A 115,343-nucleotide genomic window follows, 5' to 3' on the forward strand; every position below is an offset into this window, starting at 1 on the left:
AATGTCGACACATCGCCTTGTCTGCTGTGTCGTTCCGTTGCTGTCGCTGCTGGTCCCGGTCGCTGCCGGGGCGGAGACCACGGCCAACGATCCGATAGCGCAGGTGAATCCGTTCGTCGGCACGCAGGACGGCGGAACCGATTTCGGGCACGGTGGTGGTGGCGGCATGACTTTCCCCGGTGCGGTCACACCGTTCGGAATGATGCAGTGGAGCCCGGACACCGTTCGGACGGCAGGCGGCGGGTACAAATACGAGGACAACCGGCTGCACGGGTTTTCGATGACCCACATCTCCGGCCCCGGTTGCACTGGTGCGCAGGACTTTCCGGTTCTTCCGATCTCCGGCGCGATCGGTGTTTCACCTGCGGTGCACGGCTATGTGCAGACCTTCGACCACCGCAATGAACAGGCCGAACCCGGATATTACGGGCTCACCACCGACGCCGGGGTGGAAACCGAGCTGACCGCATCGACCCGGGCCGGCGTCGCACGCTTCGCGTTCCCGGCGAACAAGCCCGGCACACTGCTGCTCGATATCACGGGTTCGGTCAACGGCGTCGACGACGCAGCGGCGGTCATTCGGGACAATACCGTCTCCGGCTGGGTGCGGACAGGCGGGTTTTGCGGAGCACCAAGCCGTTACCAGGTTTACTTCCAAGCTGTCTTCGATCGCCCGTTCACCGCGTACGGCACCTGGACCGACGATAAGGTGCACCCCGGCGAGACCATCGTGCGCGGAGCTGCCCCGACCACGCCAACGGATCGCGATGAACTGGTCGCCAACGGGCTCGGCAGCGGCATCTATCTGCAGTTCGACTCCGCTACGCCGGTTCAGATGCGCGCCGGACTGTCGTATGTGAGCGTCGAGGGCGCACAGCGCAATCTCGCGGCCGAGATCGCCTCGCAGGACTTCGAATCGGTCCGATCGGAGGCTCGTACGGCGTGGCGGCGCAGACTTTCCCAGATCGAGGTCACCGGCGGCGATCCCGACCAGCTGCGCACCTTTTATTCCGCGTTGTATCACGTATTTCTGCAGCCGTATATCTTCGACGACGTCGACGGCGCCTACATCGGATTCGACGACAGCCTCCACCAAGTGCTTCCGGGACACCACCACTACGCGACCTTCTCCGGCTGGGATATCTATCGCAGTCAAACGCAATTGCTGGCGTGGCTCGCCCCGGACGTCGCCTCCGATATCGCTCAATCCATGTTCGACAACGCAGCGGTGATCGGTGACGTGTGGGACCGATGGTCGCATCAGAACACCATCACCGGCGTGATGAACGGCGATCCGTACCACTCGGCCATCGCCAGCGCGTATGCGTTCGGCGCTCGCGGCTTCGACGCCCCGGGTGCGCTCGCTTCGATGATCGCCGGCGCCGAGCGGGTCGGCGAGAAGTCCGGCTACACCGAGCGCCCCCGAAACGACGAATACCTGCGGCTCGGCTATGTGCCGGGGCAGGTCTCCGACACCTTGGAGTACGGCATGGCCGACTTCGGCATCGCCCAACTTGCCGATCGCCTGGGCGACCGGGCGAGTGCCGACAAGTTCCTGCGCCGCGCACACGGCTGGCAACAACTGTTCAATCCCGCCACCGGGTGGCTGCAGCCCCGCGCCGCCGACGGAACGTTCACCGCGGCCTTCGATCCGGCAGGCACCGACGGGTACGTGGAAGGCAATGGCGCGCAATACCATTGGATGGTCTTCGCCGACGTGCGCGGGCTGTTCGAGATGATGGGCGGACGCGACCGGGCGGCCGAACGCCTGGACACGTTCTTCACGAAACTGAATGCGGGACCGCACGAACCGTTCGCCTACCTCGGTAATGAACCATCCCTGCAAACGCCATGGCTGTACGCGTGGGCCGGACGCCCCTACCGCACCCAGGACGTGGTCCATCGCGCTCGCACCGAACTGTTCGGCCCACACCCGAACGGCCTGGTCGGCAACGACGATCTCGGCACCCTCTCGGCCTGGTACGTCTGGGCCTGTCTCGGCCTCTATCCCGTCATTCCCGGCCGCGCGGAACTGCTCGTCCACGCACCCGCCTTCTCCGAGATCGTGGTGCACCGTTCCTCCGGTCAGCAGATCACCATCGACGCCGACGGTAGCGGCCGATACGTCCAAGCCCTCCGCGTCGATGGCAGGGACACGACCAAGGCATGGCTGCCGGAATCCTGGACCACCACCGGCGGCCACCTCGATTTCACCCTGGGACCCGACCCTGAACCTTCGTTCGGTTCCGATGAAGCCGACGCCCCACCCTCATTCGACGCACCCAGCCCGCAGCAAGCGGCACTTCCGCCACGCTGACCGATCGCCACGGACGTTACGCGGAAGCGCTCGTGTCGGCGCACCGCCGCAGCCACGGCACCGATACCGCCATCGCCCGCATCTTCGACACCTACGGCTGGCTGATGACGCCCACAGACGGTCGCGCGGGAACGATATCGTCGCAGCGTGGACTCCTTGCGGCAGCTGCGGTACTTCGTCGCCGTGGCCGAAGAACTGCATTTCGGCCGGGCCGCCGAACGGCTCGGCATCGCGCAGCCGCCGCTGAGCCAGCGCATCCGCAAGCTCGAGCAGGATCTCGGCGCTCGGCTCTTCGATCGCGACAGCAGGCGCGTCGAACTCACCGAGGCGGGCCAGATCCTGCTGGCCGAAGCCCGCGATCTGCTCGCCCGGTGGGATCGGGCGCAACGGCTGGTCGGTAAGGCGCATCGGGGTGAGATCGATGCGCTACGAGTCGGGGTTCCGCCCGAGCTGGCGGGGCGGATGCTCGCGGCGATCCTCACCGCGTTCGAAAGTCGTGATATCCGTGTCGATCTGCAGGAACTGACCACCGCCGAGCAGATCCGGCTGCTCGCCGACGGTCAGCTCGATGCCGGACTGCTCCAGCATCCGGTCGATGTGGTCGGTCTCGAGCTGGGACCCGAGGTGCACACGCCGCTCGGTGTGGTGCTGCCGCGCGATTCGCCGCTGGCGACGCGCTCCGCGCTCGCCCTCGCCGACCTGGCCGGGCTGGGTCTGGTGATCTTTCCGCGGGCCGCCGCGCCCGGGCTCTATGACGCGACGCTGCGCACCTGCTGGGAGCACGGCTTCCGGCCGACCCGCGTCCAGCACGCGCGCAATCCCGAATTCGTGCTCGGCATGGTGCTTTCCGGCCGTGGCGTCGCCTTCGACCAGGGCATGGTGGCGCAGAAGGAACCGCGCGTCGTCTGGCGCCCGCTGACCGACGCGTTGAGCTGGCGGCTCTCGCTGGCCTGGCCCGCGGCGGCACCACATCCACTGGTGCGCGAGCTCGCCGAGCTGATCGTGACGGTGATCCAGGGCGACGGCGCGTCGCGGCCCGCGCCCGCTCAGGAGGTGGCGCAGCGACCGTGGAATGTCGTCTTCGGCAGATCGTGATCGATGCGGTGGATCGCCTGCCGCGCGGCCTCGCCGATCGCGTGATCCACTTCGGGCAGCCGCTGGACGAGCGTATCGGCCCTGGTGAAAACCGCGACGGCATAACGACTTCCGCCGGGGTACTCGACAACGCCGATCTCGTTGCGGATCGAGGGCAGTGATCCGGTCTTCCCCCACACCGTCACCTCCGGCGCGAAGGCGGCGGCGAGCCGGTGCCAATTGACCTGCTGCGCCATGAGTTCACGCACCCAGCGACAGGCCTCGGCGGCACCCGCGCGATCCTGGCCGAGCAGGGTGAGCAGAAGGGTCATATCGCGCGCCGTGCTGCCGGTCGTGCGCAGCGGATCCATGGCGCGGGTGCCGAGCACCTCCGATACGCTCGAAGTCGGGAAGCGGCGCGCGAATTCGGCCGTATCGGATGCGCCGATATCCTCGGCCATCGTCTGGACGATGTAGCTGGGCGATCCGACGATCCGAGTATCGACGAGGCCCAATTCACGGACCAGCGAGCGCACATTGTCCAGGCCGACGCGATCGAACAGCAGGTCGGCGGCGGTGTTATCGCTCAACGACAGTGCGAAGAACGCGGCATCGCGCAGGCTGAATTCGACATCGTCCAGACAGCCCGCCGTCCCGACGCCGCCGAGCCGGTCCGGCGCAGTGGCCCGCACCCGATCCGTCGGGTCGAGCTGGCCCGCGACGACCTGACGGGCGAATTCCAGCACCAGCGGCACCTTCACCACCGAGGCCAGCACCACCGGTTCGTCCGCGCCCGACCCCGCGTCACCGGCACAGTCGAAACATCGAGCGTGCACCCAACCGCGCACGCCGACCTTACCGAAGATCTCCTCCACGACTGCCAAACTTCCACACGGGATCGTTCACCGTCACCTTGACTCTCCCGCCGATGGAGGGTTCACGCTCGTCACGGTCCGATACTTCGACCGGAAGGACAGGCGATGAAAATCGATTTGGCCAAGAGCGACAAGCACTACTACGACGCCACCCCGCACCCGGAACTGCGCATCTTCGACGCCTACGACTACCTGACCGCCACCGGCTCCGGCGCGCCCGGCGGCGAGGCGTACACGGATGCGGTGCAGACGCTGTATCGCACCGCCTACGGCGCGAAGAAGCTCGCCGAGGCGGACGGACACGATTTCGTGGTACCGAAGCTGGAGGGCCTGTGGTGGGTGAATTCCGACGCGCCGCCGCTGACGGTGCCGCGTGAGCAGTGGCACTGGAAACTGATGATCCGGATGCCGGAGGTGGTCACCGCGGAGATGGTGTCCGGCGCGCAGTTCGAGCGACTGACCGAGGGCGCGGCGATCCAGGTCATGCACATCGGACCGTATGCGACCGAACCGGAGACACTGGCCCGCATGGACGCGTTCATGTCCGCCGAGGGGTTGGCCATGAACGGCCGCCATCACGAGATCTATCTCTCGGATCCGCGCAAATCCCCCGCCGCGAACACCCGCACCATCCTGCGCCATCCAGTAACCCGGACATAGTCGCGAAAGCGGCTGTGCGGCAAGCGATCAGCAGGATCGTCCAAGATAGCCGAGCAGCCGACGGTGCGCAGGCGCGTCGGCGGGCACGGCGACTTCCTCGTCGAAGACGCCCGGCTTGCGGAAACTGGCGAGCCCGCCCTGTGCGTGCATGGTGGTCAATAGTTCGGCACAGAGCTCATCGTCGGCGAGGTCGGGGCGGTCGATGGCCACCGCGATATCGACCGCGTGCGCCACCACCTCGGTGAGATGAACCATGGCGGCCGCCGGGCCGGGTAGATCGCCGATCGGAAAATGCAGGGTCGCGTCCACGACCTCGCTCCGCCGAGCCTTGACGGCATCGGCCAGATGCGGCAGTCCGAGGCCGAGCACGTAGAGCAGGTACGGCTCGGTGGCCGGTCGGCTGTGCGACCACCGGCACCCCGGCACGACGCGCGTAGGCCACGACCGCGGCGACGTCATCTGCGTCACCCGCCCGCACTACCGCCGCAACCGGCTGGGTGACCGCCGTGGACCACGGCCGCGCCGCCGCATCGAATTCCTCATCGCCCGGCACCAGCACCCGGCCCGGGAGTTCAGCGCGCAGATCCTCGAATGTGATATCCCTCACGTCGCGACAGTGCCCGAAAGCACCTGCGGCCCGTGGATCGTGCCGCAACTACCCAATGACGAAATAGCGCCCGCAAATGTAACAACGGCCGCCCGGAAACTCGGGCGGCCGTTGTTCGAAGCAGGTGCGATCAGGTCTTATCGGGCCGATCGTCGGACTCGGTGTCGGGCTCGTCGAGTCGGGCGATACCGGGTTCGGTGCCCTCGTCGGCCGCCTGGTCCGGCTCCGGATGCTCGGGCTCGAAGGTCGCAGGCAGACCCTTGATATGCCGGTTCATCGACCGCACCAGCAGCACGGTCCCGGCGAGCAGCACCAGGATGATCACCAGACCGAGCGGCGATGCCTTGCCGAACTCGGGTCCGGTGGGCGTACCCGGTGTCTGGGCGAGCAGAGCCAGCATCACCGGTGCTCTTCCCCGATACCGGCGAACAGGTCGGTCTCCGGGAGCGTGGTCTCGACCCTGGACTCGGCCAGTTCGAACTCCTCGGTCGGCCACAGCCGCTGCTGCAGCTCCATCGGAATCGCGAAGAACACGCCGTTCGGATCGATCTGCGTGGCGTGCGCGCGCAGGGCGTCGTCACGCTGCGGGAAGTACTTGGCGCAGTCGATCTGTGTGGTCACCCGGCTTATCCCGTCGGCGCGGCCCTGGCGGTAGCTCCGCATCCGGTCGAGCCACTCCTTGAGCGGGAACGGCTCGCCGAGCCGCTCGTATTCCGCGCTGAAGACATCCAGGCGGGCCATGGTGAAACCGTGGTCGTAATAGATCTTCAGGGGCTGCCACGGCTCGCCCGCGTCCGGGAAGCGCTCCGGATCGCCCGCCGCCTCGAACGCGGCCATCGATACCTCGTGGCAGCGGATATGGTCGGGATGCGGGTAGCCGCCGTTCTCGTCGTAGGTGGTCATCACGTGCGGCTTGAATTCGCGCACCACGCGGACCAGCGCCTCGACGGCCTCATCCAACGGGACCAACGCGAAGCAGCCCTCGGGTAGCGGCGGCGGCGGATCGCCCTCGGGTAGGCCGGAATCGACGAAACCGAGCCAGGTCTGTCGCACACCGAGCGCGGCGGCCGCGGCGTCCATCTCCTCGCGGCGGATCTCCTCGATCCGCTCCAGCACCCCGGGGGTGTCCATCGCGGGATTGAGGATGCTGCCGCGTTCGCCGCCGGTCAGCGTCACGACGAGGACGTCGTGGCCCTCGTCGGCATAGCGTGCGGCTGTCGCGGCACCCTTGCTGGATTCGTCGTCGGGGTGCGCATGAACCGCCATGAGCCGAAACCCGCTCACGTCTCGTTCACCTCATCAACCACCGTGATACCTCGTACTCTCCGCCGCGGGGGTCCGATCTGCCAGTCCCTATAGTTCCATTCGACAGACTTTTGTTCCGACGTACCCCCCGGGAGCGATACCGCATGACCGAAACCCCCGGTACCGCGCCCGTCGACCGACGTGCCGACCGGTACGGGACCACGCCACGCCCGACACGCCGCTGGATTCCGCTGGCACTCGGCGCGGTCGTGCTGGCGGCGGGACTCGGGGTCGCCTACATCGGCTTCCAGAAGTACGGCCCGCACGATATCGACGCCGAACAGCTCGGCTATACCGTCGTCGACGACTCCACGATGTCGGTCCACCTCAAGGTCACCCGCAAAGATCCCCAGCACCCGGTGGTGTGTTTCGTGCGCGCCATGGCCAGGGATGGATCCGAATTGGGCCGCCGCGAGGTGCTGATCGAACCGTCCAACAGCGGCACCATCGAGCTGACCACCACCGTCCGTGCCTCCGCCCGCCCCGTCTCCAGCAGCATTTACGGCTGCAGTGCCGACGTCCCGAAGTACCTGCGGGCGGGCTGATTCCGGGCAATACACCATCGCGGCGTCGGCAAAACAAACTCCGACCTGCATGTTTGTGATTCATGCTAAAATAGCGTGATACACGGTTCCGGGGCTCGGAGCCGTGTTTGCTGCATTGGCGGCCAGCGCTGTCAGTTCCGGGTATGTGAGTTTGCCGGACCTGAAGCCTGTCGGGGTTCGATGAACTTCCCCAGGATGGCACTAGCCGTCGGCTGGTGCGTGCCCGCCCCCTGTGGGCACTGCAGCGGATCAGGGAACCCGGCCTGGCCGGGAACAACTACTAGGGAGTGATCGAGATGACTGAGACGCAAGTGACTTGGCTGACCCCGGAGTCGCACGACAGGCTCAAGGGTGAACTCGACGCGCTCATCGCCAATCGTCCGGTCATCGCTGCCGAGATCAACGAACGCCGCGAAGAGGGCGACCTCAAGGAAAACGGCGGATACCACGCCGCGCGTGAAGAGCAGGGTCAGCAGGAGGCGCGCATCCGGCAACTCCAGGAGCTGCTGAACAACGCCAAGGTCGGCGTCGCACCCACCAAGTCCGGCGTCGCACTGCCGGGTTCGGTCGTCAAGGTCTACTACGACGGCGACGAGTCCGATACCGAGACCTTCCTTATCGCGACCCGCGAAGAAGGCCTGAGTGATTCGAAGCTCGAGACCTACTCGCCCGCGTCCCCACTGGGTCGCGCGCTGATCGACGCCAAGGTCGGCGACACCCGTGAGTACACGCTGCCCAACGGCAAGACCATGAAGGTCACGCTGGTCAGCGCGGAGCCCTACCACAGCTGAGCGCCGCGGCCGAGGCGTTCTGCTCGCGGAGCCCGGCCGGTATCCCCCCAAGACACCAGCGGCCGCACCCGGTACCGGGTGCGGCCGCTTCGTCATGCCTTCTCCTACTACTCGGCGAGTGCTTGCTCGACGTCGGTGAGCAGGTCGCTGACATCCTCGATGCCGACCGAGAGCCGGACCAGATCGTCGGGTACCTCCAGCTGCGAACCCGCGGTGGAGGCGTGTGTCATCGCGGCCGGATGCTCGATCAGCGATTCCACGCCGCCGAGCGATTCGGCGAGGGTGAAGATCTTGGTGCGCGAGCAGAAGTCGTGCGCAGCGGCCCGACCGCCGTGCAGGCGCACCGAGATCATGCCGCCGAAGCGCTTCATCTGCTTGTCGGCGATGAGGTGACCCGGATGTTCGGCGAGGCCGGGGTAGATGACCTGCGAGATCGCCGGATGCCTGGTCAGGAATTCGGCGATGGTCTCGGCATTGTCGCAGTGCCGGTCCATCCGCACCGCGAGGGTTTTGGTGCCGCGCAGGGTGAGGAAGGCGTCGAACGGGCCGGGGACCGCGCCCGCACCGTTCTGCAGGAAGGCGAACGCGGCGTCGAGTTCCGGATCGTTGGTGATCAACGCGCCGCCGACGACATCGGAATGCCCGCCCAGATACTTGGTGGTCGAATGCGTGACGATATCGGCGCCGAGCAGCAGCGGCTGCTGCAGGTACGGCGTAGCAAAGGTGTTATCCACCACCAGCTTCGCGCCGACGCTGTGCGCCACTTCGGCGAGCGCCGGAATGTCGCCGATGCTCAGCAGCGGGTTGGTCGGGGTTTCGATCCAGATCAGCTTGGTGTTGGGCCGGATCGCGGCACGCATCTCGTCGACGTTGAACACATGTGCGGGCGAGTGTTCGATGCCCCACTGGCTGAAGACCTTGTCGATCAGCCGGAAGGTGCCGCCGTAGGCGTCGTCCGGGATGACGATGTGGTCACCCGGGCGCAGCGTCGCACGCAGCGCACAGTCGGTGGCGGCCATGCCGGAGGCGAATGCCCGTCCGTAGCGGCCCGATTCGAGCGCGGCGAGGTTCGCTTCCAGCGCGGTCCTGGTCGGGTTGCCGGTGCGGCCGTATTCGTAGCCGTCGCGCAACCCGCCCACTCCGTCCTGGGCGAACGTCGAACTCGCGTAGATGGGCACGTTCACCGCACCGGTCCGTGCTTCGGGGTCATATCCGGCGTGCACGGCTCTGGTGGAGAATCCCAGCTCACTCATTGGGCCAGCCTAAACCCGGCGATCGGCGGGCTATCGGCCGGTGCACGTTGTACCGGATCGTCGCTTTCGTCGCGACGGCGGCGGTAGGTTGAGGTCCATGCTCAGCGTTGATGAACTGTTCGGGATCGATGCCCTGCTGACCGAGGACGAGCGCGAGATCCGCGACACCGTCCGCACGTTCGCGAACCAACGGTTGCGGCCGCATATCGCGGATTGGTTCGAGGCGGGCACCTTCCCGGCGCGCGAGATCGCCCCGGAGCTCGGCAAGGTCGGACTGCTCGGAATGCATCTGGAGGGCTACGGATGCGCGGGCATGTCGGCGACCGCCTACGGCCTGGCCTGCCAGGAGCTCGAGGCGGTCGATTCGGGGGTGCGCAGCATGGTCTCGGTGCAGGGCTCGCTCGCCATGACCGCGATCCACAAATACGGCTCCGAGGAGCAGAAGCAGCGGTGGCTGCCCGAGATGGCGGCGGGCCGCGCGCTCGGCTGTTTCGGACTCACCGAACCGGACTTCGGCTCCAACCCCGGCGGTATGCGGACCCGCGCCAAGCGCGACGGCACGGACTGGGTGCTCAACGGTTCGAAGATGTGGATCACCAATGGGTCGGTGGCCGATATCGCCGTGGTGTGGGCCCAGACCGAGGACGAGGGCAAGCAGGTGGTGCGCGGCTTCCTGGTGCCCGCGGGTACGCCTGGTTTCACCGCCCGTGAGATGCATCGCAAGCTCTCGTTGCGGGCGTCGGTGACCGCGGAGCTGGACTTCGACGATGTGCGGCTGCCCGCCGACGCCGTGCTACCGGAGTCGCGCGGGCTGAAGTCGCCGCTGGCCTGCCTGAGCGAGGCGCGCTTCGGCATCATCTTCGGCGCGCTCGGCGCGGCGCGTGACTGTCTGGTCGCGACCATCGAATACGCGCGGACCAGGGAGGTCTTCGACAAGCCGCTGGCCGCCTACCAGCTGACCCAGGCGAAATTGGCCGATATGGCGCTCGAATACGGCAAGGGCGAGCTGCTCGCGCTGCGGATCGGCCGGCTGAAGGATAGCGGTGAGGTGCTCGCGGAGCAGATCAGCGCGGGCAAGCTGAACAGCACCAGGGAGGCGATTGCGATCGCCCGGGAGTGCCGGACCATCCTCGGCGCGAACGGCATCACCCTGGACTACCCGGTGCTGCGGCATGCGAACAATCTCGAGTCGGTGCTCACGTATGAGGGCACGGCGGAGGTGCATCAGCTGGTGCTCGGAAAGGCGCTCACCGACGCGAACGCATTTCGTTGACGTCCTCCCTAAAGGTCAGGGATTCCTACCAGCGCCTTGCGGCGCTCTGGGTGGGTTCCTGCTTCAACGCGCTGCGCCCGGCCGGAGCCCGGTCTTACCTGCACTCCACAAGCGTTTAATCTCTCCGCCCGTCCGGCGGCGAGAATGTTGTTGGCGGCGTTCACGTCCCGGTCATGGACCGCGCCGCAACCACAGGTCCAGGCACGCACGTGGAGTGGCTTCTTCCCGTCGACAGCGCCGCACACCGAGCACAACTGTGATGACGGGAAGAACCGGTCCACCTTCCCGAAATACCTGCCATACCGGTTCGCCTTCTCCTGCAGAAGGCGCGTGAACAGCCCCCAACCAGCGTCGTGCACCGACTTCGCCAGCCGGGTCCGCGCCAAGCCTTTGACACACAGGTCCTCGACGTACACCGCTTGGTTCTCGCCGATGATCGCCGTGGAATGCTTGTGCGCCCAATCAGCGCGGGTGTCACGTACTTTCGCGTGGGCCTTCGCGACCCGGACCCGAGCCTTCGCTCGGTTACTGCTGCCCTTCTGTTTCCTCGACAGCGCGCGTTGCGCCTTCTTCAGTCGGCGTTCGGCGTGACGCAGGAACCTCGGGTTACTGACCGTTTTACCGTTGCTCAGGACAGCGAACGTGTCGAGGCCGAGGTCGATGCCGACCTCGGTGTCGCACTCCGGCAGCGGCACCGCCTCGACCTCGACGACGAAGCTTGCGTAGTACCGGCCGCTAACATCCTTTATGACGGTGACCGACGACGGCTCCGACGGAAGTTCCCGCGACCAGGCAACATTCACGTCTCCGATCTTCGGAAGTCGCAGTTTCCCGCCGCCGGTGATACTCCACCGCGCGTTCGCCGTGAACCGGATCGATTGACGGTTGTCGCGGCGAGACCGGTACCGGGGCGGGTGGATCTTCGCCCCTTTCCGCTTCCCGGTCACCGAGGCGAAAAAGTTCCGGTACGCGGTCGCCAGGTCGGCGAGCGCCTGCTGGAGCACAACCGCCGACACCGTATTGAGCCACACTCGTTCGGGGGTTCTCTTCGCCTCTGTCAGCGCTTTCGACAGTTGCGCGTCGGTGACGCGCACGCCTTCCGCGCGTGCTTGTTCACGCGCGGTGAGGGCGTCGTTGTAGACGACTCGAGCGCAACCGAACGCTTGCGCCAGTGCCGAGGTCTGCCCGGATGTCGGGTAGAGGCGGTACCGGTAACGGAGCTGCACACCAGCGACATTAGCCTCTCGGTTTGTGGGTGGCAGCCTTTAGGTACGCACAGGCAGGCATTGTGTTTTCGCGCTGCATGCGCATTTGGTCTTCGTCACACTCGTGGATCCCGAAAAATATTCGGCCACAGTCGATCCGATCCGGAAGCTCGATCCGTCCGGTATCTTCAGCACGCACCTTCCTCCGGCGGTCGATATGAACGATCGCATGTTCGAGATGATCTCGGCGGCGCCGACCGCACCCGCCTTCGTCGGACCGGATCAGCGGGCGCTGGAATCCACGTTGGCCGCGTTCGAGCCCTGGTCCGCCGAATCATGCTGGGCAACTGGCATATTCGGCGTCATCCGTACTGGTCGGCCCGCTTCACAGCGCCGCTCGCACGAGGTGGAGAACATTGTTACTACCGGTCATCGCTGTGCCATCTACATGTCACTGATTCGCCAAGACAGGTGGCGAAGCTGAATCGGCACTCGGTTTCGGGAAGGCCTCACGGTATGGGAGGCGTTTAGCGCCCGGATCAACGCGGCGAATCCGAGTGCACCGACCGCTAATTCGGAGGTGCACCATGTCCACGCCGTCGTTCGATCTGGGGGCCCATCATGTTCGTGCGTAACCGCGCGCCGATTATCGAGGGCGTCACAATCCTGCCCGACCAGCGCGAGTTGGTCAGTACGTTCGGTGGGCAACCACCCGACCCGGACCAGGACCATCCCCTGCTGCCCTTGGCGCGCGAACTCGCCGAACTGCACCGGCAACGCCATCGGGACCCTTTGGCGACCGCCGGAATCGATTGCCGCCGAGCCGAACTCGTCACAGCCATCGACAACTGGGTGAGCACCCGGGTGCCGCGTCGGCAATCCACCGCGCACATCCGCGACGAATCGATCGGCGCGACCGTGGATCGCATGGCCGCCGCCCACGCGCACGCCAGTCACCTGCTGCACACCGCCGAAAAGGTCGCCGACGACCGGGTGCACGCGGCCTGGTATCGCCTCGCCCTACTCGTCGACCATTGGACCGACCTGATAACCGGTTCCGCGCACAACGATTCGCGAGCCCGGCAGTCGGCGTAGGCCGCAGCAGGTCCGCTGGTGGACTCAGATACTGCCGGTGCTCAGGAAGCCGAGGAGATCGTGGCGGGTGATGACGCCGACCGGCTTGCCGTCCTCGACCACCATCAACGCGTCGGTGTCCGACAGTGCCTTGGTCGCCGATGAGATGGGTTCACCCGAACCGATCAGCGGGAACGACGGGCTCATGTGCTGGGCCACCGAATCCGTCAGATGCGCACGTCCTTCGAAGACGGCCGACAGCAGATCGCGTTCGGTGACGCTGCCCGCGACCTCGCCAGCCATCACCGGCGGTTCGGCGCCGACGACCGGCATCTGCGAAACCCCGTACTCGCGCAGGATCTCGATCGCATCGCGCAGAGTCTCCGACGGATGGGTGTGCACCAGATCGGGCAGCGCACCCGACTTGCCGCGCAACACGTCACCGACCAGTGGCTCCGCGGTACTGCCGTCGAGGCGTTCGCGCAGGAAGCCGTAGGAGCTCATCCACTGGTCGTTGAAGATCTTGGACAGGTAGCCGCGGCCGCCGTCGGGTAGCAGCACGACCACGAGCGCGTCGGGATCGCGGCGCGCGACCTCGATCGCCGCGACGACCGCCATACCGCACGAGCCGCCGACCAGCAGGCCCTCCTCGCGCGCGAGCCTGCGGGTCATATCGAAGGAGTCGGCGTCGGAGACGGCGATGATCTCGTCCGGAACGGCCGGGTCATAGGCGGAGGGCCAGAAGTCCTCGCCGACGCCCTCGACCAGATACGGCCGACCGGTGCCGCCGGAGTAGACCGAACCCTCGGGATCGGCGCCGACGATCTTGACCTTGCCGCCGGAAACCTCTTTCAGGTACCGGCCGGTGCCGGTGATGGTGCCGCCGGTGCCGACGCCCGCCACGAAGTGGGTGACCTTGCCGTCGGTATCGCGCCAGATCTCCGGGCCGGTGGTCTCATAGTGGCTGTCCGGGCCGCCGGGGTTGGAGTACTGGTCCGGCTTCCACGCGCCGTTGATCTCGCGGACCAGGCGGTCGGAGACGCTGTAGTAGCTGTCCGGATGATCCGGGGGCACCGCGGTCGGGCACACCACGACCTCGGCGCCGTACGCGCGCAGCACGTTGCGCTTGTCCTCGCTGACCTTGTCCGGGCAGACGAACACGCATTTGTAGCCGCGCTGCTGCGCGACGAGCGCGAGCCCGACACCGGTATTACCGGAGGTCGGCTCGACGATGGTGCCGCCGGGCCGCAACTCGCCGGAGACCTCCGCCGCGTCGATCATCTTCACGGCAATGCGATCCTTCGAGCTACCGCCCGGATTCAGGTACTCGATCTTGGCCGCAACGACGCCGGCGTTGGGCCCCACCACCGAGTTCAACCGAACCAGCGGCGTATTGCCGATGAGGTCAACGACGTGATCCGCGATGCGCATGCCCCCCATCGTTGCAGAAGGGGTGCCGCGGCGTTCGCGACGGGCCCGGAGGCGGTAGCGACAGCGTAACCACGGAGGGCACCGTGAATGTCGCAGATCAGACAACTGTGAGTTCGCGCACGTCGCGTCGGAGCGTCTTACCGCGACTGTCCGCAGCGCGTCGATCACCCGCTTAAGATCGCCGACATGAGGCAGCCGAACAGCGCTCGAGCCGCGACAGTTCTGGCCGGAGCGGCAGTAGCCGCGGGACTCGTCGGGGCGGCGCCCGCGCAGGCCGCGACCGTGCAATTCCCGCAGGTGCCCACGCTCGCGCACGGCGGACTGTGCTGGACCACCATCCGCACCTGGGCCGACACCAGTCCGGACTGGCCGGGCCGGGCCGTCCTCAATGTGCGCGCGGATCCGGTCTCCGGGCTCGGTCCCGGCAACTACCCGCTGGCCCCGCTGTGCGAGGTCCGCACCTCCGTCGCGTGGCGCAATCTGAACACCGGCGCGACGGGCACCTACGACAACAACGTGGTCACCGGCCTGTACGGCAGCATCCAGTACGCCCTGTTCCAGGACACCGGCCCCGGCCGGATCGAGGTCACCGTCACCACGGACACCGCGAACGTTCCGGCGCGCGGAACCTTCGACGTGCCCGCCTGAGAGCCCAGCACATCCCGGCGAACAAGCCGTACCATTTGTTCTTGTGGCACCTCGGATCAGCTGGCGAACAGCGGCCATGACCGGTGCAGCGACCGTGCTGGCCGGGTCCAGTGCGGGCACCGCGTCGTGGGCGGCATATCGAATTCTCATGGCACAGGCGGGCATCGCGCGCGGCGTCATCGGTCGCGATACCGCCAAACCGCCGGAGGCGGACGGCATTTACACAGCGGGCTGCGTCGCGCCCGAACCCTGGCGATCCGGCAAGCCGGTCGATGTGCACCTGATGATCTTCGGCGACTCCACCGCCGCCGGCGTGGGCTGCGTGAGCGCTGAGGAGGTGCCGGGCGTGCGTATCGCGCGCGGGCTGGCCGAAACCACGGGTATGCGGATCAGGTTGAGCACCAAGGCGATTTCCGGCGCGACCTCCAAGGGCCTGGCCGGTCAGGTGGACGCGATGTTCGTCGCGGGACCGCCGCCGGACGCCGCGGTGATCTTCGTCGGGGCCAATGACATCACCAAGAAGCATTCCGTCACCGCGTCGGCGCGCAGGTTGGGCGCCACGGTGGCCCGGCTGCAGTTGGCCGGCAGTGTTGTCGTGGTCGGCACCTGCCCGGATCTGGGCACTGTCGCCGTGATTCCGCAGCCGCTGCGCACCATCGTGCACAACTGGAGCGTACGACTGGCCAAGGCGCAACTCGGGGTGACCGCGGCGGCGGGCGGAAATCCGGTGCCGCTCGGCGATCTCGGCCCGGAATTCCTCACCGCGCCCGGTCGCATGTTCGCCGACGACGGCTTCCATCCCTCCGCCGACGGCTATGCGTTGGCGGCGGGGAAAATCCTGCCCGTCCTGGTTACCGCACTCGCAGAGCGGCGTTCCGAAACGCCGCAAGCCCGCTCGGCCGAACGTCGCGGTATTACCGCTCGGCTGCGCGGACTCATCGAATCACCGGGGTGGCGACCGCGCCGCCCGGCGGATTCGGTACACATAGAAGTGCCAGTACAAAACTGAGCAGCGAGTACATAAGGAGCCCTCATGCCTGAGGCAGTTATCGTTTCGACCGCCCGCTCGCCCATCGGCCGGGCCGTCAAGGGTTCGCTGGCCGATATTCGGCCCGACGATCTGACCACCCAGATCGTGCGTGCGGCGCTCGACAAGGTGCCTGCCCTGGACCCGGCGCAGATCGACGACCTGGTCCTGGGCTGCGGCTCGCCCGGCGGCGAGCAGGGCTTCAATATCGCCCGCATTGTCGCGGTGCAGCTGGGCTACGACTTCGTGCCCGGTACCACCGTGCACCGCTACTGCGCTTCATCGCTGCAGTCCACCCGGATGGCCTTCCACGCGATCAAGGCCGGTGAGGGTGATGTGTTCATCTCCGCCGGTGTCGAGACCGTGTCGCGCTACAAGAACGGCTCCGCCGACAGCTGGCCCAATACCAAGAACCCGCTCTTCGCCGAGGCCGAGGCCCGGACCGCGAAGAGCGCCGAGGGCGGCGCGGGCATCTGGCACGACCCGCGCGAAGACGGCCTGATCCCGGACGCCTACATCGCGATGGGCCAGACCGCCGAGAACGTCGCCTCCTCCACCGGCATCACCCGCGAGGAGCAGGACCGCTGGGGCGTGCGCTCGCAGAACCGCGCCGAGCAGGCCATCAAGGCGGGCTTCTTCGAGCGCGAGATCACCCCGATCACGCTGCCCGACGGCACCGTCGTCGCCAAGGATGACGGCCCGCGCGCCGGCGTGACCTACGAGGCGGTCAGCCAGCTGAAGCCGGTCTTCCGTCCGGACGGCACCGTCACCGCGGCCAACTGCTGTCCGCTCAACGACGGCGCGGCCGCGCTGGTCATCATGAGCGACACCAAGGCCAAGGAGCTCGGCCTGACCCCGCTGGCGCGCATCGTGTCCACCGGTGTCTCCGGCCTTTCCCCGGAGATAATGGGCCTCGGCCCGATCGAGGCCGTCAAGCGCGCGCTGGCGCTGGCGGGCAAGTCGGTCGACGATATCGACCTGTTCGAGATCAACGAGGCCTTCGCGGTGCAGGTGCTCGGCTCGGCTCGCGCGCTGAAGATCGACGAGGACAAGCTGAACGTGTCCGGTGGCGCGATCGCCCTCGGCCACCCCTTCGGCATGACCGGCGCTCGCATCACCACCACGCTGCTCAACAACCTGCAGACCTACGACAAGCAGTTCGGTGTGGAGACGATGTGCGTCGGCGGCGGCCAGGGTATGGCGATGGTCATCGAGCGCCTGAGCTGATTTCGCGCCCCTCGGGGTGATTCGTCGAGCGGCTTCCTATCTCGCGGGATAGGGAGCCGTTCGGCGTATCGGGGCTGCTATCGCCCTGATTTCTAGTCCGCCGACACCGTTCATCTCGAATTCTCCTTTGTATCAACAACACTCGGGCATCTGATATCTGGGCGGGTCAGTCGAGGGTGGCGATCCAGTCGATCACGGTTTCGACGTAACGTTTCGGGTCGGGGTCGTGCATGGTGTGCGGCGCGTCGGGCAGCGACACATAGGTGACGGGCCGGCCGGTGGCCTCGAGAATTCGGCACACCTGCTGGGCTTGCAGGTCGGTGAGGGCGCCGATCAAGTGTCCGGTTTCGGGGTCGGTCATGCGGAAATGGTGAGTGAGCAGGATCGGGACCCGGACCTGGGCGAGCATGGACTGGTGATCGCAGGCGGTGTTGGCCAGATCGGTCGCCCAGGACCGCGCCCACTCCGGGTCGTATTCCTTCAGATGCTGTGGCGGTTTCGCCGCCGCGCCATCGCTGGTGCCGTCACCGAGCATGAATCCGATACCCGGCAGCAGCGGCGCGGGCAGTTCGTGCGGGAGAGCTTGCACGAGTCCGTCCCAGTCGCCGATCTCCCATTGGTCGCCCAACCATTTGGCCCACGCGGCGAACATCGGCCCCAGGGTTTGCATCATGCCCGGCCCGTAGGGCGGCGCGGCTTGGGCGGAGAACAGCGGCGGATCCTCGAGCACCGCCGCCCGGATCTGCCCGGGTTTGGCGAAGGCGGCCAGCCAGGCCGCGATGACACCGCCCGAAGAATTCCCGGCTGCCAAGGTGGGCCGCCCGATCACCCGGTCGATGAACCGCACCAGATCGTTGCCGACGTTATCCAGGGTGTAGCGCCCGGGCGTCCAGGTAGACCGGCCCTGCCCGCGCAGGTCGACGGCGAACACCTGGAAGTGCGGCATCAGCAACGGAATGGCTTTTTCGTAGCCCCACCACGACTCACCTTGCGCCGGGATGAGCAGCAGCGCCGGTGCGCACGGGTCACCTTCGACGACGTAATTCATCCGTATTTCGCCGAGATCAACTGTGTACTCAGCGAATTCGTGTGGTACGAAGGTTTCGGCGCGGTCGGCCGCTTCGGACTTACCCATGATCGTCGATCCTTTCTACGAGGATGGACTGACAGGTGACCAGCCCTCAACATAACCGACCAGCTAATTCCTGGTGATCTCTTGACGCATGAACCACCGTAGGAAGTAGCTAGGACAGTCTCCGGCCTAGGTCGGAGGCAGGGTCCAGGTTGCGAATCGCTACGCGGATCCGCGTAGCGGGGGCTACATGACGGCAGCAAGGGGTGTGATCGGTTATGGTCCGCGACTCCGACCGAGGACGAGGCACGAACCATCACACGGGTTCCCGACCCGATATGGGATAGAACCCCGAAAACGGCAGCGGCCCCAGTCACCTGGATTACCAAGGGAACTGGGGCCGCGGACGGCTTGGGGGATCAGTCGTTGTTGAAATAGCTGAGTAGGCGCAGGATCTCGATGTAGAGCCAGACCAGGGTGACGGTGAGGCCGAGGGCTACGCCCCAGGCGGCTTTTTCGGGGGCCTGGGCGCGGATCAGTTGGTCGGCGGCGTCGAAGTCGAGCAGGAAGCTGAAGGCGGCTACCGCGATGACGACCAGGCTGAAGATGATGGCGAGGGGGCCGCCGTCACGCAGGCCGAGGCCGCCGTCGATGAAGAAGCTGGCGATCAGGTTGCCGACGATGAGTACCAGAATGCCGATCATCGCGCCGAAGATCATGCGGGTGAAGCGCGGGGTGACGCGGATCGCGCCGGTTTTGTAGACCACGAGCATGCCAGCGAAGACACCGAAGGTGCCGAGGACGGCCTGCGCGATCATCGCACTGCCGCCGACGCCGCCGAATTCGATGTTGGTGAACATGAACGACAGCGCACCGACGAACAGACCCTCGAAGACCGCGTACGAGAGCACGATGATCGGGTTGTCCATCTTCCTGGCGAACGTCGCGACCAGCACCAGGACGAACCCGATCAGACCGCCGCCGATGACGAACAGCGGGGCCAGCGAGGTGTTGGCGTTGGTGAGGCCGTAGGAGATGATCGCCGAGAGGGCCAGCACACCGAGGGTGATGGCGGTCTTGGTCACCACATCGTCGATGGTCATGGCCCGGGTGGCCGGGGCCTGCTGGTACGGCTGTTGGTACTGGGGGTACTGCTGGCCGTATTGCTGGCTCATCTGGCCCGCGCCCGCCACCCCTGACCCGAAGTTGGCATAGCCACCGCCCTCTTGCCGAGGGAGCTGTCTGAAAACCGGATTGCTAGTGGTGCGCACCGTTGATGCCTTTCTGGAGTCGTAGGGCCACGTCGCCGTGGCCGTCTCGCTCGATGTCCAACTAGGTGTCCAACGTGTATCTGCCCGTTCGAGTTCCCGAGCAACCTTTAGGTACGGACAAATCGGACTCTACTACCGCTGGACGTCGCGCAGTCCACGCACGGACCGCGTGACCGTGAATTTCCGATTGCGACCGACCACCTCGGTCTGCCCGACCATCCGCTGGACCACGCCGCGATAGTTCAAATGTGAGTTGTACACCGTCCACAGCTCACCGCCGGGCCGCAGCACCCGACCGGTCTCGGCGAACATCTTGATCGCCGACCCGGTGTGCACGGCCGCGCCGACGTGGAACGGCGGATTACAGAGCACCAGATCGGCGCTGTTGTCGGCAGCCGAGGACATGGCGTCGTCGCGCACCACCGTCACCCGATCGGCGACCTCGTTGACCTCGGCGGTCGCCCGCGCCGATGCCACCGCCGCCGCCGACTGATCGGTGCCGACCACCCGGATGCCGGGCCGCGCCTTGGCCAGCGCGACGGCCAGAATGCCGGTGCCGCAACCGAGATCGATGGCGTCGCGGGCATCGGGCTTCATCCACTTGAAGTGCTGCAACAGGAATCGGGTGCCGATATCGAGTTTGGCGCCGGAGAACGCGGCACCGTGCGCGACCACATCGATATCGATATCGTCGATCCGCTCGCACACCGGAAACGGCGGCTCCGCAACGGGTTTCGGACCGGTCACCAGAAGTGTGCGGGACTTCTGCCTGCCCCGGCTCGCGCGCACTTCCGAGAAGGATTCGGCGAGTACGTCGTTCATGGATTTGGTCAGATATTTATCGCGGCCACCGGCGAATACCGCCACCTCGGGATCGGCGTAGCGGGCGATGGCATCGGCGACCTCGGTCAGTCCGGCGAGCATGCGTGGTAGTCGCAGCAATACGACCTCGGCCCCGGTGAGCAACTGTTCGCAGAGCGGGTGCGCGGCATAGCGATCCGCGAGACCGAGCGCGCGAGCATTGTTGGCCAGCGCGAGTTCACCGGTGAGCAGGTCCTGGTGCACCCGCACCTCGCGCAGGTCGTGTCCGGCGATCGCGCCGAGGGTGAGCGCGCCGTAGGCGTCGCCGATCACGACGATCCGGCCACTGCCCGCGGCATCGATCGCCTCTGCCGCCACCTCGAGAATCAGCCGGTCGGCGGCATCGACGGCATAGAGGTTCAGTGCCTCCACATCCGGATACCGCCGGAGTCGGCCAAGTACGTCCTCGACATCTCCCACAGCTCAAGTGTGCTAGATCGTTGCCGTAACCTCGCGCCCGCCCCGGCATGTCGGGGATACCCCAGCGGCAAGTCGACCAATACCATCAGCCACATGCGTAACAGGATGGTGCTGATGGTCGCCGCCGCGGCGATGGTGCTCGGTGGCTGCGGCGACGACGGCGGATCCAGCTCGAACACCACGACCGCGCCGACCACGACCGGCACATTCACCGATGCGCCCGACACCGCGCCGCGCGATGCCATGCCCAAGCGCGGCACCCCGTCCAATGACGCGGGCCTCACCGTGACCGGCATCCGAATCGGACACCACCCCGGATTCGATCGCGTGGTCTACGAACTGGGCGGCGCGGGCACGCCCGGCTGGATCGTGCAGTACACCGGGGAGGCCATTCAGGACGGCAGCGGCAAGGTCATCGATGTCGCGGGCGGCTCGATTCTGGAGGTCCAGATCACCGGTTCGGCCTATCCGTTCGACAACGGCGTGACGCCGTACTCCGGGCCGGACCCCGCCACCGACCCCAGCGCGCCGGTGATCGCGGGCGTCTACCGGTCCGGCGTTTTCGAGGGCACCACCCAATCGTTCATCGGGGTGAATGCCGAGCGCCCGGCCTTCGATGTCAGCATGCTGGCCAATCCCGCTCGACTGGTCATCGATATCGCCACCGCATAGTCCGCATACGGTCAGGGGGTATTTAAAGTCGACATCGGGGCGCTCCCTAGAATGACGATGTGGTCGAACAGCAACTGCCTGCGCGCGCCACCGGACTCGTCCGGTTGCTCGGTGTGCTGGCGCTGCTCGCGGGCATCGTGGCCATGCACGCCGGGGTTTTCGCGGTCGCGCCCGCGCATGCCGATGACCACAGCATGGCGTCGGCTGCCGACCACCACGCGACCGCCGGATCGGACTGCACCGACGACGGTTGCGGCACCGGCCACGGCAGCATGCACGCCTGCGTGTTCATCTTGACGGCCGTGGCCTTGGCCCTGATGCTCGTCCTGCTCTACCGGATCACCCTCGATCGACCGGGTGACGGTGTGTCGAAACCGCGCCAGCGGCGGCGGACGCGCGAACGCGCACCGCCGTGGACCGTGCTCTCCCTGGACGAATTGTCGATTCTGCGGATCTGACCGGCCCACCGCGCCCGTAGCCAGCACGGTCGCGGCTCTTGCCTGTCCGAAACCCAGTCTTTCGCAATCCCCCAGGAGCACAGACATGTTCAGCACCCGTAACCGAATCACCGTGGCCATTGCGGTAACCACCACCACCGCAGCGCTTTTCGCCGCAGGCTGTAGCGACGACGACAGTTCCATGCCCGGTATGGATCACGGCTCGTCGTCGAGCAGTCCGGCGACGTCCGGAAAACCCGCCGCCCGAAGCGATTTCAACGACGCCGATGTGACCTTCCTGCAGATGATGTACCCGCATCACGCGCAGGCCGTGGAGATGGCGCGACTGGTGCCGAGCCGCACCCAGAACGAGCAGTTGCGCGCACTCGCGGGCGACGTGGAGCAGGCGCAGGCCCCGGAGATGGAGCAGATCACCACCTTGCTCCAGAGCTTCGGCAAGCCCGCGCCGAGCGCCGGCGGGCACAACATGGAGATGCCGGGCATGACCACAACACCGAGCACCGCGAATATGCCGGGCATGATGTCGAACGATCAGATGAACGCACTGGCTGCGGCATCCGGCGCCGATTTCGATCGGCAGTGGATGGAAATGATGATCGAGCACCACACCGGCGCGATCGCGATGGCGAATACCGAACTCGCCAACGGCGCGAACCCCGACGCGCGGGCACTTGCCACCGCCATCATCGCCGCCCAGCAGGCCGAAATCGCCACCATGCGCGGGCTACTCGGCCAGCGCTGACACCGCGGTGTGAGCACACCGGTGCCATCGCGGTCCCGGTGTGCTCGCACCCACCCCTCCATGCCGCCCACCCGGTTCTGACCAGCGCCTTTCCGTTCGATGGATATCGGTTGGTCATCGATATGGCTTCGGTCGGCTGACGTCGACGGTCGCGAACAAGTACGGTCTTTACGTCCGGCCTCCTTCGCGCCTCCAGCGGCCGGGTGTTCGGAGGGGAGAGAGGGGAAATCGACATGCGACGACTAGAACGTGCGGGCCTCGTCGCCGCGGCGGCGGCCACCGCGGCGGGCGTGCTGACCATCGGCGCCTGCGCGAAACAGATCAATGGCAACGCGCAGGTCGACCAGACCGAGCTCGCCGCATACACCTCCGAGGTCACGGCGTCGTCGGTGGCCGCATCCTCCTCGCGAGCGGCCGCGGCCGAACGCGCGACCGGCACCGCCTGCGACACCTTCAGCACGGCCAACAGCAGCTCGATCCACAGCTTCAACGACTACATCGACGCGAGCAACAGCAAGGGCATCAACGACCCGGAGACCAACACCAAGGCCAATGACGCCGTCACCACGCTGCGCAACAACGCACGCACCATCGATGGCAAGGTGACCTCCGAAGTGCCGTTGACCGTGGCCACCCCGCTGCGCAGCTACCGCGACGACACCAATGCCCTTGCCGACACCCTCGATCGGCGGGCACCCACCGATACCCTCAATGCCGCGATCGATAAGTTCAACGCCACCAAGAACATTGCCGAGGATGCCTGTAAAGGCCACTGACACAGCTCATTTCGCGCTGCGCTCGGTTGCCAAGGAGTTGGTGGTCGAATACGGGTCATGAACCGGGCGGAACGATCGGCTGCCATGGCTCCGGCTGCTCGTGTCCGTTGGGCCGCGGCCGGAGGCCGCGCCGCTCGAAGAGGACCAGGGCAACACCGCTCAGCGATGCGACGATGGCGACGAGGGCGAAGATGAACGCCGCCTCCGGGTAACCGACCGCGCCGATCGCGGCGGCGACGATCGCGACGAGTCCACCGATGATCAGCAGGACGAATCCGGGCCAATTTCTGGCGTCCGCCAACGTAACACCCGGCTGCGGCTGGTTCGCGCGGGCGATATCCGGTGCGTCGTCGAGCGGGGGAATCTCCCACGGCCCTTCCGCTGTCATTGTCGTACCTCACATTTCGGTGTCAGACAAGGGTGCTCGATGCCTGATGCCTATGGGATGCCCCCATCGCCGCGATCCAAAACAGCCAGGTGAGCTAGTGGGCGAGGACCCGCGCCAAGGCGCGAGCGAGATCGTCGGCCGGATTCGGCGGCGCGATGGGCGAGCGCCAGGCGATGATCTGATCGGGTCGTACGAGCAGAGCCCTTGGTCGGTCAGTCCGACCCTATGCGGCAGTCCGGAGCGTCGATCACTTCGACCGCCAACGGGACGAGCAGACGGTCGGCAACCCTCCCATCGACAGTGGTGCCGATCAGCGCTTCGACTTCCGTCGTCCGGGCCTTTCCGGTCCTGGGCGCTCGGCTCGACCGGTCGAGGACGGTTATCTGCTGATGGCCCGCATCCGGCTGACCCGGGCGGCGACGGCGGCCCTCGTCGAACTCGGCCACCGCGCGGGGTGACGATCAATGGGCTGGTATCCGCGGCATTCCTGACGGTGGCGGCGCACGGCTGGAATCGTCAGCGCGCGAGCAGAACCACGCCGGTCAGCGCGTCTGGAAGGCGGTGCGGTAGGCGTGCGGACTGGTGCCGACCACTCGTTTGAAGCGATCCCGAAAGGCGGTCGGGGAACCGAATCCGACCTGGGTGGCAATGCGGTCCACCGGATGGTCGGTGGCTTCGAGCAGATACTGGGCCTGGCGGATGCGGGCGCGGTGCAGCCACTGCAGCGGAGTGGTGCCGGTCTGTTCGCGGAAGCGGCGGTTGAGGGTGCGCGGGCTCATACCGGCCCGGGTGGCGACCTCCTCCAGGGTGAGGCTCTGCGCCGCGTTGTCCTCCATCCAGCGCAGCAGCGGCTCCAGCTGCGTGCCCTGCGGCGTCGGCGGCTGGTCGTGCACGATGAACTGCGCCTGTCCCCCTTCACGTTCCAGCGGCATGACGGCGAGGCGGGCGGCGTCGGCGGCCACCGCGGAACCGTGATCACGGCGAATCATGTGCAGGCACAGGTCGATTCCGGCCGCGGCACCGGCGGAGGTCAGAAACTGACCGTTGTCGACGTAGAGCACATCGGGGTCGACATCGATCGCGGGATAGTGGGCGGCGAGGGTCGGCGCGGCCAGCCAGTGGGTGGTGGCACGTAGCCCGTCGAGCAGTCCGGTGGCGGCAAGGATGAACGCGCCGACGCAGATCGAGGCGATGCGGGTGCCGTTCGCGGCGGCCGCACGCAGGGCGTCGAGCACATCGGCGGGGACCGCGACGGTGGGATCCGCGCAGCCGGGCAGGACGATGGTGTCGGCCTCGGCCAGCGCCGCCAGTCCCCAGTGTGCCCGGATCGTGAACAATTCGGTCTCGACGATCGGGGTCGCGGCACAGACGCGGACCCGGTAGGCCGGGCGGCCGTCGGGCAACCGGCAGCGGGTGAAGGACTCGATCGGTGTGGCGAGATCGAAGGGCAGGACCTGGTTCAGCGCCAGGACGGCCACGGTGTGCATGCCGATACCATAGGTGATGAGCTGATTCCTGCCAATGCCTCTGACCTGCTGTATTGTATATTTGTGCAGTTCAGCCCCATTGGCGATAATCCGTTGACATATGGCAATTCCGCCAGTTCCGATGGCGGTTCCTGATCACTACTGTCGGCAGCACCGACAACGAGAAGGAGCTGATCCGGGTGCTCGCGCAGTTCGTATTATTCGACGGATTCGACCCACTGGACGTCATCGCACCGTTCGAGGTCCTCGACGCCGGACGTCTGATGACCGACGGCGCCGTGACGGTCGAACTCGTCTCCGCCGAGGGCGCGCGCCGCGTGCCGAGCGGCATCCCCGCGATCACCCTCGAGGCCACGGCTCGGCTCGATCCGAACCGCGCGGACCTGATCGTCGTTCCCGGCGCGGTCGGGCAGCTGCCCGAAGGTCCGAATGACCAACGGCCGCAGACCATTCCGATGATCCTCGCGCGCAGTCTCGGCACCGCCATCTGAGCCCGTGACGAAACTTCTACTCTCCCTGCATGTCCTGGCGGCCATCATCGCCATCGGACCGGTAACGGTGGCCGCCAGCATGTTTCCGGCCACCGCCCGCCGCGCCTTCGCCACTCCCACCGACACACACCACCTGGCCACCGCCCGCACCCTGCACCGAATCTGCCGCGTCTACGCCATGATCGGCCTGGCCGTCCCCGTCTTCGGCCTGGCCACCGCCGCCGGTCTCGGTGTGCTGACCGATATGTGGCTCACCATCTCCATCGCGCTCACCGGTGTGGCCGCCGGGATCCTCGCCCTCGTCATCCTCCCCGGCCAATCCCGCATCCTCGCCGCGATGCCCCGACCCGCCGCCCAGTCCCTGCCCTCCACCGCCCAACTCGCCATGTTCACCGGCACCTTCAACCTCCTGTGGGCCGTGGTCACCGTGCTGATGATCGTCCGCCCCGGCTCCACGACGGGCGCCTGATCAGCGGTTGTGCCACAAGGGTTTTCAGGGGACCAGGACGACCTTGCCGGTGACGGTGCCGGATTCGGCCAGTTCCATGGCACGGGCGGCCTCGGTCAGCGGAATGCGGGCAGCCACCTGCGCCCGCAACGCTCCCGCCGCGGCCAGATCGAACACCGCGGTGAGGTCCGCACTGATGGCGGCACGGAATCGGGTGCGGTTGCGCCGGCCCGCCCAGATGTTGAAGAATTGCGCGTTGCGCTTGTTGGGCAACAGATTCCACCGGGTCAGGCGGCCCACCAGTGCGAGTACGGGCAGGCGCGAGTTGCCCGGATCGTTCTTGGTGGCCGCGGTGCCGTAGGAGACGAGCGTGCCGTGTGGGGCGAGCAGGCGGAACGAGTCGACGATGCCGGCACCGCCGATATGGTCGAAGACCGCGTCGACTCCGGTGGGCGCCAGCGCGCGCACCTGCGCGGCCACATCGCCGCGATAGTCGACGGGGGTCGCACCCAACGCCGCCACCGCGTCGGCATGTCGCGCGGATGCGGTACCGATGACACGGATTCCGGCGTGGCGGGCGAGTTGGACCAGGGTCGAGCCGACGCCGCCATTGGCACCGTGCACCAGAATGGTCTGGCCGTTGCGCACCTTCGCGATGCGATGCAGCATTTGCCATGCCGTGATGCCGTTGACGACGAAGGTCTCGGCGTCGGCGGGATCCAGGCCGGCGGGCACCGGAACCAGGTCGGCCGCGTCCACCACGATATGGCTGGACCAGCCGCCGGTCTTGGTCAGCGCGGCGACGCGGCGGCCGAGCAAGGTCGGATCGACACCCGTTCCGATAGCTGTCACGGTCCCGACCAGGTCGTAGCCGGGGACGAACGGGAACGGCGGCTGGTCGTAGTACTTTGCCCGCCGCATCTGCTGTTCGGCGAATGAGATGCCGCTCGCCTCGACCGCCACCAGCGCTTGGCCGTCAGCCGGTCCGAGCAGTTCGCGCTGGGTGATCCGGAGGCCCGTGGGTTCGACGGGGCCGGGCAGGACGATCTGAGTAGCCAGGATGTTCATGGGGGTTGCCTTTCGTTTGGTGTTCATCGGTTTATCTTCGGTTAGTGAGTGACTGAACAGTCACTCCGTGGCTAAAAAGAGTGCCCCACGAAGGGGCGGGTTCGATTCACTAAGCCGGATCGACGTGACGGATCCCGTTGCTCAGAATGCGCGCCCAGTCACCGTCCAAACTCTCGAGTCCGAGCGTGGTGATCAGATGGCACAGTTGGCCATAGGCCATGAAACGCTGCACCGCGTCATCGGCGGCACCGGATCGCGTTTTCGCGAAGGTCGTCACGCGCTCGAGCCCGCGCCGCACCGCGTCGGAAACCTCCGGAATATCGGCCGCCGATTGCGCATGCACCTGCAGCAGCAACAGATTTCGATCGGCGATCAACTCCGCGTATGCCGCGCCCATCTCGTGCAGGATCGCCTCCGGAGCGCTGCCATCGACGCGCGCGGCGCCCGCCGACAATGCCCGCTCCACCAGTTCGTAGCACCGATCGAGTGCCGCGACGAACAGCGCGACCTTGCCGGGAAACAGCTTGAACACGTAGGCGGGCGAGATATTCGCCCGCGCCGCAACAGTATTGATCGGCGTGCCGTGGTATCCCGACTGTGCGAATTCGGCGATCGCGGCATCGACGACCGCCTCGCGCCGGATCTCCGACGTAGAAAGTACGACACCTCGCCTGGTCATGTGAGTGACTATACACTCACTCTCCAGCTCGCTGTCAAGGCCGAAGTTTGTCGGACCCGACCTCTACCGTGTCGGCATGACGGACACCGACCGCGCGGCCAGGCACGGCCGGTTGCTCACGGGTCTGCTGCGCGTGGACGCGCGACCATCCGAAATCCGCTGGCGGCTGGTCGAACTCAGCGAATTGAACGCCAGCGTCACCGAATGTGCCGGGCGGGTGGAGTTCTACTCGCGCATGCTGGTCGAGGGGCGCTCTACGGCCGCGGGGCATGCGCAGAGCGTTCTCGCCGAGTTGCACGCGGCGGGGTTGTTCGCGAGCGACGAGGTGGTATCGCTCTCGCGTGAGGTGCTGGCACGCACCGAAAAGAAGCTACTGCGTGCGCAATTGAGCTGGTTGGATCGCACGGTGCGCAGCGAACCGGGATGCGCTTCGGCGGCGGTGCGGGCGCTTGCGGAGGCCGTCGAGACTACGGCGGATATCGCGCTGCGCGAGCGGATGGAGCGGATGATCACCAGACATCTGCGCTCGACGGACGAGCAGACGCGGACGGATCTGGCCGCGGCCGCGACTGCGTGGCAGATCGAGGACGAGCCTCCCCTACCGCCGCCGGCTGCACCCGCGCCATTCGGTGTGCCGACCACGGTTGCGGAGACGGCGGAGCTGTACCGCTGGGTGACAGCATCGCATCACGACAATTGGTTGATGGATGAGCGGTTCCTCGACGGTGTCATCCGTTTCGCATATCTGGATCGTGCCGGGTTGTCGGCGGCTCTCGGACCGCTCGCCGACGACGAAATCCCTGCGGCACAACAGATGTCGTCGTGGTGGCAGCGCCAGCGCCAGCGCCGGTGGTGCGGCAAGCAACCGTGGTCGATGGGCACGCTGGCAGCGATCGCCACCGGCGCACTGCGCAGTCCGCCGCGTGGGTTCACCCGCTCCAACCCACTGCTCGATCGGATGGCCGAGTGGGGCAGCCTGGTCCTGGAAGGTGCTGTGCTGCCGCCATTTTCACTGGCCACGCCAACCTTCGACACCGGGCAGATCGATGCCGCCGAACTCGTCGAGCGGCTGCGCGAGTATGCGGAGTTGGGACTGCGGCCCGGTGCGGTCGACTTCGCCCAAGCGCTGGTACGGGTGACGCCGACCGCGCGACCCGAGGTGTTGTTGATGGCCGACGCGCTGCCGTCGCCCGAGGGCGAGCGCCTGGCCGCGTGGCTGCGCAACGAACACTCCGGTGCGCAGACGCTTCCGGACTACTTCAGCGCGGCGTTCCGTGGCCCGCCCCCGAGCGCACGCCGGTACTCCAGCCCGATGACCGAACACCTGCTGCCCATTCCCGAGGTGCAGGCCGCATGGATGTCCTGGACGAACCGCGACAAACTCCTACGAATCGTGGCGCTATCGGGCACGAAGGGTGAGCAAGTGCATCGGGCGGTCATGAACGCACTCGTGAGCGAGGACAACCGCGACCGCACCGCTGGTGTCGAGGCGCTGCTCGTGCTCGCCGCCGCGGATGAACTCCGCCCGCACCTGCTGGCGGAGGCGCTACCGGTTCGCGCACCCGCCAACCGTCTCGCGAGTTCGCTGCGCGACGCCCGGCACGTGCTCGGCGCACACCGCACCTGGCCAGTGCTCGCCGCCATCCTGCCGGTGCTGTTCGCGAACAATCCAACGCCCGGCCTGCCCGAGGTGGTGACGCTGGCGGCCGACTGCGCCCGGCGATCGGGCACGCGAGGTCACCTGCCGGGACTCGACGCGATCCTGCGGCGCGGTGGTTCCAGCCGACTGGCGAAGCAGGCCCGCGCCCTGTCGGTCGCCCTGTCGAGCCCTTGACCGCACACCTCGTCTAGGCCTCATCGGACCAGCCGATCATCATCGCGGGCTGGTACCGCTTGCTCAGCACCGTGATCAATAGCGCCCGAGTCGAACTCGAACCCTGGGCCCGGCGCTTTCCGGCACGAACCTGACGCGTGAGCTCAGTGCGGCGCTGCCGTCAGGTCGTACACGGCGACATTGCCGACCTGGACTGCCGAGTAGTGCGCGGCTACCCAGTCGCCGATGTCCCGGTGCCCGATCGGGCGCCACAGTTCGTCTTCCGGCGTTGTGGGGGCCGGTGCATCGGACTGATCGCGCACTCGCCAGGAATCGGGCAGCTGCATCTCCTGGGCCAGATAGTAGGTGACCTGATGGGCACGGACGAGGTCCTGGAACTGGCCGAGGGTGGGCACCGGGTCCTCGGAGGTGAAGCCGCCGATCGCGATAATCGGTGTGCGGCTGGCCAATTCGAGGGTGGCCGCGGTCGAGGACCGGTCCACCGCAGCCGACCACCGCGTGGTCGTATCGCCGAGCAGGGTCACCAGTCGCGGCTCGTCGAAATCGCCGCCCATAACCCGGCGCATCTCGGATTGGACTTCGTTCGCGGGACCGGGCTTTTTCGCCCGCGCCGGGCCGACCGTCGGGCCGCCACCGGTATGCGACTGCGGCAGGGTCGCCACCGCATACGCCGTCGACCCGCCGAGACCGGCCAGCACACCCGCGATTACGAGCACCGAGGTCACCCGGTCGCGCGCGCGGCGGCGTCCGGCCGCTGGGACCGACGCGAGGAGCAGACCGAGCGCCGCGAGCACCGATATCACGACGATCGTCCAGCGCAGCCAGGGCTGCCAATCCGAATTACGCTGCAGGACAACGAATCCCCAAACGCCAGCGGTGAGAATGAGCGCGGCGGCGCCGATTCGACCGAATGCCGTGGTGCGCGAACGCCACACTTCGTGCACGCCCAGCGCGAACATCCCGGCAACGGCGGGTCCGATCGCCAAGGTGTAGTAGGCGTGCATGCCGCCCTTCATGGTGGAGAAGGCGACGCCGTCGATGATCAGCCACAGCCCGAAAGTCAGTGCCGCACCGCGCACCAGATCGGTGCGCGGCGCACGCCACCGGGATACCAGCACCACCACGAACGCGAGGATCGCCGCAGGCAGCAGCCAGGAGATCTCGTAGCCGATCTCACCGGTGAACAACCGGTCCGGTCCCGAGCCGAACCCGCCGAAACCCTGCCCTTGGCCGCCGATGTGCGGCATCTCGTAGCCGGGCGGAAGCTCGAAGCGGTTGCCGCCCTTGTGATTGCGGCCGAGGAAGCGCGCGAAGCCGTTGTACCCGAGCACCAGATCCATGAACGTATTGTTGGTCGACCCGGCCAGATACGGCCGCGAGGACTCCGGCCACAGCATCGTCAGCACCACGAACCAGCCGGACGATACGATCAGCGCCGCCGCTGCGGCGAGCAGGTGCAGCAGCCGCGTCCGCAATGCGGTGGGCGCGATGATCAGATACGCAATGCCCAACGCGGGCAGTACCATCAGCCCCTCGAGCATCTTCGCCAGGAACGCGAATCCGAGCGCGACCCCGGCCAGCATCAGCCAGCGCACGTTCGCGTGTCGCAGCGACCGGATCGTGCAGTAGGCACCCGCGGTCATCAACAACACCATCACCGCGTCCGGGTTATTGAACCGGAACATCAACGCCACCACCGGTGTCACCGCGAATACGGCACCGGCGAGCAGCCCCGCGCCGCGGCTCACGGTCGCCGTGGTCACGGCGGCGTACATCAGCGCGACCGTCGCGACCGCCATCAGCGCCTGCGGAATCAGCATGCTGGCACTGCTGAACCCGAACAGCTGACCCGAAAGGCCCATCACCCACTGCGATACCGGCGGCTTGTCGACGGTGATGAAATTCCCCGGATCCAGCGAACCGAACAGCAGCGCCTTCCAGTCCCGCGACCCCGACCACGCCGCCGCGGCATAAAAGCCATTGCCCATGGCATTGACGGTGATGTTCCAGAGATAGGCCACCGCCGTACCGATCAATAGCACCGCGAGTCCGATGCGTTCCCAGCGCCGTATCGGCGGCAGCGCGGGTGCGGGCAGGGTTGTGTCGGGCAGGGTCTCCAGAGCACTGGTCACTGTCACCTGGGGAGTATCACAACCCTCGCGGTGGATCCCCTGGGCGTTTCCTGGCAGTCCGCTGTGAGCCTGCTCCAACCCGTTTGACCAGGGCATGATCCGCCGGGACAGCTATCAGCTGCCGAGCCTGGATCCGGTGGTCAGGTGGCCGGGATTTCGCGTTGGAACCAGTCCAGGATCTGCGGGAGGGCGATGCGGGCGGTGGCGGAGTGGTCGATATCGCCGAGGTCGGTGAGGGTCGCTTTGTCGGTGCGCAGGGCTTGCAGACAGTGTTCGGCGTTGGCGTAGAGCACGTTTCGGTCACCGGTGGCGGCGTAGAGATGGACGGGGACACGTGGGGTCCAGTCGCAGGTGCCGTCGCTGGCGGCGACCGCCCGCTGCGATGCTCCGGTCGGATTCTGCGCCAGCGCAAGGAATTTCGGCGTCAATAGGAGTTCGGGGCGCACGGGCAGTGCGGTGCCGATGGCGATCTCGTTGTGCTGTCCGTCGAAGAGTTGCTCGATGCGGTCGGCGATGGGTTCCTGGAATGCCTCGGCGGGGTGGTCGTAAAGGCGGTAGACGCGGTTCATCGAGGTGATCCAGTAGGCGAGGTAGAAGACCGCGACCGCCGGGGTGACCCGTCCCGCGAGCGCCCCGGGTGTCTCGACGTTCTGCACGGCATAAGGGCCGCTGATCGGGGCGAGCGCGGCCAGGCCGAAGCCGGTGGCCTCGCCGCCCTGTAGCGCCTTGCCCAGTGCCGTCGCGGCCTCGCCGCCCTGGGAGAAGCCGGTGACCAGGATGTCCGGGTCGAGATCGCGCCGCTGCTCGGCGGCCATGGTCTGGGCGGCGCGCAGCAGGTCGACCGAGGCACTGACCTCCGAGGGTGCGTGCGTGTAGGGATGCAAGCCCGGGCCTTCGCCGAGGCCGAGGTAGTCCGGTGCGACGGCCGTATAACCCGCCGCCGCGAACATGATCGTGCGGGCTCGATCGGCGCGGGTGTCGTTGACCGAGGGCGCGTCGCTCTTCGATACCAGCGTGCCGTGCTCGTAGGTGACGACGCGCAGCCGCCGGGAATCGGTGCGCGGCAAGACGACCAGTCCGCTCGCCGTTGTCGGGCCGCCCTCCGGGGTGATGGTTCGATAGTTGACGCGGTAGGCGTCGACGCCATTGCGCACCGGGGTGCCGATATTCGCATCGGCCAGATAGGCCGAAGTCTGTTCGGTCGACAACTGCGCGACCGGTGTCGTGGCGACTATTTCGCCGCGCGGGACCGCCGGGGCGGGCGCGTTGTCCGACCCGCACGCGGTCACCACTGCGAGCAGCAGTGCCGCGACGAAAATCGCGATGACCGAACGCGGTGTGCTGAGCATGAATTCGGATTCCTCTCGAACGACCACGCGGACCGACGGGCAAGTGCCCGACTCCATCGTCTCCTGCTCCATCGTGACACCGCGGCGCGCGTCATTGGATTCCGCGACTCGCCGGGATGTCGAACATGTTTGCCCTGAATTCGCTGCCATGCTATGAACCAGGCGGTTGAAACACTTTCGCCCGCGATCGTCGGGCTGGTTGCGTGATTCGTTTGCAGGTCCTGATTTGTGAGCGAGAGGGTCGCTACGGTGTTTGCGAAAAGTTCGCGTGTTCGTCGACCGACCGGCATCGTCGTGTCCGCTCTACTCATCGGCACGGTGTTCGGCGCGATTCCCGCCGCGAGCGCCGACGATAGCTACGGCGACGGGAGCACCCCACCGGCTGGGGCCAATGATTGGGAATGCCGACCGTCGGCGGCGCATCCGGAACCCGTTGTCCTGATCCACGGCACGTGGGGTAACCAGAATTCCTGGGATGTGCTCGCACCGCAGCTGAAAGCGCAGGGCTACTGCGTGTTCTCACTCAGTTACGGGCGAGCGGCCAGCAGTGTCCGAGGCGCCGAACCCGGCGTCTACGGCACGGCGGACATTCGCAGCTCGGCCAAGGAAGTCGCGCGATTCGTCGACCAGGTACGCGAGGCGACCGGAACACCCAGGGTCGATATTGTCGCGCATTCCCAAGGCGGCCCGCTGGTCCGGCAATTTCTCCGCTTCGAGGGCGGGGCGAATCGCCGCGATCCCGCGGACAACAAGGTGGATCACTTGATCACCATCGCGGCGACCAATCACGGCACCACCGCGGAAGGGCTCGGCTTTCTACTGCCGACCGGAAGTGCGCAGGCTCCCATACTCGGCCTCGTGGCGAAATATCTGGGCACTGCCGCATTGCAGCAACTGATCGATAGCGAATTCCTGCGCAGCCTCAATGCCGCGGGCGATACCGAGCCCGGTATCGAATACACCGTCATCGCCAGCCGTGTCGATCGCGTTGTCACCCCGCCGGAAGCCACCTTTCTCGCCGCCGGTTTCGGGGCCACCGTGGACAATGTCTGGGTGCAGGACCTGTGCGCGGACGACGACTTCGACCACGGCGCGCTCCCGGCATCACCGACCGTCGGCTACGTCGTGCAGAAAGCGCTCGATCCGTCCTATATCGGCCAGTCCTGCCATAGCTGACCAGCGCGAATGGTCGTCGCCGACGCAGTTGCGTCAGCGCTGTTATCGTCGAGAGCGCCCATGGTGCCGGGTGGTGGACCGTGCGCCGCACCGCACCCCGCGAGGAATGACTTTCGTGAAATACGTTCCACGTATCGCCCTGTTTCTGGCGATTCCCGCCCTGCTGTTCCTGCTGCCGTGGTGGACGCTGATCGGCGCGACGACCGAGGGAGCACTGTTCTGGCTCGGCTCGGCGGTTTTCCTGCTCGGGTTCGCATGTTTGCCCGCGTCGATGTTTCTCGGTCATGGACCGGCGCAGTCGGATGCCGCGTCCATTGTCGGCGACACCTTGCTCGGCACGATGTGGGTGCTGTTCAGCTGGTCGGTGCTCGGCAATATCGTCGGGCTCGGATTGGCCGTGGCCGGGGTGGACGATCCGACTCGCTCCCGCATCGTCGCCGTCGGCGTATTCGTCATTGCCGCCGCGCTGACGGTCTGGGGTGTATTCGAGGCACGACGGGTGCCGCGCGTCCGCACGCTCGATATCGGGATCCGCGGCCTCGGATCCGGACTCGACGGACTGCGCATGGTGGTCATCACCGACACCCACTACGCCGCGCTCGACCGGTTGCGCTGGTCGGAGAAGGTCGTCGATGTGGTGAACGGCTTGCGACCGGATATCGCCTGCCACGCGGGCGATCTCGCGGACGGCTCGGTCGCGAAGCGGCATGCGCAGGTCGATCCGCTCGGCAAGATCGAGGCCCCGCTCGGCCGGTTCTACATCACCGGCAACCACGAATATTTCGGCGACGCGCCGGGCTGGATCGAGCATATGACCTCGATCGGCTGGCAGCCGCTGCACAACCAGCACGAGACGCTCATCCGCGGCGGTGACCAGCTGGTGCTGGCGGGTATCGACGACCCCACCGGCGTCGGCCTCCCCGGTCACGGCCCCGACCTGCCCGCCGCGCTCGCGGGCGCGGATCCCGATGTCCCGGTGGTCCTGCTGGCCCACCAGCCCAGGCAGGTCACCGAGGCCGCTGCCGCGGGCGTCGCCCTGCAGATCTCCGGCCACACCCACGGCGGCCAGATCTGGCCCTTCCACTACCTGGTCCGCCTCGAACAACCCGTCGTCGCCGGTCTGAGCCGCCACGGCGAGCACACCCAGCTCTACACCAGCCGCGGCACCGGTTTCTGGGGACCGCAATTCCGCGTTTTCGCGCCCAGTGAGATCACCGTTCTGGTACTTCGCAGCGCCTGACCGGCATTGCGTCACGGCTCGCGTTCGGCCGCCGATTTCGCGACGCACCGCCCTCGATGATGGCGGCACGGCGGCCGCGGTCGGCGCTGGTCGGGACCCGAGCGGTTTCGCGCGTGGTCAGCAGACCTGGTCCGCGGACCGCCCGAGTGGCGGCTTGACGCTTACCCGGTAGGGGTATAGTTTCGCCCGCAGGGCGGTCGCGGCGGCTGCCCGTGGCCGCACCGAGATGAGGTCGTGGTGAACGCAATCGGGCATGCGCTGGCGCTGGCCGGGTCGATGACCTGGGAGATCCTCTGGGCGCTGATCCTCGGCTTCGCACTGTCGGCCGTGGTGCAGGCGGTGGTGCGCAAATCGACGATTCTGCGGCTGATGGGCGATGACCGCCCACGCACCCTGGCCATCGCCGCCGGGCTCGGCGCGGCCTCCTCCTCGTGCTCCTACGCGGCCGTGGCGCTGGCGCGTTCACTGTTCCGCAAGGGCGCGAACTTCACCGCGGCGATGGCCTTCGAAATCGGCTCCACCAATCTCGTCATCGAACTCGGCGTAATCCTCGCGCTGCTCATGGGCTGGCAGTTCACCGCGGCCGAATTCGTCGGCGGCCCCATCATGATCGTGCTGCTCGCGGTGCTGTTCCGTCTTTTCGTGCGGTCGAAACTTGTCGATGCGGCCCGTCGCCAAGCCGATCGCGGCCTCGCCGGATCGATGGAAGGCCATGCCGCGATGGATATGGCGGTGGCCACCGAGGGCTCCTTCGCGCGGCGGCTGCTGTCGCGGCAGGGCCTGACCGCCGTCTCGCATGTGTTCGTCATGGAGTGGGCCGCGATTCTGCGCGACCTCGTCATCGGCCTGCTCATCGCGGGCGCGATCGGCGCGTGGGTGCCGGAAACGTTCTGGCAGAGCTTCTTCCTCACCGATCATCCACTGCTGTCGGCGATTTGGGGTCCGATCGTCGGACCGCTGGTGGCGATCCTGTCCTTCGTCTGCTCGATCGGCAATGTGCCGCTGGCCGCGGTGCTGTGGAACGGCGGCATCAGCTTCGGCGGCGTCATCGCCTTCATCTACGCCGACCTGCTGATCCTGCCGATCCTGAACATCTACCGCAGGTACTACGGCACCCGAATGATGCTCACCCTGCTCGGCACCTTCTACATCGCCATGGTCGGCGCCGGCTATCTCGTCGAAATCCTCTTCGGCGCAACGAATCTCATCCCGACCGAACGCAATGCCATGGTGATGAAGGAAGGGATCAGCTGGAACTACACCACCTGGCTGAATATCGTCTTCCTCACCCTGGCGGCACTTTTCGTCACCCTGTTCGTGCGAACAGGTGGAATTCCCATGCTGCGCATGATGGGTGGCGCGCCCGACACCGAGCACAGTGCGCACGACCACACGATGCCGGACCACACGGACCACGGTGGGCGATCACCGCACACCGGAACGTAATCCGTTCGCGGTCACCGAAACCAGCCTGATTCAGCGACTGCCAGGCCCGCTGACCCGGCGAGCCGTTCATTCACGATTGTTCGAGTCGAATGCGTCGTGCGAGTGCTCGGCCGGTAGGCAGTTCGCCGACGAAGGCGCGCAGGTAGTCGTTCACGTGCTGGAGGTCGCCGCCCTGCGCACTGTCTCGGATGCGTTGGTAGAAGCGCTGCTCGATATCGGCGATACGCTCGGCGACTTCGCGCCCCTCGGGGGTGAGGGTGAGTTCGATGTGACGGCGGTCGAGCACCCCCGGTTGCCGGTTGACCAGTCCGGCCGCGCAGAGTCGGTCCACCAAGCGACTGGGACTCGTGCCGGTTTCGCAGACCAGCAATTCGCCGAGCCCGTTGAGGGTGAGCGGTTGATGGTCTTGCAGTACTCGCAGTACCTCGCCCTGGGCAGTGGTGACACCGAGCGGTTTGAGTTCGAGGCCGATGAGCCGGGCACCTTCGCGTTGGGCCGCCAGGACGAGGTACCGGAATTCTTCAGCGTCGTGCACCGGCGACCTCACGGTGCTCGACGCGATCGGCCAGGAATTTCGCCACTGCGGCAGCGTACGTGCCCGGATGCGAGAAGCGGAACATGTGCCCGGTCCGCGCCAGCACGACCTCGGTCGCGTCGGGAATACCTGTACGCATCACCTCGGCCGGGGCTGCACCGACGATGACGTCGTGTTCAGGGGTCAGGATCAGGGTCGGGACAGCGACCTGGTCGAGTTTGTCGACGTAGTAGGCCGACAGGGCCGCAGTGATGCGGGCACCATAGGACTCCGCAGGAGTGTTCTCCCGGAACACGCGGCGGCTTTCAGCCGTACTCCAGGCAACCTGGCCCTCGCCGTCGAAGGGAGACGCCAGCCGGTGGGCGTGCGCCCGCAGGACGATGTGCCGGTAGGCGCCGCCGCGCATCTTGCCCATGGTCCGCATCGCGGTGTTCCAGAACGGCGAGGTGACCGGGTTTGCGGCGAATCCTCCCGACATCACCAGCCCGCGCAAACCTTTCGGTCGGCGAACCGCCAGGGCCAGCGCGATCTGCGCGCCGAAGGAGTCGCCGACCAGAACATAGTCGTCGAGATCGGCGACAGCTTCGGCGACGAAGTCGGCATAGACCTCCATATCGTCCACGGCCTCGGGGAGTTTCAGCAGCCGTGCGGGCCGCTCGCTCAACGAGTCGAACCTGCTGATGTCCCACGGAGCGCCGGACATGCAGGGGATGAATACCAGGGTTGAGTTCTTCGTTGAGTTCGTCATAGCAAATACGTTACACGACATGTATGTCGTGTAATATGTTATCTGGATCACAGATCCGAGTGATGCCGTTACCGGAATATGCGCAGTCCCCGTGCACTTCAGAGGGGTAGGGCAACCTTCGAGAACATATTGACCATCGCTCGCTCGATAGCCGACGTCTTCAACTACCTGGCGGAGTTCGAGAACGTTCCGCGACGGCTACTCGAGGGGTAGTCGACTGCCCGATGTCAACTGGCGTGCTCGCTCGAAAAGCGGGTTTTGATCATGGCGGTGGTGGCGGCGCTGTAGGCATGGCTGGCTTCGAGGGGGCGCAGGGTCGGGTAGTTCGAGCGGTGGGTGACGATTACGCCGTTCGAGAGGGTTACCGTGCGGTCCGGGATGGTGGCGGTGCAGTTGCCGCCAGCTTTGGCGACAAGGTCGACGATTACGGTGCCGGGGCGCAGCGCATCGAGTGCCGCGGCGTCGAGTAGCAGGGGGCCGTGGGTGCCGCGGTGGACGGCGGCGCAGATGATGAGGGCAGGTGGGGTGGCGGTGAGGTGAGCGAGTAGGCCCGCCGGGTTCGGCAGAAATGTGTTGGCGCCGTGTCGGATTGCGGCGGCCTGCTGCTCTGGTCGGTTGCCGATCGCGGTGGGTTCGTCGCCGTGGGCGACGGCGGCGGCGATGGCGGAAAGGCCGGCTTGGCCGCAGCCGAGGATCAAAGCGCGCAGCGGGGGTTTCGGTTCCGAAAGGAGTTGTCGTCCTTGGTCATAGGCGATTTCACCCGCTATTCGGCTCATCGCGGAGAGGGCGTCGATGTCGGGGCGCGAGTGCGGGACGGTTTCGTAGCCGACGGATTCGATACCGCGGGCGCGTAGGTCATCGATTATCTGGCGGCGATGGAGCGGGTCCTGAAATCCGATGGTAGTCATGCCGCAGCGCATCGAATTCAGCTCGTACACAGGTGGTTTCACCCACACCACAAGGTCCGACCCGGCGAAGACCTCCGCCCGCTCGGCCATCTGCGCTCCGGACTCGGCATAGTCCACGTCGGCAAAGCCGATGGCCCGGCCGGCATCGCGCTCAACGACAACCCGCAGGCCCTCGGCCACAAGCCCACGCACATCGTCGGGGATGAGCGCGACGCGCAGCTCATCGGCGGCTGTCTCCCGCAGAACTCCGATAATCATTGTGCGGCAGTGCATTCCGACAAGCCGCACTCGGCCAAGACCTTCGCGTAGGTCAGTCCACCCCGGATCTCCAGAATCAACTGCTCGAGCCGGTCGAACAGCTCATCGACCAGATCCGCCGACTCGCGACCCGGGGCTTTGCGCGGCGCGAGCACATTGAATCGCACGCCGAGTCGCGCCGATCCGGTTCGGTCCAGCGCGACACTATCGATTCCGGCCGCCGCGAGCAGCAGATCTTCGATCTGCGCGCTGGCACCGACGCCGGCCTGGTCGAGCAGCGCATCGTCGAAGACGACGGTCAGGAACATCCCTTGCCGACTACCCAGCGGCCGTATCACTGTCGCACCCAACCGATCGTTGATCGCGTCGATATGGCCGTGCGCGCGATCGAGCTGCTCGAGCATGCGCACGCGGTTGCGATCGAAGTAGCTCTCCGGCGTGTGCTCGATGATCGCCCGCGCCAGATGCGTCGACTCCCGCTGGAACGAAATGGTGAGCCGCTCCCGAATCGCGGCCAGCCACACGGCATCACCCGAACACGCCGCACCCAGCTTGCACGGCCCGAAAGCGTTGTAGCCCTTCGAGTTCCCGGTAATGGTGAGGACCTGATCGTACAGGCGGCGCACCCCATCAGCGGTCGGAATCTCTAGCGAGGCGATCGGAATATGCCGCGCCACCATGCAATCGAAGGCCATATCGCAGATGACCGGGACCCCGCGCGCCAGCAGCACCCGCCCGATGGCCAGCAGCTCCTCGGCCGAGTAATCGGTGAACACCGGATTTCCGGGCAGCGTGAGCAGCACCCCGCACAGCTCGCCACGCTCGGCGAAATAGTCGAGGCACGCCGCCAGCAGCTCCGGGTCGATCTTGAAGGAGTCGTCCGCCGCGACCGGGCACGCCTGCATCCGCAGCCCGTACTTCTCCACGTGGATACCCGAACTCTTGTACGCGCCTTCCGGATACACGATCACACCGCCGGGCCGGGCGAGCGTCGCGACCGCCTCCTCGAGCAGCATCGTGCTCGAATACGGGCAGACGATGACCTCCTCGGGCGACACCCGAACTCCGGGCACCCCGTCGACCGGCTCCGACAATCGCCCGAACAGCTTGTGCGCCGCCAACTCTCGCAGCACCAGCGGTTGCCGCTTGTGATATAGCGTGCCGTCCGCGTACTCGTCCGGCGGCTGGGTGTGCAGCAGCTCGCGCCAGGCCAGATCCAGTGCGGTAACGGCACTCTCGGCCAGCGGCAGCCCCGTCTCGCCGTGATAGGCGTCGATGACCCCCACGTACATCCGCTGGTCCGTCCCCGCGAATCGCGGATCCGCGCCCAGGTTGCGACGCACCTCCCGCTTGCGCGCCTCGGAGCGGTTGGTGCGGGCGGCCAGGCTGGGCCCCGGGTTCCGCCATGGCAGCGGATCCATGACAGCCTGCCTGCTCACGACACCTCACCTTCGACGGGCGGCTCCCCCGGCGCGGTCATCTCACGCCAACTCTGTTCCAGCGCCGCACGGAACAGGTCGCGGCAGTCGCTCTCGGTGAGGCGATCGAAACCGGCCAGCGCCGGTGTCGCGACGATATCGTTGACGACGATGCCCGAACCGGCGAGCTTGAGTTCGTAGAGTCGCTCGAACCGGCGCGCGGCGAACGCGACATCGTGCTTCAAGGCCGAGAACCTGGTCGCGACGCGCGCCTGCCGGGAGTAGTCGTATTCACCGACGGCGACATAGCGTTCGTCGACGATGAGCATGCTCTGCGCGTTGCGCGCATGCTCACGCTTGACCAGCACGCTCTCCACACCGGAGCGCGCCTGTTTCCACAACTTGTCGTCATAGGGCCACACATCCTCAATCGTGTCGAGGACATACATTCGTCGCACATCGATACGGGGCGGCAGGGCCTTATCGGCCAGCCGCAGGATCGCGGCGTGGTAGTCGTCGCCCACATCGCCGCCGATGGTACCGAGGTCGGCGGTGTGGATCGCGCGGACCGACCGCGTGGCCTGCTCGAGAATCATCAGCCAGTCGCTGACGGTATTCCATTCCCAGACCGTCGCGCTGCGGGACGGGATCTGCGCGAGGATCTCCTCGGCGCGCTCGAGTTGCCGATCCGCGATCATGCGCAGCGGTTCGATCTCCTCGCGCGCGCCGGTCGCGTCGATCAGGCTCCCCGCGATGCCGAGCGCGCGCTCGACGAGTTCAGGGTCCTTGCCGAGCAGGACATTGAAGCGCATGCGGAGCTCGTGGTACGCACCGCCCGCGAGATCACCGGCGGCGCCGTCGGCCATCGGCAATCCCTGTCCCAGTGCCAGACTGAGACGTTCACGCAACGGTAGCGGTGGCACCCGGGTGCCGTTCTCGATCTGCTGGATCAGACTGCGCGAGCAGCCCGCCTTGGCCGCGAGCGCCGCCTGGGTGAATCCGCGTTCCGTGCGGAGCCGACGGACCAGATCCCCGACCTGCTCACCATCTGGCCCTGAGCCAGCCATGCCGCGCCTCCATCCTGCGCTCGGATCCTAATGCTCACGATGTGTCATCCGAAGTCATCATAGTCACGTTACGGCGCCGGGCGACGATCACGACGTCCGGAGTTTTCTGGGCGATCGCTGGAACCCACAGGCGGACGCGGTATTTGCGCGCCGCGAGCGCGATATTGTCAGCGCAACTCCACCTCTCCGGAGCCTCGAGTCGCTCAATCCCGCCCTGGCTGAACATATTCTAGATATCCATGTCTGAATCTGCTTTATGTAAAGCAGATCTGATTTAAATATATCCAAAGATAGCAGTGATGCTTAGTTGACAGCTCGAAGTGGCGATCCATAGCATTGTTGTCAACGCCACATCGTTTCGGAGCCAGCTTCCGGAACATGTGGCTCCGATTGACCAAGGGAGGGGTCATGACGCTCGAACTGACCAACTGGTTGATCACCAGTGACATCACCCCCGAGACTGCCCGCTACATCCCCACCGTCGACGGCGACAGCTGGCTGCTCAGCTGGCTGCCGGGCCGCATACTCAGTCGGGACCAAGCCATCAGCGCCATGGTCCTCGACGAGACCCTGAGCGATCCGAATCCCGAAGATTACGTAATCGCACTGGAACTCGCCGCCATCCGAGCCGAAGACCTCGGCCTCGACCTGGCCGAGGCCATCGTGCTGCTGTACGCCCGCATCCTCGAACGCGACCGGCAGCTTGCCGGCACCGATAACCGCATGGCGGTACCGACCACACCGGCCGCGTAACGATAGTTGGCGCCGCGGAGGGGTCGGCGCCACCTGACGTCACGCCCGAACGGGGTCCGGCGAATATCATTCGCCGGACCCTGTTTTCGTCGATTCACCCGTGCCGAAACGCCGAAACCACTTGGCGGAGCCCGATTTTAGCGCGGTGTGCTCGATCCGCGGATCGTCGGCGACGTCGTAGCGGCGCACGTACAGACCGAGGAAGGCCTGCACGGGCCAGATTAGCGAATTACCGGTTATGCCCCACGGCGATCCGCAGTGCCGAAGGTCTGCTTGAAGTCCGGGCACTCGACCAGCGGTTGATGGGTGCAGGTGGCGGCGTGGCGCAGGCTGTCGCGCATGCGGGTGAGCCGGGCGATGTCCTCGTCCAACTGTGCCGCCTTCGCCGCCAGGTGCCCACGGAGTTCGGTGTCCGCCGGCGAGGCGACCAGGAACCGCGCGATCTGCGCGAGCGTGAAACCTGCTGCGCGAGCACAGGATACGAGCGTCAAACGGTCGAGCACCTCGGGGCGGTAGGTACGACGCAAACCGTTGCGGCCCGTGGACTCGATCAGCCCACGCTGCTCGTAGTACCGCAGCGCCGAGGGTGCCAACCCGGACCGCGCGGCCACTTCGCCGATATCGAGCGCCACAATTTACTCCTTGACTTGAAGCGTGCTTGAAGTCAGACGATAGGCGGCATGAGTGAGCAAAGCGAACGAATCATGAAACAGCGCGCATCGCGCATGCCGGAGCCGAGCGCCAGCGAGGTGCAGGCATGAGCGATAGAAAAGAAGAGCTGCACCCGCAGGTTCAGGCGTACCTGGACCGTCTCGCCCGCGCCGATTTCGGTGACCTGCACACCTTTACCCCCGAGCAGGCCCGCGCAGGCTGGCGGCGGCAGATCGCCCTACTCGGCGAACCGGAACCCGTTGCCCACGTCGAAGACCGCACCATCCCGGGCGTGGATGGACCGCTGCCGATCCGGATCTACACCCCGCACGGCGACGGTCCCTTTCCGGCTTTGGTGTTCTTCCACGGCGGCGGCTTCATGCTCGGCGATCTGGACACCCACGACGGCCTGTGCCGCAGTCTGGCGAACGGGGCCGAATGCGTCGTCATCTCCGTCGACTATCCACGCGCACCGGAACACAAATTTCCGGCCGCGCCGGATGCCTGCTTCACCGCGACGCGGTGGGTCGCCGAGCAGGCCACGAGCATCGGCGTCGATGCCGGTCGAATCGCCGTCGGCGGTGACAGCGCGGGCGGCAATCTGGCGGCCGTCGTCGCGCGAATGGCCAGGGACCAAGCCGGTCCGGCGCTGGTGTTCCAACTGCTGATCTACCCCGACCTCGATTTCCGCAGAACGAATTTCAGCATCCGGGAGTACGCGGGCGAATACGGCAATATCACTCGCGACGGCCAGCACTGGTTCATGGACAACTACCTCAACAGCGCCGCGGAGAAACTCGACCCGAGGGTCTCACCGCTGCTCGCCCCCGACCTCGCGGACCTCCCGGCGGCACTGATCATCACCGCCGAGTTCGACGCGCTACGCGACGAGGGCGAACAGTACGGTGCCCGACTCGACGAGGCCGGTGTCCCGGTCACCGTCACCCGCTATCCGGGGATGATCCACGAATTCGTCCGCCACCCCTTCGACGACAGCGAACGCGCACGACTCGATTCCGCGACCGCGTTGCGAAAGGCCTTCACCCGCTAGGGCTTTGCGACGTCAAGCGGTGGTGTCAGGATCCGCGGGTGCTCTGGAAACGACAATCGGGAGCCGCCACGACAGGCGGAGCGGGTTGGCCGCGCGTCGAACGCGCAACCACTGGGCGACCGCGGCCATGGCCGAACCGAGCGAGGTCACGACAGCGAGCATCCCCCAGTTCGTGAGATCGGCGGTCGTGTATGTGGCCGTACTGGTTCCCGGCACGAGGAGTTTGCCCCTACCGGTAGCCCAATTCAAGATCTGTCCGACCTGGCCGCCCAGGTCGTATGTACGACCGGTCATGCCTTTCAAGGCGGCGCCCTTGGAGTTGAGGTAGATCAACGCGAGGATCACGAAGAAAGCGGCACTGACCAGGGAAAACGTCGTCAAGCGGGCGAGCAACTCGGTGCGCTGCCGGATGTTCAGCACTATCGCGCAGACAGCGATGACAATGGCGGCGCTGGCCAGGATCGCCCAGATGCCGGTGATCGTCGGGGTTTGGGGCTTCGATTGCGACCAGGCATTCATGGAGTTGGTCGTTACTTCGAGCCGGCCGAAGGCGTCGGCGGCGACGTCGCCGTCGGGCCCCTTTGCGGTGATCCACGGCTGAAACAGCAAGATGAGTGTCACCACGCTGCCAACTGCGGCCAACACGTAACCCCAGTTCCCTCGGAGCTGGGTCCCTCGGAGCTGGGACAGGCGCACCCGGAGTTCGCCTGCCTGCTCTGCGCCGCTTTCCGTTCGCCGCGCCGGTGTGTTCGGGTCGCGTCGAGTTACACTCGCTCGCCAGGGGGTCGGCTGCGCCATGCTCGTCAGCTTATGTGATGGGCAGCACCGAAATCCGGATGAAACCCACCCCCAGTGGGAAGTGCACAATGCCTGGCCGAACAGGACAGGCCGCTGATCCGGAACACATGGTGTCGTGCGGTTGTTGGCACACCTTGGGGGTTAGTGATGAGAGCGAGGATGCCCGTGCGGGTCGAGATCTGGACCGATATCAACTGTCCCTTTTGCTACCTGGGCAAGAAGCGGTTCGAGCAGGCGCTGACCGAATTCCCGCACCGCGGCGACGTCGAGGTGGTGCACCGCTCGTTCGAGTTGGATCCGACCCTGTCCGCCGATGAATCCGGTCCGGTGATCGCGAAGATCGCCCGCAAGTACGGCATCAGCGAGGCGCAGGCCGCGGCCAACGAACGCGGTATCGGCACGCAGGCCGCCGCGATCGGCCTGCCGTATCTGACCGAAGGCCGCGACTACGGCAACTCCTTCGATATGCACCGCCTCTTGCATTTCGCGCTCGCCGAGGGCAGGCAGGACACACTGCTCGATGCGCTCTACCGTGCGAATTTCGCCGAGGAGCGGTCCCTGTTCGCCGATTATGAGCGGCTGGTCGGGCTTGCGGTCGCCGCTGGATTCGACGAGTCGAAGGTGCGCGGCGTGCTCGCGGACCCGGCTGCCTACGCCGACGCGGTGCGCGCCGACGAACAGGAAGCCGCGCGACTCGGTGCGACCGGTGTCCCGTTCTTCGTCTTCGATCGCAAGTACGGTGTCTCCGGCGCGCAGCCGTCCGAGGTCTTCGCCCAAGCGCTGGATCAGGCCTGGGCCGAGCGCGAACCCGCCCTGCAAACGATCGGTGGCGGCGCGGCCTGCGGTCCGGACGGATGCGAGCTGCCCGCGCGCGATTGAGCTGCGGGACAGTCTTATTCGCGGGACGTTTCGTCAGCGGATGCGGGCGCGCCGATGCCGGACAGGCGCACGACGCCCGCGTCCAGATCGATCTCGACGCGCGGCCGGTGCTGCTGACCATCGCTGTCCTCGCTACCCTCGTCGCCCAGCTTCTGCCCCGGGAACAGCTCGCCCATAACGCCCACGACTCCACCGTAGTCCGAACCGCTGTGCAGCGGCGGGACCACAGTCATCAGGCCGGCGCGGGTGTGGCGAGCCGCAGTCCATCCCGCAGGGCTCCGGCTTGTTCGACGGTCTTGATAATCGATCAACTACCCGATCCTGAAGCAGGAACACGGCGGCATCATCCGGGACGGCGCGAAGCTGTTGTACGCGTACTGGGTCACCGCTACCCGAGCCGGGACCTGATCGATGCGGCCGCGCATACACTGGGCCGCATGTCTGTACCACGGATGCTCGCCCTGTCCGCGTTCGCCCTGCTCACGCCCCTCGGAGCGGCAGCATGCTCGTCCGAGGGGACCGGGTACAAGTCCGAGTGCGAGGTCAGTGGTTGCACCGTCACCTTCACCCGTGGCGTGAACGCGAAGGCCAGTGTCCTCGGCATCGATGCGGAACTCGTCGCGGTGAAAGGTAATACGGTCACGCTGAAGGTGGGCGGTCAGCAGGTCGATATCCCGGTCGGGCAGAGCCAGCCCGCCAACGGCCTGAATGCCACCGTGCAGGAGGTCACCGACGACAAGGTCGTGATCAAGTTCGCCACCGGCGTCAACTGACCGATCAGATCCGCGCGACGGCGTCACCGATCGCTTCGTCGAGGATGTCGAGGCCGAGGGTCAGTTCCGCCTCGGTGGCGGTCAGCGGTGGCGCGATGCGGAAGACCCCGCCCATGCCGGGGAGCTGGACGATGTTCATGTGCAGGCCGAGTTCCAGGCAGCGGCGGGTGACCAACGCGCCGAGTTCGTCGGAGCCCTGCTTGGTTTCGCGGTCGAGCACGAGTTCCAGACCCGCGAGCAGGCCCCGGCCGCGGATATCGCCGACGACGCTGTGCCGCCGGCCGATTCGCTCGAGACCGTGGCGCAGGAAGGTTCCGAGTTCGGCAGCGCGCGCGTCGAGCCGATCGCGGGTCAGCACATCCAGCACGGTATTGCCGACCGCGGCGACCAACGGATCCGAGACGTGGGTGGTGAAAAATAGGAACCCGCGCTCGTGCGCCCGCTGTTCGATCTCGGCGCTGGTGATCACGGCCGCGAGCGGCAGTCCCGCACCCAGCGTCTTGGACAGGGTGAGGATATCCGGCACCACGCCGTCGCGTTCGAAGGCGTACCAGGATCCGGTGCGGCACAGGCCGGTTTGGGCTTCGTCGAGAATCAGCAGCATGTCGCGCTCGCGGCACTTGTCCCGCAGCGCGGCGAAGTAGCCGGGCGGCGGTTCGACGACGCCGCCGGAGCTGAGGATCGGCTCGACCAGGCAGGCGGCGAGACTGCCGACCGACTGGGCGTCGATCAGCTCGAAGGCGAAGTCGAGTTGGCGTCGCCAGTCGAGCTCGCCTGCGGCCGTGGCGAAGTCGGGGCGGTAGGCGTTGGGTACGGGGATGGCGAAGTTGCCCGGCGCGGCGGGGCCGTAGCCCCTGCGGCCCGCGCTGTAGGTGGCGCCCGCGGCCGCCTGGGTCATGCCGTGCCAGGAGCGGGCGAACGAGACGATCTCGTGTTTTCCGCTGACCAACTTGGCCATTCGAATAGCGGCCTCATTCGACTCGGCACCGGTGGTCAGCAGCAGCACCTTCGCGAGCGGTTCCGGCAAGGTCTCGGCCAGGCGGCGGGCGAGGTCGACGACCGGGCGACTCAGCATGCCGCTGAACAGATGATCGAGTTCGCCGACCTGGCGTCCTACGGTGGCGACGATATCCGGATGCGCGTGTCCGAGAATCGCGCTCATCTGACCGGAGGTGAAATCCAGTATCTCCCTGCCGTTTTCGGTGTACAAGAAGCTGCCTGCGGCACGGGCGATGATCTCGCGGGTGAACTCGCCCGCGCCCGCGTAGCGCACGAGGTGCCGATCGGCGTCGGCCCAGAAGTCGTCGGTGGTCAGCGGTGCGGAGATGGGGGCGGCCATATCTTCGACGGTAAGGCCGGTGCGAGCGCCACGTCCATCTCACAATTCCGGCTGTGCTGTTCGGCTCAGCCGTACAACAATGGGCCCATGCTGAACCCGTGGCGACTGCGTCTACTCAGCCAGCTCGACTCGCTCGGCACGGTTCGGGCGGTCGCGATCGCGGCCAATCTGAGTGCGTCCAGCGTGTCCCAGCAACTCGCGGTGCTCGAGGCGGAAACCCACACGCAGCTGCTGGAACGTACCGGCCGCCGGGTCCGGCTCACCCCGGCCGGGCTGATGCTGGCCCGCCGCGCCCGCGCGATCCTGGATCAGATGGACAGCGTCGAAGCGGAGTTGCGCAGCCTCGGTGACGAACCGGTCGGACTGGTCCGGCTCGGCGCGTTCCAGAGCGCCATCCACTCACTGTGCGTGCCCGCGGTGACCCACCTCGCGCAGACGCACCCGCACCTGGATATCGAACTGCTCGAACTGGAACCGCACCAGAGCATGCCGGCCCTGCGCGTCGGCGACGCCGACATCATCATCACGACAACAGATTTCGTCGAACACCCGCTCGGCCCGGATGTCGATATCGTGCCGCTGGCCACCGACCCGATCGTGGTCGTGCTGCCGCCAGGACGCGGCGCGCGCGGACCAGCCGACCTCGCCGCCTACGCCGACGAGCCATGGGCCTTCGATATGCCCAAGTCCTATATGGCGAATCTCGCCACCCGGCTGTGCCGTGAATCGGGCTTCGAGCCGCGCGTGGTCTGCCGCTTCAGCAACTACATGATGACGCTGCAGCACGTCGAAGCCGGACTCTCGATCGCGCTGCTGCCCGGCCTGGCCGTCGACCCGCGCTACCGCGTCGCGACCCGGGAACTCACCAATCCGGTCACCCGCACGATCACCGCGGTCATCCGGCGCGGTGCGCCACCGCGCGCCGCGGTGCACTTGGTCCTCGATGCCTTGCGGCGGTACCGGGACCTGCCGATCGTCGACCCGCGGCTCGGCAGCCGCATCGAAAATCATCCCGGGTAGTCGCCGAATCCTTGCTCCAGCACCGCGATCGCGCGGCGCGCCTGAGTGAGCACATCGTCGGCGGACGCGCCTGGTTCGGCATCGGCGCCGGCTACCAGGACGACGAGGCCCGAGCGATGGGCCTGCCGCTGCCCGCGGCAACCGAAGTTGCCCAGCCGTAGCGGGCCCGATCGAAAAACTAAAACGTTTCGGCGCCCGATCGCGATTATCGATGTATAGGCCACACCGACCAGGCGAAAGCACCGATGATCACCGAACCACCGAATGCCGCCGACGCATCCGACGACGACCCCGTCGCCGCCCGAACGCCGAGCATCGATGCGATGCGCGGTCACGTCGCCGAGCTCCGCGAGCGCAAACGTGCCGCCGCGGCCGGACCCGATCCGGCGGCCACCGAACGCCAGCACGCCCGCGGTAAGCAGACCGCCCACGAGCGCATCGAGACCATGCTCGATCCGGGATCCTTCGTCGAGATCGAGGGGCTGCGCACGCATCAGGCGACCGGCTTCGGCATGGATCGCAAGCACCCGGCCGGGGACGGCGTGGTCACCGGGTGGGGCACCGTCGAAGGTCGCCGCGTCTTCGTCTACGCGCACGACTTTCGGATCTTCGGCGGATCACTCGGCGAAGCGCACGCGCACAAGATCCACAAGGTGATGGATCTGGCGCAGGCCGCGGGCGCGCCGCTGGTCAGCCTCAACGACGGCGCGGGCGCGCGCATCCAGGAGGGGGTGACCGCGCTGGCCGGATACGGCGGCATCTTCCGGCGCAATACCCGGGCGTCCGGGGTCATCCCGCAGATCAGCGTGATGCTCGGACCGTGCGCGGGCGGCGCGTCCTACAGTCCGGCGCTGACGGATTTCGTCTTCATGGTGCGCGGTACCGCCCAGATGTTCATCACCGGGCCCGAGGTGGTGGCCGCGGTGACCGGCGAGACGATCACCATGGAGGGGCTCGGCGGCGCGGATGTGCACGCGCAGACCTCCGGGGTGGCGCACTTCCTGTACGACGACGAGGCGAGTTGCCTGCACGACGTGCGGTTCCTACTGTCGCTGCTGCCGTCGAACAATCGCGAAGAGCCCCCGATGGTCGCGAGTAAGGATCCGGCCGACCGGCGCAGTGAATCGCTCTACGATCTGGTGCCGGCCGACAGCAACCGGCCCTATGACATTCGCGTGGTAGTCGAGGAGATCGTCGATGACGGTGTGCTCTTCGAGGTGCACGAGCACTGGGCGGCCAATATCGTCTGCGCGCTGGCCCGGTTGGGCGGGCGGGTGGTCGGCATCGTCGCCAATCAGCCCAGTGTCTTCGCGGGCGTGATCGATATCGCCGCGTCGGAGAAGGCGGCCCGGTTCGTGCAGCTGTGCGACGCGTTCAACATCCCGCTCGTCACCCTGGTGGACGTGCCGGGATTCCTGCCCGGCGTCGCACAGGAGCACGAGGGCATCATCCGGCACGGCGCGAAACTGCTGTACGCGTACTGCAATGCGACCGTCCCGCGGATTTCGGTGGTGCTGCGCAAGGCCTACGGCGGCGCCTACATCGTCATGGACTCGCTCTCGATCGGCGCGGACCTCGCGCTGGCCTGGCCGACCAATGAGATCGCGGTGATGGGTGCCGCGGGCGCGGCCAATGTCATCTTCCGGCGCGAGATCGCCGCCGCCGACGATCCGGACGCCGCCCGCGTGCAGAAGATCAAGGAGTACCGCACCGAACTGATCCACCCGTACTACGCCGCCGAACGCGGCCTCGTCGACGACGTCATCGATCCCGCCGACACCCGCCCGGCCCTGATCGCCGCACTGGCCATGCTCGCGACCAAACACGCCGACCTCCCGATGCGCAAGCACGGCAACCCACCCCAGTAGGAGCAGCGCCGATGACCCCCGTCCTGAGAATCGAACGCGGCAACCCCACCGACGAAGAGCTGGCTGCCCTCACCGTGGTCCTGCTGGCGGCCCTGGCCGGCGCCACCCCGAGCGACCAGCGTCGCCCCGCTACCGTGCGCTGGCTGCGCCCCGAGCGCCGTCCCGCCTTCATCGCCCCGCACAGCTGGGTCGCGTGACCGTCAGTCTTGGCAATACCGGATGACGAAGCGACGCAATATCCGGCTGGGGGCCGTGACCGCTTCGCGGTGGCCGAGTGCGATGAGGTAATCGGCCTCGTCCGGGTCGAAATAGCCCGCATGCCGGTAGACCTCGATGCGCAGCGCGAGTCCGTTGCCATCGAGTTCGGGGTGGAACTGGGTCGCGTACACGCGTTGGCCGACTCGGATCATCTGCACCGGGCAGTCGGCGGATCCGGCAAGTAATACCGCGCCGGGCGGAACATCTTGGCAGGCTTCCTTATGCCCGACGAATGCCCGAAACGACTGGGGAATGCCTCGAAGGAGGGCGTCTTCGCGGGCCTCGTCGGTCAATTCGATGGTCTGTGCGCCAGCCGTTTCGCCGTATCGTTCATCGGTCACCTTCGCACCGAGCACGTCCGCCAGAATGCTCAATCCGTAGCAGGCGCCCAGATATGGAAAGTCTCGGTCGACGATCTCGGTGATCAACGTCTTCAGTCCGGGCTCGAAGCGCTTCTGATAGTCGTATTTCTCCCCGTCTGGACTGCTGACATTGCTCGGCCCGCCGCCAACGACGACCGCCGAGAAATCATCGAGGTCGATATCGGGCATTCTCTGATCCATCTGCACGCGCACCACGTCGCGAGCCTCGAGTTCGCCCGCGCGCAGGATGGCGTAGTACTCGTCGTCCGCGGCGGCGCGCTCGGGCCGCAGCTGAAGCAGCAGACAGGGCTTGGCCATGCACCGATTGTGCAAGATCAGTCGATCGATCGGTCCACTATCGCGTGTCAGCGTGTGTCACGGTTCCAGACCGTGGCGCAGATATCCGGTCAGCAGAATGACGATCTCGTCCTCGACTCGTCGTGGATCGATCGCGGTCGGCGCCGTGAGGAGTCGGTGCACCAGCGATTCGATGGTGGCCACCACGATTCGGGCGCTGATATCACTGTCGACAACCCGCACTTCGGGGTGAGTTGCGAGCAGACGCGCGGTCATCTCGACCGCAGTTCGCTCCAACTCATGTAGTCGCGCGAGGAATTCCGGAGCACGCGGAGCCTGCTCGAAGAGCACCCGATGCAGTCCCGGATCATCGCGATGGTTATCGATGGTCGCACGCACGAACATTCGCACGACCTCATCGAGCCGCTGCGGCAAACCGTCCGACAGACGCTGACCCAATAGTCGGGTGCCGGAATCCACATGCGCGTCCATCAGTGCGCGCAGGATCGCGTCCTTGTTCGGGAAGTACTGATACAGCGAGCCGATTGACAGGCCCGCATGCTCGGCGATGCGGTTGGTCGTGCCCGCCGCATAGCCGTATTCGGCGAAAATGTGAGCCGCCGCGTCCAGGATCCGCTGTCTGGTCTCCGCGGCGCGCGGCTGTTTCGGCTGCTTGCGGGCCCGATACCGGTTCGGTGGCGCGATGGTCGCCTCCCCTCGAAAAGCGAGTAGTCAACGATGTTCCCACTCCGCAGAATTAGGTGACCCTAACACTTATAGGAGCCGACAATGCGGACAATCCACGTCGCGACCACACTGCCCACCAGCGCCGACCGAGCCTGGCAGGCCATGCAGTCACCAGCGACCTTTCGCTACGTGTGCCGGGGCTTGATCGGCATTCCGGCGCTGACCGGCCGGACCGAACCGCTGCGGGTCGGCGAACGCGGTACGGCCTGGTTGTTCGCCTTCCACGTCATACCCGCCTACCGGCACACCATCGAAGTCATCGAGGTAAATGAGAAAACCAAGACCATCCGCACAAACGAGCACGGTGGCATCATCACTACTTGGAACCACACATTGCACACCGAACTAATCGATGAGAAAACCTGCCATTACAGCGACACCGTCGAGATCGACGCCGGTCCCGCCACCGCCGCCGTTGCGGCACTCGCGATCAGGATCTACCGATACCGCCAGCGGCGCTGGCACCAGCTCGTCCAATAAACGAGAGGAATCGATCTTGGAGGTCATCGCGAGCCTAAGTGGCCCAGTCGATCCGGTAGCCCATCTACGATCGCTCGTCGGCAAGCACTATCGGGTGAACGACACCTACGAGGTCGGCCGGGAGAAGATTCGGGAATACGCCCGTGCCGTACAGGATTTCCATCCGGTCTATTGGGACGAGGATTCGGCCGCGGAGTACGGCTACCCGACTTTGCTCGCCCCGCCGACATTCACATCGCTACTCGCCACCACGGTCCAGAAGGCCCTCAGCGAAATCCTCATCGGCATCAACCTGACGACCACGGTGCAGACCGATCAGGTCTTGGACTTCCATCAACCCGCACTGGTCGGCGACCAGTTCATCAGCAATATCTCGCTGCAGTCGTTCCGCCAGGCCTTCGGCGGCGACCTGATCGTCATCGAGAACGCGGTGACGAATCAGCGCGAGGAGAGCGTGGTCACCTCGCAAACCAGCCTGATCGCGCGGTCGGAGCAGGCGCCGAACACCGAGGAGATCGCCGCCAAGATGGCGGGGATCATGCGCCAGGACCTGACCCCACCCGCCAAGTTCGCACTCCACGCGCTGCATTTACGCAAGCCGGAATCCGCACCGCCGCAACATCTTCGAGCACGGAAATTCGACTCGGTGACGGTCGGCGCGGAACTGCCGCCGCGAACCGTCGGCCTTACCGTCGGCGATCTGGTCAACTACGCCGGTGTTTCGGGCGATCCGAATCCGATCCACTGGCATCCAGCGGCGGCCGAACTCGTCGGTCTGGATCGCACGGTGGTCGCGCACGGCATGCTGACCATGGCCCTGGGCGCGGGCTTCGTCACCTCCTGGCTCGACGACCCGGGCGCGCTGCGCCAGTTCCGCGCCCGCATGACGAGCCCGGTCTACGTCGACGCGGACGGCCACAGCGTGATCGAATACGGCGGCAAGATCAAGTCCCTCGACCCCGAACACAACACCGCGATAGTCGCTCTCACCGCCACCCACGGCGGGCGCAAGATCTTCGGCCGCGCCACCGCCACGGTCCAGTTGTCCTGACGTGCTCACCCGCCCGCCCGGCGTCGGCTCGATGGCGGCTCCGACACTAGGTATTCTGCGACGGTGAAGTCACGGTCACTGACGCTGATCCGCGACGAGCTCGTCGACTACGACAAGGCGATGAGTCGGATGACCGATCTGGTCGGCCGGCGACAGCGGGACGAACTCGACGACACTGTCTGGCTGCTCAGTCATCCGCAGGTGTACACCATCGGCCGACGGACCCCGCGCACGCACCTGCCCGACCCGGCCCACGACATCCCCGTCGTGGAAACCACTCGCGGCGGCCAACTCACCTATCACGGTCCCGGTCAGCTGGTCGGCTACCTGATCGTGCGACTCGGCTCCGACGAAGGCGTCGTCGACTACATTCGCGAGGTCGAGCATCGGCTCATCGGGGCGCTCACCACGCTGGGCGTCCCCGCCGAGCGCCGCGACACCCCGCCCGGTTCGGAACTGCTCACCGGCGTGTGGACCAGCCACACCAACCGCAAGATCGCCTCCATCGGCATGCGCCAGAGCCGCGGTGTCACCAGCCACGGTTTCGCCCTCAACGTCGACGGCGATCTGCGCCCGTGGACCTGGGCGATAGCATGCGGCCTACCCGAGGTGGACATGACCTCGGTCGCCCGCGAGCTGGGCGCGAACACGAGCATGGACCAGGTCTGCCCGATCGTCGCCGAAGCCTTCGAAGCAACCGTTCAGATCCGCTAGCGTAGGTCGGACAACTACAGCATCATCTGACCATGACTCCGGGGGCCGAACAGATGCGCTACCGACCGCGAACAGTCCACGCTGCCAACGTCTCTGAACGGCCGGGCGCGCAATGGCATCGGACGATCGCTGACCTCGCATCGCGGTCGCCGAATTCTCTGATGGAATCCCTCGGCGTGTGCCGCTGGCTTCTCGAACTCGGCAGACCTCAGGGCTAGTCCTGGATTTCGCGGCGGGGCCACTCGCGGCCGCTTCGGGGCAGGTCGGCGGGGCTGGTTGCCAGGGTGCCGGACTTGAACCGCGCGGGTCTGCGCCGGGGGGCTTCGGGCCGAGCGGGTGCGGGTCGCTCGGGTACGGGCACGGGCACCGCATCGGATATGTTGCGTTCATCGAGTTCGGCCAACCCGACCACGATGATCAGCACCATGATGACCGCGACGACGCTCATGATCAGCGGTGTCAGCAACTGCACCGGCTCGGCGCCGTCCGGCATCGCATGGCCGCCGGCATGTTCGGCATGCATCGCCGCCATTCCGGTGTAGTGCATGCCGCATACCGCGACACCCATGATCAACGCCGCGCCGATGGTCGCGCGAAATCCGTGCACGTGCAGCATGAACCACAGCGCCGCGGTCGCCGCGACCACCGCGATCACCAGCGACAGCGCGACGGGCACGGGCCGGTATCCCACGGCCACATTGGTGTGCATCGCATACATGCCCAGGTAGTGCATGGCGGCCACGCCGAGTCCGGTGATGGTGCCGCCGACCGGCAATGCCAGGACTTCCCGCCGCCAGCGCACGACGACCGACAGTCCGATCCACACCACCAGAATGGCCACGACCGCACTGAGCAGCGTCATCGGCACATCGAAGCGAATAGTGCCACCGTTGATGGAGAAGCCGAGCATCGCGGTGAAATGCATAACCCAGATACCCGCGCCCCCAAGGGATACGGCCGCGGCGATTAGCCAGCCTCCTGGCCAGCGCGCCGATCGGGCATGCACCGCACACCGCAGGCCGAGCATCGATCCGATGACAGACATGACATAGGCCAGGACGGGGGTCACCCATCCATAACTGAAGTGGTCGAGATCCAGCACGCACACGCTCCGTAGCTACTAACCGGCTTCGCACCGGCAAATCGTGATGCAAACGTAACGCAACCTGCCGAGTGTTGCATAACTCATGTTTCAGAGCGAGTGTTTCGCCGCACACACCCTCCTCTTACCGACAGCCCAAGACCCGGTGGCCACAGCGATCCCCCTGGACCAGCCTCCGGTCCGCCATGTTTCGCCAAGCTTTGCAGGCCCCTAGGTTGAAGCGGCAACCTCCCAGAAACCCATGAGCACCACTCCAGCTTCCCACGCGACACAACCCCACCGAATCGATCGAGTCTCCGATCCGATCCCCGGCCGAGGTTCGCCGCGGGCACCATGACCGCCGATGCGGCGAAGAGTTGCTCGGTATCCGACCGCGGTGATGTCGCGTGCGATCCCCGAAGCCGACTCAGCAGATGTCCATGCACGGCTTCGGATTCAGCGCCGACGGCACAATCATGTACCTGGCCAACAACTTCGGCGGCCTCATGGTCATGGATATCAGCGCCGTGCAACGCCGCGACCCCAACCCACAGGTGCGCCAACTCGCGCACATCACCTGGACCGACGGCTGGGCCACGCAACACAACATCCCCGTCACCTACGACGGCACACCCTATGTCTTCGCGACCAACGAGGCCGGATCGGGCGGCGTGAAGATCATCGATGTCGCCGAGCCGACCAACCCGCGCATCGTCAACACCATCAAACTCGAAATCAACCTGCCCCAAAACCAGGACGCCGCAATGGCTTCCACATCCGGCGGCTCGCTGTTCTCCTACGATGCGCACCACTGCGCCGCCGATCGCCCCACCGATCCGACCGCATTGGCGTGCAGCTGGACCTCCTCGGGGATTCGCGTCTTCGATATCCGAGATCCCTTGGACGTGCGCGAAATCGCCTACTACAACCCGCCCGCACGCACCGGAGACAACACCGAACTGCCGAACTCACCGCACGCCCTCGCATCCATCATCGGTGTCCCGCTGCTCGCCTCCCCCACCGTCGCTCAGGTAATGCTGCAAGGTCAGTTCGATCTCACACAGGCCGGCAGTCCCCGAACCGGCATGCTCGCATTCGGTGACCTCTCCACCGACTGGTGCTTCTCGGCACCCGAATGGCGCGGCACTCAATTGTGGACCACCTGCGCCGACAACGGATTCCTCGCCCTCGCACTCGACCGGAACGGCTATACACCCCCCGGCCGATCAGCACTCGACCATGGGCTCATAACACCCCGGGCCTTCTCGCTGAACGGGAGGATCGGGCCCCGTCGCCGCCCCCGCCGGATACCGTTCCCGCGTCCGCTCCGATGCGACGAAACGATGAGGCACGCAGGTGAATTCTCCGCTCGTATCACTGGCTCTGCCACTGGCTTTGGCCGTGATCATGTTCGGGCTGGGACTTTCGCTCAGCGTCGACGATTTCACCCGCATCGCGCGCCAACCCAGGACGGTCGCTATCGCGCTGGCTTGTCAGCTGCTCGTGCTGCCGGTAGCCGCGTTCGGTCTGGTCCTGCTCTTCGACCTTCCGCCGACCCTTGCTGTCGGCGTGCTGCTGCTCGCGTCATCGCCGGGCGGTACCACGGCTAACCTGCTCAGTCACCTGTTCGGCGGCGATGTCGCACTCAACGTATCCCTCACGGCGGTCAATTCGATCATCGCGGTCATCACCGCACCCGTGATCACGAACTTCGCGATCGACTACTTCGAACCCGTTGCCGGCGCGAGCGGACTGGGCCTGCAGTTCGGCAAAGTCGTCCAAGTGTTCGCGATGATCCTGATCCCGGTCATCGTCGGCATGCTGGTGCGGCGGCTGGCCGCCGATTTCGCCGACCGGATGGACCGCCCGGTGCGCATCGGCTCGGCGCTGACCCTGGTACTCGTCATAGCCGCAAGCATGATCGGCGGTGCCGCCGACCTGCCGGGATACCTCCTCGACGTCGGCGCCGTCACCTTTGTCTTCTGCTTGCTCAGCTTGACCGTGGGCTACTTCGTCCCGCGATGGCTCGGCGTCGACATCCGCCAGGCGATAGCCTGCTCGATGGAGATCGGCATCCACAACAGCGCCATCGCCATTACGATCGCGATCAGCGTTCTCGACAGCACCGAAATAGCCGTGCCCGCAGGGGTTTACGGCGGAATTATGCTCCCGGTCGCGGGCGCTGTCGGTTGGCTCATCACGCGACGACACGTCCCGGTGGCGACCGAAGCGGTTGACCGAGGATGACCGTCGACGTTCCGGCGCAGATGTCGTTGCCCGGCCTCAGTCGCCGAACTCGGCGTTGAGGCGGTGCAGGAGTTCGGCGAGTGTTGCGAGGTCGGATTCGGGCCAGCTCGACAGTCGTTCGTGCAGCGCTCGGCGTCGGATGGCGCGGGTCGCGTCGAGACGCTGCTTGCCGAGTGTGGTCAGTGCGAGCAGCTGGGCGCGACCGTCGTCCGGGTCGGGTTGCCGGTCGATGAGTCCGAGTTCCTCGAGTGCGGAAAGTTGGCGTTAGTTGCCCGAAGCAACTAATCGAGAGCGAGGCCGTCACCGGTCGATTGCGGCGACGGGGACTTCGATCCTGGTGTCGTGCTTGTCCTGGGTCCAGCGTTGTGCGTCGTAGAGCCACCACCAGTCGATGTCGAGGCGATAGAAGCGGCGTGGACCGTCGGTGCGGAATTCGTCGAGCGGCAGCAGCCACTCGGCACGGACCGCGGGGTCGGGGAAGTTCGATTCGTAGTAGCGGTCGTAGTAGGCGGGCAGCTCGTCGGCGGTGACTTCACGACACTCACCGATGAACTGGGCGCCGTCGATCGGGATGCCCGACGGCGCGTCGGCGCCGGTCAGCCCGGTCCGGAAGATCGAGCCCGCCACCTGCGACCGGCCGGCGATATTCACCGAGTGCCGCGCATCACGCAGCGAATACCACACCAGCCGCAGCGGCCGGTACAGCACGACGTAGTTGACGGTGGACGACCAAGGTCCGGCAGGCCCGCTGGTGGCGAGGGTGACGAACCGAGCCCGGTCGAGCAGGCCACGACTGCGCAGCGCCAGCGCCGCCGTATCCGACGCGCGTCCGGGTTGTTCGGACACCGGTAGCGGGATGGGAATCGGTGGGTCGGTCAGGATTCGGGCGTCGAGGATCGTGTACCACTCGTCCTGACCGGTTCGCCGCTTCTCCCATTTCGGATCCTGCGACCGAACACTGACTGCGCGACGGTAACGACCCCATTCGGCTTCGTCGGCGAAGATGACGTGATGCTCGAGGCAGTGCACATCGTCACCGATGGTCACCGTGTACCACCGGGTGCCGAGCACCATGTCCAGGTCGGCGTAGAACCAGAGCTGACGGTCCGCGATCCATCGCCAGAACTCCGCCAGATCTGCTCGTGCCTTTTCGGTCGGCCGAAATCGGTAGACCAGGTGCAGCATTTCGCGGGCCTTTCGTTCGGATCAGGGCAGGAAATCGAGCCAGTCACGGCTCAACGAGGACTCATATTTGGTAAATCGGTCCCAGTAGCCGCGCGCAAGGTCCGTGTTGTGTGCCCGCACGCTGTCGATGTCGAGTTCCGCATCGTCGAGCAGCACCACAGCCGCGAGCGGTTCCACCGTCGCACCACGGCGGATCTTCGCTTCCAATGACGACGTCGCCAGCAAGAGCCGAGGTGCTCCGATATGTGCGGCGTAATCGATGGGCGCATAACAGGTGGTGACGAAATACGCGTAGCCGTCTTTGCCCAACGCCTCATCCGCGCCGAAATACCGGCCGTGCAGACTGTCGCCATGCCGATAGCAGACGGCGACAGTGGCCGGCCTGCCCGCTCGATGGCACAGCAAGACTTTTGTGTGATCGAGCAGGCCCACTCGGCGCTGGGCGGCGAATACCCGACGCATCCAGTCGACGCCTTGGCCGTTGCCGAATCGGTGGCGGGTGGCCGCGATCAACGGCGCGATCGCGGCCTCGATATCGGGCGTGAGATCGACCCACTCCGCTGTGAAACCTGCGGCGGTGAAGTCCCGCAGCTCTCTGCGGCGCCGCTTGCGGTTGTGCCCACTGGCCTGCGCGACAACGTCCGACGTTCCATGTGCGGGCACCGCGACGATGGCCTCGGCCGAATGCAGTAGCACGTGCGCGTCGGGATGTGCGCGCCCGAATTCTCTTGCGGCACTGAGCGGAAGATACGGCATCACCACCCCGGCCCGCCGGTGCTCGCGGGCGTAATCCAGAGCACCAGTGAGCAGGTGGGACAACACCACCGACCGTTGCGACCCAGCCACGCCGATCAGGCCGTTGCGCACCGACCGCCGAGCGCCGAGCCAGACGAACGGGCGCCGCCAGGGACCCGAAACCTTCGGGAAGAAATCCGGCAGATGGAACAGGCCGGGCGTTTGCTCGCCATCCCACAGCACCGTCGCAGCAGCGATCCGGTTACCGACGCTGATCGTCAGGACCGGATGCGGCCCCGACGCCAGATCGAGGTGGCGCAGCCAAGCATGACTACAGAACAGGTCTCCCGGCCGAACAAGGGCGTCCCATTCGACTGCGCTGATCGCGTCGACAGCTTCGACCAGCCGCATGTCGATAGAGGTACCGAGCATTACTTCTTCCACGCCACTAGCAGGTAGCGCGATAGTAGAATAATCAACCAGTTGCCGCCGGGTACGACCGACCGAACTTCGTCCCGGCCTACCAATCGTCCGCGCCACCGAATCCGGCTTCCAAGACGTGATATCGACGTTAGCCAGCGAATATCGGGCATACGAGCCGCGACTTCCGCGATACCGTTGGTCGACACTGTGAGTACAAACACAGTCACCTCGGCACCTGCGCACCAGCCACCGCCGGGTTGTGCTGCCCGCCCCGGCGGGTTGGCTTTTCGGTATCGTCCTGGCTCGTGAGGAGGGTGTGCCGTGGCTGTGCGTCCGGGTGATGTTTTCGCCGGTTATCGCATTGTGCGGCGGATCGGGGCGGGTGGGATGGGGGCGGTCTATCTAGCGGAGCATCCACGACTACCGCGCCGGGACGCGCTGAAGATATTGGATCCGGTTCTGGGGGCTGATGCGCGGTTCCGGGCGCGGTTCGAGCGCGAGGCGGAACTCGCCGCGCGACTCGAGCATCCGAATGTGGTGTCGATCTACGACCGCGGCGACGAAGGCGGGCTGCTGTGGATCGCCATGCGGTATGTCGACGGTGTCGACGCGGGCGAGTTGGTGTAGCAGGGTCCAACGGCGCTGCCGCCGTGGCGAGCCGTTCATATCATCGCCGCGGCAGCGCACGGGCTGGACGCGGCGCATCGCGGCGGGCTGCTACACCGCGATGTGAAACCGGCCAATATTCTAGTGTCGAAGGCCGATGACGGATCCGATACGGTGCGCATCACCGACTTCGGGATCGCGCGGTCACTGGATGCCTGCGCATCCCTGACCACCGCGGGATCGGCGCTGGCCAGCTTCGCCTACGCCGCGCCGGAGCAGCTGACCGGAGCGCCACTGGATCATCGCGCCGATATCTACGCCCTCGGCTGCAGCCTGTACGAAATGCTCACCGGCAGTGTCCCCTTCGGCGTTCGGATGCCTGCGGCGATGCTGCGCGCACACCTGCACGAGCCACCGCCGCGCCCGTCGCTGATCAGCAGCTGGTTGCCACGAGACCTCGACGAGGTGATCACCCGGGCCATGGCGAAGAACCCCGCGGACCGCTACGCGACATGCGGCGAGCTGGCCGCCGCGGCGATCCGCGCGCTCGATCGACCGACCGACGCCATTATTCCACCGCATGCCAGAGCAGATTCGCGGCGACCCCATCGACCATCGTGCCGATATCTACGCGCTCGGCGCCACCCTCTACCAAATGCTTACCGGCACAATACCTTTCACGCGGACTACGCCCGCCGCTATGCTGCAGGCGCACCTGTTCGAACCCCCGCCACGGCCCTCGGCCGCCGATCCCGCGCTGCCGACCACACTCGACGATGTCATCGCGATCGCGATGGCCAAGGACCCCGAACATCGCTACGACAGCTGTCGCTCGTTGGCCGCGGCTGCCACTCGTGCTCTGGAACCATCAGCGCCGCAACTCGTTTCATCGGATCTGCAAGGCGCGGCAGCCGTATCGCCACCCGGCGCAATCGAATTCGCACAACCGCGCGCACATCGATCACGTTCCCGCACCACTACGATCGTGGCCGCGACAGCAGTAGCCGTGCTGACAGCGGCGGTTGCCATTGCGCTGACATCGCGGGGCGCTAGAACGCTCTCCGGCATCGGAATACCCGCCGACACAACGACAGCGGTCCGCACGACCACATCGTCGGCACCCTCGACATCATCTTCCGCCAGCACCGCCTGGGGTCGCGACAACGACCTCGTCGCCTTGTTCACCACACTGCTCCCGGCCACCCCCGCGGACTCCGGCTATCAAGGCGCACGCTGCACCGATCTCACCGTCCTCAACAACGGCGCGGCCCCCACCCTCGAATGCACCCAGGACAACGGAATCCACTGGTACGTCTGGTCATTCCGCCGCGGCGACCCGCGCCGCGACAGCACCTTCCGAACCAATATCGACAACGACACCACCCGCCAGACCACCTGGACCCGCCCCTCCGGAACCGGAAATGTGCGCTGGAGCTACTACCCCGGCGCCAACACCGGCCTACTCACCGTCTCCTTCGACGACCCCACCCGCGCCTGGGTCGTCATCGACGTCAACTGGGACCACCACACCGGCCAAGAACTCTACGACCAATGGTGGACCCCCGCACCACTCTGACGCCCACGTCAACCCTGATCAGGTCGGCCCCGGGATTCCAGAGAGCTTGTCCGGGTTGGTGGTCGAGTAGATATCCTCCCAAAGTCATTGCCATAAAGTACGAAATCTGTATGATATGGGAATCATATAATATTGTTAGCGTATCTAGCGATGTTCCGGCGGCATCCGGCGGGCGCGCGCAACGAGTTCGGCGGGCAGGTGTGACGGCCGAACCTCCAGCAACGAACAAGTAGATGGACACGAAAGGCAAAGGCGCACATGACCAACCATGAGGACACACCGCCGCCCGCCCCGCCCGCCGTCGACTACGAACGGCTGTATCGCGGGGAGGAGGTCTTTCCGGGTGTTGTCATCGACCGTGCACCCTGGGACATCGGTCGGCCGCAACCGCTACTGCTGGATTTCGAGCGCACCGGCCGCATCGTCGGCGAGGTCCTCGACCTCGGCTGCGGACCAGGAGACACCGCCGTCCACCTCGCCGGACTCGGATACCGAGTGGCCGGCCTCGACATCGCCCCCACCGCTATCGAGCAGGCCCGCGCCCGCGCCGCCGAACGCGGGGTATCGGCGACCTTCGACGTCGCCGATGCCACGGTCCTGGACGGCTACGACGCGTGTTTCGACACCGTGGTGAGCAGTGCGCTGCTGCACTGTCTCGATCCGGAACAGCGTGTCAGGCACGTGCATGCGCTGGCGCGCGTGCTCAAACCCGGCGGCCGGTTGATCCAGTTCTGTTTCCTGCGAACCGATCACGCCGAGTTGTATGCCCCGTATCCGATCACCGAGCAGCAGTTGCGCAGCACATTCGAGCCGCCGACCTGGTCGGTCACCACCCTGCGCACCGACCGACTGGAGGTGGCCGAGCCGGTCGGCCGGATGCTCAGTGGCTTCGCGCAGAACGGATTCGAACCCGAATTCACCGAGGCCGGGGCGATACTGCTGCCGGTCCTGGTACTAGAGGCGCAGCGCATCTGAGGCGCCAGTTCCTATTTCACGAAAGGACCATGACATGGACGAGAGCAGCTACCGCAGTCGGACCAACAGCATCAACAAGGTCATCGTCGGGCTGCAGCGCATGGGTATCGCCTTCGGCCCGATGCAGCTACTTACGGTCACCGGGCGCCGAACCGGACGGGTGCTCACCTTCCCGATCGCGGTCAACAAGCTGAACGGCGGCCGATACATCTTCCAGGCGTTCCCCAAGGCCGCCTGGGTGGCCAATGTTCGTGCGGCGGAGGCGGTCACGCTGACCCGCGGTCGGCGGAGTTCGACCGCCCGGCTGACCGAGATTCCGGTGGAAGAGCGTCGGCCGCTGCTGCGCGAGCTGGTGGCCGGGAGTCCGGCCAGTGTCGGCAAACGTTTCGTCACAACGGGACTGGCCGAGGCGGCGACACCGGACGGCGTCGCCGCGGCGGCGCACCAGATCGCGGTCTTCCGCGTCGACCCGGCCTGACAGCGCTCGACCGCAGCCGCTTCACGCGGCCGCGGTCGAGACTCCATTCCGGCTATGAGTTCGGCGGCGGTCGGGACTTCGGTGCGGATGGGTGCATTGCCGTAGAACCCACTCGATACAGAAAAGGAACCGGGATATGACCGACGAACACTCCCACGTCGAGCCCCATGCCCACGCACACCGTCACGGCACACTGACCCATACCCACGCTCACAGCGCACACGAGCACGACCACCTCGAACACGAGCACACCCATACCCATACCCATGACGGAGTCGAGCATTCGCATCGCCATGTGCATCAAAGCGATCTGTCCAACGATCACTCACACACCCACGACTGAGCCGGACCGGGCGGGCGCCCGGACTCCGGAAACATCCATTTTCGCTGGTCAGCTGCGCTGATCTGTCGGTGTATACGGAATGTTGAGGGCGCTGTTCTCGTCCACACGGATGGGTCTGCCGAGTTGCGGAAACGCACGCTGGGCGCAATTCGTGCGTTCACACACTTTGCAACCCGGTCCGATCGGAACGGCGGTACTCGGGTCATCGATCGGCAAGCCGTGAGAGTAGACGAGTTTGTGCGCATAGGTGAGGTCACAGCCGAGACCGATCGCGAAGTCCCGCTTGGGTGAAAGGTAGCCCGGTGTGCTCTCGTCGGTGGTGCGCGCCAGCCACAGGTATCGACGGCCGTCGGGCATTTGCGCGATCTGGGTGCGGATCCGCCCCGGTGTCGCGAAGGCTTCGTGAACGACCCACAGCGGGCAGCTGCCGCCTACGCGCGAGAAGTGAAATGCGGTGGCGGACTGACGTTTCGAGATGTTTCCCGCGCGGTCGGTGCGGACGAACAGGAATGGAACACCGCGCTTGCCGGGGCGTTGCAGTGTCGACAGGCGGTGGCAGACGGTCTCGAAGCCGACCTCGAATTTGGTCGAGAGCAAGTCGATGTCGTAGCGCAGCGCTTCTGCGGCCCCGTGGAACGCGGTGTAGGGCAAGATCAGCGCCCCGGCGAAGTAGTTGGCCAGCCCGACCCGCAGCAGGCCACGCGACTGCGCGGCCAGCGAATCCGCCTGTGCGATAACCGCATTGACGGTTTCGGCTCGGGTCAGGAACGCCAGCTGGGTCGCCAGCTGGAAGGCGCGGACATCCTCATAAGGCATGGCGGTGGCCGAATCGTGTGCGGGACTGTCGATGTCGGCCGAGACGCGTTCGAGTTGGTCGGTGGCGCCGCGTAGTCGGCGGTGCATGCCGACCAGGACCCGCGCCGCGGCGGGGATACGGGAGACGAGTTCATCGATCTCGGTGGTCGAGATGGACGCGCCCTCGGGGTCTTCGGCGAACACCTCCTGCAGGTCGGCCAGCAGGCGCGCGTCGGTGTCGGCGGCAAAGAATGCCCCAGCGTTCGGTCGTCGCCTGATCCGAAACCCTGACATCGGGTGAAGGCCGATGAGTCCTATCAGATCGGTGCGATCGGCCATCCAGTCCGCGCATACCTGTCCATCGGCGCGTGGCGCAGCCGATCCACGGTGTCGTCCTGGCCGTCGAGTTGCGCACCGCCGTCGTAAGGGACACGATGGCGCGGTCGTCTGCACGGGGCCAGCCGTAGGGATCTATCGGAGGTGCATATGCCACAACGCCTTTGGGCTGGGTGAAGTTGGCACGGACACGCCGTGACCTGCGTGATTCGATACCATCGAAGCGACCCCGGCTGAGGCTGTGGTGACGTCAAAATTGGCCGATACCAACATCTTCCGTGTGGTGGTGGTATCAAATTGCCATTGATCGGCGGTGTTGTAGATGACCGATGTAACCAGTCAGGAGTGCCCGCGTGCCACGTGAAATCGATTCGGCCGTCTTCCCGCATCTGGATGCGGACCTGGACCGCGTCCGTGACGTTCTCGGCCCCGTGCAGTTCCAGGGCAGGCCAGAGCTGACCGCACTCACCGACGAAGGGCCCGACAGCTCTCGCCGCCTGGTCCGTCCCACATTGACCTTGCTGTCGTACTACCTGCTCGCCGATCCCGCAGCGCCGGCCGAGGACCGGGTGGTGCGCGCCGCCGCCGCCATGGAGCTGCTGCACCTGGGCTCGCTCTACCACGACGACGTCATCGATCACGCCTACCAGCGCCGCGGCCGCCCCAACGCCAACGCGGTGTGGGGCTCGCATATGGCCGTATTGGGTGGAGACTCCGTGACGTCCTCGGGCACGCGCATGCTGGCCGAACTCGGCCAGCGCGAAGTTCTCGTAGGGGCGATCGCGGGTGAGCAGATGTGCGAAGGCATGGTCATCGAGGCCGCCGACCTCTACGCGGCCTCCCGCAGCGAACAGTCCTACCTGGACTCGATCAATGGCAAAACGGCGGTGCTGCTCTCGCTGGCATGCCAAGTGGGCGCGATGCAGGCCGGCCGGCCCGAGGATCAAGAAGAGGCGCTGGCCCTGTTCGGCCGACACTTCGGGCTGGCCTACCAGCTGTACGACGACATCCTCGATCTGACCTCGACCGCCGAAGAGATGGGCAAACCCGTCAACACGGATCTGCCCGAGGGCATCTACACCCTTCCCGTGATCCGCGCCGCTGCCCGCGACCGGGACCTTGCCCGCCTGCTGCGCAGAGCTATGACACGCGAACAAGCCGCACACGCCCGCGAGCTCGTCATCGCCTCCGGCGCCGTGGACGAAGCACAGGCGATGGCCGATGAATTCATGGACCAGGCTGCCGGTCAGCTTGCCAATCTGCCCGCTGACCCGCACGCCCGCCACGCGATGACCGCCTACGCCCGGTCCATACTCGACCGGCGAACTCCGCTGCCCGTGGTCCCCCCGCAGGCGACACAGCCACCCGCGGCCCAAAGTGATGCGCTCCCACCGGAGCTCGCGCGATGGGTGCGGAGCTGGATGGCGGACACCGGCCTTGTCGTCTCCCCGGCCGAGTTCGACCACCACCACCGATGGTCAGGAGCGCTGCGGTCCCCGGCGGCACAGATCTTGGCCCCAGCTGACGCGGCCCGTGAACAGACCACCGCCGCCATAGCCATGCTGTCCTTTGTCTGGGACGACCTCTTCGAGGATCCGCAGCTGAGGGACCCAGAAGCCGTCACCGCGCTGCGGCGTGGCCTGGTGGCAATGCTGCGCCAGGACCCGGAGGCAGCGGGGCGGCCCGGCGCGATCCCGACGGCCTGGGCGAGTTTGTGGCCGCGCCTGCGCGAGGGCCGGACCACCCGCTGGCAGGAGCGGTTCCTCGACAGCCTCGAGGAGTGGTTCGAAGCCGCCGAACGCGAAGCGCACCACCGCATCGACGGCTACATCCCCGCCACGGCCGACTACCTGCCGCTGCGAATGTCGACCAGTGGGATCGACATCGTCCTCGCCTGCATAGAGGTGCACCAGGACCGGGAACTGCCCTCGAAGCTGCGCAGCCACCCCGTGATCCGCCGTCTCGAGGAACTCACCTTCTTGGTGACCTTCGTGGAAAACGACCTGGTGGGGTTGGATCAGGATGAGGCCGACCAAATCCCCTACAACCTGGTGCGGGCGGTCCGTCACGAGACCGGCTGCACCCGCCGCGAAGCCGTGGAGCAGGTGCAGCGCCAGGCGGCGGAGCATCGCGCCCAACTCGAGGCGGTGATCCGCTACCTCCCCGCGCTCCTGCGCATGGTTCCCGGCCTGTCGGGCCCGCGGAAGGAATTCGCGTCGATCTACGGAAACCTGGCGAACATGACGTTCTGGGCGAATCAGACCGATCGGTACACGCCAACCGCATCCGCAGCGCCGGACTTGGAACGCTTGCGCCGTGAGATCTACCACTACCCGGCCGCCGAACCGGCTCCTACCGCGCGGTAAGCCGGCAAAGCAGGTGTCCCGCGCGATCCACCGTGGTGGTCGCGCGGGACGCCCCAGATATCGACCGACAACCACGCACCACGTCATCCCTGACTCAATCCGTGCTGAACAGCTTCTCCACTCGCCTGGCGAACAGCACATCACCCTTGACACGCAGCTTGCCGGAAAGCATCGATTTCGTCCCCGACGCCTGCCCGGACAACAATCGGAGGAACAGGACATCTCCCAGCGTCAGTGACACCGTCGGTTTGACACCCGCCGTAGCCTTCGTCACGGTGCATCCACCGTCGCGAATCGTCACCAACCACTCGTCGGGAGTCTGCCCCACTCGCCATAGCACGGTGGCATCGACACCGCGTGCTTCGTCAACACTCAACCGGTCCGGCATGCGCGCGAAAACGGTGTCGAGCATGGTGTTTCGTATGTTCGGATCGGCCAGCGCGGCGCGCAACTTCTCATCGGACGTGCTGGCGATGAGGTTCTTGAACTCACCCGGTGAGACTTGCGCTGGGTCGATCTCGGTGATGTCGTACATCGGATTCCCTCCATCGGCCGCCGAATGGTTGCGGCGCGTTCGTCGGCACGGTGTTCGTAGCCGTTGTGCTGAGCGTCCGACCGCAAGCTATTGGCGGGGATCGGCGACATGTACGGGACGGTTGACGTCGCTGACCGTCAGGTCGAGCACGGATTGCGATGCGGGATCCCCCTGCCCGATCACCAGCCGGGTCGCGACCGGCTCGTGTCGGCCACCCACCTTGAACCACACGGTCAACCTCCCGTCCGTGGTGACGCTCGGCACCACCTGGGCAATGTCGTGGGCCGCAACGAGTCCGGTGACGCGGAACGCTTCGACATCGGCGACGGTCTCCCTTGCCTCGGTCTGCACCGAAGACATCGATGTCAGTAGGTTCGCGACTCCTCGGTGCGGGTCGATCAACGTGGTGGGCAAGGGATCAGCCGACCCGTTCTGCTGTGGTGGCGCCGGCGCGAATCGCCCGGTGGGGTCGCGGGTGTAGATGGTCGAGTCGATCTCGACGAAATCAACGCGGACGTCACCGAGTACCGACGGCACCACCAGCTGTCCTTTCGCTCGCGCGTCACCGTCCCGGACCACGTCGGCCGACATGGCCCGGACACTCACTCCACTCAGGGACGCGCCGCTGAGCTGCAGGGTGAGGTGTGCGCTTGTCGTCGCACGCGCGGCCGCCGCCGCGTTGCGGAGTAACTGGGCGGGCCGTGGCAAACCACCATCCGCGGTGCAGGCGGTGCCGCCGATCGACAACAGGACGATGATCACGCCGATACCGGCGCGTCGGCCGATCATCGGACCAGGTGGGCGGAGTTTGTCCGGCGCACCTTGCCCGACGGAGTCTTCGGTATCGAACCCGGTGCGACAACGGCAACTGACCGCGGTGTTGCCCCCACGCTGTCGCGGACGGCGCGGGTCACCTCCCGTTGGATACGTACGATGTGCTGGTCATCGTTCCAATCGGCGGACTCGACGGCGACCGCGAAACTCTCGCGGATTTCCCCCGGCTCGAGTCGCACGGCGACGGTGTTGCCCCGTCGGACACCCGCCACCGTCGCGGCGGCGCGCTCGATGTCGGTCGGGAAAATATTGCGGCCCGCGACGATGATGGTGTCCTTCTTGCGCCCACAGACGACGATGTCACCCGATTCGGTCAGGTAGCCGAGATCACCGGTCGCCAACCACCCGCCCTCGTTTCGCGCTGAGCTGTAACCGTTTTCGGTGAAGTAACCATCGGTAACCGCGGCACCGGAGATGACGATCTCACCGACCGTTCGCGGCTGCACAGATACTCCGGTGTCATCCAGCACTCGTGCCTCGACACCGGGAAGCGGCGCCCCCAGCGTCACCAGCACCCGGGCGTCCGCACCCTCGGCCGGCGTCGCGCAACCGGCCGTCTCGATAGCGTCGGGCCGCACGGCATCGGTTTGCACGCCCTTACCGACCGGACTGAACGACACCGCGAGCGTGGCCTCCGCCATGCCGTAGGCGGGCACCACCGCACCCGCCGACAGACCGAAACGCGCTCCGGCCCTGATGAATTGGGCGACAGCGCTCGCATCGATAGGTTCGGCGCCGTTCAACGCGAACCGCATACTGGACAAGTCGAATGCCCCATCCGGAGCCGACTCCATTCGCCGTGCCGCGATTTCGTAGGCGAAGTTCGGCGCGGCGGTCATCGTGGCGTGATGTCGAGTAATGAGATCCATCCACACCAGCGGTGAACGTAGGAAATGCGTCGGACTCACGCACACCACCTCGACCCCGAACTGCAACGGCGTCGCCACGAAACCCACCATGCCCATGTCGTGGAACAGCGGTAGCCAGCTCACCCCGACATCTCTGGCCGGATCCATATCGGATGCCCGCGCGATGGCGTGACCACTCGCGTACAGGTTGGCGTGGGTGATGGCAACAGCTTTCGGGGTGCCGGTGGATCCCGACGTCAGCTGAAGTAGCGCCAAGGTGTCATCCGGAACATCGGTGGGCTCCAACGGTGTCGACGAACCCAGCCGGGCGATCGACACACTGAGCACATCGTGCTCGGCGAGAATGGTCACCGTGCTGTCGAAAGGGGGTCCGATCAACACCAGTTTGGCGTCGATGACATCGAGGGATCTGATGGTGTCACGCCCCCAGACCGTCAGATCGGTTCGATGCGTCGGTTGATGCAGCATTGTGGCCGAGGCGCCGAGCAACCAGCAGGCCAGTACCGCTACCACGACGTCCTCGGGTTCACCGGCAAGAATGGCGACCCGGGAACCCATGGTCACACCCTGATCGGCCAGCGACTGCGCGGCACATCGACTGTGCTGCAGCAGCTCTGCCCAGGTCTTCCTGCACAGCGCATCGGGATCGCCGTAGGAGAAACCCCGCTCGGAGACGCTGCTGGTCAGTACGTCATCGATAAAGCGCGACATCTAAGCTCCTCGTGGTAGATCGGCCGGTTGTCGGTCCACGCCCAACACCGTTGGTGGCGTGAGCCGCTCGCGTAATCGGCGTCGCCATTGCTCGTAACCGGGCTCGCCCGTGCCGAACGGTTGTGTGCTGGCCTCGTCGACGACCGCGACGACCGCATCGACATCGGAATTACAGAGCACTCGGGCCGCCGACACCGAGCAATCCGGTACGTACCCGGCATGGGCTCGGGCCTTGATCGCGAACGCGGCACCCTGTGCCATGTCCGCGACCGCGCGCCCGGCACGTCGCTGCGCTGTGTGTACGTCGGTCTCCGCGACTCCACCGAGATAGGCGATGGCGGCACCGATGCCGCTCCACATGTCGGCCCGACGGCCTGGATCCATACGCTCGATCCGGTTGGCGATCGCCTCCAGATCCGCGTCGTTGACGAAGTACAACGCCCGTCCGACGCCCTGATCGACGGCGCGCAGGAAGTAGGAACTGTCACCGTCCCACGAATACGGCTTGGGCCGCCACTGCCTATCGATCCATCGTGCCGTCTGGAAATACGCTCCGTCGAAACCGAATCCGTCGGCCGCCAGCCAGGTCAGATGCGACAACACGGCATCGTCGCCGAGGTGCGGCCTGCACCGTCGCCACAGGAACCTCGGCAGGCGTGGCATCAGCAGCCCATAGCCGACGTAGGCCATATAGGCGTGTGGGGCACCTGGACCTTCGACGAATTGCCGGGCCAGGTTTCGCCGCCGAAGGCCGATGAGGTCGCGGGTGACGAGCGCGGTCACCGCCCCTTCGTAGGCCAGGCTGCGATAGAACGGGTCGATATGGTCGAGAGCCGCTGCGAGGTCATCGATGTCGGCAATATCAGCGCCCATCTCGAAACCCCGGATCACCTGCACGCCAACCTGTTCGAGCGTGCTGGTTATCGGTGCCGATGTCGGGAACCCACGGCGTGCGAACAATGCGTCGGCCTGGGTGGGTACCGGCAGTATTCGGCGAAGAACGCGAAGTGCTGTCACGTGGAAGCTCCTGCTGCGATCGGGTGGTGATTACGAACTGCGGCGGCGTAGCGTTACCGCGCCGGTGAGCAAGGAGGCCGCGGCGAACGCTGTCACGACCACCAGGTCGATCCACATCGTGGTGGTCGGGTGTGGATACGTGCCGATCTCGGTGAGCCCCTGCGCGGCGTAGCGCAGCGGCACGACGTTGCTCAGCCCTTGCAAGAATCCGGCCATGTCCTCCCGCGGCCAGACGAGACCGCAGAGCAGCAGCTGCGGGATCACCAACGCGGGCATGAACTGCATGGCCTGGAACTCCGACTGCGCGAACGCACTGGTCAGCAAACCCGTCGACGAGCCGAGCACGGCCGTTGCGATGACGATCAGCAACACCGCTGCGATGGACCCCTGCGATTCGAGCCCGAGGAACTGATAGGCGACCGTGGCGGCCACCGCCGCCTGCACCACGGCCACCACGGCGAATGCCAGTCCGTAGCCGAGCAGCAGATCCATCTTCGACAGTGGCGTGCTCATGAGTCGTTCCAACGTGCCGGTAGTGCGTTCGCGCAGCATGGCAACGCTGGTGACCATGAACATCGACACGTACGGAAAGATGCCGAGCAGCATCAATCCCAACTGGTCGAAGATGTCCGGGCGACCGTCGAAGACGAAGCGCAGCAAGGTCAACAGCACACTGGGCACCACCAGCAGCAGGCCCACCGTGCGGCGGTCATGTCGAATCTGGGTGAGAACACGCGCGGTGGTATGCAACAGCATGCGGGCATTCACAGGGTGACCTCCGGCCGGATATTGTCGGAAACCTGATGATCCGAGACGTGAGTTGCGGTGGTGGGCTGCAGGTTTCCGTCGGTGGACTCGATCAGCCGGAGGAAGGCGCCCTCCAGGGACTCAGCTCCGGTTTGCCTCAGCAAGCCCGCGGGGTCGGAGTCGGCGAGCACGCTGCCCTCTCGCATGAGAAGGAGCCGATCACAGCGTTCGGCCTCGTCCATCACGTGACTGGACACCAACAACGTTGTGCCGCCATCGGCCAGATTGTGGAACGCGGCCCACAGGTCACGGCGCAGCACCGGGTCGAGGCCGACGGTGGGCTCGTCGAGCACCAACAACTTGGGTCGAGCGATGAGCGCGCACGCCAGCGACACCCGCGCACGCTGCCCGCCGGAGAGCTTGGCGGCCAATGTGTCTCGGTAGGTGGGCAGCCCGACCTCTTCGATGGCCCGATCCACGGACTCGGCCTTCGCCCCGTACATCACGCCGAAGTAGCGAACATTCTGTCGGACGGTCAGATCGTCGTAGATCGACGGCGACTGGGTCACGTATCCGACGTCACGGCGCAGCCGCCGATGCCCCGCCGGGTGGCCGAGCACGGTGATCGTGCCCGACGAGAACCGCTGCACGCCGACAACAGTGCGCATCAGTGTTGTCTTGCCGCAGCCGCTCGGCCCGAGCAACCCCGTCACCGTGCCCCGGCCGACGGTGAACGAGATATCGTCGAGGATCGTTTTCCGCTTCCGCCGCACGGTCACCGATTGAGCGTCGATGGCATACGACGACGAACTGGCATCCGGCGAATTCATCGGGCCGATCACCTCACTTTCGAACAGAGGAAGGACGTGGCAACGAGCAGGGCGGTCAGGTGATCCGGTAGAAGCGGTACTGCAGACCGAAGCCTTCGGTAAATCGGCCCTCACCGACGAAAAGCGTCTGGTTGACCCATTCGTAGTCGGGATCACCGGTCTCCAGACGCGGCAGCACCCGGAAATACTGGTCCTCGAATGCGGTGGGCACCCCGTCCGCGAACGCTGTCTGCACGGCGTCGGTCATCTCGATCAGCCCATCGAATTGGGCGTAGATGATCGCACCGTCGTCGGTCTCGAATTGCACGCGCACATCGGCGCGCGCCCACTGGTCGGTGCCGATCAGCACCCAGTCACCACCGCCGGGCAGCACTCGCCCGTTGATGCGCGCACCCTCCAGCTTTCCCTCACCGACTTCGATGAACATGCGAATTCCGTGCGGGGTATTGCCCACCATGCGAGGAGGATGCAATGACGCGGTGACTTCACCTTCGAACTTCAGTTCCATGAGCTACTCCTCTGTGCGGTAAGGGTCGTTGCGACGCAGCACCAATGACGAGTTGTGCCCGCCGAATGCAAAGGAATTCGTCAGCACGGCAGCGACATCGGCGTCGGTCGGCGCCGAGATGAACGACGCGCCCGCGCAGTCCTCGGCCACCTGGTCGAGATTGACCGACGGCGGGATCACCGATGTCTTGACGGCCAGCGCGGCAACGGCGGCCTCCAACGCGCCGCCCGCACCGAGCAGGTGACCGGTCATGGACTTGGTGGAACCCACCACGGTTTTCGCGAGATCGGCACCGAAAACAGCACGTAGCGCGGCCATTTCCGCGCGGTCGTTGAGGACTGTGCCGGTGCCGTGTGCGTTGATGTAGTCCACATCGGTTGTCGCGATGCCCGCATCGCGCAGCGCGGTGCGGATCGCCCGAGCGGCGCTGGAACCATCGGCCCGCGGTGCGGTCAGATGGTGGCTGTCGTTCGTTTGACCGTAGCCTGCGATTTCGGCGTATACGGTCGCTCCCCGCGCGAGAGCGCGATCCATGTCCTCGAGAACCAGCACCGCCGCGCCTTCGCCCAACACGAAGCCGTCGCGGTCGGCGTCGAAGGGGCGCGCGGCCTGCCCTGGACTGTCGTTGCGCCGCGACAGCGCCCGCATGCTGGCGAAGCCGGAAATGATAACGGGATTGACGCAGGCTTCGGATCCGCCGACGACGCACGCGTCGGCGTATCCGTCTCTGATCATCCGCATGCCCTGGCCGACCGCGTCGGCCGAGGACGCGCACGCGCTGCTCGGCGAGTAGCTCGGCCCGCCGAAATCGTGGCGTTGGGCCACCACCGAGGCGGCGACATTGGACATTGATACGGGGATGAAGGTCGGTGGGATCCGGTCACCGTCCGGGTCGTTGCCGACTGTGCTGCGAATCGTGTCGGCCCCGCCGAGTGCGCTGGCGATGATCACCGCAACGTCCGACGGATCGGCACTGAGCTCACCAGCGTCTTTGAGTGCCAGGTCGGAGGCTGCCATCGCGAGCTGACAGAAACGATCGAACCGTATGGCGTCCCTGCGCTCCATCCAGTCCGTCGCCGTGAAATCGTCGACCGTCGCGGCGATCCGAACCCGCTTGGTCGAGACGTCGAACGTGGTGATGGGCTTGACGCCCGAACGACTCGCGAGCAGGTTGTCCCACAGCACGCCGGGATAATTCCCCACTGGCGACACCACACCGATCCCGGTGATGGCGACCCTGCGCCGCTCGGTCACCGCTTGCGGCCGGCTCGGCGCGCTCATGACGACGTGGCATTCGGTTCGAGATCGAATAGGCGCTCCATCTTCATCGCGAGCTGCACATTGCCCGCCACCCGAAGATCACCGCGCGACATCAATTCGACACCACGCGTCGCGCCGCAGGCCAGCGCGACGAACGCCGCCGCGGGCGCGGTGAGGGTCGCTGCCGGTTCCGATGAGAAGGCGCCCTTTTCACCGACCGTGCAGCTGTCGGGGGTCAACTCGACGTCGCGTTCGAGTTTGCCGTGGGAGGGCCGGGTCACGGCCCAGCGGACCACCGCGAGCTCTGGCAGCCCGCCGCGATAGAACGTCGGCATCAAATCGAATGCCGCGACCAAACCCTCGGTGCCGGTGTCGGTATCGAGATGGTCCGCGAGCCGCTGCGCGGAGATGCTCTCGATCGCGCGCTTGACCCGGCCCCGGTCATTGCTGAGCAGATCCGCCGCGAGCTGCGTATCGACTCCGGAGGTGTCGTCCGCGGAAATGTCGGTCATGAGGTCACCGCTTTCTCGCCCAGTATCGAGTTGAGGTATCGAGCCAGTTCGCCGTGCGGATCCGCGCCGGGCAAGATCGCGCCGATGTGGCCGTCGGGACGCACAACGATCGCCGCTCCCCCGGACAAACCGAAGACCCCGAGGGCGTCGTCGCGGAAATCGTGCAAGGCGTCCGGACGCGGTACCGGGGAAACCGGCCACACTCGCAGCGGTATGTCGCCGAGCACCGACGCCCACGCGCCGAACGAGTCCTGCCATTCGGCCGCGCCTTCGACGGAAGTCAGCAACGCAAAGGTCCCGTTGGTCAGATCGCTGACGGCCGTGCGCCGCCCATCCGCTTCCAGCCACACATGGGGCGCGACGGCACCGACGGTCACCCTGGGGTGGTAGTCGACCACGTCGGCGACGACCGGAGCCGGGTGGTTTCCGTCCGAGGAATAGACGAATCCCCTTGCCTGACCGTAGAAATCGAAATGCGGCCGCTGTCGTTCGATGCCGTCCGCCAGTGCGGCGGCAGCACCGATCTCGTGCCCGGATCCGATCAGCGATCGTGCCTGTGTGAAGAACTCGTCCATGGCAACGGCGTTGTGCACGCTGCGCCCGGCGTTGAAGTCCGCGACGGGACGGCGCTCCGACTCGTAGGTGCTCAGCAGACGCGGACTCGACCAGCCGCGCAGCACACCGTGCAGCTTCCAGGCGAGGTTGTGAGCGTCCTGGATGCCGGTATTCATGCCGAAGCCACCGGTCGGCGGGAAGCTGTGCGCCGCATCGCCGGCCACGAATACCCGCTGGTGGACGTCGCTCCACCGGTCGACGGCCGTCGTACCCATCGCCCACGTCCGGACCGACTCGATCGTGATGTCGATGTCGGCAGCACCAATGGCCGATCGGACCAGGCGCTCACATTCGTTCTGGTCGGGCATCGCCGACGGGTTGATATCCATGCCGGTCAGCTCGAGTAGCCAAGTACCGCGTTGCGGCGAGACGGTGATGAGCACCCCGTGTACGTCATCGTTGACAACCCAGTACAGGGCGCTCTCATTACCTCCGACTACAGCGCCGAGATCGGCGGTGAAATGGATGTCCAACATCGTTCCGAGTGGTGCGGACGCCTCGACCGTGATGCCGACGCGCTGGCGCAACCGACCGTGAATTCCCTCGGCGAGAATCACATACGAAGCGCGGAGAGCGGAACCGTCCGCTCGTACCGCGCCGATCCCCTCGGAATCGGCGAGCAGATCGGCGATCTCCACACCCGACTCGACGCTGACCGAGGGGTAGTTGTGCAACTCACGCAGCGCGAGTGTCTGCAGCTCGTTCTGCGGACAGATCAGTGGCAGCACCGGACTCGCCGATACCGTCCGCATCAGCTTCTCGGCGTCCCCCACCATGTCTATCTCGCCGAGTTCGGCACCGACCAGGGTGGTGTGGAAACTGACCCGACTCAACGCCTCCAGGCTGGTGCCGACGTCCTGCGCCGGCCCGAGAAGATCGAGGTCTCGGAGTATTTCCGCGGTACGAACATTGACCATCGTGGCCCGCGGATGTATGGACGCACTCGACCGGCTCTCCACCAGATGGGTGCGAATCCCCTGGCGGCCCAACAGATGTGCGGCGATCAGGCCGGTCGGACCACCACCGACAATCAAGACCTCGCAGTCCTCGACACTCATAGTGGCACCTCGTGTCGAGGCCGCACGGGCACACCGTCGGCGGCGACCACGTACAGCGTGCGGTCGAGATAGTTCGTGATGGCGGCGTCCACTCGATGACGAAAAGCGATGCGCGCCACCGTGGCTATCGGCAGGCCGATGGCGATCGCCGAACCCAGCGCGCTGACGAAAACAGCCAGTGCTGCTTTCTCACCGACCCCACCGGGTCTGGTGTAGCGGCGGATCCGTCCTGCCGCGAATCGAAATGCCGCGCCGGCCAGCAGGTCCGGACCGATCACCGCGGCATTTTCGCGTGCCGATTCGGCCCGCACCAACACCTCGGGCAGCACAGCGGTGATCCGCTCGCCGCTGGCGGCGCCTGTCTCGACCAGTTGCCGACCGAGCAGGCGCAGCCGTTGATGCTCGGCATCGGGCACACCGGCGGCACGCAGACCGAACGACGCCTCCCGCCGTCCCAACAACAACCACCGCAGGGTGGTGAACAGTGACACAAGTTGATTGGCGGTATCCGTCACCGCGATCACACCGAGGTGGCGAGCACCGGCGGCGGTGAGCATGCCGCGCATACTCACCGCCGCGGACGCCCACATATTGCGGCATGCGATGAACTGCACGACCGGCAGATCGGCCACCAGATCGGGGTAGCGCCGCACCACCGTTCGCATCGGAATCGACGGGTTGAGATACCACACCTGGTGCGCGAGGAGCACGAGATCTACATCATCGCTTGCTGGTCGACCGCCGTCCTCGATGGAGATGTCCACGGTCGCCTCGGTGTCGGCGGCCGCCGGAAATACACCGAAGAAACGACCGAGTGACCATGGAAACGGAAAGTCACCGGAGGTGGTGACTTCGATCCACCGGACGTCGCAACCGGCTTCTACCAGTGGCTCGAGAAAATGTTCGAGGCACTCACGCAGTTGTCCGGTCTGCGAAAACCAATACACCGCGATCACAGCGGGTTCGGCGCCGACATCCCGCACGGGCAGATCCCGAGGTACGGCGCTCATGAGTCTGTGCCGCCGACTGCCGTGAGGTGCATGTACGAAATCGCGAAACGCCCCGATTCCGGGACCATGCACAGCAGCGTGTCGCCCGGCGTGATGAGCTCGTCGCGCAGCATCTCGTCGAGAATCACGAAAATACTTGCGCTGCCGATATTCCCGACCCGGGTGAGATTGCTGTACCATACCTCGGGTCCCGGCCGTGGAACATCGCGCCGCGACAATTCGCCGAGCACCATCGACTTCATCCGCTCGCTCGAATAGTGCGCCGGAATCCATTTCAAGGTGGTCGGGTCGAATTTCCCGTCGTTCAGCAAACGCTCATACTCGTCGATACCGACCTTGACCAGATGCGGTAGCAGCGAGAGTCGCTGTCTTGCGACCAGAGCGCCGGCCTCAGCGGCCTCCGTCGCGTTCGGATAATCCATCCAGGTCTTCTCGGCATCGTTGGACTCGCTGCCGAAATACATGCACGCCTGCTCGGTATTGGCGTACGAGGTCAGCGAAATCCAGTCGATGCGCAGGCTCACCCCGTTCGACCTCGGCTTGTCCTGGACGACCGCCGCTCCCGCGCCGTCGGAGAGCATATACCGCAGAAACGCAGTCTCCATGGGCAGCGAACCTTCCTCGGTCCGGCTCTCCAGCGACTTGTATCGACTGCTCTTGAATCCACGAGAAGCGAACTCGCTGGCGACCGCGACGGCGGCTGTCTTCTCGCCGATCGCCACCTGCAAGTAGGCGTTCTTCAGCGCCATCATTCCCGAGCTACAGATGCCGTGCGCAGTGACGATCTCGCAGGGCGGATATGCGAGGCGGCCGTGGACCATACTCGCGTGACCCGGTCCCATCAGGTCCGGTAGCGTCGTGGCGGCGGCAAGTAACTGTAAATCTTCCGCATCGATCTCCGATCGCTCAACGGCATCCTCCACCGCCCGAGCGGCCAACTCCGTATTCGAGAACACAGTTCGCTGTTCCCGATCCAGGGCGTAATAGCGAGTTTTGATACCACTATTGGCGAGAATCGTGTCCCGAAGATCGGAACTCGCGTTCCCCGCTTTGCCAATAAAGTCTTCGATTTCGTCGTTTGTTACCGGCTCGCCCGGAAGAAAGCGACCAGTACTGGTGATATATGCGGTCACCGGAATCTCCAATGCTGTCGAATGTGACACTTGGTCCGTTATGCAGACTTCGTGCTGGATTCCTCCGAGCGTGACCGCACGGTATCGACGAGTTCGCCGAAAGTCTTGATACTGGCGATACGCTCGTCATTCAGCGAAATCGTGTACTTTCGTTCCAATATGTCCGCAATACCAAGCAGGCCGAGCGAATCCAGACCCAGTTCCTCGAATGTCGCGGAGGGGTCCACCTTGTCGATCTCGATGCTGTAGTGATTTTCTAGATAGTCGGCAATGTCGCCGTACACGTCCGTTTCGAGGCTCATCAGGATCTCCGATTCACTGTGCAGAACGGCTCTCGCGGGCCAATTATTTGCAATGAACGTAGCGACAGCGTTGTCGAACGCGGCGACGGCAATGTCGCGTTCAAGTCGGCTTTCTTCCAGGCGCGGCGCTTCTTACCGCATAGTCACCGCATGCACCACATAACAAGTGCTTCGAGGATCTCCCCTATCCGGCCCCGCCCGGCATCGCGCAAGTCGACTTGCGTATGACCATAATCGGGTCGGCCCGGCTGCGCAACACAAGTTGCTGTGACTCAACTCATCCATAGTCAGATGAAGTAGGGGGTTGCGGTTGGGGGTCGAAACCTGTTGGCGGCGAAGCAGATCCACCTAGGAGGGGCGTAAAGCCTCGCGCATCCTCGCGTTCTGCACGCGATCCTCGAGGTTCTGCACGCGCAGAACGGGCACCGCGACGACCTGCCGACAGCGATACGGTCATCGTCTGCCGAGTGCCATCCGGTGCTGAGTGCCATCCGGCCGAACCCTGGCGCAGAGCATCGGATGCGCCGCGACAGGGTCGGCGACCGCGCCCTCCAATCGGTCCGGATCTACTTGCCCACAATCGAATTCGAGATCCAGATTTCTTCCGAACCGTCCGGCTCGACGCGCCGTTCAGCTCCGGTCCCATTCGGTAAAATCTCAATCAAATCCCACTGCCGGGCAATGCGCTGTAGCGTCGTTATACTGCGCAAATGCCTGAAGAGTTGAGCGTGTCATCCCAGGTCAACAGCACGACAGACATCGTTACTTCCGTTCGTGACGCGGTGCTGTCGGAAATCATGAATGGCACCCCGGTACACGCTGTGTCTGTCGCGGCGGTCGCTCGGCTCGCCGGCGTACACGAGACATCGGTCTATCGACGCTGGAAGACCCGCGAACGCATGATCCTCGACGCGCTGACGGCGCGAAGCGAGGCGTCGCTGGTCGTACCCGACCACGGCTCGCTCCGCGAAGATCTGACGGATCTCATGAAACAGGCGTGTGATTATCTCGGCAGTCCGATCGGGCGATCTCTTTTGCAAATGAGCGTTGTCCCGACGGACAACCCTGCCGTTGGCGAGGCACGGCGACTGTATTTCGACACGCGGCTTCGGGCGATGGCGCCTGTCGTCGAGCGCGCGATCACCCGCGGTGAGGTCCAGCCCGGAATCGCCGCCATTGATGTACTCGAGCCATTATTCGCCTCGATCCAGTTGCGTGTGATCTTGACGGGCATGCCGATAACTCCGGACCTTCCCGAAAGGTTGGTCCGCGTCGTGGTCGACGGAGTCCTGTCCGGACGTTAGATCCACGCCACCATGCCCGAGACCGAGATCGACACGGCTGCAAAGCTTTCATTCGACCGCGAGCCGGCGCTGCTTCGCACCATCGGGACGACACCTCGCCAGGTGCGCGGCATGGCGATCGCGATCGCGGTTCCCGCGATGATCGTCGGGGTGCTGCCCGGCATCGGGCTCGATGCGTTTCTTCCTCGCACGAATGCTCGACGCGGGTGTCGTGCAGGCACCGATCGACCTCGTGATCACGGTCGGGCGTCCGTCGCATCCCAGACATCTCGACTGGTCCACCGCGAACTGCTGATTTTCGCCAATGTCGAGGTAGCTGTCCGACGCCCCCGGCGAACAAGCCCTGTGCCACCTAGAACCATTGCAACGCAACATATTCCGCCGGCACGACACAGCGATCTCATGTACTCCGGCCAGGCGGCGCTGCCGCTTTCTGACGATCTGTAGATCGATCGTCGTTGTCGGATGGGGAATCCACGGCCGACATGTTGACTTCAAGGACCTCTCACAGCAGCTTGTCGTCACACCTCCGCCCGACTGCTAGCCCCGTCCCTACGACCAGGAGCCACAGTGGAAAACTGGCAGACCAGTGCTACCCACACCCGAAACACTCCTGTCCGCGCGCCGAAGGCGCGCGGACAGGAGCAAAACCTATCGGTGGATCGGGGCTCAGGTTTGAGTGATGGTGTTGGTGTCCAGGGTGACTTGACCGTTGCGGGCCAATACGCGTCCGGTCACGGTGGTTCCGGTCTGCACCGTGATCGAGGTCAACGCCATGATGGTCCCGACGAAGGTGGTGTTGGTGCCCAATGTCGCTGAGCTACCGACCTGCCAGAAGACGTTGGAAGGCGAGGCTCCGTTGATGAGGCTGACCGTGCTGTTCGTCGCGGTGATCAGTGTCGACCCGGCCTGGAAGATGAACACCGCGTTGGGATTACCCTGCGCATCGAGGGTGACGGTGCCGGTCAGACCCATTGCGGCAGCCGTGTTGTATACCCCCGAAACCAGGGTTAGCCCGCCGATGTCCGCCGGCACCCCGATGTCCGGCGTCCTGCCCTCCGCATCGTTGTAGGCGGTTGTCAGATCAGTTTGGGCTTGGAGCGCAACTGCGTCCGCGACATGCTGTGTTCCATTGATCACTGTTCCCGGCGGGAACCCGGTCACTGCGCTGCCGGGGCTGAGCCCCAGATCGCCGGAGACGACCGAGGCGCCGGTGTTGGTGACTGTGGCCCCCGCCAATACAGCGAACGACGAGGCTGTCCCTAAATCAACCGGAGCCAGAACCGGCACGTAGGTGTAGGAGATCCCGTTGCTGGTTCCCCCGGCGGTGGTGGCGGTGACCTGCACGGTCCCCGTTCCCGCGGGGGCGATGGCCGTGATCTGAGTGGCGGAGTCGACGGTGAACGAGATTGCCGGGGTGGCACCGAAGTCGACCGCCGTGGCCCCGGTCAGATCTGTTCCGGTGAGGACGACCGTTGTTCCACCGGTTGCCGGACCCGTGTTCGGAACGACCGTGGTCAGGGCCGGTACCGCGACATAGGTGTAAGAGACACCATTACTTGTTCCACCCGCGGTGGTGACGGTGACCTGCACCGTCCCGACCGCACCCGCGGGGGCGACCGCTGTGATCTGCGTAGCGGAGTCGACGGTGAACGAAGTCGCCGGTGTAGCACCGAAGTCGACCGCCGTGGCCCCGGTCAGATCTGTTCCGGTGAGGACAACCGTTGTTCCACCGGCCACCGGACCCGCATTCGGAACCACCGTGGTCAGGGCCGGTACCGCGACATAGGTGTAGACGACACCGTTGCTGGTTCCCCCGGCGGTGGTGGCGGTGACCTGCACCGTCCCCGTTCCGGCGGGTGTAACGGCCGTGATCTGCGTAGCGGAGTCGACGGTGAACGAAGTCGCCGGTGTAGCACCGAAGTCGACCGCAGTGGCCCCCGTCAGATCTGTCCCGGTCAGGACAACCGTTGTTCCACCGGCCACCGGACCCACATTCGGAACCACCGTGGTCAGGGCCGGTACCGCGACATAGGTGAAGCCGACACCATTACTGGTTCCACCCGCGGTAGTGACGGTGACCTGCACCGTCCCGACCGCACCCGCGGGGGCGACCGCCGTGATCTGCGTAGCGGAGTCGACGGTGAACGAAGTCGCCGGTGTAGCACCGAAGTCGACCGCAGTGGCCCCGGTCAGATCTGTTCCGGTGAGGACAACCGTTGTTCCACCGGCCACCGGACCCGCACTCGGAACCACCACGGTCAGAGCCGGCACCGCGACATAGGTGTAAGAGACACCGTTACTTGTTCCACCCGCGGTGGTGACGGTGACCTGAACCGTCCCCGTTCCCGCGGGTGTAACGGCCGTGATCTGCGTGGCGGAGTCCACGGTGAACGAAGTCGCCGGTGTAGCACCGAAGTCGACCGCAGTGGCCCCGGTCAGATCTGTTCCGGTGAGGACAACCGTTGTTCCACCGGCCACCGGTCCCACATTCGGAACGACCGTGGTCAGAGTGGGGACCGCGACATAGGTGTAAGAGACACCATTACTGGTTCCACCCGCAGTGGTGACGGTGACCTGCACCGTCCCCGTTCCCGCAGGGGCGACCGCCGTGATCTGAGTGGCGGAGTCCACGGTGAACGAGATCGCCGGCGTGACACCGAAGTCGACCGCCGTGGCTGCGGTCAGATTCGTTCCGGTCAGGACAACCGTTGTTCCACCGGCCACCGGTCCCACATTCGGAACGACCGTGGTCAGAGTGGGGACCGCGACATAGGTGTAAGAGACACCGTTACTGGTTCCACCCGCGGTGGTGACGGTGACTTGCACGGTTCCGGTTCCCGCAGGGGCAACGGCCGTGATCTGGGTGGCGGAATTCACGGTGAACGAAGTCGCCGGTGTGACACCGAAACTCACCGCAGTGGCCCCCGTCAGATTCGTTCCGGTCAGGACGACCGTTGTTCCACCGGCCACCGGACCCACACTCGGAACCACCGTGGTCAGAGTCGGTACCGCGACATAGGTGTAAGAGACACCATTACTGGTCCCACCCGCGGTAGTGGCGGTGACCTGCACCGTCCCCGTTCCCGCAGGGGCGACCGCCGTGATCTGGGTGGCGGAATTCACGGTGAACGAGATCGCCGGTGTGACACCGAAGTCGACCGCAGTGGCCCCCGTCAGATCTGTCCCGGTGAGGACAACCGTTGTTCCACCGGCCACCGGACCCGCACTCGGAACCACCACGGTCAGAGCCGGCACCGCGACATAGGTGTAAGAGACACCGTTACTTGTTCCACCCGCGGTGGTGACGGTGACCTGAACCGTCCCCGTTCCCGCGGGTGTAACGGCCGTGATCTGCGTGGCGGAGTCCACGGTGAACGAAGTCGCCGGTGTAGCACCGAAGTCGACCGCCGTGGCTGCGGTCAGGTTCGTTCCGGTGAGGACAACCGTTGTTCCACCGGCCACCGGTCCCACATTCGGAACGACCGTGGTCAGAGTGGGGACCGCGACATAGGTGTAAGAGACACCATTACTGGTTCCACCCGCAGTGGTGACGGTGACCTGCACCGTCCCCGTTCCCGCAGGGGCGACCGCCGTGATCTGAGTGGCGGAGTCCACGGTGAACGAGATCGCCGGCGTGACACCGAAGTCGACCGCCGTGGCTGCGGTCAGATTCGTTCCGGTCAGGACAACCGTTGTTCCACCGGCCACCGGTCCCACATTCGGAACGACCGTGGTCAGAGTGGGGACCGCGACATAGGTGTAAGAGACACCGTTACTGGTTCCACCCGCGGTGGTGACGGTGACTTGCACGGTTCCGGTTCCCGCAGGGGCAACGGCCGTGATCTGGGTGGCGGAATTCACGGTGAACGAAGTCGCCGGTGTGACACCGAAACTCACCGCAGTGGCCCCCGTCAGATTCGTTCCGGTCAGGACGACCGTTGTTCCACCGGCCACCGGACCCACACTCGGAACCACCGTGGTCAGAGTCGGTACCGCGACATAGGTGTAAGAGACACCATTACTGGTCCCACCCGCGGTAGTGGCGGTGACCTGCACCGTCCCCGTTCCCGCAGGGGCGACCGCCGTGATCTGGGTGGCGGAATTCACGGTGAACGAGATCGCCGGTGTGACACCGAAGTCGACCGCAGTGGCCCCCGTCAGATCTGTCCCGGTCAGGACAACCGTTGTTCCACCGGCCACCGGACCCACACTCGGAACCACCGTGGTCAGAGTCGGTACCGCGACATAGGTGTAAGAGACACCATTACTGGTCCCACCCGCGGTAGTGGCGGTGACCTGCACCGTCCCCGTTCCCGCAGGGGCGACCGCCGTGATCTGCGTAGCGGAATCCACGGTGAACGAGATCGCCGGTGTGACACCGAAGTCGACCGCCGTGGCCCCCGTCAGATCTGTCCCGGTCAGGACAACCGTTGTTCCACCGGCCACCGGACCCACGTTCGGAACGACCGTGGTCAGAGTGGGGACCGCGACATAGGTGTAGGAGACACCGTTACTGGTTCCACCCGCGGTGGTGACGGTGACTTGCACGGTTCCGGTTCCCGCAGGGGCGACCGCCGTGATCTGCGTAGCGGAGTCCACGGTGAACGAAGTCGCCGGTGTGACACCGAAACTCACCGCAGTGGCCCCCGTCAGATCTGTCCCGGTCAGGACGACCGTTGTTCCACCGGCCACCGGACCCACACTCGGAACCACCGTGGTCAGAGTCGGTACCGCGACATAGGTGAAGCCGACACCATTGCTTGTTCCACCCGCGGTAGTGGCGGTGACCTGCACCGTCCCCGTTCCCGCAGGGGCGACCGCCGTGATCTGCGTAGCGGAGTCGACGGTGAACGAGGTTGCCGGTGTGGCACCGAAGTCGACCGCAGTGGCCCCCGTCAGATTCGTTCCGGTGAGGACGACCGTCGTTCCGCCGGCCACCGGTCCCGCACTCGGAACCACTGTGGTGAGGGTGGGTACCGCGACATAGGTGTAGGCGACACCGTTGCTGGTTCCACCCGCGGTGGTGACGGTGACTTGCACGGTTCCGGTTCCCGCGGGTGTAACGGCCGTGATCTGAGTGGCGGAGTCGACGGTGAACGAAGTCGCCGGTGTAGCACCGAAGTCGACCGCCGTGGCCCCCGTCAGATTCGTCCCGGTCAGGATCACCGTTGTTCCACCGGCCACCGGACCCACATTCGGAACCACCGTGGTCAGGGCCGGTACCGCGACATAGGTGTAAGAGACACCGTTGCTGGTTCCCCCGGCGGTGGTGGCGGTGACTTGTACCGTACCGGTTCCCGCGGGCGTGACGGCCGTGATCTGGGTGGCGGAGTCGACGGTGAACGAAGTCGCCGGGGTGGCACCGAAAGTCACCGCCGTGGCCCCGGTCAGATCTGTTCCGGTGAGGACGACCGTTGTTCCGCCGGCCACCGGACCCACATTCGGAACCACCGTGGTGAGGGTGGGTACCGCGACATAGGTGTAAGAGACACCGTTACTGGTTCCACCCGCGGTAGTGACGGTGACCTGAACCGTCCCCGTTCCCGCAGGGGCGACCGCCGTGATCTGCGTAGCGGAGTCGACGGTGAACGAAGTCGCCGGTGTAGCACCGAAACTCACCGCAGTGGCCCCGGTCAGATTCGTTCCGGTCAGGACAACCGTTGTTCCACCGGCCACCGGACCCACATTCGGAACCACCGTGGTCAGGGCCGGTACCGCGACATAGGTGAAGCCGACACCATTACTGGTTCCACCCGCGGTAGTGACGGTGACCTGCACCGTCCCCGTTCCCGCAGGGGCGACCGCCGTGATCTGCGTAGCGGAATTCACGGTGAACGAGATCGCCGGTGTGACACCGAAGTCGACCGCAGTGGCCCCCGTCAGATTCGTCCCGGTCAGGACAACCGTCGTCCCACCGGCCACCGGACCCACATTCGGAACCACCGTGGTCAGGGCCGGTACCGCGACATAGGTGAAGCCGACACCATTACTGGTTCCACCCGCGGTAGTGACGGTGACCTGCACCGTCCCCGTTCCCGCAGGGGCGACCGCCGTGATCTGCGTAGCGGAGTCCACGGTGAACGAAGTCGCCGGTGTGACACCGAAGTCGACCGCCGTGGCCCCCGTCAGATCTGTCCCGGTCAGGATCACCGTTGTTCCACCGGCCACCGGTCCCACATTCGGAACGACCGTGGTCAGAGTGGGGACCGCGACATAGGTGTAGGAGACACCGTTACTGGTTCCACCCGCGGTGGTGACGGTGACCTGCACCGTCCCCGTTCCCGCAGGGGCGACCGCCGTGATCTGCGTAGCGGAGTCCACGGTGAACGAAGTCGCCGGTGTGACACCGAAGTCGACCGCCGTGGCCCCCGTCAGATCTGTCCCGGTCAGGACAACCGTCGTCCCACCGGCCACCGGACCCGCACTCGGAACCACCGTGGTCAGAGTCGGTACCGCGACATAGGTGTAGGCGACACCGTTGCTTGTTCCCCCGGCGGTGGTGACGGTGACTTGCACGGTTCCGGTTCCCGCGGGGGCGACCGCTGTGATCTGGGTGGCGGAGTCGACGGTGAACGAAGTCGCCGGGGTGGCACCGAAAGTCACCGCCGTGGCCCCGGTCAGATCTGTTCCGGTGAGGACGACCGTTGTTCCACCGGCCACCGGTCCCGCATTCGGAACCACTGTGGTGAGGGCCGGTACCGCGACATAGGTGTAGGCGACACCGTTGCTTGTTCCACCGGCGGTGGTGACGGTGACTTGCACGGTTCCGGTTCCCGCGGGGGCAACGGCCGTGATCTGGGTGGCGGAGTCGACGGTGAACGAGATCGCCGGGGCGGCACCGAAGTCGACCGCCGTGGCCCCCGTCAGATCTGTCCCGGTGAGGACGACCGTTGTTCCGCCGGCCACCGGACCTGTGTTCGGAACCACCGTGGTCAGGGCCGGTACCGCGACATAGGTGTAGGAGACACCATTACTGGTTCCACCCACGGTAGTGACGGTGACCTGCACCGTCCCCGTTCCCGCAGGGGCGACCGCCGTGATCTGCGTAGCGGAGTCCACGGTGAACGAAGTCGCCGGTGTAGCACCGAAGTCGACCGCAGTGGCTGCGGTCAGATTCGTTCCGGTGAGGACAACCGTTGTTCCACCGGCCACCGGACCTGTGTTCGGAACCACCGTGGTCAGGGCCGGTACCGCGACATAGGTGTAGCCGACACCATTACTGGTTCCACCCGCGGTAGTGACGGTGACCTGCACCGTCCCCGTTCCAGCGGGTGTAACGGCCGTGATCTGAGTGGCGGAGTCGACGGTGAACGAGGTTGCCGGTGTGACACCGAAACTCACCGCAGTGGCTGCGGTCAGATTCGTTCCGGTGAGGACAACCGTTGTTCCACCGGCCACCGGACCCGCACTCGGAACCACCACGGTCAGGGCCGGTACCGCGACATAGGTGTAAGAGACACCGTTGCTGGTTCCCCCGGCGGTGGTGACGGTGACCTGCACCGTCCCCGTTCCCGCGGGCGTGACGGCCGTGATCTGGGTGGCGGAGTCGACGGTGAACGAAGTCGCCGGTGTAGCACCGAAGTCGACCGCCGTGGCCCCCGTCAGATTCGTTCCGGTCAGGACAACCGTTGTTCCACCGGCCACCGGACCCACATTCGGAACCACCGTGGTCAGGGCCGGTACCGCGACATAGGTGTAGGAGACACCATTACTGGTTCCACCCACGGTGGTGACGGTGACCTGAACCGTCCCGACCGCACCCGCGGGGGCGACCGCTGTGATCTGAGTGGCGGAGTCGACGGTGAACGAAGTCGCCGGTGTGACACCGAAAGTCACCGCAGTGGCTGCGGTCAGGTTCGTTCCGGTGAGGACAACCGTTGTTCCACCGGCCACCGGACCTGTGTTCGGAACCACCGTGGTCAGGGCCGGTACCGCGACATAGGTGAAGCCGACACCATTGCTTGTTCCACCCGCGGTAGTGGCGGTGACCTGCACCGTCCCCGTTCCCGCAGGGGCGACCGCCGTGATCTGCGTAGCGGAGTTCACGGTGAACGAAGTCGCCGGTGTAGCACCGAAGTCGACCGCAGTGGCTGCGGTCAGATTCGTTCCGGTCAGGACAACCGTCGTTCCGCCGGCCACCGGTCCCGCATTCGGAACCACCGTGGTCAGGGTGGGTACCGCGACATAGGTGTAGGCGACACCATTGCTGGTTCCACCCGCGGTGGTGGCGGTGACTTGTACCGTCCCCGTTCCCGCGGGTGTAACGGCCGTGATCTGAGTGGCGGAGTCGACGGTGAACGAGGTTGCCGGGGTGGCACCGAAAGTCACCGCAGTGGCCCCGGTCAGATTCGTTCCGGTCAGGACAACCGTTGTTCCGCCGGCCACCGGTCCCGCACTCGGAACCACCGTGGTCAGAGTGGGGACCGCGACATAGGTGTAGGAGACACCATTGCTGGTTCCACCCGCGGTGGTGACGGTGACTTGCACGGTTCCGGTTCCCGCAGGGGCTACGGCCGTGATCTGGGTGGCGGAGTTCACGGTGAACGAAGTCGCCGGTGTGACACCGAAACTCACCGCAGTGGCTCCCGTCAGATTCGTCCCGGTCAGGACAACCGTCGTTCCACCGGCCACCGGTCCCGCACTCGGAACCACCACGGTCAGGGTGGGTACCGCGACATAGGTGTAGGCGACACCATTACTGGTCCCACCCGCGGTAGTGACGGTGACTTGCACGGTTCCGGTTCCAGCGGGGGCTACGGCCGTGATCTGGGTGGCGGAGTTCACGGTGAACGAAGTCGCCGGTGTGACACCGAAACTCACCGCAGTGGCTCCCGTCAGATTCGTCCCGGTCAGGACAACCGTCGTTCCACCGGCCACCGGTCCCGCACTCGGAACCACCACGGTCAGGGCCGGCACCGCGACATAGGTGAAGCCGACACCATTGCTTGTTCCACCCGCGGTAGTGGCGGTGACCTGCACCGTCCCGACCGCACCCGCCGGGGCGACCGCCGTGATCTGCGTAGCGGAGTCGACGGTGAACGAAGTCGCCGGTGTAGCACCGAAGTCGACCGCCGTGGCCCCGGTCAGATTCGTTCCGGTCAGGACAACCGTTGTTCCACCGGCCACCGGACCCACATTCGGAACCACCGTGGTCAAGGCCGGTACCGCGACATAGGTGTAGCCGACACCATTACTGGTTCCACCCGCGGTAGTGACGGTGACCTGAACCGTCCCGACCGCACCCGCGGGGGCGACCGCTGTGATCTGAGTGGCGGAGTCGACGGTGAACGAGATCGCCGGTGTGACACCGAAACTCACCGCAGTGGCTGCGGTCAGATTCGTCCCGGTCAGGACAACCGTTGTTCCACCGGCCACCGGACCCGCACTCGGAACCACCACGGTCAGGGCCGGTACCGCGACATAGGTGTAGGCGACACCATTACTGGTTCCACCCGCGGTAGTGGCGGTGACCTGCACCGTCCCCGTTCCCGCAGGGGCAACGGCCGTGATCTGGGTGGCGGAATTCACGGTGAACGAGATCGCCGGTGTGACACCGAACTTGACCGCCGTGGCTCCAGTCAGATTCGTTCCGGTCAGGACAACCGTTGTTCCACCGGCCACCGGACCCGCACTCGGAACCACCGTGGTCAGAGTCGGTACCGCGACATAGGTGAAGCCGACACCATTGCTTGTTCCACCCGCGGTGGTGACGGTGACCTGCACCGTCCCGACCGCACCCGCCGGGGCGACCGCCGTGATCTGGGTGGCGGAATTCACGGTGAACGAGATCGCCGGTGTGACACCGAACTTGACCGCCGTGGCTCCAGTCAGATTCGTCCCGGTCAGGACAACCGTTGTTCCACCGGCCACCGGACCCGCACTCGGAACCACCGTGGTCAGAGTCGGTACCGCGACATAGGTGAAGCCGACACCATTGCTTGTTCCACCCGCGGTGGTGACGGTGACCTGAACCGTCCCGACCGCACCCGCCGGGGCGACGGCCGTGATCTGGGTGGCGGAATTCACGGTGAACGAGATCGCCGGTGTGACACCGAAAGTCACCGCCGTGGCCCCGGTCAGATTCGTCCCGGTCAGGACAACCGTCGTCCCACCGGCCACCGGACCCGCACTCGGAACCACCGTGGTCAGAGTCGGCACCGCGACATAGGTGAAGCCGACACCATTGCTTGTTCCACCCGCGGTGGTGACGGTGACTTGCACGGTTCCGGTTCCCGCGGGCGTGACGGCCGTGATCTGAGTGGCGGAGTTCACGGTGAACGAAGTCGCCGGTGTAGCACCGAATTTGACCGCGGTGGCAGTGGACAGCCCCGTCCCGGTGAGGACGACCGTCGTCCCGCCGACCACTGGTCCTGAACTGGGAGCGATGCTGGTCAGGGCGGGAACCCCGGCATAGGTGTAGGACACTCCGTTGCTGGCACCACCCGAGCCGGTGACGGTGACCTGCACCGTGCCCGTCCCCGGGGGGGCGATCGCGGTGAGCTGCGTGCTGGAATTCACGGTGAAGGTGGTGGCGGTGGTGCCGAACCGCACGGTGAGGGGGCCGGTGAACCCGGTGCCGGTGATCGTGACACTGGTACCGCCCGAGGTGGGTCCCGCGGTCGGGGAGATGGACGTGATGGTGGGTACGACGACATAGGTGTAGGTCGCCCCGTTGCTGGTTCCGCCCGGGGCGGTGACGGTGATCTGCACAATGCCGGTTCCAGCAGGAGCGACAGCCGTGATCTGCGTGTTCGAGACGACCGTGAAGGAGGTTGCCGCCGCACCACCGAAGCTGACTGCGGTGACACCTGCCAGATTGGTGCCGGTGAGGGTGACCGTGTTCCCGCCAGTGGTGGGCCCCTGAGTGGGACTCACGCTGGTCAGGGAAGGAACCGGGAGATAAGTGTAGGAAACACCGTTACTGGTACCACCACCCGACGTGGTGACGGTGACCTGCACCGTACCCGACCCCGGAGGGGCGATGGCCGTGATCTGCGTGGGGGAGTTCACCGTGAAAGTGGTCGCCACCGCGCCGAACTTCACGTTGGTGACAATAGGGACGAACCCGGTGCCGGTAATCGTGACACTGGTATTCCCTGAGGCGGGCCCCGAGGTCGGAGAGAGGGAGGTGATGGTTGGCATGAGTATCTTCCTTCGAGAGTCGGTCCGAGCCTGGGGGCAGTGGGCCGGGGCAGATTGTGGTGCTGGCGGGAGCCGGCCCCGGGTGGGGGCACGAGAGCCTGACCGCTGCCATAGCGGTATCGCCGATGACGTTGCCAGCGGTCAGTAATGCGGCTCACCGTTGCCGGTGACGGAGTTGCATTTCAAGTAGGAGGCGTCGCCAGGTTCGCGCTGCCACTTCCTCCATAATTTAGAATTGGCTACATTTTTCCTAGCAGACATTTGAGTGGATAAAAACCCATCCGCAAGCATACGTCTACGGAAATCGGAGAGCAATAGTTTATTTTGAATACAAGCCGCGAGACTGGCCAGGTCAGCAGCAGTTTAAGTAGAATTTTCGCGAATTCCGACAGCGTTTTACCGCGAATTCTGACGGCGTTTTACCGCGAATTCCGACGGCGATTTACGCGAATTTCGACGGCGCTTCATATCGAGTTATTAGCGAATTTCGACGGCATCAGCGATGCGTACCGTTTCCGAATTCGGAACGTTTGTTTCTCACATACGGTCCGGGCCATCCAATGGATCCGAAGCAGGGGCGCCGACGAGCCGCTTGTTGAGCAGACGCAGCGGCAGGCTCGACGGCATCGTCGGCGTGAGTCGAGGCTCGGGCAGGTCAGCGGGGTTTGTCGGTGGGTTCGGTTGCCTTGGCATGGGCACCGCGATAGCTGCGGGTGCCGGTCTCGATGATGTTGCCGCCGAAGGTAAGTCGGTCGATGATGGCGGCGCAGAGCCCGGGGTCGGTGAAGGTTTTGGACCAGCCGGCGAAGCTGCGGTTGGAGACGATCGCGACCGACTTCCGCTCCTCGCGTTCGGTAAGCACCTGGAACAGCAATTCGGCGCCGCGTCTGTCCAGTTCTGTGTAGCCGAGTTCGTCGATGCAGAGCAGATCGACGCCGCTGTAGCGGGCGATGGTATTGGTGAGCCGTTTGCCATCGACGGCTTCGATCAGTTTGTTGACCAGCCTGGCAGCCAGGGTGTATCTGACGCGGTATCCGGCTTTCGCCGCCTCGGCGCCCAAGGCGATGAGCAGATGGGATTTCCCGGTGCCGGAGTCACCGATCAAGCACAACGGCAGCCCTTCCTTGACCCAGTCGCATGTAGCGAGAGTGCGGATCATGGCAGGGTCGACACTGAGGTTGGCACCGAAATCGAAGTCACGCAACGTTTTAGAGCGAGGGAACCCGGCGGCCTTGATGAGCCGTTCGGAACGGCGACGGGCTGTCACCTGTTCCGCCTGTAGCTGTGGTTTGCGTTCGCGGACATAGGCACTGACTCGCTGATACGACACGTCCCGCACGCCATGCTCTTCGAGCAAACGGTGATAGATCCGGGTCGCCGTGTGACGTTGCCCAGGAGGCACATCCAGATCGGCGCGCAGAACATCGTCGATGAACGGCTTGTAGGGATCCAGCTTCTGTGGTCGCGGCGGATACCCCTTACGCGGCTCGGGCCACAGCGACTCCGTCGCGCTGGCCACCGTACGCCACCCGACCCTGTGCTTGCGCTCGATGGCACGCTTGGATAGGCCGGCACGAAGATCCTGGCGGATAGCCGCGTACAGCTCAACTTTCGATATGTCAGACAACGGCAGGCTCCCCTCGCCCCGCAACCGATAACTACACTATAACCGCTGGTGCTGCCTAAATCCGTGACTCCGCAACGCGCCCGCTAGGATTCGTGAGCAACCGCCGTCACGGTTGATGAACAGGAGACGGGCCCGAGGTGGACCTCGATACCGTCCCAAGTAGTGGCAGGTCATGTTCGGCCAGGCAGGTCGATGCGTTGCTGCTGCGGCAGCGACGTGGCGAGTCATCACATACCAGCCATGCGCGACAGTGGGAATGCCCGCGGGCACGCGCGGGCGTGGGTGCTCGGCTCGACCCATGCGCCGCCCGGTGGGCAGCCTCGATGCGTTTGCTCGGTGGATCGGCGTCAAGGTATGAAGTCGAACCCTCTTCCAGTAGTGGGTCTTCCTGTTCTGACGACTGCGGCCGCAATGGTGGCTTGTAGGGCGCGGACTCCGGTATCGTCCCGCACCCGGGGTGTGACACATGAACGCTGCGGACGTTCGGCGAGGAGAAGACTCGATTAGATTGGCCGACAGGCATTTTCTCCGGTCCTTCACCATGCCCGATTCTCGGACCCGGTTGTCGAAGATGAGCCGGCATTCACCTACCAGGCCACCACCGGTGACGGCGGCGCCACAAGAACCAAACTCCATCAACCACAGTCACCACGAGCTTCTCAGGGCAGTCGTGTCAATGTTGCCGCACGGCGAAGGTCCTGCCGTCGTCGAGCCGGAGTTGCTGAAGAGTCATCAGCATTCGTTCATGAACCTTTCGAGAATCGGGCCGATGATGGCCAGTGCATACGGGTGGGTCAACTCGAGGTGACGTGCGTCGATGACCGTGTTGTGAATGTCGCCTGTGATATGGGGTCGCCACGTCTGTGCGACAGCGTCGTGGTCGACGCGGTCTTTTCCTGCGGTGAAGAAAACCAGGTCTCCGTCGAAAACTTCCGGCCGGTAAGCGTCGGCGATGCCGCTCGCGGTCTCGAAGCTCTCCATCATCCGATCCGCCTGTTCGGCGGTGAACAGTCCGGTTCCGGTCACTTGGTCACGGATGACGGCCCACGCTTGCTCGTAGGTGTCCACGGTCACCTCGTCGCCGAGGTCGAACAGCTCCCGCCAGCCGCCGAGCAGGTCGGCCATCAGTTGTCCCGGCGCGGCCTCGTCCGCAGTGGTGATCGTCGAGGCGACCAGCGACTCCGATGAGCCACCGGCGCTGTCCATCAGGGCCAGCATGCCGACCTGCTCACCATCGCGCTGGAGCAGTATCGCCATAGCATGCGCGATTGCACCGCCCAACGACCATCCGAGCAGGTGATACGGTCCGGTCGGCTGTACTCGGCGAATCTCGGCCACATAGCGTTCGGCCAGTTCGTCCACGGAATCCGCACGTGGTTCGCCCGCCACGACGTGGGGATCCTGCAAGCCGTGGATCGGCCGATCCTTGTGCAGATGTTCGACCACGCCGCCGTAGAACCACGCCAACCCGCCTGCAGGGTGCACACCGAATATCGCAGGCTTCGGGCCGCTCGCACGCAACGGAAGCAACACTTGCAGCCCGGAGACGCCATCCGCGTCGTCGGCCCTGGCCGCCAGCGCCTTCGGCGTCGCATCGTCGAACATCCACGGCAATGCGATCGCCACACCGTGAGCACGCAGCTCGGTCACCACCATCGTTGCCAGCAGCGAATTGCCGCCCAAATCGAAGAACCCGTCCGATGCCCCTACGCGCTGGACTCCCAGGACCTGCGCGTAAACATCGCTGATCACCTTTTCCGTACGGGTCCGCGGCGCGACGAACTCGTGTGCTGATACGTCGAAATCAGGAGCAGGCAGTGCCTTTCGATCGAGCTTGCCGTTGACCGTCAACGGCAGATCGGGCAATACCATGATCGCCGACGGCACCATATAGCTCGTCAACACCTGAGCAGCGGTCTCCCGGACCTCGCCCGGATCGATCTGCTGCCCATCGACGCCCACGACGTAACCGATCAGCTGATCCACGCCACGATCGTGGCGATGCACTGCCACCGCGGCCCGTGTCACGCGTGGATGCCGGAGCAGCGCCGACTCGACCTCACCCATCTCGATCCGGAAACCGCGCAACTGCACCTGCGCGTCGGCCCGGCCGACGTACACCAACTCCAGCCCGCGCGCGGATTTCCGCCACCGGCCGACATCTCCTGACCGATACAACCGGGCGCCAGCCGGATCGAACGGGTTCGCCACGAATCGGCCCGCCGTCAACGCCGGAGCTCCCAGGTAGCCACGCGAGAGTTGCCCACCGGCCACATAGATCTCCCCGGCGGCGCCGATCGGCGCCGGATGCAGCCGGTCATCGAGCACATACACCTGCAACCCCGGTAGCGGCGATCCGATCTGGGCTACGCCCGCCTGATCGATCTCGGAGAACGTCACATGCACAGTCGTCTCGGTGATCCCGTACATGTTCACCAATCGCGGCGATCCCGGCTCGTGCGCGGCAAACCAGCCGGTCAACCGCGACGCATCCAATGCCTCACCACCGAAAACGACATACCGCAAGGCGAGATCACCAGCAGGACAACCAGATTCCCGATACTCGCGCTCCGCATCGACGAACCCGTAGAACGCCGACGGGGTCTGGCTCAACACCGTCACGCGCTCCCGCGCCACGACGTCCACGAACGCCTCCGGCGACCTGGAGGTGTCGTGGCCGACAACGACCAGCCTGCCACCGGATAGCAATGCGCCCCAGATTTCCCACACCGTGAAATCGAAGGCGTACGAATGGAACATCGTCCACACGTCGTCGGGACCGACGTCGAATCGTTCGGCCGCGTTGGTGAACAATGTGACCACTTCCCGATGGCTGACCGTCACCCCCTTGGGGCGGCCCGTCGAGCCCGAGGTGTAGATCACGTAGGCAACATTGTCCGGCCGCACGCCCGACACCACCGGACCGGAACTGCCCGCGACGGCGTCCACGCAATCCTCGACGCGCACCACCGGCGCCGCGTACTCCGGTACCGCCGACACCAGGTCGGCTGACGTCAACACGGCTGCCGGATCTGCGTCGTCGAGCATGAACCGCAATCGCTCCGGCGGATACGCCACATCCAGCGGCAGATACCCCGCGCCCGCTCGGATAACTCCGAGCAGGCCGACGATCAGTTCGATCGACCGCGACAACGCCACTGCCACCAGCGATTCCGGCCCCACACCGTGCTCGCTGAGCCGAGCGGCCACCAGGGCGGAGCGCCGATCCAGCTCCGCGTAGGTCAGCTGCGACTCACCATCGGTCACCGCAACCGCATCCGGCTGTGCGACGGCCCTGGCGGTGAACAGCTCCGCGAGCGTCACGTCCGCGACCGCGACACCGTCGTCCCCGGCCACGTCCAGCAATGCGCGCCGCTGCACCGGATCCACGATGTCGATATCGCCGACAACGGATTCCGGATTCGTGGTCACCTCCTCCAGAATCCGCACGTACGCTTGCGCGAACCGAGTCATCGTCTCCTCGACGAAGAGGTCGGTGGCGAAGGTCAGTCGCCCCGCCATACCAGCCGGATGCCCCTGGTCACTGAACCACTCGACAAGCTTCACGCTCAGGTCCGCCTGCGCCTGATCGAAGCCGTTCTCGACCGGCTCGACGGTGAGCCCAGGCAACTCCAACGCGGCTTTGCTCAGGTTCTGGACGTCCAGCGTCACCTGGTACACCGGAAGATGCGCGGTGGACCGGGGCGGATTCAGCGCCTCCACGACCTGTTCGAAGGGCACATCCGCATGTGCGAACGCGGCCAGGTCCGTCTCGCGCGTCGCGGCGAGCAATTCGGCGAACGGCTGATGCGACAACACCCGCGACCGCAATACGACCGTATTGACGAACATGCCGATCAGATCGTCGAGTTCGCGCTCCCCACGGCCGGCCACCGGTATGCCTATCGCGACGTCGTCGACGCCTGCCAGCCTTGACAGCAGGACGGTCAACGCGGCGTGCAGGACCATGAAGACCGTGGAGTTCGCCTCGCGCGCAACCACCTCGATCCGCGCCCGCAACTGCGCGGAAATCTCGAAATCGACTGCGCGGCCGCGCATGGACGCAACCGGCGGTCGGGGCAGGTCGGTCGGCAACTCGAGCAGCTCGGCCAGCCCGCCGAGTGTGTCCTTCCAGAATCGCAACTGCCCGGACATTACCGAGTCGGGATCGTGCTCATCGCCGAGCACCTCGCGCCGCCACAACGTGTAGTCCGCGTACTGGATCGGAAGGACCGGCCACATCGGCTCTGTCCCTTGCCTACTCGCCTGGTAGGCCGCTGCCACGTCCCGCGCGAGCGGCATCATCGACTGTCCGTCGGCGCAGATGTGATGCACGGTGATCACCAAAACGTGATCCCGGGCATCGAGGGCGAACAACTCGGCGCGCAACGGCGGCGCCTGTGTCACATCGAAGCTCGCCGAGACCGCGGCGGCCGCCCGCTCCATCACATGCTCTTCGTCGACCTTGACCGGAGTCAGTACGGGCGCGACCTCCTCGACGGCGACAACGACCTGATGAGGCGATCCGTCGATCATCGGGAACTTGGTGCGGAGCGACTCGTGCCGTTCGATCACCAGTTCGCACGCGTGTCGCAGCGCGGCGATGTCGAGCTCGCCCCTCAGCCGAATCACCAGCGGGATGTTGTACGCGCCGACCGAGGTATCGAACTGATTGAGGAACCACATCCGCTGCTGCGCCGGCGAAAGCGGCACAAGAGCAGGCCGAGTTCGCGGTGCCAGCCGCACCCGGATGTTCCGGTCGAAAGTAGCCAGACGCGCGGCGAGCTCGGCGACTGTCGATGCTTCGAACAGGTCCCGGACGCCGATGCTCACTCCGAGTGCCGTACTCAGCTGGGCAGTCACCCGCGTTGCCGACAGCGAATTGCCACCGAGGTCGAAGAAGCTGTCCGTTGCCCCAATTCTCTCGATGCCCAAGACGTTCCCGAACACTTCCGCGATGTGCCGCTCGGCGTCGGTGCGCGGGGCGATCCACCGACCGTCCGAGAACTCCGGCATGGGAAGCGCCCCGCGGTCGAGTTTGCCGGTGGTGGTGAGGGGCAATTCGGTGAGCGTCATGAACACGTCGGGCACCATGTGCGCAGGCAGTCGCAACCGTGCGGCGGCCCGGACATCGTTCGGATCTACATCCTCGGCGCTGACGAAGTAGCCGACGAGTCGGTCGATGCCACGTTCGTCCTTCCGCAGCGCCACCACCGCATGTTCGATCCCGGGATGCCCGGCCAGGACGGATTCGATCTCACCGAGTTCGATGCGTTGACCGCGAATCTTGACCTGGAAATCGCGGCGGCCGAGGTATTCCAAGGTGTGCTCCGGTGTCCAACGGGCCAGGTCGCCGGTGCGGTACATGCGCGAGCCTGCCGCACCGAACGGGTTCGGCACGAACGCCACCGCTGTTGTCGCAGGCCGGTTCACGTATCCGCGTGCCAGTTGCACGCCCGCGAGGTACAACTCCCCCGCTACCCCGACCGGCACCGGCCGCAACCACTCATCCAGCACAACGGCCTCGACACCACGGATCGGACGGCCGATCGTCACCACGTCACCGGGGAACAACTCGCTGATGCCGACCAGGATCGTGGTTTCGGTCGGACCGTATCCGTTCAACAGAAGCCGGCCCGGCGCCCACATCGCGACCGTTTCCGGCGACACCGCCTCACCACCGGCCGCCAGCACCCGCAATGATTCCAGTCCGGCGGGCGACATTGTCGCCAGCACGCTCGGTGTCAGGAACGCGTGCGAAACCCGCTGCGCCCGAATCAGTTCCCCCAGCGCTTCGCCCGCGAACAGATCCGGCGGCGGCACCAACAGCACCGCACCGTTGGCATGCGCCAGCAGCACCTCGAGCACCAGCACGTCGAAGCCGGGAGCGGCGGCGTGCAGCACTCGTGACCCGCTGTCCACATCGAAGCGGTCACGCTGCACTGATGCGAAATTCGCCAGCCCCTCGTGGGTGACCGCGACCCCCTTCGGTGTCCCTGTCGACCCCGAGGTGTAGATCACGTATGCCGCATCCCGGACGTGCGGGGTACGCACGCATTCCGCGTCGGTCACGGCGGCTGTCGATCGCGAGGCGATCGACTCAGCGGTGTCCGGATCATCGAGAACCAGCAGGCGCACCGCCCGGGGAAGCAGGTCCCGCGACGCCGAGACCGTGACCGCCACCTGCACATTGGAGTCGGCCACCATGAGCGCGACCCGCTCGGCCGGATTCCGGGTATCGACCGGCACGAACCCCGCACCCGCTTTGGTCACCGCCCACAGCGCGACTACGAACTCCACCGACCGCGGCATGACCAGCGCGACCTGATCACCCGGGCCTACGCCGCACCCGATCAAGTATCGCGCCACCTGGTTCGACCAGGCGTCCAGCTCGGTGTAGGACACCGTGCGCTCGCCCGAAATCAATGCCGCCGCAGCGGGATTCGCGGCTCCACCCGCTGATAGCAACTCTGCCAGCAGGCGCGGTGCCTCGGCGCTGCCACCCGAAGCGGGCACCAGCTCGCACCGCTCGCGCGTGGACAGCAGATCGATGGCACCGAGTGGCGTGCCCGGATCGGTCGTGACCGTGCGCAGCACTGTTTCGATACGGGCGGCGAGAGCGGCCGCCGTTACCTCGTCGATGCGGGCCCGCTGGTAACGGATTCTGACGTGCAACTCGTCGGTGTGGTGCGCCTGCACGGTGATCGGATAGTGCGCGGCGTCACTTCCTTCCGCCGAGACCACCCGCATACCATCGATGTCGGCATCACCCAAGCCGCTGCTGTCGACCGGATACGACTCGAAGACGACCAGGCTGTCGAACAGCTGGGTGCTGCCCGTGGCCGTCATGATCTGCGACAGTTCGAGGTAGTGGTGGTCGAGCAGACGGGTGTTGGCGGCCTGCAATCGGTTCAGCGCGTCCTCGATGGTCAGATCCCGGCGCATGTCGGCGGCGACCGGGATTGTATTGATGAACAGACCGATCATCGACTCGACGCCCGGCAGGTCGGCGGGACGTCCGGAGACCGTGCTACCGAATACCACGCGTTCAACGCCGAGCAGGTTGCCCAGTACCAGCGCCCAGGCGAACTGCACGATCGTTGCCATCGTCACCGCTTGTGCCCGAGCGAACTCCACCAACTCGTCCGTGACGGCGCGATCGAGGACAATCGCGAGATCGATCGGGATATCCACGGTCGCATCCGCGCGCGAATCGGCGACCAACGTGGGTTCGGTGAAATCGCGCAGCGCGTCTCGCCATACCTCGATGCCGGTGGACCACTCGCGCTGGTCCAGCCAGTCCAGGTAATCGCGGTACGACGCCACGGCGGGCAACAGGTCCGCCTGTGTGTCCACCGCATACAAGCCGATCAGCTCACGCCACAGTAGCGGCAGCGACCAGCCGTCCAGCAGGAGGTGGTGCGCCGTCAGCACCAGCCGGAAGTCTTGCGGCGCTATGGCAACGATCAAGAACCGCAGCAGCGGTGGATCGGCGGGATCGAAGGTGACCGCCCGTTCGGCTGCGATCAGCTCATCCAGTTCCATTGTGCTGTCGGTCAGATCGATTCTGCGCCAGCACACGGCGGTGTCGGCGGGAACAACCTGTGCAGGAACGCCGTCGGCCGTTCGGGTGAAGGCGGCCCGCAGGTTGGGATACCGCTCGAGCAAGGCGCTCGCAGAACGCTCGAGCCGGTTCTCGTCGACGACGCCGGCAAGGGCGACTACCGATTGCGCCGTGTAGACATCGAGTTCGCCGGCGGCGAGCTCGGCGTGGAACAGCAGCCCCGCCTGGAGCGGTGCCAGCGACCATACGTCGGTCAGCGGTCCGTACCGGTCGGCGAACGCGTCCAGGTCGGGCTGCGTGAGGTCGACGAGGGGAACGTCTGCTCGGGAGAGTCCCCAGTCATTGTTCGCGCGGGCCGCCGTGGCGATCCCGGTCACGGCGTCGATCCATTCGTCGACGAGTTCGGCCACGTCATCGTGGTCGAGCAAGCGCGAGGCGTAGCCGACGTGCGCCGACAGCTGAGGTCCGGCCTCGGCGTCCACGATATTCACATCGATCGTGACGACCGCTACCGCAGGCATGTCCGGATCGAATGCGGCCCGTCTATCGAACTCCTCCTCGGTCGGAATCCACGCGACCTCCGACAATGTCGTGAGATCGACGCCGACGCGGCCGAGATTATTGAAACTGATCTGCGGCTCGGGCGACGCTGCGAGGCGGTCCGCCGTGTCGGTGTTCAGATAGCGCAGCAGGCCGTAACCGATTCCCTTGTCCGGGATGTCGCGCAGCTGGTCTTTCACGGACTTCACCGCCGCGCGCGGGTCCGTGTCCTCGATCCCGCTCAGGTCGAGCGCAACCGGATACGCGTTGGTGAACCACCCCACGGTGCGTGAGACGTCTGCTCCCGCAGCAATCTGCTCCGCACGCCCATGGCCCTCCAGCAGGACTTTCATGCCCTCGTGAGCGAGGCCGCGCCGCCTGCGCCAGCGGGTCACCGCCACGGCCAGACCGGCCAGCAGCGCATCGTCGACGCCGCCGCGAACGGCTTCGGGCACCGCGTCGAGCAACGCCGAAGTAACCTCCGTCGGGATGGACACCGCCAGATGCCGCACAGTTGACTGGATGTCGACGGCGGGATCCAATGCCGCACGGCCGAGCAGCGGATCGGCAGCCGCACTCATCCGGTGCCACAGCTCGAACTCACCAGCGCGACCCGCGGCAGCGGCGGCCAACGCGTGCGCCCACCGACGCATGGACGTGCCCTGCGCGGGCAACTCCACCGGTTGCCCCTGCGTGATCTGTTGCCAGGCAGCCACGAAGTCGGGAACCAGGATCCGCCACGACACCCCATCGACAGCCAGGTGATGGATCACGATGAGGGCACGGGCATCGGCATCGACGCCCGGTTCGGGAAGCAGGCACACGACCTGCAGCATCCGGCCCTCGGCCGGATCGAGACCGTCGGATGCCTCGGCCAATGCCTCTTCCACCACGGCGGTGAAACCGTCGCTGCCCGGAGCCTCGTCCGCACGGAATGTGCGGGTCAGAACCGAACCCGCGGCATCGGCGGCGCTTTCGGGCAGCACGTCCAGCCGTCGTTCGCGCAGCCTCGAGCGCAACATGTCGTGCCGTTCGAGCACCGCCTGCACGGTCGAGGTCACGTCGTCGACTCGCGCGTCACGCGGCAACCGCACCAGCATCGACTGGGCGAACCGATCAGCGACCCCGACTCGGTCGGCGAACCAGGACACGATCGGCGTCAACGGGATTTCGCCCACCCCGCCCCCGGGCAGCTCCTCGAGCGACACCCGTTCGGAAGCCGCGGCCACCAGCGCCAACCCGCGAACGGTCCTGCGCTCGAATACATCCCGAGCTGTCACGACGACACCCGCGGATTTCAGTCGGGATGCCAACTGGATCGACATGATGGAATCACCACCGAGCGCGAAGAACGAGGTTGTCGCGCCGACCGACGTTATCCCGAGTACGTCCGCGAAGACCGCGGCGATGGCGCGTTCCAGGTCGGTCGATGCCGCGACGGCATCATCTCCGACGGTTTCGAAGACGGGTTCCGGCAGCGCCTTCCGATCCACCTTGCCGGTCGAAGCGAGCGGCATGCGGTCGAGCACCGTTAGCGTCGACGGCACCATGTGCGCGGGCAATACGGCAGCGACATGCTCGAGCACGGTGCTCGGTTCGACGACCGTTCCGAGCTCCGGCACGATGTACGCGGCGAGCGTAGGTTGCCCGCCGGATCCGCTGCGACTCACCGTCACAGCGGAGGCCACCCTGGGATGCGCGAGCAGCGCGGCGTCGATCTCGCCGAGTTCGATGCGCTGACCACGAATCTTGACCTGGAAGTCGATGCGGCCGATGTATTCCAACGCGCCCCGCGCGGTCCAGCGGACGATGTCGCCGGTGCGATACATCCGCGAACCCGGTTCACCGTATGGATTCGCCACGAACGCGCCCGCCGTCGCCGCAGGCCGATTCAGGTACCCGCGCGACAGCTGAGCACCCGAAAGGTACAGCTCCCCCGCTACTCCGACCGGCACCGGCCGCATCCGCGCGTCCAAGACCACGGCCTCCGCACCACGGATCGGACCGCCGATCGTGATCACGTCGGTGGGCTGCACCGGGTCACTCATCGTGATCACGATCGTCGTCTCCGTCGGACCGTAGATGTTGTGCAACCGCCGGCCCGGCGCCCAGGCAGCAACCACATCCGTAGCCACCATCTCACCGCCGACCGCCAGCATCCGCACCGAATCGAGACCGGCAGGCGACATCGTCGCCAACACACTCGGTGTCAGGAACGCATGGGACACCTGATGCGCCTTGATCAACTCGGCCAGATCCGGGCCGCCGAACACCTCCGGTGGCGACACGACCAACGACGCGCAGGCCGCGTGCGCCATCAATGCCTCGAGCAGGACCGCATCGAAGGCGGGTGCCGCCACTTGCAGCACTCGCGACGTGCTGTCCACCCGATAACGATCACGCTGCTCGGCCGCGAAGCCCGCCAACCCCTCGTGCGTGACGACAACGCCCTTCGGCGTTCCCGTCGACCCGGACGTATAGACCACATACGCCGCATCCTGAATCCGCAATACGCGTGGGCGATCCGCGTCGGTGATCGCGCGGCCAGGGTGCGAGGCGATTTCGGCGGCCGAACGCGGGTCGTCGAGCACCAGCCATCGGACACCACCCGGCAACGACGTGCGTGCGGCCGTGAGCGTGATCCCGACTTCGACACCGGAATCGTTCACCATGTGCGCGATCCGCTCCATGGGATACCGCAAATCCACCGGGACGAATGTGGCGCCGGTCTTCGCTATCGCCCACATGGCGATGTGATAGTCGACCGACCGCGGCACGGCGAGGGCTATGAACACTCCGGGTCCGACACCCTGGACGAGCAGGTGACCGGCGAGCTGGTTGGCCCGACGGTCGAGCTCCCCGTAGCTGAGGGTCTCGCTGTCCCCGATCAGGGCAATCGCAGATGGGTCTGCTGCCACGGCCGACGCCAACAGAACGGGAAGCAGGCACGGGGGTGTGGTGTCGCCACCACGTGCCGGGAGGAGGCGTTCTGCCTCCTCAGCGCTCAGCAGCCCGATGTCGCCTATCGGCCGGGTCGGATCGAAGGTGACTGCTTCGAGGACACGAATAAACCGCTCGGCAAGCGATTCGGCGGTCGATTCGACGAACAGGTCTGTGGCGTAGATGATCTCGCCGTCGATACCGGCAGGCCGATCGCCCTCGAGGCGTTCGGTCAGCAGCACGGTGAGGTCGGTCTTGGCCTGCGCAATGCCCGGGTCGAGGAGTTCGACATCGATACCGGGCAGCTCGAATCGAGCCGCGCGCGTGTTCTGCAACCCGAACATCACCTGATACAGCGGCGAATACGCCGTCGAGCGAGGACGATCGAGGACGTCGACGAGCCTTTCATAGGGCAGATCCGCGTGTGCGAGCGCCTCCAGGTCGACGCCGCGTACCTCCGCCAACAGGTCCCGGAACGACCGGTCGTCGCGAACCCGTGTGCGCAACACCACGGTGTTGACGAACATGCCGACCAGATCGTCCAGGGCCCGCCTGCCACGACCGGCGACCGGAGTGCCGACCGAGACGTCCTCGCTGTGCGCGGTGCGAGCCAACAGAATCGCCAACGCCGCGTGCAGCACGACGAACACGGTGACGCCCTCACGGTGTGCCAGCCGCACGATGTCGTCGTGCAGCCGCGTCGACATGCCGAAGCGAACGTTGCCACCGTCCATCGACATCGTGGCGGGCCGAGGCCGATCGGTCGGCAGGCCGAGCAGTTCCGGGGCATCGCCGAGAACCTCGCTCCAGTACGCGATCTGCCGCGCGATCACCGACGCCGGATCGTCCTCGGAGCCGAGCATCTCCTGCTGCCACATCGCGTAGTCGGCATACTGGACTTCCAGCGATTCCCACTGCGGCGCGCGACCATCCACACGTGTCCGGTAGGCGGCGAACACATCGCGGGCGAGCGGCGCCATCGACGAGCCGTCGGCCGCGATGTGATGAATCACGAGCACCATCACATGATCGTCGGCGCCGATGCGATAGAGCCGCGCCCGGACGGGCGCGGATTCCGCGATATCGAAACCCGTCCCGACGGCCCGCTGGATCCGGTCGGCCAGCTCTGTGTCGTCGACGACCGGCTCCGGATCCAACACCATGTCTGCGGCTATCGCCGCGACATCCTGCACGACCTGACACGGTTCACCGTCGACAGCGGGATACACCGTCCGCAACGGCTCATGCCGGGTCAACACGTCGAGGAACGCCGCTCGCAACGCGTCGACATCCAATGGTCCGGTCAACCGGGCCGCGAAACAGATGTTGTATGCCGCCGAGGCCGTGTCGAACTGGTTGAGGAACCATATGCGTCGTTGAGCCGCCACCAACGGGACGGCCGCGGGGCGTGGTCGCGGCACGAGCGGAATCACCGTAGAACGGGTACGCATCGCGATCTGTTCGGCCAATCCGGCAATCGTCGGTTCGTCGAAAATGTCACGGATGCCGACCTCGACACCGAGAGCTGCCTCGGCCCGCGCCGCGATCTGGGCAGCCGAGAGCGAGTTGACACCGATCTCGAAGACGTTCGCCGTCACGCTCACCCGGTCGGCGCTCGTGAGTTCGGCGACAATTCTCGCAAGCGCCACCTCGCGATCGGTTCGAGGCGAGACGAATTCCTCGCCGTCGTCGAACACCGGCTGCGGCAACGCGGCTCGGTCGAGCTTGCCGTTCGCGGTGAGCGGCATCGAATCGAGCACCTGGACACCGGCCGGAACCAGGTACGACGGCAGCGAGCGAGTGAGCTGATCGCGAATCGCGCGGCCATCGGTCACCGCACCCGGTGCCAGCGTCACATATCCGACGACTCGTTCCGCCGTCACGACGGCCACAGCCCGCGCGACTTGCGCAATCGCAAGCAGCGCCGCTTGGATGTCACCCGGTTCCACCCGCTGACCGCGGACCTTCACCTGGAAGTCACTGCGGCCCAAGAACTCCAGCTCCCGAGTTTTCGTCCACCGGACCAGGTCGCCGGTGCGATACAGTCGCTGCCCCGCCGCACCGAACGGGTGCGCGACGAAGCCGCCGCAGGTGAGGTCGGCGCGCGCGTGATATCCGCGCGCCAGCTGGACGCCCGACACGTACAGTTCGCCGACGACACCGATCGGCACTGGTCGCAACCGCGAATCCAGCACGTAGACCTCCATGCCGGACACAGGCGCACCGATTGGGACCGTCGCATGGGTTGTCACGCCTGGCAGGCACCGCGCAGCCGTGACGACCTCCGCCTCCGCCGGGCCGTACCAGTTCACCAGATCCGCATTCACGAACACACGCGCCGCAGCGTCGACAGTGCCCTGCGCCAGCGCCTCACCCGCGACGAATACCCGCCGGATCGATGGCAGCTGTGCAGCGCCCGTGGATTCGAGGAGAACATCGAGCATCGACGGGACGAAGTGGACCGTGGTGACCTGATGACTTGCGATGACACCTGCCAGGTACACCGGGTCGCGGTGCCCGTCGGGTTCAGCGACGATGATCTGCGCACCGGTCTGCAGTGGCCAGAACAACTCCCACACCGCGATGTCGAAGGTGATCGGTGTCTTGTACAGCACCGTGTCGGACGCGTCGTGTGGCCACTGCTGCTGCGCCCACGCCAACTGGCTCACGGTCGCGGCATGGGTCAGGGCGACCCCCTTGGGCACGCCGGTGGAGCCGGAGGTGAACAGGACGTAGGCGATGTTGTCCGGCCGGAGCGGCGCGCGCCGCTCCGTGTCCGTGATCGGGGCATCGGGCACACCGGCCAGATCCACGCGATCGACGCGCGCGGATTCGAATCCATCCGGCAGTTGGTCGCCGTCCGCGGATGTCGTGAGCACCACCAGCGGCTGCGCCGCATTCAGCAGGCCGGCGATCCGCCCGCTCGGATGATCCGGATCGATCGGAAGGAACGCGGCGCCCGCCTTGGCCACCGCGTACAGCGCTGTAACGAGCTCAGCCGACCGGCGGATAGCCACCGCCACAACGGATTCCGGCCCCGCACCGCGGGCGATGAGCCATCGGGCCAGACGATTGACGCGGGCGTCGAAATCCCGGTAGGTCCAAACGTTACCCGCTGGAAGGCAGATCGCCGGAGCGTCCGGAGTGCGTGCGACCTGTTCGTCGAAAGCGTCGACCAGGGTCCGGCCCGTCGCGACGGCGCCGCCGGTGTCGTTCCATCGCTCCAGCAGCAGGTGCCGCTCTGTGCCGTCGAGCAGCTCGATCCTGTCGAGGGGCGAGCCGGCCTTGGTCGCGGCGGCGTCGAGGACGCGCATGAATTGTTCGGCGAAACGCCGTACGGAGTCCTCGTCGAACAGGTCCGTGGCGTACGTCAGGCGCAGCGTCATACCGGTCGGCTCGTTGTGTGTGCCGTGCCGCTCCGTCATCATCATCAGCATGTCGTAGATCGCGGCACTGTCGCCCGGGTCGACGTTCTCGATAGCGAGACCCGGAAGTTCGACGCCTGCTTGCACCATGTTCTGGTAGGCGAGCATGACCTGGAACAGCGGTGTGTGCGCTGTGGACCGCGCGGGATTGAGTGTCTCCACCAGCTGTTCGAACGGGACGGTGGTGTGGTCGAATGCCTCGAGGTCGGTGCGGCGCACCTGATTCAGCAGGCTGAAGAATGTCTGATCGGGTGCGATCCGGGTGCGCATCACCAAGGTGTTGACGAACATCCCGACAAGGTTGTCGAGTGATCGGTGGCCGCGGCCGGCGTGTGGCACGCCGATGGTGATGTCGTCGCTGCCGGACAATCTCGACAGCAATACCGCCAAGGCCGTGTGCACAACCATGAACGTCGTCGCCCCGGCTCGCCGCGCCAGCGCCTCCACGCGGCCCTGCAGCCCACCCGGGATCGTCACGTGGATGACCGCGCCGCGCTGTGTCTGCACCAGCGGCCGCGGCCGATCGGTCGGCAGCTCGATCAGGTCGGGTATGCCCGCGAGTTGGGTTCGCCAGTAGGCGATGTCGCGGGCGATGTATGAACCCGGGTCGTCCGCCGAGCCGAGTACCTCGCGCTGCCAGAGGGCGTAATCGGCAAACTGCACTGTCAGCGGCGCCCAGTCCGGCGGGTTCCCGCTGGACCGCGCCTGATAGGCCGTGACGATATCGGTGGCCAGCGGCGCCACCGAAAAGCCGTCGCAACTGATGTGGTGCACGGCCAGCGCCACCGTCCAGATCGCGTCCGACAGCTGGTACAGCTCTATCCGCAGCGGCACACCCTTCGCCACATCGAATCCGATGCTCGAGAATTCGGCCAACCGGTGTGACAGCTCGCGCGCATCGATCGGCTGCGGCGTGAGATCGCACCTCGCGACGACATCGGCCGCGTCCAGCACGACCTGAGTGGGCGTACCGTCGACTGCCGGATACACGGTGCGCAAGCTCTCGTGCCGCTCGATGACATCACCGACGGCCGCTACCAGCGCATCGATATCGAGGACACCGTCGAGCCGAATCGCGAGCGGCACAACGTATCCGGCCGAATCGGTATCGAACTGGTTGAGGAACCACATCCGAGCCTGTGCCTGCGACAGCGGAAGGCGATCCGGCCGCGGCTTCCGAGTCGGCGCGGGAAGACTCGGCACCGCACGCAACTGCGAGATACGCTCGGCCAGGTCGGCAACCGTGGGCGCCTCGAATATCACTCGTACCGGTATGGACACATCGACGACGTCGCCGATGCGGCTCAGTGCGCGAGTCGCGGTGAGCGAATTTCCGCCCAGGTCGAAGAAGTTGTCGTCCGCACCGATCTCGGGCAGGCCGAAAAGCTCGCCGAAAACACCAGCGATGGTCTGCTCGACGAGCCCCTGCGGCGCCCGGTACTCGGACTCGTAGGCGCTCGGATCCGGCACGGGCAAAGCTCTGTAGTCGACCTTGCCGTTCGCCGTGAGCGGGATCGAGTCGATCCGGACCACCGGTGACGGCACCATATAGGCGGGCAGTCGTTGCAGCAGAAAGCCCCGAATCTCCTTGGCATCGAGCGCTTCTCCGGCCACCACATAGGCGATCAAGCGCTGCTCACCGCGGTCGGTGTGTACCTGCGCGACGGCCGCGCTCACCTGCTCGTTGGCGAGCAACGCGGCTTCGATGTCGCCGAGTTCGATTCGCAGGCCGCGAACCTTCACCTGGGAGTCGGCGCGGCCGACATATCGGATGCCTCCGCCCTTGTCCCAGCGCACCAGGTCGCCCGTGCGATACAGGCGAGAACCGCCCGCACCACCGAAGGGATCGGCGATGAACGTCGCCGCCGTCGGACCGGGACATTCGTGGTACCCGCGGGCCAGCTGGACACCGCCCAGATACAGCTCACCGGTCACTCCGACGGGAACCGGATGCAACCGCGAATCCAACACGTGGACAACTACATTCGCCTCAGGGACGCCGATCGGCACCGCGATGCCGTCGACCGCGTCGATCCGGTGGGCGGTCACGCTGACCGCGGCCTCGGTCGGCCCGTACAGGTTGTCGATGCGCGCATCACTGAGATCCCGGAATCTGCGGACAGTTTCAGCCGGGAGCGCCTCGCCGATGCACAGCACACGACGGAGGTCCAGGAGCTCGCGAGGGGCGGCCACCTCGACGAATGCCGAGAGCAAGGACGGTACGAAATCCACGGTGGTCACCCGATGCGCTGCCATCAGCCGGGCCACGGCCTCGGGGTCACCGTGCGCGTCGGGACCCGCGACAACCAAAGATGCGCCACAGATCAACGCGGAGAACAGCTCCCAGACCGACAGGTCGAATGTGACCGGCGTCCGCAGCAGCATGACGTCGTCGCCACCGAGCTGGTAATGATCCCGCATCCACCGGAGTTGATTCACCACCGCGGCGTGCGGAATCGCCACGCCCTTCGGCACACCCGTCGAGCCAGAGGTGTAGATGACATACGCCAGATCGTCCGGATGCAGCGGCCGGCTCCGATCGGCGTCGGTCACCGTCGACGGATCTGTGTGCTCGGCGTCGAGTTCCTCGAGCGACCACACCGGCACGCCATCGGGCAGACTCACCTTGTCGACCAGACGGGTGAGGACCGCACTCGGCCGCGCAGCATCGAGGACGGCACGCACGCGGTCGGACGGGTGATCCGGATCGAGGGGCAAATAGGCTGCACCGGCCGCGTGGATCGCGTACAGGGTGGTCAGCAGATCGATGGAGCGCCGCATCGCCACTGCCACAACGGTTTCCGGGCGGACCCCGCGGCCGATCAGCACTCGGGCGAGCGAATTCACCCGCGCCGCGAACTCACGGTAGGTGAGCCGATCGCCGTTCTCGGCGTCGAGAACCGCTGTGTACTCGGGCGTCGCCGCTGCCTGCGCGGCGAATAGGTCCGCGATCGTCGAGCTCGATTGGTGCGTCGTCTCCCCTGTCGAACGCGTTGTCAGTTCGCGCGCCTCGTGTGCGGTCAGCAGGTCGATGTCGCCGATGGCCCGGGTGGGATCGGCAACGACCGCACGCAGGAGCAACAGGTAGCGGTCGAACATCGTGGTGATCGTTGCCTCGTCGAACAGATCCGTCGCGTAACCGAATTCGACTGCCATCTCGCCCGGTTCACCGCCGGGCTCGAGAGCGTCGACGAGATTCAGATGCAGGTCGTATTTCGCCACGCTCGAGTCGGCCATGCGAGCCGAAACCGTCAGGCCCTCGAACGTCACCGTGGGGATCTCGATGTTCTGGAACGAGAATCCGACCTGCGTCAACGGTGCGTGTGCGGTTGTGCGCGGCGGGTTCAGTACCTCCACGAGGCGTTCGAATGGAATGTCGGCGTTCTCGAAGGCAGCCAGATCGGTGGCCCGGACTTGTTCCAGAATCCGGGTGAAGGAGGCATCGGGCTCGATGTGCGCCCGCAACACCAGCGTGTTGACGAACATGCCGATCAGGCCGTCGAGTCCGGGATCGCCGCGACCCGCGATGGGTGTGCCGACCGCGATGTCGCCGGTTCCCGACAGTCGCGCCAGCAACGCCGCGAACGCCGCGTGCGTCACCATGAAGACCGTTGTGTCGTGGCGGCGGGCCAGCACGGCCAGGTCACGATGGAGGTCGGCAGGCAATGTCGTCGACACTGTCGCGCCGTGGAACGACTGCTTCACCGGCCGTGGACGGTCGGTAGGCAGGTCGAGCACCTCGGGCAGATCGGCGAGGGCTGCCTGCCAATATCCGGTCTGGGCGACAGTGGCAGTGTGCGGGTCGTCCTCGGTGCCGAGCAGCTTTCGTTGCCACAGAGCGTAATCCGCATACTGCACGGGCAGCGGCGCCCATTGCGGCGCCTGCTGCCGAGCGCGGGCCTGGTAGGCGGTCATCAGGTCTGCGGCGAGCGGGCCGAGCGATGACCCGTCGATGCTGATGTGATGAACCACGAGAACCAGGGTGTGTTCGTCGGATGCGCTGCGCAGCAATGTGATCCGGCATGGCACCGCGGACGTGACGTCGAACCCGACCGCCACTTCGGCGATAATCCATGCCTCGACTTCACCCGCCGCGACGGTCACCGGCGCCAACTTCGGTAGGACGGTATCCACCGGGACGATCACCTGGTGCGGTCCGCTTTCGCTGTCCGGGTAGATGGTGCGGAGGGATTCATGTCGGTCGAGCACATCCGCGATCGTGGCTTGCATGGCAGCTACGTCGAGGTTTCCCGACATGCGCACAACCAGCGGAACGTTGTATACCGCAGAGCTGGTGTCGAACTGGTTGAGGAACCACATGCGGGCCTGAGCGGGCGACAGCGGGATCCGGTCCGGACGCTCTTGCGGCTCGAGTGGTGCCCGTCCTCCCGCGTCGGCGGTGCGAAGATGCTCCGCCAACGCCGCGATGGTCGCCGCCTCGAACAGTGTGCGCAGTGGAACGTCGACGCCGAACGCGCTGCTCAGCCGCGCTGCCGCGCGAGTAGCCGACAGTGAGTTGCCGCCGAGATCGAAGAAGCTGTCGAGGACGCCGACTCGCTCAATGCCCAGAACTTCCGCGCAGACATCCGCGACAATCTGCTCGGCCGCGTTGCGCGGCGCGACGAATTCGGTGGTCGTGGTGGCAAACACCGGTTCCGGCAACGCCGCACGGTCGACTTTGCCCACTGACGACAGCGGCAACGTGTCGAGCACTATTACTGTGTCCGGCACCATATGCGAGGGCAAGCGCTGCGCGACATAGTTCAACAGTTCCGTGGTGTCGATATCACACTGAGCAGGCGCCACGTACCCGGCTAGTCTGGGGCCGCTGTCGGTCGCTACGCCTACGGTCACTGCTGCCGCCACATCGGGGTGTCCGGCGAGGACGGATTCGATTTCGCCGAGTTCGATGCGCTGGCCACGGATTTTGACCTGAAAATCGGTGCGCCCGAGGTATTCCAGGGTGTAATCGGGTCTCCAGCGGGCCAGATCGCCGACGCGGTACATGCGTGAGCCCGGCGCACCGAACGGATTCGCCACGAATGTGGCGGCTGTGGTGGCGGGTTGGTTGAGGTATCCGCGGGCCAGTTGCACACCCGCGACGTACAACTCTCCCGTCACCCCGACCGGCACCGGCCGCAATGACGCGTCCAGCACCACAGCCTCGACGCCACGGATCGGACCACCGATCGTCACGACATCGCCGACACACAACGGATCACTGATCGCGACCATGATCGTGGTTTCGGTCGGTCCGTATCCGTTGAACAGCTGTCGTCCCGGCGCCCACACCGCCACGGTCTCCGGTGACACCGCCTCCCCACCGGCCACCAGCACCTGCAGCGAATCCAGTCCGGCGGGCGACATCGTCGCCAGTACACTCGGTGTCACGAACGCGTGCGACACCTGATGTGCCCGAATCAGTTTCGCCAACTCCCCACCAGCGAACACCTCCGGGGGCGATATCACCAGCACCGCACCATTGGTATGCGCCAGCAACAGCTCCAGCACCACCGCGTCGAAACCGGGAGCGGCTACCTGCAACACTCGCGACCGCGAGTCGGCCCGGTAGCGTTCACGCTGTTCGGCCGCGAAATTCGCCAGCCCCGCATGGGTGATCGCGACGCCCTTCGGGGTGCCCGTCGACCCCGAGGTGTAGATCACGTATGCCGTGTCCGCAATACGGCAGGGGCGCACCCGATCCGCTTTCGTCACAGCGGCAGCTGATCGCGATGCGATCGACACCTGGGTGTCCAGGTCGTCGAGAACCAACATCTGGACTCGGTCCGGGAGCAGGTTCCGCGATTCTTCGACCGTGATCGCGACCCGCACATCGGAGTCCGCGACCATGTGCGCGACGCGTTCGGTCGGATTGCGAGGATCGACCGGAACGAACGCCGCACCCGCTTTGGTCGTAGCCCACAATCCGACCACGAACTCCACCGACCGAGCCATCACCAACGCGACCTGATCACCTGGGCCGACACCCCACTCGATCAACACCCGCGCAACACGATTCGACCACTCATCCAATTGGGCGTAGGACACCGTGCGCGTACCCGACACCACCGCAGGCGCAGCAGGATTCCCCACCAACAAGTCCGCCAACACCCGCGAACCCACCCCCACACCCCCCGACGCGGGCACCAACTCCATCCGCTCGACCCCCGACAACAACTCCACACCACCCACGCGCATCTGCGGGTCCGACACGAACGCATCGAGGATCCGATTCAATCGCGCGGCAAGCTCCTCGATCGTCCCCCGGTCGAACAGGTCAGTCGCGTAATTGATCCGCAGTGCGACATCGCCGCCCGCGGCCGAGCTTTCGGCGACGGTGACGATGATGTCCACCTTCGCCGGTTCCGGCCCCGAATCCAGGATCTCGACGGTGAGGTCGGGCAGTTCCAAACT

Annotated in this window: 87 protein-coding genes and 2 pseudogenes (1 of these 89 only partly in view); 40 read left to right on the plus strand and 49 right to left on the minus strand. The window is 65.7% G+C overall.

From position 1 onward, the window contains the following. Nucleotide 1: 1 nt before the first annotated feature. Together OG874_RS28735 and OG874_RS28740 are read left to right on the plus strand one after the other, a co-directional pair. Nucleotides 2–2,317, plus strand: coding sequence for a GH92 family glycosyl hydrolase (locus OG874_RS28735; protein ID WP_330250224.1), 2,316 nt, complete (start codon nucleotides 2–4; stop codon nucleotides 2,315–2,317). A 147-nt stretch (nucleotides 2,318–2,464) separates the two neighbouring features. Continuing rightward, entirely contained in the window at nucleotides 2,465–3,412 is a 948-nt protein-coding gene (locus tag OG874_RS28740) for a LysR family transcriptional regulator (protein WP_330250225.1), read from the plus strand. Here OG874_RS28740 and OG874_RS28745 read toward each other — a convergent pair. After that, nucleotides 3,364–4,266, minus strand: a complete 903-nt coding sequence (locus tag OG874_RS28745; protein ID WP_330257462.1) for a serine hydrolase — start codon at nucleotides 4,264–4,266, stop codon at nucleotides 3,364–3,366. The genes OG874_RS28740 and OG874_RS28745 overlap by 49 nt on opposite strands. 105 nt (nucleotides 4,267–4,371) lie before the next feature. On the opposite strand from OG874_RS28745, the gene OG874_RS28750 reads away from it, so the two are divergent. Further along, nucleotides 4,372–4,926 (plus strand): GyrI-like domain-containing protein, encoded by a 555-nt coding sequence (locus OG874_RS28750; RefSeq protein WP_330250226.1) that lies wholly within the window; start codon nucleotides 4,372–4,374, stop codon nucleotides 4,924–4,926. 27 nt (nucleotides 4,927–4,953) lie between these two features. On the opposite strand, the gene OG874_RS28755 is transcribed toward OG874_RS28750, so the two are convergent. From OG874_RS28755 to mca, 3 genes are all read right to left on the minus strand, one after another. Next, a complete protein-coding gene (locus OG874_RS28755) occupies nucleotides 4,954–5,385 on the minus strand; it encodes a hypothetical protein (protein WP_330250227.1) in 432 nt (143 codons plus the stop codon). 278 nt (nucleotides 5,386–5,663) lie between these two features. After that, a complete protein-coding gene (locus OG874_RS28760; protein WP_330250228.1) occupies nucleotides 5,664–5,933 on the minus strand; it encodes a hypothetical protein in 270 nt (89 codons plus the stop codon). Next, nucleotides 5,933–6,817 carry a mycothiol conjugate amidase Mca gene (gene mca, locus OG874_RS28765; RefSeq protein WP_330250229.1) on the minus strand — a complete coding sequence of 295 codons (885 nt, stop codon included), beginning with the start codon at nucleotides 6,815–6,817 and terminating at the stop codon, nucleotides 5,933–5,935. The genes OG874_RS28760 and mca overlap by 1 nt, the downstream gene beginning before the upstream one ends. A 125-nt stretch (nucleotides 6,818–6,942) precedes the next feature. On the opposite strand from mca, the gene OG874_RS28770 reads away from it, so the two are divergent. Beyond that, nucleotides 6,943–7,383, plus strand: coding sequence for a DUF4307 domain-containing protein (locus OG874_RS28770; protein ID WP_330250230.1), 441 nt, complete (start codon nucleotides 6,943–6,945; stop codon nucleotides 7,381–7,383). Between the two features lie 296 nt (nucleotides 7,384–7,679). Continuing rightward, entirely contained in the window at nucleotides 7,680–8,174 is a 495-nt protein-coding gene (gene greA / locus OG874_RS28775) for a transcription elongation factor GreA (RefSeq protein ID WP_330250231.1), read from the plus strand. A gap of 107 nt (nucleotides 8,175–8,281) precedes the next feature. Here greA and OG874_RS28780 read toward each other — a convergent pair whose 3' ends face one another. Further along, entirely contained in the window at nucleotides 8,282–9,427 is a 1,146-nt protein-coding gene (locus OG874_RS28780) for a cystathionine gamma-synthase (protein ID WP_330250232.1), read from the minus strand. A 97-nt stretch (nucleotides 9,428–9,524) separates the two neighbouring features. Between OG874_RS28780 and OG874_RS28785 the strand changes: the two genes are divergently transcribed. Further along, on the plus strand, nucleotides 9,525–10,700 hold the full coding sequence (locus OG874_RS28785; protein WP_330250233.1) for an acyl-CoA dehydrogenase family protein: 1,176 nt from the start codon (nucleotides 9,525–9,527) through the stop codon (nucleotides 10,698–10,700). Nucleotides 10,701–10,708: 8 nt separating this feature from the next. Here the strand turns inward: OG874_RS28785 and OG874_RS28790 are convergent, their stop codons facing one another. Beyond that, nucleotides 10,709–11,926: an RNA-guided endonuclease InsQ/TnpB family protein gene (locus OG874_RS28790; protein ID WP_330250234.1), complete on the minus strand. Its 1,218-nt coding sequence runs from the start codon at nucleotides 11,924–11,926 to the stop codon at nucleotides 10,709–10,711. Nucleotides 11,927–12,526: 600 nt separating this feature from the next. Between OG874_RS28790 and OG874_RS28795 the strand changes: the two genes are divergently transcribed. Next, a complete protein-coding gene (locus tag OG874_RS28795) occupies nucleotides 12,527–13,000 on the plus strand; it encodes a DUF4254 domain-containing protein (protein ID WP_330250235.1) in 474 nt (157 codons plus the stop codon). Between the two features lie 24 nt (nucleotides 13,001–13,024). Here the strand turns inward: OG874_RS28795 and OG874_RS28800 are convergent, their stop codons facing one another. Continuing rightward, nucleotides 13,025–14,410 (minus strand): cystathionine beta-synthase, encoded by a 1,386-nt coding sequence (locus OG874_RS28800; protein ID WP_330250236.1) that lies wholly within the window; start codon nucleotides 14,408–14,410, stop codon nucleotides 13,025–13,027. A 186-nt stretch (nucleotides 14,411–14,596) separates the two neighbouring features. On the opposite strand from OG874_RS28800, the gene OG874_RS28805 reads away from it, so the two are divergent. From OG874_RS28805 to OG874_RS28815, 3 genes are all read left to right on the plus strand, one after another. After that, complete coding sequence (locus OG874_RS28805) at nucleotides 14,597–15,058, plus strand: hypothetical protein (RefSeq protein WP_330250237.1); 462 nt, start codon at nucleotides 14,597–14,599, stop codon at nucleotides 15,056–15,058. A gap of 76 nt (nucleotides 15,059–15,134) precedes the next feature. After that, nucleotides 15,135–16,067 carry an SGNH/GDSL hydrolase family protein gene (locus OG874_RS28810; protein ID WP_330250238.1) on the plus strand — a complete coding sequence of 311 codons (933 nt, stop codon included), beginning with the start codon at nucleotides 15,135–15,137 and terminating at the stop codon, nucleotides 16,065–16,067. 24 nt (nucleotides 16,068–16,091) lie between these two features. Continuing rightward, nucleotides 16,092–17,312: an acetyl-CoA C-acetyltransferase gene (locus OG874_RS28815; RefSeq protein ID WP_330250239.1), complete on the plus strand. Its 1,221-nt coding sequence runs from the start codon at nucleotides 16,092–16,094 to the stop codon at nucleotides 17,310–17,312. A 166-nt stretch (nucleotides 17,313–17,478) separates the two neighbouring features. Here the strand turns inward: OG874_RS28815 and OG874_RS28820 are convergent, their stop codons facing one another. The 3 genes from OG874_RS28820 to OG874_RS28830 all read right to left on the minus strand — a co-directional run bounded on the left by OG874_RS28820 (nucleotide 17,479) and on the right by OG874_RS28830 (nucleotide 20,936). Further along, nucleotides 17,479–18,447: an alpha/beta hydrolase gene (locus tag OG874_RS28820; RefSeq protein WP_330250240.1), complete on the minus strand. Its 969-nt coding sequence runs from the start codon at nucleotides 18,445–18,447 to the stop codon at nucleotides 17,479–17,481. Nucleotides 18,448–18,803: 356 nt separating this feature from the next. After that, nucleotides 18,804–19,655, minus strand: a complete 852-nt coding sequence (locus OG874_RS28825; RefSeq protein WP_330250241.1) for a Bax inhibitor-1/YccA family protein — start codon at nucleotides 19,653–19,655, stop codon at nucleotides 18,804–18,806. A gap of 132 nt (nucleotides 19,656–19,787) precedes the next feature. Next, nucleotides 19,788–20,936 carry a class I SAM-dependent methyltransferase gene (locus OG874_RS28830; protein ID WP_330250242.1) on the minus strand — a complete coding sequence of 383 codons (1,149 nt, stop codon included), beginning with the start codon at nucleotides 20,934–20,936 and terminating at the stop codon, nucleotides 19,788–19,790. A 93-nt stretch (nucleotides 20,937–21,029) separates the two neighbouring features. On the opposite strand from OG874_RS28830, the gene OG874_RS28835 reads away from it, so the two are divergent. The 4 genes from OG874_RS28835 to OG874_RS28850 all read left to right on the plus strand — a co-directional run bounded on the left by OG874_RS28835 (nucleotide 21,030) and on the right by OG874_RS28850 (nucleotide 23,584). After that, complete coding sequence (locus OG874_RS28835) at nucleotides 21,030–21,608, plus strand: AMIN-like domain-containing (lipo)protein (protein WP_330250243.1); 579 nt, start codon at nucleotides 21,030–21,032, stop codon at nucleotides 21,606–21,608. 59 nt (nucleotides 21,609–21,667) lie between these two features. Beyond that, complete coding sequence (locus OG874_RS28840; protein WP_330250244.1) at nucleotides 21,668–22,066, plus strand: DUF6153 family protein; 399 nt, start codon at nucleotides 21,668–21,670, stop codon at nucleotides 22,064–22,066. An 85-nt stretch (nucleotides 22,067–22,151) separates the two neighbouring features. Beyond that, complete coding sequence (locus OG874_RS28845; RefSeq protein WP_330250245.1) at nucleotides 22,152–22,808, plus strand: DUF305 domain-containing protein; 657 nt, start codon at nucleotides 22,152–22,154, stop codon at nucleotides 22,806–22,808. Nucleotides 22,809–23,041: 233 nt separating this feature from the next. Further along, entirely contained in the window at nucleotides 23,042–23,584 is a 543-nt protein-coding gene (locus tag OG874_RS28850; RefSeq protein ID WP_330250246.1) for a hypothetical protein, read from the plus strand. A gap of 55 nt (nucleotides 23,585–23,639) precedes the next feature. On the opposite strand, the gene OG874_RS28855 is transcribed toward OG874_RS28850, so the two are convergent. The 3 genes and pseudogenes from OG874_RS28855 to OG874_RS28860 all read right to left on the minus strand — a co-directional run bounded on the left by OG874_RS28855 (nucleotide 23,640) and on the right by OG874_RS28860 (nucleotide 25,459). Next, on the minus strand, nucleotides 23,640–23,972 hold the full coding sequence (locus OG874_RS28855; RefSeq protein WP_330250247.1) for a hypothetical protein: 333 nt from the start codon (nucleotides 23,970–23,972) through the stop codon (nucleotides 23,640–23,642). A gap of 94 nt (nucleotides 23,973–24,066) precedes the next feature. Next, nucleotides 24,067–24,174 (minus strand): annotated as a pseudogene (locus OG874_RS44900) (aromatic-ring hydroxylase C-terminal domain-containing protein); the annotation flags it as partial. 340 nt (nucleotides 24,175–24,514) lie between these two features. Then, nucleotides 24,515–25,459: a GlxA family transcriptional regulator gene (locus OG874_RS28860; RefSeq protein WP_330250248.1), complete on the minus strand. Its 945-nt coding sequence runs from the start codon at nucleotides 25,457–25,459 to the stop codon at nucleotides 24,515–24,517. Nucleotides 25,460–25,638: 179 nt separating this feature from the next. Between OG874_RS28860 and OG874_RS28865 the strand changes: the two genes are divergently transcribed. Both OG874_RS28865 and OG874_RS28870 read left to right on the plus strand, forming a co-directional pair. After that, the gene (locus OG874_RS28865; RefSeq protein ID WP_330250249.1) at nucleotides 25,639–25,950 is read left to right on the plus strand and encodes a hypothetical protein; all 312 of its coding nucleotides are present in this window, start codon (nucleotides 25,639–25,641) and stop codon (nucleotides 25,948–25,950) included. A gap of 4 nt (nucleotides 25,951–25,954) precedes the next feature. Further along, entirely contained in the window at nucleotides 25,955–26,419 is a 465-nt protein-coding gene (locus OG874_RS28870; protein ID WP_330250250.1) for a hypothetical protein, read from the plus strand. A gap of 24 nt (nucleotides 26,420–26,443) precedes the next feature. Here the strand turns inward: OG874_RS28870 and OG874_RS28875 are convergent, their stop codons facing one another. Continuing rightward, complete coding sequence (locus tag OG874_RS28875) at nucleotides 26,444–27,493, minus strand: medium chain dehydrogenase/reductase family protein (RefSeq protein ID WP_330250251.1); 1,050 nt, start codon at nucleotides 27,491–27,493, stop codon at nucleotides 26,444–26,446. 82 nt (nucleotides 27,494–27,575) lie between these two features. Further along, nucleotides 27,576–28,145, minus strand: a complete 570-nt coding sequence (locus OG874_RS28880; protein WP_330250252.1) for a TetR/AcrR family transcriptional regulator — start codon at nucleotides 28,143–28,145, stop codon at nucleotides 27,576–27,578. A 76-nt stretch (nucleotides 28,146–28,221) separates the two neighbouring features. On the opposite strand from OG874_RS28880, the gene OG874_RS28885 reads away from it, so the two are divergent. After that, entirely contained in the window at nucleotides 28,222–29,979 is a 1,758-nt protein-coding gene (locus OG874_RS28885) for a hypothetical protein (RefSeq protein WP_330250253.1), read from the plus strand. A gap of 143 nt (nucleotides 29,980–30,122) precedes the next feature. Here the strand turns inward: OG874_RS28885 and OG874_RS28890 are convergent, their stop codons facing one another. Both OG874_RS28890 and OG874_RS28895 read right to left on the minus strand, forming a co-directional pair. Continuing rightward, complete coding sequence (locus OG874_RS28890) at nucleotides 30,123–32,117, minus strand: glycosyltransferase family 39 protein (RefSeq protein ID WP_330250254.1); 1,995 nt, start codon at nucleotides 32,115–32,117, stop codon at nucleotides 30,123–30,125. A gap of 134 nt (nucleotides 32,118–32,251) precedes the next feature. After that, nucleotides 32,252–33,532, minus strand: coding sequence for a hypothetical protein (locus OG874_RS28895; protein WP_330250255.1), 1,281 nt, complete (start codon nucleotides 33,530–33,532; stop codon nucleotides 32,252–32,254). A 222-nt stretch (nucleotides 33,533–33,754) separates the two neighbouring features. On the opposite strand from OG874_RS28895, the gene OG874_RS28900 reads away from it, so the two are divergent. From OG874_RS28900 to OG874_RS28910, 3 genes are all read left to right on the plus strand, one after another. Further along, nucleotides 33,755–34,636, plus strand: coding sequence for an esterase/lipase family protein (locus OG874_RS28900; protein ID WP_330250256.1), 882 nt, complete (start codon nucleotides 33,755–33,757; stop codon nucleotides 34,634–34,636). 106 nt (nucleotides 34,637–34,742) lie between these two features. Beyond that, nucleotides 34,743–35,876, plus strand: a complete 1,134-nt coding sequence (locus tag OG874_RS28905) for a metallophosphoesterase (RefSeq protein WP_330250257.1) — start codon at nucleotides 34,743–34,745, stop codon at nucleotides 35,874–35,876. Between the two features lie 234 nt (nucleotides 35,877–36,110). Beyond that, the gene (locus tag OG874_RS28910; protein ID WP_330250258.1) at nucleotides 36,111–37,322 is read left to right on the plus strand and encodes a permease; all 1,212 of its coding nucleotides are present in this window, start codon (nucleotides 36,111–36,113) and stop codon (nucleotides 37,320–37,322) included. 70 nt (nucleotides 37,323–37,392) lie between these two features. Here OG874_RS28910 and OG874_RS28915 read toward each other — a convergent pair whose 3' ends face one another. The 5 genes from OG874_RS28915 to OG874_RS28935 all read right to left on the minus strand — a co-directional run bounded on the left by OG874_RS28915 (nucleotide 37,393) and on the right by OG874_RS28935 (nucleotide 42,256). Next, a complete protein-coding gene (locus OG874_RS28915; RefSeq protein WP_330250259.1) occupies nucleotides 37,393–37,857 on the minus strand; it encodes a MarR family winged helix-turn-helix transcriptional regulator in 465 nt (154 codons plus the stop codon). Continuing rightward, nucleotides 37,844–38,605: an alpha/beta fold hydrolase gene (locus OG874_RS28920; protein WP_330250260.1), complete on the minus strand. Its 762-nt coding sequence runs from the start codon at nucleotides 38,603–38,605 to the stop codon at nucleotides 37,844–37,846. Before OG874_RS28920 ends, OG874_RS28915 begins: the two co-directional genes overlap by 14 nt. A 227-nt stretch (nucleotides 38,606–38,832) precedes the next feature. Continuing rightward, nucleotides 38,833–39,771 (minus strand): hypothetical protein, encoded by a 939-nt coding sequence (locus OG874_RS28925; RefSeq protein WP_330250261.1) that lies wholly within the window; start codon nucleotides 39,769–39,771, stop codon nucleotides 38,833–38,835. Next, on the minus strand, nucleotides 39,768–41,210 hold the full coding sequence (locus tag OG874_RS28930; protein WP_330250262.1) for a pyridoxal phosphate-dependent aminotransferase: 1,443 nt from the start codon (nucleotides 41,208–41,210) through the stop codon (nucleotides 39,768–39,770). The genes OG874_RS28925 and OG874_RS28930 overlap by 4 nt, the downstream gene beginning before the upstream one ends. After that, nucleotides 41,207–42,256 carry a helix-turn-helix domain-containing protein gene (locus OG874_RS28935; RefSeq protein ID WP_330250263.1) on the minus strand — a complete coding sequence of 350 codons (1,050 nt, stop codon included), beginning with the start codon at nucleotides 42,254–42,256 and terminating at the stop codon, nucleotides 41,207–41,209. Before OG874_RS28935 ends, OG874_RS28930 begins: the two co-directional genes overlap by 4 nt. A 408-nt stretch (nucleotides 42,257–42,664) precedes the next feature. On the opposite strand from OG874_RS28935, the gene OG874_RS28940 reads away from it, so the two are divergent. Further along, nucleotides 42,665–43,009 (plus strand): hypothetical protein, encoded by a 345-nt coding sequence (locus OG874_RS28940; protein ID WP_330250264.1) that lies wholly within the window; start codon nucleotides 42,665–42,667, stop codon nucleotides 43,007–43,009. A 66-nt stretch (nucleotides 43,010–43,075) separates the two neighbouring features. On the opposite strand, the gene OG874_RS28945 is transcribed toward OG874_RS28940, so the two are convergent. Next, nucleotides 43,076–43,222, minus strand: a complete 147-nt coding sequence (locus OG874_RS28945) for a hypothetical protein (protein WP_330250265.1) — start codon at nucleotides 43,220–43,222, stop codon at nucleotides 43,076–43,078. A gap of 23 nt (nucleotides 43,223–43,245) precedes the next feature. Beyond that, the gene (locus OG874_RS28950; RefSeq protein WP_330250266.1) at nucleotides 43,246–43,641 is read right to left on the minus strand and encodes a MerR family transcriptional regulator; all 396 of its coding nucleotides are present in this window, start codon (nucleotides 43,639–43,641) and stop codon (nucleotides 43,246–43,248) included. A gap of 125 nt (nucleotides 43,642–43,766) precedes the next feature. Here OG874_RS28950 and OG874_RS28955 point away from each other — a divergent pair, with 125 nt between their 5' ends. After that, nucleotides 43,767–44,711 carry an alpha/beta hydrolase gene (locus OG874_RS28955; RefSeq protein WP_330250267.1) on the plus strand — a complete coding sequence of 315 codons (945 nt, stop codon included), beginning with the start codon at nucleotides 43,767–43,769 and terminating at the stop codon, nucleotides 44,709–44,711. A 12-nt stretch (nucleotides 44,712–44,723) separates the two neighbouring features. Here the strand turns inward: OG874_RS28955 and OG874_RS28960 are convergent, their stop codons facing one another. Further along, on the minus strand, nucleotides 44,724–45,509 hold the full coding sequence (locus OG874_RS28960; RefSeq protein ID WP_330250268.1) for a hypothetical protein: 786 nt from the start codon (nucleotides 45,507–45,509) through the stop codon (nucleotides 44,724–44,726). Between the two features lie 159 nt (nucleotides 45,510–45,668). Here OG874_RS28960 and OG874_RS28965 point away from each other — a divergent pair, with 159 nt between their 5' ends. Continuing rightward, nucleotides 45,669–46,388 (plus strand): DsbA family oxidoreductase, encoded by a 720-nt coding sequence (locus OG874_RS28965; RefSeq protein WP_330250269.1) that lies wholly within the window; start codon nucleotides 45,669–45,671, stop codon nucleotides 46,386–46,388. Between the two features lie 14 nt (nucleotides 46,389–46,402). On the opposite strand, the gene OG874_RS28970 is transcribed toward OG874_RS28965, so the two are convergent. After that, a complete protein-coding gene (locus OG874_RS28970) occupies nucleotides 46,403–46,573 on the minus strand; it encodes a hypothetical protein (RefSeq protein WP_330257704.1) in 171 nt (56 codons plus the stop codon). Nucleotides 46,574–46,825: 252 nt separating this feature from the next. Here OG874_RS28970 and OG874_RS28975 point away from each other — a divergent pair, with 252 nt between their 5' ends. Further along, complete coding sequence (locus tag OG874_RS28975) at nucleotides 46,826–47,161, plus strand: hypothetical protein (RefSeq protein ID WP_330250270.1); 336 nt, start codon at nucleotides 46,826–46,828, stop codon at nucleotides 47,159–47,161. A 4-nt stretch (nucleotides 47,162–47,165) separates the two neighbouring features. Here OG874_RS28975 and OG874_RS28980 read toward each other — a convergent pair whose 3' ends face one another. Then, nucleotides 47,166–48,500, minus strand: a complete 1,335-nt coding sequence (locus OG874_RS28980; protein WP_330250271.1) for an aspartate aminotransferase family protein — start codon at nucleotides 48,498–48,500, stop codon at nucleotides 47,166–47,168. 87 nt (nucleotides 48,501–48,587) lie between these two features. On the opposite strand from OG874_RS28980, the gene OG874_RS28985 reads away from it, so the two are divergent. From OG874_RS28985 to OG874_RS29000, 4 genes are all read left to right on the plus strand, one after another. Then, nucleotides 48,588–49,520, plus strand: coding sequence for a LysR family transcriptional regulator (locus tag OG874_RS28985; RefSeq protein WP_330250272.1), 933 nt, complete (start codon nucleotides 48,588–48,590; stop codon nucleotides 49,518–49,520). A gap of 11 nt (nucleotides 49,521–49,531) precedes the next feature. Further along, complete coding sequence (locus tag OG874_RS28990) at nucleotides 49,532–49,681, plus strand: hypothetical protein (protein WP_330250273.1); 150 nt, start codon at nucleotides 49,532–49,534, stop codon at nucleotides 49,679–49,681. Between the two features lie 84 nt (nucleotides 49,682–49,765). Then, nucleotides 49,766–51,388, plus strand: a complete 1,623-nt coding sequence (locus OG874_RS28995; protein WP_330250274.1) for an acyl-CoA carboxylase subunit beta — start codon at nucleotides 49,766–49,768, stop codon at nucleotides 51,386–51,388. Nucleotides 51,389–51,399: 11 nt separating this feature from the next. After that, nucleotides 51,400–51,585: an acyl-CoA carboxylase subunit epsilon gene (locus tag OG874_RS29000; RefSeq protein ID WP_330250275.1), complete on the plus strand. Its 186-nt coding sequence runs from the start codon at nucleotides 51,400–51,402 to the stop codon at nucleotides 51,583–51,585. Between the two features lie 3 nt (nucleotides 51,586–51,588). Here the strand turns inward: OG874_RS29000 and OG874_RS29005 are convergent, their stop codons facing one another. Both OG874_RS29005 and OG874_RS29010 read right to left on the minus strand, forming a co-directional pair. Continuing rightward, complete coding sequence (locus OG874_RS29005) at nucleotides 51,589–52,326, minus strand: glutamine amidotransferase (protein ID WP_330250276.1); 738 nt, start codon at nucleotides 52,324–52,326, stop codon at nucleotides 51,589–51,591. A 57-nt stretch (nucleotides 52,327–52,383) separates the two neighbouring features. Further along, the gene (locus OG874_RS29010; protein WP_330257463.1) at nucleotides 52,384–53,010 is read right to left on the minus strand and encodes a TetR/AcrR family transcriptional regulator; all 627 of its coding nucleotides are present in this window, start codon (nucleotides 53,008–53,010) and stop codon (nucleotides 52,384–52,386) included. Between the two features lie 84 nt (nucleotides 53,011–53,094). Here OG874_RS29010 and OG874_RS29015 point away from each other — a divergent pair, with 84 nt between their 5' ends. The 3 genes from OG874_RS29015 (at nucleotide 53,095) to lipB (ending at nucleotide 55,297) form a co-directional block, all read left to right on the plus strand. Next, entirely contained in the window at nucleotides 53,095–53,532 is a 438-nt protein-coding gene (locus OG874_RS29015; protein WP_330250277.1) for a hypothetical protein, read from the plus strand. A gap of 16 nt (nucleotides 53,533–53,548) precedes the next feature. Then, the gene (locus tag OG874_RS29020) at nucleotides 53,549–54,583 is read left to right on the plus strand and encodes a fused (3R)-hydroxyacyl-ACP dehydratase subunits HadA/HadB (protein ID WP_330250278.1); all 1,035 of its coding nucleotides are present in this window, start codon (nucleotides 53,549–53,551) and stop codon (nucleotides 54,581–54,583) included. Nucleotides 54,584–54,646: 63 nt separating this feature from the next. Continuing rightward, nucleotides 54,647–55,297, plus strand: coding sequence for a lipoyl(octanoyl) transferase LipB (gene lipB / locus OG874_RS29025; RefSeq protein WP_330250279.1), 651 nt, complete (start codon nucleotides 54,647–54,649; stop codon nucleotides 55,295–55,297). Between the two features lie 214 nt (nucleotides 55,298–55,511). Here the strand turns inward: lipB and OG874_RS29030 are convergent, their stop codons facing one another. Next, nucleotides 55,512–56,399: an MHYT domain-containing protein gene (locus OG874_RS29030; protein WP_330250280.1), complete on the minus strand. Its 888-nt coding sequence runs from the start codon at nucleotides 56,397–56,399 to the stop codon at nucleotides 55,512–55,514. A gap of 1,335 nt (nucleotides 56,400–57,734) precedes the next feature. On the opposite strand from OG874_RS29030, the gene OG874_RS29040 reads away from it, so the two are divergent. After that, nucleotides 57,735–58,625: a bile acid:sodium symporter family protein gene (locus OG874_RS29040; protein WP_330250281.1), complete on the plus strand. Its 891-nt coding sequence runs from the start codon at nucleotides 57,735–57,737 to the stop codon at nucleotides 58,623–58,625. A gap of 300 nt (nucleotides 58,626–58,925) precedes the next feature. Here OG874_RS29040 and OG874_RS29045 read toward each other — a convergent pair whose 3' ends face one another. Together OG874_RS29045 and OG874_RS29050 are read right to left on the minus strand one after the other, a co-directional pair. After that, nucleotides 58,926–59,810, minus strand: a complete 885-nt coding sequence (locus OG874_RS29045; protein ID WP_330250282.1) for a pyridoxamine 5'-phosphate oxidase family protein — start codon at nucleotides 59,808–59,810, stop codon at nucleotides 58,926–58,928. A 21-nt stretch (nucleotides 59,811–59,831) separates the two neighbouring features. After that, on the minus strand, nucleotides 59,832–60,977 hold the full coding sequence (locus tag OG874_RS29050) for a peptidogalycan biosysnthesis protein (RefSeq protein ID WP_330250283.1): 1,146 nt from the start codon (nucleotides 60,975–60,977) through the stop codon (nucleotides 59,832–59,834). Between the two features lie 354 nt (nucleotides 60,978–61,331). Here OG874_RS29050 and OG874_RS29055 point away from each other — a divergent pair. The 5 genes and pseudogenes from OG874_RS29055 to OG874_RS29075 form a co-directional block, all read left to right on the plus strand. After that, a pseudogene (locus OG874_RS29055) lies at nucleotides 61,332–62,072 on the plus strand (serine/threonine-protein kinase); the annotation flags it as partial. An 82-nt stretch (nucleotides 62,073–62,154) separates the two neighbouring features. After that, nucleotides 62,155–63,150 (plus strand): serine/threonine protein kinase, encoded by a 996-nt coding sequence (locus OG874_RS29060; RefSeq protein WP_330257705.1) that lies wholly within the window; start codon nucleotides 62,155–62,157, stop codon nucleotides 63,148–63,150. A 258-nt stretch (nucleotides 63,151–63,408) separates the two neighbouring features. Next, nucleotides 63,409–64,125: a class I SAM-dependent methyltransferase gene (locus OG874_RS29065; protein ID WP_330250284.1), complete on the plus strand. Its 717-nt coding sequence runs from the start codon at nucleotides 63,409–63,411 to the stop codon at nucleotides 64,123–64,125. 34 nt (nucleotides 64,126–64,159) lie between these two features. Then, nucleotides 64,160–64,603 (plus strand): nitroreductase/quinone reductase family protein, encoded by a 444-nt coding sequence (locus OG874_RS29070; RefSeq protein ID WP_330250285.1) that lies wholly within the window; start codon nucleotides 64,160–64,162, stop codon nucleotides 64,601–64,603. Nucleotides 64,604–64,739: 136 nt separating this feature from the next. After that, nucleotides 64,740–64,946, plus strand: coding sequence for a zinc transporter Slc39a7 (locus OG874_RS29075; protein WP_330250286.1), 207 nt, complete (start codon nucleotides 64,740–64,742; stop codon nucleotides 64,944–64,946). A 48-nt stretch (nucleotides 64,947–64,994) separates the two neighbouring features. Here OG874_RS29075 and OG874_RS29080 read toward each other — a convergent pair whose 3' ends face one another. Next, nucleotides 64,995–66,035 carry a short-chain fatty acyl-CoA regulator family protein gene (locus OG874_RS29080; protein ID WP_330250287.1) on the minus strand — a complete coding sequence of 347 codons (1,041 nt, stop codon included), beginning with the start codon at nucleotides 66,033–66,035 and terminating at the stop codon, nucleotides 64,995–64,997. A 395-nt stretch (nucleotides 66,036–66,430) separates the two neighbouring features. On the opposite strand from OG874_RS29080, the gene OG874_RS29085 reads away from it, so the two are divergent. Then, on the plus strand, nucleotides 66,431–68,443 hold the full coding sequence (locus OG874_RS29085) for a polyprenyl synthetase family protein (RefSeq protein ID WP_330250288.1): 2,013 nt from the start codon (nucleotides 66,431–66,433) through the stop codon (nucleotides 68,441–68,443). A 94-nt stretch (nucleotides 68,444–68,537) separates the two neighbouring features. Here the strand turns inward: OG874_RS29085 and OG874_RS29090 are convergent, their stop codons facing one another. The 13 genes from OG874_RS29090 to OG874_RS29150 form a co-directional block, all read right to left on the minus strand. Further along, nucleotides 68,538–68,978: an SCP2 sterol-binding domain-containing protein gene (locus OG874_RS29090; RefSeq protein ID WP_330250289.1), complete on the minus strand. Its 441-nt coding sequence runs from the start codon at nucleotides 68,976–68,978 to the stop codon at nucleotides 68,538–68,540. 87 nt (nucleotides 68,979–69,065) lie between these two features. Continuing rightward, nucleotides 69,066–69,767, minus strand: a complete 702-nt coding sequence (locus OG874_RS29095; RefSeq protein WP_330250290.1) for an LppX_LprAFG lipoprotein — start codon at nucleotides 69,765–69,767, stop codon at nucleotides 69,066–69,068. Next, nucleotides 69,764–71,392 carry a fatty acyl-AMP ligase gene (locus OG874_RS29100; RefSeq protein WP_330250291.1) on the minus strand — a complete coding sequence of 543 codons (1,629 nt, stop codon included), beginning with the start codon at nucleotides 71,390–71,392 and terminating at the stop codon, nucleotides 69,764–69,766. Before OG874_RS29100 ends, OG874_RS29095 begins: the two co-directional genes overlap by 4 nt. Then, nucleotides 71,393–72,409 (minus strand): DUF1702 family protein, encoded by a 1,017-nt coding sequence (locus OG874_RS29105; RefSeq protein ID WP_330250292.1) that lies wholly within the window; start codon nucleotides 72,407–72,409, stop codon nucleotides 71,393–71,395. Between the two features lie 30 nt (nucleotides 72,410–72,439). Then, entirely contained in the window at nucleotides 72,440–73,165 is a 726-nt protein-coding gene (locus OG874_RS29110; protein WP_330250293.1) for an ABC transporter permease, read from the minus strand. A gap of 8 nt (nucleotides 73,166–73,173) precedes the next feature. Further along, on the minus strand, nucleotides 73,174–73,986 hold the full coding sequence (locus OG874_RS29115; protein ID WP_330250294.1) for an ABC transporter ATP-binding protein: 813 nt from the start codon (nucleotides 73,984–73,986) through the stop codon (nucleotides 73,174–73,176). Nucleotides 73,987–74,041: 55 nt separating this feature from the next. Beyond that, a complete protein-coding gene (locus tag OG874_RS29120) occupies nucleotides 74,042–74,494 on the minus strand; it encodes a DUF3237 domain-containing protein (protein WP_330250295.1) in 453 nt (150 codons plus the stop codon). A 3-nt stretch (nucleotides 74,495–74,497) separates the two neighbouring features. Continuing rightward, nucleotides 74,498–75,775 carry a beta-ketoacyl-[acyl-carrier-protein] synthase family protein gene (locus OG874_RS29125; protein WP_330250296.1) on the minus strand — a complete coding sequence of 426 codons (1,278 nt, stop codon included), beginning with the start codon at nucleotides 75,773–75,775 and terminating at the stop codon, nucleotides 74,498–74,500. After that, nucleotides 75,772–76,266: an SCP2 sterol-binding domain-containing protein gene (locus OG874_RS29130; RefSeq protein ID WP_330250297.1), complete on the minus strand. Its 495-nt coding sequence runs from the start codon at nucleotides 76,264–76,266 to the stop codon at nucleotides 75,772–75,774. Before OG874_RS29130 ends, OG874_RS29125 begins: the two co-directional genes overlap by 4 nt. After that, nucleotides 76,263–77,939: an FAD-dependent monooxygenase gene (locus OG874_RS29135; RefSeq protein WP_330250298.1), complete on the minus strand. Its 1,677-nt coding sequence runs from the start codon at nucleotides 77,937–77,939 to the stop codon at nucleotides 76,263–76,265. Before OG874_RS29135 ends, OG874_RS29130 begins: the two co-directional genes overlap by 4 nt. Continuing rightward, nucleotides 77,936–78,949 (minus strand): hypothetical protein, encoded by a 1,014-nt coding sequence (locus tag OG874_RS29140; RefSeq protein WP_330250299.1) that lies wholly within the window; start codon nucleotides 78,947–78,949, stop codon nucleotides 77,936–77,938. Before OG874_RS29140 ends, OG874_RS29135 begins: the two co-directional genes overlap by 4 nt. After that, nucleotides 78,946–80,082, minus strand: a complete 1,137-nt coding sequence (locus OG874_RS29145) for a 3-oxoacyl-ACP synthase (RefSeq protein ID WP_330250300.1) — start codon at nucleotides 80,080–80,082, stop codon at nucleotides 78,946–78,948. The genes OG874_RS29140 and OG874_RS29145 overlap by 4 nt, the downstream gene beginning before the upstream one ends. Nucleotides 80,083–80,120: 38 nt before the next feature. Beyond that, complete coding sequence (locus OG874_RS29150; protein WP_330250301.1) at nucleotides 80,121–80,384, minus strand: phosphopantetheine-binding protein; 264 nt, start codon at nucleotides 80,382–80,384, stop codon at nucleotides 80,121–80,123. Nucleotides 80,385–81,094: 710 nt separating this feature from the next. Here OG874_RS29150 and OG874_RS29155 point away from each other — a divergent pair. Next, nucleotides 81,095–81,688: a TetR-like C-terminal domain-containing protein gene (locus OG874_RS29155; RefSeq protein ID WP_330250302.1), complete on the plus strand. Its 594-nt coding sequence runs from the start codon at nucleotides 81,095–81,097 to the stop codon at nucleotides 81,686–81,688. A 12-nt stretch (nucleotides 81,689–81,700) separates the two neighbouring features. Next, nucleotides 81,701–82,135, plus strand: coding sequence for an ABC transporter permease (locus tag OG874_RS29160; protein WP_330250303.1), 435 nt, complete (start codon nucleotides 81,701–81,703; stop codon nucleotides 82,133–82,135). 222 nt (nucleotides 82,136–82,357) lie between these two features. Here OG874_RS29160 and OG874_RS29165 read toward each other — a convergent pair whose 3' ends face one another. From OG874_RS29165 to OG874_RS29175, 3 genes are all read right to left on the minus strand, one after another. Continuing rightward, nucleotides 82,358–92,833: an IPT/TIG domain-containing protein gene (locus OG874_RS29165; RefSeq protein ID WP_330250304.1), complete on the minus strand. Its 10,476-nt coding sequence runs from the start codon at nucleotides 92,831–92,833 to the stop codon at nucleotides 82,358–82,360. Nucleotides 92,834–93,488: 655 nt separating this feature from the next. Beyond that, on the minus strand, nucleotides 93,489–94,253 hold the full coding sequence (gene istB / locus OG874_RS29170) for an IS21-like element helper ATPase IstB (protein ID WP_442943437.1): 765 nt from the start codon (nucleotides 94,251–94,253) through the stop codon (nucleotides 93,489–93,491). A gap of 939 nt (nucleotides 94,254–95,192) precedes the next feature. After that, a protein-coding gene (locus tag OG874_RS29175; protein ID WP_330250306.1) for a non-ribosomal peptide synthetase crosses the window boundary here: on the minus strand, nucleotides 95,193–115,343 show its 3' portion. 4,314 nt of this gene lie beyond the right edge of the window; 20,151 of the gene's 24,465 nt are visible here — the last part of the coding sequence; the start codon falls outside the window, past its right edge; it ends in the stop codon at nucleotides 95,193–95,195.

Source organism: Nocardia sp. NBC_00565 (assembly GCF_036345915.1).
In the GTDB taxonomy this organism is placed as follows: Bacteria; Actinomycetota; Actinomycetes; order Mycobacteriales; family Mycobacteriaceae; genus Nocardia.

What these genes read in the sequence shown, in the direction of transcription:
- OG874_RS28735 (WP_330250224.1), top strand. Translation starts at nt 2, where the DNA reads ATGTCGACACATCGCCTTGTCTGCTGTGTCGTTCCGTTGCTGTCGCTG.
- OG874_RS28750 (WP_330250226.1), top strand. Translation starts at nt 4,372, where the DNA reads ATGAAAATCGATTTGGCCAAGAGCGACAAGCACTACTACGACGCCACC.
- OG874_RS28755 (WP_330250227.1), bottom strand. Translation starts at nt 5,385, where the DNA reads ATGACGTCGCCGCGGTCGTGGCCTACGCGCGTCGTGCCGGGGTGCCGG.
- OG874_RS28760 (WP_330250228.1), bottom strand. Translation starts at nt 5,933, where the DNA reads ATGCTGGCTCTGCTCGCCCAGACACCGGGTACGCCCACCGGACCCGAG.
- OG874_RS28770 (WP_330250230.1), top strand. Translation starts at nt 6,943, where the DNA reads ATGACCGAAACCCCCGGTACCGCGCCCGTCGACCGACGTGCCGACCGG.
- greA (WP_330250231.1), top strand. Translation starts at nt 7,680, where the DNA reads ATGACTGAGACGCAAGTGACTTGGCTGACCCCGGAGTCGCACGACAGG.
- OG874_RS28780 (WP_330250232.1), bottom strand. Translation starts at nt 9,427, where the DNA reads ATGAGTGAGCTGGGATTCTCCACCAGAGCCGTGCACGCCGGATATGAC.
- OG874_RS28785 (WP_330250233.1), top strand. Translation starts at nt 9,525, where the DNA reads ATGCTCAGCGTTGATGAACTGTTCGGGATCGATGCCCTGCTGACCGAG.
- OG874_RS28795 (WP_330250235.1), top strand. Translation starts at nt 12,527, where the DNA reads ATGTTCGTGCGTAACCGCGCGCCGATTATCGAGGGCGTCACAATCCTG.
- OG874_RS28800 (WP_330250236.1), bottom strand. Translation starts at nt 14,410, where the DNA reads ATGCGCATCGCGGATCACGTCGTTGACCTCATCGGCAATACGCCGCTG.
- OG874_RS28805 (WP_330250237.1), top strand. Translation starts at nt 14,597, where the DNA reads ATGAGGCAGCCGAACAGCGCTCGAGCCGCGACAGTTCTGGCCGGAGCG.
- OG874_RS28810 (WP_330250238.1), top strand. Translation starts at nt 15,135, where the DNA reads ATGACCGGTGCAGCGACCGTGCTGGCCGGGTCCAGTGCGGGCACCGCG.
- OG874_RS28815 (WP_330250239.1), top strand. Translation starts at nt 16,092, where the DNA reads ATGCCTGAGGCAGTTATCGTTTCGACCGCCCGCTCGCCCATCGGCCGG.
- OG874_RS28820 (WP_330250240.1), bottom strand. Translation starts at nt 18,447, where the DNA reads ATGGGTAAGTCCGAAGCGGCCGACCGCGCCGAAACCTTCGTACCACAC.
- OG874_RS28835 (WP_330250243.1), top strand. Translation starts at nt 21,030, where the DNA reads ATGCGTAACAGGATGGTGCTGATGGTCGCCGCCGCGGCGATGGTGCTC.
- OG874_RS28845 (WP_330250245.1), top strand. Translation starts at nt 22,152, where the DNA reads ATGTTCAGCACCCGTAACCGAATCACCGTGGCCATTGCGGTAACCACC.
- OG874_RS28850 (WP_330250246.1), top strand. Translation starts at nt 23,042, where the DNA reads ATGCGACGACTAGAACGTGCGGGCCTCGTCGCCGCGGCGGCGGCCACC.
- OG874_RS28855 (WP_330250247.1), bottom strand. Translation starts at nt 23,972, where the DNA reads ATGACAGCGGAAGGGCCGTGGGAGATTCCCCCGCTCGACGACGCACCG.
- OG874_RS28860 (WP_330250248.1), bottom strand. Translation starts at nt 25,459, where the DNA reads ATGCACACCGTGGCCGTCCTGGCGCTGAACCAGGTCCTGCCCTTCGAT.
- OG874_RS28875 (WP_330250251.1), bottom strand. Translation starts at nt 27,493, where the DNA reads ATGAACACCAAACGAAAGGCAACCCCCATGAACATCCTGGCTACTCAG.
- OG874_RS28880 (WP_330250252.1), bottom strand. Translation starts at nt 28,145, where the DNA reads ATGACCAGGCGAGGTGTCGTACTTTCTACGTCGGAGATCCGGCGCGAG.
- OG874_RS28885 (WP_330250253.1), top strand. Translation starts at nt 28,222, where the DNA reads ATGACGGACACCGACCGCGCGGCCAGGCACGGCCGGTTGCTCACGGGT.
- OG874_RS28895 (WP_330250255.1), bottom strand. Translation starts at nt 33,532, where the DNA reads ATGGAGCAGGAGACGATGGAGTCGGGCACTTGCCCGTCGGTCCGCGTG.
- OG874_RS28905 (WP_330250257.1), top strand. Translation starts at nt 34,743, where the DNA reads ATGACTTTCGTGAAATACGTTCCACGTATCGCCCTGTTTCTGGCGATT.
- OG874_RS28920 (WP_330250260.1), bottom strand. Translation starts at nt 38,605, where the DNA reads ATGACGAACTCAACGAAGAACTCAACCCTGGTATTCATCCCCTGCATG.
- OG874_RS28925 (WP_330250261.1), bottom strand. Translation starts at nt 39,771, where the DNA reads ATGATTATCGGAGTTCTGCGGGAGACAGCCGCCGATGAGCTGCGCGTC.
- OG874_RS28935 (WP_330250263.1), bottom strand. Translation starts at nt 42,256, where the DNA reads ATGGCTGGCTCAGGGCCAGATGGTGAGCAGGTCGGGGATCTGGTCCGT.
- OG874_RS28940 (WP_330250264.1), top strand. Translation starts at nt 42,665, where the DNA reads ATGACGCTCGAACTGACCAACTGGTTGATCACCAGTGACATCACCCCC.
- OG874_RS28955 (WP_330250267.1), top strand. Translation starts at nt 43,767, where the DNA reads ATGAGCGATAGAAAAGAAGAGCTGCACCCGCAGGTTCAGGCGTACCTG.
- OG874_RS28960 (WP_330250268.1), bottom strand. Translation starts at nt 45,509, where the DNA reads ATGGCGCAGCCGACCCCCTGGCGAGCGAGTGTAACTCGACGCGACCCG.
- OG874_RS28965 (WP_330250269.1), top strand. Translation starts at nt 45,669, where the DNA reads ATGCCCGTGCGGGTCGAGATCTGGACCGATATCAACTGTCCCTTTTGC.
- OG874_RS28975 (WP_330250270.1), top strand. Translation starts at nt 46,826, where the DNA reads ATGTCTGTACCACGGATGCTCGCCCTGTCCGCGTTCGCCCTGCTCACG.
- OG874_RS28980 (WP_330250271.1), bottom strand. Translation starts at nt 48,500, where the DNA reads ATGGCCGCCCCCATCTCCGCACCGCTGACCACCGACGACTTCTGGGCC.
- OG874_RS28985 (WP_330250272.1), top strand. Translation starts at nt 48,588, where the DNA reads ATGCTGAACCCGTGGCGACTGCGTCTACTCAGCCAGCTCGACTCGCTC.
- OG874_RS28995 (WP_330250274.1), top strand. Translation starts at nt 49,766, where the DNA reads ATGATCACCGAACCACCGAATGCCGCCGACGCATCCGACGACGACCCC.
- OG874_RS29000 (WP_330250275.1), top strand. Translation starts at nt 51,400, where the DNA reads ATGACCCCCGTCCTGAGAATCGAACGCGGCAACCCCACCGACGAAGAG.
- OG874_RS29005 (WP_330250276.1), bottom strand. Translation starts at nt 52,326, where the DNA reads ATGGCCAAGCCCTGTCTGCTGCTTCAGCTGCGGCCCGAGCGCGCCGCC.
- OG874_RS29015 (WP_330250277.1), top strand. Translation starts at nt 53,095, where the DNA reads ATGCGGACAATCCACGTCGCGACCACACTGCCCACCAGCGCCGACCGA.
- OG874_RS29045 (WP_330250282.1), bottom strand. Translation starts at nt 59,810, where the DNA reads ATGCTGCACCTGGTCTACCGATTTCGGCCGACCGAAAAGGCACGAGCA.
- OG874_RS29050 (WP_330250283.1), bottom strand. Translation starts at nt 60,977, where the DNA reads ATGCTCGGTACCTCTATCGACATGCGGCTGGTCGAAGCTGTCGACGCG.
- OG874_RS29060 (WP_330257705.1), top strand. Translation starts at nt 62,155, where the DNA reads ATGCCAGAGCAGATTCGCGGCGACCCCATCGACCATCGTGCCGATATC.
- OG874_RS29065 (WP_330250284.1), top strand. Translation starts at nt 63,409, where the DNA reads ATGACCAACCATGAGGACACACCGCCGCCCGCCCCGCCCGCCGTCGAC.
- OG874_RS29070 (WP_330250285.1), top strand. Translation starts at nt 64,160, where the DNA reads ATGGACGAGAGCAGCTACCGCAGTCGGACCAACAGCATCAACAAGGTC.
- OG874_RS29075 (WP_330250286.1), top strand. Translation starts at nt 64,740, where the DNA reads ATGACCGACGAACACTCCCACGTCGAGCCCCATGCCCACGCACACCGT.
- OG874_RS29080 (WP_330250287.1), bottom strand. Translation starts at nt 66,035, where the DNA reads ATGTCAGGGTTTCGGATCAGGCGACGACCGAACGCTGGGGCATTCTTT.
- OG874_RS29090 (WP_330250289.1), bottom strand. Translation starts at nt 68,978, where the DNA reads ATGTACGACATCACCGAGATCGACCCAGCGCAAGTCTCACCGGGTGAG.
- OG874_RS29095 (WP_330250290.1), bottom strand. Translation starts at nt 69,767, where the DNA reads ATGATCGGCCGACGCGCCGGTATCGGCGTGATCATCGTCCTGTTGTCG.
- OG874_RS29100 (WP_330250291.1), bottom strand. Translation starts at nt 71,392, where the DNA reads ATGTCGCGCTTTATCGATGACGTACTGACCAGCAGCGTCTCCGAGCGG.
- OG874_RS29110 (WP_330250293.1), bottom strand. Translation starts at nt 73,165, where the DNA reads ATGCTGTTGCATACCACCGCGCGTGTTCTCACCCAGATTCGACATGAC.
- OG874_RS29115 (WP_330250294.1), bottom strand. Translation starts at nt 73,986, where the DNA reads ATGAATTCGCCGGATGCCAGTTCGTCGTCGTATGCCATCGACGCTCAA.
- OG874_RS29120 (WP_330250295.1), bottom strand. Translation starts at nt 74,494, where the DNA reads ATGGAACTGAAGTTCGAAGGTGAAGTCACCGCGTCATTGCATCCTCCT.
- OG874_RS29125 (WP_330250296.1), bottom strand. Translation starts at nt 75,775, where the DNA reads ATGAGCGCGCCGAGCCGGCCGCAAGCGGTGACCGAGCGGCGCAGGGTC.
- OG874_RS29130 (WP_330250297.1), bottom strand. Translation starts at nt 76,266, where the DNA reads ATGACCGACATTTCCGCGGACGACACCTCCGGAGTCGATACGCAGCTC.
- OG874_RS29135 (WP_330250298.1), bottom strand. Translation starts at nt 77,939, where the DNA reads ATGAGTGTCGAGGACTGCGAGGTCTTGATTGTCGGTGGTGGTCCGACC.
- OG874_RS29140 (WP_330250299.1), bottom strand. Translation starts at nt 78,949, where the DNA reads ATGAGCGCCGTACCTCGGGATCTGCCCGTGCGGGATGTCGGCGCCGAA.
- OG874_RS29150 (WP_330250301.1), bottom strand. Translation starts at nt 80,384, where the DNA reads ATGAGCCTCGAAACGGACGTGTACGGCGACATTGCCGACTATCTAGAA.
- OG874_RS29155 (WP_330250302.1), top strand. Translation starts at nt 81,095, where the DNA reads ATGCCTGAAGAGTTGAGCGTGTCATCCCAGGTCAACAGCACGACAGAC.
- OG874_RS29160 (WP_330250303.1), top strand. Translation starts at nt 81,701, where the DNA reads ATGCCCGAGACCGAGATCGACACGGCTGCAAAGCTTTCATTCGACCGC.
- OG874_RS29165 (WP_330250304.1), bottom strand. Translation starts at nt 92,833, where the DNA reads ATGCCAACCATCACCTCCCTCTCTCCGACCTCGGGGCCCGCCTCAGGG.